General features: G+C 74.0%; 95 protein-coding genes and 1 pseudogene (1 of these 96 running past the window's edge). 33 read left to right on the top strand and 63 right to left on the bottom strand.

The window, feature by feature from the left end; genetic code table 11:
* Positions 1-837, top strand: partial view of an MFS transporter gene (locus SYYSPA8_RS21690; RefSeq protein WP_323449113.1) — the 3' portion only. It extends 348 nt beyond the left edge of the window; the window shows 837 of its 1,185 coding nt (coding positions 349-1,185); its start codon lies off the left edge, out of view; its stop codon occupies positions 835-837.
* Positions 838-942: 105 nt separating this feature from the next.
* Here the strand turns inward: SYYSPA8_RS21690 and SYYSPA8_RS21685 are convergent, their stop codons facing one another.
* Complete coding sequence (locus tag SYYSPA8_RS21685) at positions 943-1,899, bottom strand: MBL fold metallo-hydrolase (RefSeq protein ID WP_323448922.1); 957 nt, start codon at positions 1,897-1,899, stop codon at positions 943-945.
* Between the two features lie 367 nt (positions 1,900-2,266).
* Between SYYSPA8_RS21685 and SYYSPA8_RS21680 the strand changes: the two genes are divergently transcribed.
* Positions 2,267-3,013, top strand: a complete 747-nt coding sequence (locus tag SYYSPA8_RS21680) for an N-acetyltransferase (RefSeq protein ID WP_323448921.1) — start codon at positions 2,267-2,269, stop codon at positions 3,011-3,013.
* A 56-nt stretch (positions 3,014-3,069) separates the two neighbouring features.
* Here the strand turns inward: SYYSPA8_RS21680 and SYYSPA8_RS21675 are convergent, their stop codons facing one another.
* The gene (locus SYYSPA8_RS21675; RefSeq protein ID WP_323448920.1) at positions 3,070-3,981 is read right to left on the bottom strand and encodes an AEC family transporter; all 912 of its coding nucleotides are present in this window, start codon (positions 3,979-3,981) and stop codon (positions 3,070-3,072) included.
* 25 nt (positions 3,982-4,006) lie between these two features.
* On the opposite strand from SYYSPA8_RS21675, the gene SYYSPA8_RS21670 reads away from it, so the two are divergent.
* From SYYSPA8_RS21670 to SYYSPA8_RS21650, 5 genes are all read left to right on the top strand, one after another.
* Positions 4,007-4,522 (top strand): CGNR zinc finger domain-containing protein, encoded by a 516-nt coding sequence (locus SYYSPA8_RS21670; protein WP_323448919.1) that lies wholly within the window; start codon positions 4,007-4,009, stop codon positions 4,520-4,522.
* A gap of 257 nt (positions 4,523-4,779) precedes the next feature.
* Positions 4,780-5,937 carry an XRE family transcriptional regulator gene (locus SYYSPA8_RS21665; RefSeq protein ID WP_323448918.1) on the top strand — a complete coding sequence of 386 codons (1,158 nt, stop codon included), beginning with the start codon at positions 4,780-4,782 and terminating at the stop codon, positions 5,935-5,937.
* Between the two features lie 352 nt (positions 5,938-6,289).
* A complete protein-coding gene (locus SYYSPA8_RS21660) occupies positions 6,290-9,835 on the top strand; it encodes a S8 family serine peptidase (RefSeq protein ID WP_323448917.1) in 3,546 nt (1,181 codons plus the stop codon).
* Between the two features lie 181 nt (positions 9,836-10,016).
* Positions 10,017-10,646 carry a GNAT family N-acetyltransferase gene (locus SYYSPA8_RS21655; protein ID WP_323448916.1) on the top strand — a complete coding sequence of 210 codons (630 nt, stop codon included), beginning with the start codon at positions 10,017-10,019 and terminating at the stop codon, positions 10,644-10,646.
* 422 nt (positions 10,647-11,068) lie between these two features.
* Entirely contained in the window at positions 11,069-12,628 is a 1,560-nt protein-coding gene (locus SYYSPA8_RS21650; protein ID WP_323448915.1) for a hypothetical protein, read from the top strand.
* Between the two features lie 154 nt (positions 12,629-12,782).
* Here the strand turns inward: SYYSPA8_RS21650 and SYYSPA8_RS21645 are convergent, their stop codons facing one another.
* Entirely contained in the window at positions 12,783-14,123 is a 1,341-nt protein-coding gene (locus tag SYYSPA8_RS21645) for a helix-turn-helix domain-containing protein (RefSeq protein WP_323448914.1), read from the bottom strand.
* A 138-nt stretch (positions 14,124-14,261) separates the two neighbouring features.
* Between SYYSPA8_RS21645 and SYYSPA8_RS21640 the strand changes: the two genes are divergently transcribed.
* The 3 genes from SYYSPA8_RS21640 to SYYSPA8_RS21630 all read left to right on the top strand — a co-directional run bounded on the left by SYYSPA8_RS21640 (position 14,262) and on the right by SYYSPA8_RS21630 (position 16,411).
* Complete coding sequence (locus SYYSPA8_RS21640; RefSeq protein ID WP_323448913.1) at positions 14,262-15,620, top strand: M64 family metallopeptidase; 1,359 nt, start codon at positions 14,262-14,264, stop codon at positions 15,618-15,620.
* Between the two features lie 195 nt (positions 15,621-15,815).
* A complete protein-coding gene (locus tag SYYSPA8_RS21635) occupies positions 15,816-16,169 on the top strand; it encodes a hypothetical protein (RefSeq protein ID WP_323448912.1) in 354 nt (117 codons plus the stop codon).
* Entirely contained in the window at positions 16,166-16,411 is a 246-nt protein-coding gene (locus SYYSPA8_RS21630) for a type II toxin-antitoxin system RelE family toxin (protein WP_323448911.1), read from the top strand. The genes SYYSPA8_RS21635 and SYYSPA8_RS21630 overlap by 4 nt, the downstream gene beginning before the upstream one ends.
* Before the next feature lie 43 nt (positions 16,412-16,454).
* Here the strand turns inward: SYYSPA8_RS21630 and SYYSPA8_RS21625 are convergent, their stop codons facing one another.
* Together SYYSPA8_RS21625 and SYYSPA8_RS21620 are read right to left on the bottom strand one after the other, a co-directional pair.
* Positions 16,455-17,480, bottom strand: coding sequence for a methyltransferase (locus SYYSPA8_RS21625; protein ID WP_323448910.1), 1,026 nt, complete (start codon positions 17,478-17,480; stop codon positions 16,455-16,457).
* A 288-nt stretch (positions 17,481-17,768) separates the two neighbouring features.
* Positions 17,769-18,392: a GNAT family N-acetyltransferase gene (locus SYYSPA8_RS21620; protein WP_323448909.1), complete on the bottom strand. Its 624-nt coding sequence runs from the start codon at positions 18,390-18,392 to the stop codon at positions 17,769-17,771.
* 117 nt (positions 18,393-18,509) lie between these two features.
* Between SYYSPA8_RS21620 and SYYSPA8_RS21615 the strand changes: the two genes are divergently transcribed.
* Positions 18,510-18,785: a hypothetical protein gene (locus SYYSPA8_RS21615; protein WP_323448908.1), complete on the top strand. Its 276-nt coding sequence runs from the start codon at positions 18,510-18,512 to the stop codon at positions 18,783-18,785.
* Between the two features lie 29 nt (positions 18,786-18,814).
* Here the strand turns inward: SYYSPA8_RS21615 and SYYSPA8_RS21610 are convergent, their stop codons facing one another.
* Positions 18,815-19,546: a 4'-phosphopantetheinyl transferase family protein gene (locus tag SYYSPA8_RS21610; protein ID WP_323448907.1), complete on the bottom strand. Its 732-nt coding sequence runs from the start codon at positions 19,544-19,546 to the stop codon at positions 18,815-18,817.
* Positions 19,543-20,487, bottom strand: a complete 945-nt coding sequence (locus SYYSPA8_RS21605; RefSeq protein WP_323448906.1) for a metallophosphoesterase family protein — start codon at positions 20,485-20,487, stop codon at positions 19,543-19,545. Before SYYSPA8_RS21605 ends, SYYSPA8_RS21610 begins: the two co-directional genes overlap by 4 nt.
* 309 nt (positions 20,488-20,796) lie before the next feature.
* Here SYYSPA8_RS21605 and SYYSPA8_RS21600 point away from each other — a divergent pair, with 309 nt between their 5' ends.
* On the top strand, positions 20,797-21,837 hold the full coding sequence (locus tag SYYSPA8_RS21600; RefSeq protein ID WP_323448905.1) for a nuclear transport factor 2 family protein: 1,041 nt from the start codon (positions 20,797-20,799) through the stop codon (positions 21,835-21,837).
* A gap of 103 nt (positions 21,838-21,940) precedes the next feature.
* Here the strand turns inward: SYYSPA8_RS21600 and SYYSPA8_RS21595 are convergent, their stop codons facing one another.
* The 3 genes from SYYSPA8_RS21595 to SYYSPA8_RS21585 all read right to left on the bottom strand — a co-directional run bounded on the left by SYYSPA8_RS21595 (position 21,941) and on the right by SYYSPA8_RS21585 (position 24,826).
* A complete protein-coding gene (locus tag SYYSPA8_RS21595) occupies positions 21,941-22,600 on the bottom strand; it encodes an NADPH-dependent FMN reductase (protein ID WP_323448904.1) in 660 nt (219 codons plus the stop codon).
* Between the two features lie 179 nt (positions 22,601-22,779).
* A complete protein-coding gene (locus SYYSPA8_RS21590; protein WP_323448903.1) occupies positions 22,780-23,019 on the bottom strand; it encodes a hypothetical protein in 240 nt (79 codons plus the stop codon).
* A 184-nt stretch (positions 23,020-23,203) separates the two neighbouring features.
* Complete coding sequence (locus SYYSPA8_RS21585; RefSeq protein ID WP_323448902.1) at positions 23,204-24,826, bottom strand: carboxylesterase/lipase family protein; 1,623 nt, start codon at positions 24,824-24,826, stop codon at positions 23,204-23,206.
* Positions 24,827-25,164: 338 nt separating this feature from the next.
* Here SYYSPA8_RS21585 and SYYSPA8_RS21580 point away from each other — a divergent pair, with 338 nt between their 5' ends.
* The gene (locus SYYSPA8_RS21580; RefSeq protein WP_323448901.1) at positions 25,165-25,830 is read left to right on the top strand and encodes a hypothetical protein; all 666 of its coding nucleotides are present in this window, start codon (positions 25,165-25,167) and stop codon (positions 25,828-25,830) included.
* Positions 25,831-25,884: 54 nt separating this feature from the next.
* Here SYYSPA8_RS21580 and SYYSPA8_RS21575 read toward each other — a convergent pair whose 3' ends face one another.
* Positions 25,885-26,325 (bottom strand): VOC family protein, encoded by a 441-nt coding sequence (locus SYYSPA8_RS21575; RefSeq protein WP_323448900.1) that lies wholly within the window; start codon positions 26,323-26,325, stop codon positions 25,885-25,887.
* Between the two features lie 562 nt (positions 26,326-26,887).
* Here SYYSPA8_RS21575 and SYYSPA8_RS21570 point away from each other — a divergent pair.
* Positions 26,888-31,198 carry a glycosyl hydrolase family 18 protein gene (locus SYYSPA8_RS21570; RefSeq protein ID WP_323448899.1) on the top strand — a complete coding sequence of 1,437 codons (4,311 nt, stop codon included), beginning with the start codon at positions 26,888-26,890 and terminating at the stop codon, positions 31,196-31,198.
* Between the two features lie 63 nt (positions 31,199-31,261).
* On the opposite strand, the gene SYYSPA8_RS21565 is transcribed toward SYYSPA8_RS21570, so the two are convergent.
* A complete protein-coding gene (locus tag SYYSPA8_RS21565; RefSeq protein ID WP_323448898.1) occupies positions 31,262-31,867 on the bottom strand; it encodes a dihydrofolate reductase family protein in 606 nt (201 codons plus the stop codon).
* 626 nt (positions 31,868-32,493) lie between these two features.
* Here SYYSPA8_RS21565 and SYYSPA8_RS21560 point away from each other — a divergent pair.
* Complete coding sequence (locus SYYSPA8_RS21560; protein WP_407706048.1) at positions 32,494-33,738, top strand: S8 family peptidase; 1,245 nt, start codon at positions 32,494-32,496, stop codon at positions 33,736-33,738.
* Positions 33,739-33,864: 126 nt separating this feature from the next.
* Here the strand turns inward: SYYSPA8_RS21560 and SYYSPA8_RS21555 are convergent, their stop codons facing one another.
* The 8 genes from SYYSPA8_RS21555 to SYYSPA8_RS21520 form a co-directional block, all read right to left on the bottom strand.
* Entirely contained in the window at positions 33,865-35,097 is a 1,233-nt protein-coding gene (locus tag SYYSPA8_RS21555) for a cytochrome P450 family protein (protein WP_323448897.1), read from the bottom strand.
* 238 nt (positions 35,098-35,335) lie between these two features.
* On the bottom strand, positions 35,336-36,142 hold the full coding sequence (locus tag SYYSPA8_RS21550; protein ID WP_323448896.1) for a carbonic anhydrase: 807 nt from the start codon (positions 36,140-36,142) through the stop codon (positions 35,336-35,338).
* 526 nt (positions 36,143-36,668) lie between these two features.
* Positions 36,669-37,976, bottom strand: coding sequence for a cytochrome P450 (locus SYYSPA8_RS21545; RefSeq protein ID WP_323448895.1), 1,308 nt, complete (start codon positions 37,974-37,976; stop codon positions 36,669-36,671).
* Positions 37,966-39,240 (bottom strand): aminotransferase class V-fold PLP-dependent enzyme, encoded by a 1,275-nt coding sequence (locus SYYSPA8_RS21540; RefSeq protein WP_323448894.1) that lies wholly within the window; start codon positions 39,238-39,240, stop codon positions 37,966-37,968. Before SYYSPA8_RS21540 ends, SYYSPA8_RS21545 begins: the two co-directional genes overlap by 11 nt.
* An 86-nt stretch (positions 39,241-39,326) precedes the next feature.
* Positions 39,327-40,169, bottom strand: coding sequence for a class I SAM-dependent methyltransferase (locus tag SYYSPA8_RS21535; RefSeq protein ID WP_323448893.1), 843 nt, complete (start codon positions 40,167-40,169; stop codon positions 39,327-39,329).
* A 103-nt stretch (positions 40,170-40,272) separates the two neighbouring features.
* Positions 40,273-41,544, bottom strand: coding sequence for a glycosyltransferase family 4 protein (locus tag SYYSPA8_RS21530; RefSeq protein ID WP_323448892.1), 1,272 nt, complete (start codon positions 41,542-41,544; stop codon positions 40,273-40,275).
* A gap of 7 nt (positions 41,545-41,551) precedes the next feature.
* A complete protein-coding gene (locus SYYSPA8_RS21525) occupies positions 41,552-42,556 on the bottom strand; it encodes an NAD-dependent epimerase/dehydratase family protein (protein WP_323448891.1) in 1,005 nt (334 codons plus the stop codon).
* 139 nt (positions 42,557-42,695) lie between these two features.
* The gene (locus SYYSPA8_RS21520; protein WP_323448890.1) at positions 42,696-42,935 is read right to left on the bottom strand and encodes a hypothetical protein; all 240 of its coding nucleotides are present in this window, start codon (positions 42,933-42,935) and stop codon (positions 42,696-42,698) included.
* 490 nt (positions 42,936-43,425) lie between these two features.
* On the opposite strand from SYYSPA8_RS21520, the gene SYYSPA8_RS21515 reads away from it, so the two are divergent.
* The gene (locus SYYSPA8_RS21515; protein WP_323448889.1) at positions 43,426-44,667 is read left to right on the top strand and encodes an MFS transporter; all 1,242 of its coding nucleotides are present in this window, start codon (positions 43,426-43,428) and stop codon (positions 44,665-44,667) included.
* A 165-nt stretch (positions 44,668-44,832) separates the two neighbouring features.
* Positions 44,833-45,921, top strand: coding sequence for a methyltransferase (locus SYYSPA8_RS21510; protein ID WP_323448888.1), 1,089 nt, complete (start codon positions 44,833-44,835; stop codon positions 45,919-45,921).
* A 140-nt stretch (positions 45,922-46,061) separates the two neighbouring features.
* Here the strand turns inward: SYYSPA8_RS21510 and SYYSPA8_RS21505 are convergent, their stop codons facing one another.
* Positions 46,062-47,270, bottom strand: a complete 1,209-nt coding sequence (locus tag SYYSPA8_RS21505; protein WP_323448887.1) for an MFS transporter — start codon at positions 47,268-47,270, stop codon at positions 46,062-46,064.
* 99 nt (positions 47,271-47,369) lie between these two features.
* Here SYYSPA8_RS21505 and SYYSPA8_RS21500 point away from each other — a divergent pair, with 99 nt between their 5' ends.
* Entirely contained in the window at positions 47,370-47,963 is a 594-nt protein-coding gene (locus SYYSPA8_RS21500) for a TetR/AcrR family transcriptional regulator (RefSeq protein WP_323448886.1), read from the top strand.
* 581 nt (positions 47,964-48,544) lie between these two features.
* Positions 48,545-49,318: a phosphotransferase gene (locus SYYSPA8_RS21495; RefSeq protein ID WP_323448885.1), complete on the top strand. Its 774-nt coding sequence runs from the start codon at positions 48,545-48,547 to the stop codon at positions 49,316-49,318.
* A 7-nt stretch (positions 49,319-49,325) separates the two neighbouring features.
* Here the strand turns inward: SYYSPA8_RS21495 and SYYSPA8_RS21490 are convergent, their stop codons facing one another.
* Positions 49,326-50,057, bottom strand: coding sequence for an alpha/beta fold hydrolase (locus SYYSPA8_RS21490; RefSeq protein WP_323448884.1), 732 nt, complete (start codon positions 50,055-50,057; stop codon positions 49,326-49,328).
* A 196-nt stretch (positions 50,058-50,253) separates the two neighbouring features.
* Entirely contained in the window at positions 50,254-51,363 is a 1,110-nt protein-coding gene (locus SYYSPA8_RS21485) for a helix-turn-helix transcriptional regulator (protein WP_323448883.1), read from the bottom strand.
* A gap of 155 nt (positions 51,364-51,518) precedes the next feature.
* Between SYYSPA8_RS21485 and SYYSPA8_RS21480 the strand changes: the two genes are divergently transcribed.
* Positions 51,519-51,746 (top strand): hypothetical protein, encoded by a 228-nt coding sequence (locus tag SYYSPA8_RS21480; RefSeq protein ID WP_323448882.1) that lies wholly within the window; start codon positions 51,519-51,521, stop codon positions 51,744-51,746.
* Between the two features lie 200 nt (positions 51,747-51,946).
* On the opposite strand, the gene SYYSPA8_RS21475 is transcribed toward SYYSPA8_RS21480, so the two are convergent.
* From SYYSPA8_RS21475 to SYYSPA8_RS21465, 3 genes are all read right to left on the bottom strand, one after another.
* Entirely contained in the window at positions 51,947-53,203 is a 1,257-nt protein-coding gene (locus SYYSPA8_RS21475) for a serine hydrolase domain-containing protein (RefSeq protein WP_323448881.1), read from the bottom strand.
* Positions 53,204-53,472: 269 nt separating this feature from the next.
* Positions 53,473-55,191, bottom strand: a complete 1,719-nt coding sequence (locus SYYSPA8_RS21470; RefSeq protein WP_323448880.1) for an NlpC/P60 family protein — start codon at positions 55,189-55,191, stop codon at positions 53,473-53,475.
* Positions 55,192-55,312: 121 nt separating this feature from the next.
* The gene (locus SYYSPA8_RS21465) at positions 55,313-55,972 is read right to left on the bottom strand and encodes an HAD-IA family hydrolase (protein WP_323448879.1); all 660 of its coding nucleotides are present in this window, start codon (positions 55,970-55,972) and stop codon (positions 55,313-55,315) included.
* 268 nt (positions 55,973-56,240) lie between these two features.
* Here SYYSPA8_RS21465 and SYYSPA8_RS21460 point away from each other — a divergent pair, with 268 nt between their 5' ends.
* Positions 56,241-57,020 carry an SDR family NAD(P)-dependent oxidoreductase gene (locus tag SYYSPA8_RS21460; protein ID WP_323448878.1) on the top strand — a complete coding sequence of 260 codons (780 nt, stop codon included), beginning with the start codon at positions 56,241-56,243 and terminating at the stop codon, positions 57,018-57,020.
* An 85-nt stretch (positions 57,021-57,105) separates the two neighbouring features.
* Here SYYSPA8_RS21460 and SYYSPA8_RS21455 read toward each other — a convergent pair whose 3' ends face one another.
* From SYYSPA8_RS21455 to SYYSPA8_RS21415, 9 genes are all read right to left on the bottom strand, one after another.
* Complete coding sequence (locus SYYSPA8_RS21455; RefSeq protein WP_323449112.1) at positions 57,106-58,164, bottom strand: DUF4184 family protein; 1,059 nt, start codon at positions 58,162-58,164, stop codon at positions 57,106-57,108.
* Between the two features lie 168 nt (positions 58,165-58,332).
* Positions 58,333-59,205 (bottom strand): hypothetical protein, encoded by an 873-nt coding sequence (locus SYYSPA8_RS21450; RefSeq protein ID WP_323448877.1) that lies wholly within the window; start codon positions 59,203-59,205, stop codon positions 58,333-58,335.
* Complete coding sequence (locus SYYSPA8_RS21445; protein ID WP_323448876.1) at positions 59,202-59,540, bottom strand: PadR family transcriptional regulator; 339 nt, start codon at positions 59,538-59,540, stop codon at positions 59,202-59,204. Before SYYSPA8_RS21445 ends, SYYSPA8_RS21450 begins: the two co-directional genes overlap by 4 nt.
* Complete coding sequence (locus SYYSPA8_RS21440; RefSeq protein ID WP_323448875.1) at positions 59,533-59,811, bottom strand: hypothetical protein; 279 nt, start codon at positions 59,809-59,811, stop codon at positions 59,533-59,535. Before SYYSPA8_RS21440 ends, SYYSPA8_RS21445 begins: the two co-directional genes overlap by 8 nt.
* Complete coding sequence (locus SYYSPA8_RS21435; RefSeq protein WP_323448874.1) at positions 59,808-60,005, bottom strand: hypothetical protein; 198 nt, start codon at positions 60,003-60,005, stop codon at positions 59,808-59,810. The genes SYYSPA8_RS21440 and SYYSPA8_RS21435 overlap by 4 nt, the downstream gene beginning before the upstream one ends.
* Positions 60,006-60,331: 326 nt before the next feature.
* Positions 60,332-60,553: a hypothetical protein gene (locus tag SYYSPA8_RS21430; protein WP_323448873.1), complete on the bottom strand. Its 222-nt coding sequence runs from the start codon at positions 60,551-60,553 to the stop codon at positions 60,332-60,334.
* An 80-nt stretch (positions 60,554-60,633) separates the two neighbouring features.
* A complete protein-coding gene (locus SYYSPA8_RS21425; protein WP_323448872.1) occupies positions 60,634-61,866 on the bottom strand; it encodes an oxygenase MpaB family protein in 1,233 nt (410 codons plus the stop codon).
* A 68-nt stretch (positions 61,867-61,934) separates the two neighbouring features.
* Entirely contained in the window at positions 61,935-63,035 is a 1,101-nt protein-coding gene (locus tag SYYSPA8_RS21420) for a polyprenyl synthetase family protein (protein ID WP_407706056.1), read from the bottom strand.
* Positions 63,036-63,070: 35 nt separating this feature from the next.
* On the bottom strand, positions 63,071-63,433 hold the full coding sequence (locus SYYSPA8_RS21415) for a hypothetical protein (RefSeq protein ID WP_323448871.1): 363 nt from the start codon (positions 63,431-63,433) through the stop codon (positions 63,071-63,073).
* A gap of 170 nt (positions 63,434-63,603) precedes the next feature.
* On the opposite strand from SYYSPA8_RS21415, the gene SYYSPA8_RS21410 reads away from it, so the two are divergent.
* Positions 63,604-63,810, top strand: a complete 207-nt coding sequence (locus tag SYYSPA8_RS21410) for a hypothetical protein (protein WP_323448870.1) — start codon at positions 63,604-63,606, stop codon at positions 63,808-63,810.
* Here the strand turns inward: SYYSPA8_RS21410 and SYYSPA8_RS21405 are convergent.
* Positions 63,804-64,235 (bottom strand): nuclear transport factor 2 family protein, encoded by a 432-nt coding sequence (locus SYYSPA8_RS21405; RefSeq protein WP_323448869.1) that lies wholly within the window; start codon positions 64,233-64,235, stop codon positions 63,804-63,806. The two genes, SYYSPA8_RS21410 and SYYSPA8_RS21405, sit on opposite strands and share 7 nt — an antisense overlap.
* Positions 64,236-64,340: 105 nt before the next feature.
* On the opposite strand from SYYSPA8_RS21405, the gene SYYSPA8_RS21400 reads away from it, so the two are divergent.
* Complete coding sequence (locus SYYSPA8_RS21400; protein WP_323448868.1) at positions 64,341-64,895, top strand: PadR family transcriptional regulator; 555 nt, start codon at positions 64,341-64,343, stop codon at positions 64,893-64,895.
* A gap of 35 nt (positions 64,896-64,930) precedes the next feature.
* Here the strand turns inward: SYYSPA8_RS21400 and mnhG are convergent, their stop codons facing one another.
* From mnhG to SYYSPA8_RS21305, 19 genes are all read right to left on the bottom strand, one after another.
* Positions 64,931-65,323 carry a monovalent cation/H(+) antiporter subunit G gene (gene mnhG, locus SYYSPA8_RS21395; RefSeq protein WP_323448867.1) on the bottom strand — a complete coding sequence of 131 codons (393 nt, stop codon included), beginning with the start codon at positions 65,321-65,323 and terminating at the stop codon, positions 64,931-64,933.
* Positions 65,320-65,667 carry a monovalent cation/H+ antiporter complex subunit F gene (locus tag SYYSPA8_RS21390; protein ID WP_323448866.1) on the bottom strand — a complete coding sequence of 116 codons (348 nt, stop codon included), beginning with the start codon at positions 65,665-65,667 and terminating at the stop codon, positions 65,320-65,322. Before SYYSPA8_RS21390 ends, mnhG begins: the two co-directional genes overlap by 4 nt.
* Entirely contained in the window at positions 65,664-66,278 is a 615-nt protein-coding gene (locus tag SYYSPA8_RS21385; RefSeq protein WP_323448865.1) for a Na+/H+ antiporter subunit E, read from the bottom strand. Before SYYSPA8_RS21385 ends, SYYSPA8_RS21390 begins: the two co-directional genes overlap by 4 nt.
* A gap of 7 nt (positions 66,279-66,285) precedes the next feature.
* Positions 66,286-67,938, bottom strand: a complete 1,653-nt coding sequence (locus SYYSPA8_RS21380; protein WP_323448864.1) for a Na+/H+ antiporter subunit D — start codon at positions 67,936-67,938, stop codon at positions 66,286-66,288.
* Positions 67,935-68,654: a Na(+)/H(+) antiporter subunit C gene (locus SYYSPA8_RS21375; RefSeq protein WP_323448863.1), complete on the bottom strand. Its 720-nt coding sequence runs from the start codon at positions 68,652-68,654 to the stop codon at positions 67,935-67,937. Before SYYSPA8_RS21375 ends, SYYSPA8_RS21380 begins: the two co-directional genes overlap by 4 nt.
* Complete coding sequence (locus tag SYYSPA8_RS21370; RefSeq protein WP_323448862.1) at positions 68,651-71,581, bottom strand: Na+/H+ antiporter subunit A; 2,931 nt, start codon at positions 71,579-71,581, stop codon at positions 68,651-68,653. The genes SYYSPA8_RS21375 and SYYSPA8_RS21370 overlap by 4 nt, the downstream gene beginning before the upstream one ends.
* 848 nt (positions 71,582-72,429) lie before the next feature.
* Positions 72,430-75,153 carry an AfsR/SARP family transcriptional regulator gene (locus tag SYYSPA8_RS21365; RefSeq protein ID WP_323448861.1) on the bottom strand — a complete coding sequence of 908 codons (2,724 nt, stop codon included), beginning with the start codon at positions 75,151-75,153 and terminating at the stop codon, positions 72,430-72,432.
* Between the two features lie 214 nt (positions 75,154-75,367).
* Entirely contained in the window at positions 75,368-76,759 is a 1,392-nt protein-coding gene (locus SYYSPA8_RS21360; protein WP_323448860.1) for a discoidin domain-containing protein, read from the bottom strand.
* Between the two features lie 4 nt (positions 76,760-76,763).
* Positions 76,764-77,381: a phage tail protein gene (locus SYYSPA8_RS21355; RefSeq protein ID WP_323449110.1), complete on the bottom strand. Its 618-nt coding sequence runs from the start codon at positions 77,379-77,381 to the stop codon at positions 76,764-76,766.
* A 74-nt stretch (positions 77,382-77,455) separates the two neighbouring features.
* Positions 77,456-79,402, bottom strand: coding sequence for a putative baseplate assembly protein (locus SYYSPA8_RS21350; RefSeq protein ID WP_323448859.1), 1,947 nt, complete (start codon positions 79,400-79,402; stop codon positions 77,456-77,458).
* Positions 79,402-79,866 carry a GPW/gp25 family protein gene (locus tag SYYSPA8_RS21345; protein ID WP_323448858.1) on the bottom strand — a complete coding sequence of 155 codons (465 nt, stop codon included), beginning with the start codon at positions 79,864-79,866 and terminating at the stop codon, positions 79,402-79,404. The genes SYYSPA8_RS21350 and SYYSPA8_RS21345 overlap by 1 nt, the downstream gene beginning before the upstream one ends.
* Before the next feature lie 109 nt (positions 79,867-79,975).
* On the bottom strand, positions 79,976-81,817 hold the full coding sequence (locus tag SYYSPA8_RS21340; RefSeq protein ID WP_323448857.1) for a VgrG-related protein: 1,842 nt from the start codon (positions 81,815-81,817) through the stop codon (positions 79,976-79,978).
* A 73-nt stretch (positions 81,818-81,890) separates the two neighbouring features.
* A complete protein-coding gene (locus tag SYYSPA8_RS21335; RefSeq protein WP_323448856.1) occupies positions 81,891-82,604 on the bottom strand; it encodes a CIS tube protein in 714 nt (237 codons plus the stop codon).
* A 3-nt stretch (positions 82,605-82,607) separates the two neighbouring features.
* The gene (locus SYYSPA8_RS21330) at positions 82,608-83,045 is read right to left on the bottom strand and encodes a phage tail protein (RefSeq protein ID WP_323448855.1); all 438 of its coding nucleotides are present in this window, start codon (positions 83,043-83,045) and stop codon (positions 82,608-82,610) included.
* A gap of 114 nt (positions 83,046-83,159) precedes the next feature.
* Positions 83,160-84,044 (bottom strand): hypothetical protein, encoded by an 885-nt coding sequence (locus SYYSPA8_RS21325; RefSeq protein WP_323448854.1) that lies wholly within the window; start codon positions 84,042-84,044, stop codon positions 83,160-83,162.
* 2,448 nt (positions 84,045-86,492) lie between these two features.
* Entirely contained in the window at positions 86,493-86,651 is a 159-nt protein-coding gene (locus tag SYYSPA8_RS21320) for a hypothetical protein (RefSeq protein ID WP_323448853.1), read from the bottom strand.
* Positions 86,648-87,124 carry a hypothetical protein gene (locus tag SYYSPA8_RS21315; RefSeq protein ID WP_323448852.1) on the bottom strand — a complete coding sequence of 159 codons (477 nt, stop codon included), beginning with the start codon at positions 87,122-87,124 and terminating at the stop codon, positions 86,648-86,650. The genes SYYSPA8_RS21320 and SYYSPA8_RS21315 overlap by 4 nt, the downstream gene beginning before the upstream one ends.
* Positions 87,124-87,567 (bottom strand): phage tail protein, encoded by a 444-nt coding sequence (locus tag SYYSPA8_RS21310; protein WP_323448851.1) that lies wholly within the window; start codon positions 87,565-87,567, stop codon positions 87,124-87,126. The genes SYYSPA8_RS21315 and SYYSPA8_RS21310 overlap by 1 nt, the downstream gene beginning before the upstream one ends.
* A gap of 68 nt (positions 87,568-87,635) precedes the next feature.
* Positions 87,636-89,210: a phage tail sheath family protein gene (locus tag SYYSPA8_RS21305; RefSeq protein WP_323448850.1), complete on the bottom strand. Its 1,575-nt coding sequence runs from the start codon at positions 89,208-89,210 to the stop codon at positions 87,636-87,638.
* A gap of 300 nt (positions 89,211-89,510) precedes the next feature.
* On the opposite strand from SYYSPA8_RS21305, the gene SYYSPA8_RS21300 reads away from it, so the two are divergent.
* Both SYYSPA8_RS21300 and SYYSPA8_RS21295 read left to right on the top strand, forming a co-directional pair.
* The gene (locus tag SYYSPA8_RS21300) at positions 89,511-91,493 is read left to right on the top strand and encodes an AfsR/SARP family transcriptional regulator (RefSeq protein ID WP_323448849.1); all 1,983 of its coding nucleotides are present in this window, start codon (positions 89,511-89,513) and stop codon (positions 91,491-91,493) included.
* Between the two features lie 121 nt (positions 91,494-91,614).
* The gene (locus tag SYYSPA8_RS21295; protein ID WP_323448848.1) at positions 91,615-93,336 is read left to right on the top strand and encodes a COG1470 family protein; all 1,722 of its coding nucleotides are present in this window, start codon (positions 91,615-91,617) and stop codon (positions 93,334-93,336) included.
* Positions 93,337-93,427: 91 nt separating this feature from the next.
* Here the strand turns inward: SYYSPA8_RS21295 and SYYSPA8_RS21290 are convergent, their stop codons facing one another.
* The 5 genes from SYYSPA8_RS21290 to SYYSPA8_RS21270 all read right to left on the bottom strand — a co-directional run bounded on the left by SYYSPA8_RS21290 (position 93,428) and on the right by SYYSPA8_RS21270 (position 99,046).
* The gene (locus SYYSPA8_RS21290) at positions 93,428-95,443 is read right to left on the bottom strand and encodes an ATP-binding protein (RefSeq protein ID WP_407706047.1); all 2,016 of its coding nucleotides are present in this window, start codon (positions 95,441-95,443) and stop codon (positions 93,428-93,430) included.
* A complete protein-coding gene (locus SYYSPA8_RS21285; protein WP_323448847.1) occupies positions 95,440-96,111 on the bottom strand; it encodes a DUF4255 domain-containing protein in 672 nt (223 codons plus the stop codon). The genes SYYSPA8_RS21290 and SYYSPA8_RS21285 overlap by 4 nt, the downstream gene beginning before the upstream one ends.
* A gap of 94 nt (positions 96,112-96,205) precedes the next feature.
* Entirely contained in the window at positions 96,206-96,856 is a 651-nt protein-coding gene (locus tag SYYSPA8_RS21280; protein WP_323448846.1) for a response regulator transcription factor, read from the bottom strand.
* 445 nt (positions 96,857-97,301) lie between these two features.
* On the bottom strand, positions 97,302-98,033 hold the full coding sequence (locus SYYSPA8_RS21275) for an ABC transporter permease (RefSeq protein WP_323448845.1): 732 nt from the start codon (positions 98,031-98,033) through the stop codon (positions 97,302-97,304).
* Between the two features lie 2 nt (positions 98,034-98,035).
* The gene (locus tag SYYSPA8_RS21270; protein WP_323448844.1) at positions 98,036-99,046 is read right to left on the bottom strand and encodes an ABC transporter ATP-binding protein; all 1,011 of its coding nucleotides are present in this window, start codon (positions 99,044-99,046) and stop codon (positions 98,036-98,038) included.
* 189 nt (positions 99,047-99,235) lie between these two features.
* Here SYYSPA8_RS21270 and SYYSPA8_RS21265 point away from each other — a divergent pair, with 189 nt between their 5' ends.
* The 3 genes from SYYSPA8_RS21265 to SYYSPA8_RS21255 all read left to right on the top strand — a co-directional run bounded on the left by SYYSPA8_RS21265 (position 99,236) and on the right by SYYSPA8_RS21255 (position 101,969).
* The gene (locus SYYSPA8_RS21265) at positions 99,236-100,462 is read left to right on the top strand and encodes a sensor histidine kinase (protein ID WP_323449108.1); all 1,227 of its coding nucleotides are present in this window, start codon (positions 99,236-99,238) and stop codon (positions 100,460-100,462) included.
* Between the two features lie 44 nt (positions 100,463-100,506).
* A complete protein-coding gene (locus tag SYYSPA8_RS21260; RefSeq protein WP_323448843.1) occupies positions 100,507-101,169 on the top strand; it encodes a response regulator transcription factor in 663 nt (220 codons plus the stop codon).
* Positions 101,170-101,432: 263 nt separating this feature from the next.
* Positions 101,433-101,969, top strand: coding sequence for a hypothetical protein (locus SYYSPA8_RS21255; protein ID WP_323448842.1), 537 nt, complete (start codon positions 101,433-101,435; stop codon positions 101,967-101,969).
* A 205-nt stretch (positions 101,970-102,174) separates the two neighbouring features.
* Here SYYSPA8_RS21255 and SYYSPA8_RS21250 read toward each other — a convergent pair whose 3' ends face one another.
* On the bottom strand, positions 102,175-102,531 hold the full coding sequence (locus SYYSPA8_RS21250) for a hypothetical protein (protein ID WP_323448841.1): 357 nt from the start codon (positions 102,529-102,531) through the stop codon (positions 102,175-102,177).
* 789 nt (positions 102,532-103,320) lie between these two features.
* Between SYYSPA8_RS21250 and SYYSPA8_RS21245 the strand changes: the two genes are divergently transcribed.
* From SYYSPA8_RS21245 to SYYSPA8_RS21225, 5 genes and pseudogenes are all read left to right on the top strand, one after another.
* On the top strand, positions 103,321-103,611 hold the full coding sequence (locus tag SYYSPA8_RS21245) for a hypothetical protein (protein WP_323448840.1): 291 nt from the start codon (positions 103,321-103,323) through the stop codon (positions 103,609-103,611).
* Positions 103,608-104,873: a peptidoglycan-binding protein gene (locus tag SYYSPA8_RS21240; protein ID WP_323448839.1), complete on the top strand. Its 1,266-nt coding sequence runs from the start codon at positions 103,608-103,610 to the stop codon at positions 104,871-104,873. The genes SYYSPA8_RS21245 and SYYSPA8_RS21240 overlap by 4 nt, the downstream gene beginning before the upstream one ends.
* 1,047 nt (positions 104,874-105,920) lie before the next feature.
* The gene (locus SYYSPA8_RS21235) at positions 105,921-106,970 is read left to right on the top strand and encodes a methyltransferase (protein WP_323448838.1); all 1,050 of its coding nucleotides are present in this window, start codon (positions 105,921-105,923) and stop codon (positions 106,968-106,970) included.
* Positions 106,971-107,581: 611 nt separating this feature from the next.
* A pseudogene (locus SYYSPA8_RS21230) lies at positions 107,582-107,941 on the top strand (DEAD/DEAH box helicase); the annotation flags it as partial.
* An 81-nt stretch (positions 107,942-108,022) separates the two neighbouring features.
* Complete coding sequence (locus SYYSPA8_RS21225; protein ID WP_323448837.1) at positions 108,023-108,361, top strand: thioredoxin family protein; 339 nt, start codon at positions 108,023-108,025, stop codon at positions 108,359-108,361.
* 1,098 nt (positions 108,362-109,459) lie between these two features.
* Here the strand turns inward: SYYSPA8_RS21225 and SYYSPA8_RS21220 are convergent.
* Positions 109,460-110,833 carry a cytochrome P450 gene (locus SYYSPA8_RS21220; RefSeq protein ID WP_323448836.1) on the bottom strand — a complete coding sequence of 458 codons (1,374 nt, stop codon included), beginning with the start codon at positions 110,831-110,833 and terminating at the stop codon, positions 109,460-109,462.
* A 1,422-nt stretch (positions 110,834-112,255) separates the two neighbouring features.
* Entirely contained in the window at positions 112,256-114,757 is a 2,502-nt protein-coding gene (locus SYYSPA8_RS21215) for a DEAD/DEAH box helicase (protein ID WP_323449107.1), read from the bottom strand.
* Positions 114,758-115,343: the final 586 nt, after the last annotated feature.

Raw genomic sequence — 115,343 nt, 5'->3', positions numbered from 1 at the left:
GTGGCCATGAACGCGCAGGGAGCCGCCCTGGAGGCCGCCCACCAGCGCACCACCATGGGCAAGCTGCACGCGACCTTCAGCGCCGGATCCTTCCTCGCGGCACTCCTCGCCTCCGCCGTCACCGCGCTCACCCCGGCCCTGGCCGCGCACTTCGGGATCGCCACCGGGCTGCTGCTCCTGGTCCTCGCGTACTCCGGCCCGGGGCTGCTGCCCGAGGACCCCGGGACGGAAGCGGAGCCGCAACCTGCGGAGGAGGCGGCGGCCGGCAAGCGCCGGGGGCTCCCCCTGCCGTCCAAGGTGACGATCTGGATGGGGGCCGCCATGGTCTTCGGCACCGTCACCGAGGGCTCCATGAACGACTGGTCCGCGCTGTACATGGAGGACGTGGCCGGCGCGTCGGAGAAGGTGGCGCCCCTGGGCATCGCCGTCGTCTCCGTGATGATGGTGCTCGCCCGGATCTTCTCCGACAGCTGGCGCTCCCGCTGGGGCGACGGCCGGATCGTCCGCGTCGGCAGCGCCCTCGCCGGTACGGGGCTCGCGCTCGCCCTCCTCACCGGCGGCGTGGTCCCGGCGCTCATCGGGTTCGCCTGCATGGGCCTCGGTATCGCGGCCGTCACCCCCTGCGTCTACGTCGCCGCCGCGAAGCAGGGGCCGGACGCGCTCTCGCTGGTCGCCGCGACCGGGACCACCGGGCTGCTCGCCGGGCCCGCGCTCATCGGCTTCATCGCCAGTGCGAGCAGCCTGGCGTGGGGCATGGGCGCGGTCGCCGCGTCCGCCGTCCTGGTCTCCCTGTGCGCCACCCGGATCCGCTGGGAGCGGCCGGCGGGCGACGCCTGAACCAGGACCGGGCCGTGTGGGGCGTGGGGCCGCGCTCCCGCACCATACGGCCCGTACTCCCCGTCCGTGACAGACCCGTACCCGCCCCCGTGACGGTCCCGCACCTCACCAGCGGATCGCGGCGAAGTCCACCGGCCGGGGCCGCAACCCCTGGACCCGCTCCGCCAGCCGCCCCAGGCGCTGCGCCATCTGCGGCGGCGGCAGCCGCTTGCCGCCCCCGTGACCCGGCAGGACCCACTCGCAGCGCAGCCGGTCCACGGTCCGCGCCAGCGAGGCCGCCAACTCCCGTACCGAGTACCACACGACGCTCTCCGCGATCTCCAGATCGTCCGTCGTGCGCGCCCAGTAGAAGCTGTCCCCGCTGAAGCAGTACCGCTCGTCGGCGATGTAGAGGACGGACCCCCGGGTGTGCCCGGGGAGCGGATGGGCGACCATCCCCGGGCCGACCGGCACCGGCTCCGTGCCGCGCAGGACCCGGTCGGCGTCGGGAGCTGCCTCGATGTCCCCCTCGTGGATCCACAGGCGCGCGCCGAAGCGGTCGGCGTACACCCGGCCGTGCGCGGCGTGGTCCTGGTGGGTGAGGAGGACATCGGTGACCGGCCCCAGCCGCTCGAACCGGGCGGCCAGGGACTCGCTCCAGCGCGGGGTGTCGACCATCATCAGCCCGCCGCCGGGCCGCCGCACGAGATAGGAGTTGGCCCCGGCGGTCCGGGGCGAGTTGTGCCCGCAGAGCAGGACCGTGTCGTCCAGGGCCAGCGGATACGGGTCGGCCGCCGGGTCGAGTCGGCCGGAGGCGGGGCGGATGGAACGGGTGTGGCAGGCGAACGCGGCCAGCCGCATCCGGTGCTCCTCCGCGGCGTCCCGGGGCTGGCGCACCACCCGCGAGGTGCGCCCGGCGCGGACGACGAGCCCCGGCGCGAGCTGCCGGGCGACGTCGCAGTCGGTGCAGCGGTCGTCGACGGACCACCCCCCGGTGCCGGTTCCGGGCCGGCCCCCGGGCGGGGGAGCGGACTCGGGCAGGGGCGGGGTGGGAAGGGATTCGCTCGTGCGGGACTCGCTCATGCGGGACTCACTCCTCGGAGGGCTGCGCGGTCGCGCCGGCTCCCGGGCGGCCGGGGCGCGGGCTGCGGGGCTCCCGGGTTCTCGCGTTCCCGGGGCTCCGTGCACGCCAGGGTCCCGGTGGCCGGGGCGGGGCGAAAGAGGGGAGTGCCCCTGATCGCGGTGATGGGCCCCGCCTCCCAGGTGAGCCCCGCCCACCCACTCGGCCATCACGTGATATGTCGGTCATATGGGATTGCAGAGCCGGTGTCGACGGTATCCGGACTTCACCACTCCGGGCGTCCCGCACGCCCTTTAACCCCTGACATACCGGCCCCTGTGAAGAAAATAGCGATGACTTTCGGCCACCTCCGCGGCTACCGTCCTCCCCATGTCTCTCACCGTCACCACCCTCGCCGAGCGGCCCGGACTGCTGGAGCCGCTGTGGGCCATGCCCGACACCTGGCCCGCCTTCATGGAGGAGGACCCGGTCGGCTGGGCCTGCTTCGGACGTATTCCCGCGGAGTTCCCGGAGTATGTGCTGATCGCCACGGACGACGGCAGTGGTGAGGTGGTGGCCCGCTCCTTCAGCGTGCCCTTCCGGCTGGCCGGGGAGGACCGGGGCGAACTGCCCGACCGGGGCTGGGACCAGGTCCTGCTGTGGGCGTTCTCCGATCTCCGCCACGGGGTGCGCCCGGACACGGTCAGCGCCATCGACATCACCGTCCGGTCCGGCCGCCAGGGCGAGGGCCTGTCCGGTCTGATGCTCGCCGCGCTGCGGGAGAACGTGCGGCGGCTCGGGATCGGCGGCCTCGTCGCCCCGGTCCGGCCCAACGCCAAGCACCGAGAACCCCGCGCGGACATCCACGAGTACGCCTTCCGGACCCGCCCCGACGGTCTGCCGCACGACCCGTGGCTGCGGGTCCACGCCCGGGCCGGCGGGGTCGTCGAGCGCGTCGCCCCCGTCTCCATGACGATCGCGGGCTCACTGGCCCAGTGGCGGTCCTGGACCGGCCTGCCCTTCGCCGAGGCGGGCACGGTCGAGGTCCCCGGCGCGCTGGTGCCCGTGCGCTGCGAACCGGAGGCGGACCACGCGGTGTACGTCGAGCCCAACGTCTGGGTCCGGCACACCGTCTGACACCCGCACCGCCCGCCACCCCCCGGCCGTGGTCCGGGGTGGTGGCGTCCGCGCGCTCACACCACCCGCAGCGCGAGCGGCAGCGTCAGGAGCGCCAGCAGCGTCTGCCCCGCCGTGATCGCCGACATCAGGGGCGCGTCCCCGCCCATCCGGCGGGCCAGGACATAGGCCGAGGCGGCCGTCGGCAGCCCCTGGATGAGGACGACGGCCGCCGCCGCCGGCCCGTCGAGCCCCAGCAGCCGGCAGAGCCCCGCCGCGAGCAGCGGCAGCGCCACCAGCTTCACCACCGAGGACAGCGCCAGCGCCCGCCCGGCCCCCGGCGCCCGCCGCCACGACAGCGCCGCCCCCACGCAGAGCATGCCGCAGGCCAGCGCCGCGTCACCGAGGATCCGCGCCGTCCCCGTCAAGGGCTCCGGCAGCGGCAGCCCGGAGACGTTCAGCGCCAGCCCCGCGACGCACCCCAGGATCAGCGGATTGGTGGCCAGCTGCCGCGGCAGCGAACCCGGCGCCGCGCCCCCCTCGCCATGCCGCACCAGCACCGTCACGCACACCACGTTCACCAGCGGCACCAGCACCGCCGAGGCCAGCGCGAAGAGCGCCACCCCGTCCGTCCCGTACAGGCCCGCCGCGACGATCACGCCGACATAGGTGTTCAGCCGGATGCTCCCCTGCACCACCGACGTGAACGCCGGTCCCGCCAGCCGCAGCACCCGGCGCAGCGCGAGCAGCACCCCGGTCACGGCCAGCGTCGAACCCGCCAGCGCGCCCAGCATGGGCAGCGGATCCACCAGACCCAGATCCGCGCCGGCGATCGAGGAGACGAAGAGGGCCGGCGACAGCACCACATAGGTCAGCCGCTCCAGCGGATCCCAGAAGGCGCGACCGCCCAGCCGGTCGCCGCGGCGCAGCCACCAGCCGAGGACGATCAGCAGGGCGACGGGGACGACGGCATGCAGGGTGACGATCATCGGCCGAGCATGCTGTCATGGGTCAGTGCACTTCAACCATGACAACCGGACCGGCCCGGAACTGGCGGCGGCCCTGGTCAACGCCGAGGACGACACCGATCTGGAAGCACTGCTCCGGGATCACGACATCCGCCGGCCCGCGCTCGACGAGCGGTCCGCCGCCGCACTGCGCCAGTGGGCCGGCCGGCTGCGCCCGGTCTTCACCGCGCCCGGCGCCACCGAGCGGTGCGCCGTGCTCAACGCCCTGCTGGACGAGGCCGCCGGCCGCATCCATCTGACCACCCACGACGGGCTCAGCCCGCATCTGCACCTCGTCTGCGACGACGAGGACGTGGTGGCCAGGGTCAGGGCCGTGACGGCGGGCGGCCTCGCGATCCTCAGCGCCTGGACGGGCGGCACCCGCCTCGGCGCCTGCGAACGGGCCCGGTGCGCCCGGGTCTTCGTCGACAGCTCGCGCGGCGGACGCCGCCGCTACTGCACCGCCCGCTGCGGCAACGCGGACGCGGTCGCCCGCCACCGGGCCGCCGCCCGCCTGCGCTGATCTTCCCGTACCCACCGGGAACCTTCCCCCCCGCCGCGGCCGTTTCCGGCAGTGGGACGGTCGGGCCGGGCATCGGGTTCCCCTGCCGGGCGGGACGCCCCCCATCCCCCGGTGATGACCGACGGCTCGCCGATGACAGCCGACCCATTGCCGCAAGGCCCGTGACGGAGTATGGCCGGGAAGGTGACATCGAGACTGGTACGGCCCCAATGCCTCGGCTAGCTTGCTGAACGTCTCATAGAACGGGGGAGAGGGACATGGAGGATATCCGGTCGAGACCGCCCGACTCAGGTGGTGCCGCAGGCTTCGTCGCGGCGTTACGGACGCTGAAGACCACCACGGGGCTGACGTATCGACAACTGGAACAGAAGGCGTCCGCCGAGGGGCGGTTCGTCGGCCGCAGCACCCTGGCCAACGCGCTCACGCGGGACAAGATCCCGAGCGAGGCGGTCGTCGTCGCCGTGGTGAAGGGGTGCGGCGGCGGGGACGAGGCCCTGGCCGAGTGGCTGCGGGTCCGGCACCGGCTCGCCGCCGGCCCGGCCGAGGGGAGCGGCTGCCCGCTCCGCGGCCTCGGGGGCCCGCGCGCCGACGCCGCCGGTGCCGGTCCGGTCCGCGGCTGCGGCCCGGTCCAGGCGGAGGGGCAGGCTCCGCCGAGTGGGGACACGACGGCCCGGGAGATGGGGGAAGCGGATGCCCAGGCGCCGGTCGCGTGGCGGGGGTTCGGCCCGGAGCCGCCGGGCGGCGCCCGCGGAAGGCTCCGCGCCCGGCTGCTGGCCTGGTGGCGGCGGAACTCCCGGTTCGCCCTGAGCGTGCCGCTGAGCGCGCTCGCCGTGGTCGTCGCCGTTCTGTGGGCCGACCGCTCGACCGCTGCCAGGACCATCGCGCCGCCGCCACCGGCACCCACGCTCGGACAGGAGTCGCTGTTCGAGGGCGAATACCAGCTGAGCTGGGAGAACGACGAGTGCCGGGCCGAGCGTCCGGCACCGAAGTCCTCGGCGGGCGCGTCCTTCTACGCGAACGTGTGCAGCAATGTGAGCGCCTCGGTGTCGCTGCGGTACATGGACGACGGCACCTACCGGATCGTCTTCCCGGCCGAGGACGGAAAGCCCGAACGCTGTCTCGGCATACGGAACGACGACATCCGTGCCGGCGCGGAGGTCTCCATCGAGCGCTGTGACGACCGTCTGCTGCGGCTGGCGGAGCGGTTCCACATCGAATCCGTCCACGACCGCAGCCACACCTACCGGCTCCGGGCCGCCCATGTCCGCCGGGACGTCCGCTACGGCGACCCGGACCTGTGCCTCGGGACCACGGGTACGGGGGAGTTCTGGCCCCGGATGCACCAGACGGAGTGCTCGGACCAGCGCCGGACCGTCTACCGGCTCCAGCGCATTCCCCTGGCGGGCGACAGCTGAGAGGTGCCGGGCCGGGCCCCCGGTCGCCTCCCGGGGCCCGGCCCGGTCCGCCCACCCCCGCCCGCCCCCGCGCGGGCCGCCTGTCGCGCGGTCGGCGGTGATGAGGCGCCGGCCCGCCCGTGTCCGGCGCCGGGTGGGCCCGGCGGCGCGGACCGCCGGGGAGCCGATGCCCTCTTGTCCCCGGGTGTCCGGTGTTCCACGATGGCAAGCGGTTCTTGACCCGTTCATGGCAACAAATCGGGTGAGTCGCCCTGAACCACGCACGTTTCCTGCACTTTCTCCGGCGGGTACCCCGCCGCAAGCAAGAGGAGACCACGTGGCACCACGGACCAGAGGGATCACAGGGGCCGGAGTGAGCAGACCGTTGCGCACGACCTGCGCGGCACTGCTCTCGCTCGTCCTCTTACCGCTCGGCGCGGGCACGGCGCTGGCGGCGCCCGCCCCCGACACCGCCCCGACGCCCACGGTGGCCGAGCGGAAGATCGAACCCCGGCTCCAGGCACAGCTCGACGACGGGAAGGCCGCCTTCTGGGTCTACCTCGACAGCGCGGCCGACCTCACCCGGGCCGCCCGTGCCTCCTCCAAGGCGGCGAAGGGGAAGGCGGTCTACGAGGCCCAGCGCGCCCACGCCCGCAGCTCCCAGGCCGGGCTGCTGAAGGCGCTGGACGACGCCCGCGCCGAGTACACCTCGTACTGGATCGTCAACGCCGTCCGCGTCGTCGGCACGGCCAAGCTGGCCGCCGCCGTCGCCGAGCGCTCCGAGGTCTCCCGGATCGACGCCGGGGACACGGTCGCCATCCCCAAGCCCTTCAAGGGCGAGCGCGAGAACACCGTCCAGGCCGTCGAGTGGAACGTCGACCGCGTCAAGGCCCCGCAGGTGTGGGACCAGTTCGGCGTCCGGGGCGAGGGCATCGTCGTCGCCAACATCGACACCGGCGTCGACTACCTGCACCCGGCCGTGGACGAGCAGTACCGGGGCCGCTCGGCCGACGGCAGCTACAGCCACGCCTACAACTGGTTCGACCCGGCCGGCGTCTGCTCCGGCACCGCCCCCTGCGACAACAACGACCACGGCACCCACACCATGGGCACGATGGTCGGCGACGACGGCGGAGCCAACAAGATCGGTGTCGCCCCCGGCGCCCGGTGGATCGCCGCCAAGGGCTGCGAGTCCAACTCCTGCTCGCAGGAGTCCCTGCTCGCCTCCGGCCAGTGGATCCTCGCCCCCACCGACGCCGCCGGCCAGAACCCGCGCCCGGACCTCGCCCCCGACATCGTCAACAACTCCTGGGGCAGCACCGTCCACAACCCCTGGTACAAGGGCATCGTCAACAGCTGGCGCGCCGCCGGGATCTTCCCGGCCTTCTCCAACGGCAACGCCGGCCCCGCCTGCAACACCAGCGGCTCCCCGGGCGACTACGTCGCCTCGTACAGCTCCGGGGCGTTCGACATCAACAACGCCATCGCCTCCTTCTCCTCCCGGGGCGCCGGTGACGAGGGCGGCATCAAGCCCAACATCGCCGCCCCCGGCGCCAACGTCCGCTCCGCCATCCGCAACGGCGGCTACGGCTCCTTCTCCGGCACCTCGATGGCCTCCCCGCACACCGCCGCCGCGGTCGCGCTGATCTGGGCCGCCTCGCCGGCCCTCCAGGGGGACGTCGTCCAGACCGAGGCCCTGCTCGACCAGAGCGCCACCGACGTGAACGCCACCACCTGCGGCGGCACCCCCGCCGACAACAACGTCTTCGGCGAGGGCCGGCTCGACGCGCTCGCCGCCGTCCAGGCCGCCCCGCGCGGACCCGTGGGCGCGCTCGCCGGCACGGTCACCACCGCCGGCACCCCCGTCGCCGGTGCGAAGGTCGTCGCCGACGGACCCACCGCCCGCACCACGACCACCAACGCCGAGGGCCGCTACAGCTTCCCGGCCCTGACCGCCGGCAGCTATGCCGTCGCCGCCTCCAAGTTCGGCTACACCACCGCCTCCGCCACCGGGGTACCGGTCGCCGAGGGCGCCACCCGGACCGAGGACTTCAGCCTCACCGCGAGCGCGTCGGCCACCGTCAGCGGCACCGTGCTGGCCGGGTCCCGGCCCGTCGCCCAGGCCGCCGTCACCGTCGCCGACACCCCCGTCACCGCGACCACCGACGCCGAGGGCCGCTTCGAGGTGACCCTCCCGCTGGGCGACTACACCCTCCGCGCCTCCTCCACCCACCGCTGCCTCACCACCGGCAGTGCCCAGGTCTCCGTCACCGGCCCCGTCACCGCCACGGTGACCCTGCCCGAGCGGACCGACACCTTCGGCTACGCCTGCTCCGCGAGCACCACACCGGGCTACACCGCGGGCACCCGGCAGCTGGCGCTCACCGGCGACTCCGTCACCGAGTCCGTCCGGCTGCCGTTCTCCGTACCGCTGTACGGGAGGAGCTACGCCACCGCCCACGTGGGCACCAACGGCACCGTGAGCTTCGGCGGCGCGCACACCAGCGACACCAATGTGCAGATCCCCAGCACCGGCACCCCGAACGCCGCCCTCTACCCCTTCTGGGACGACCTGATCGTCGGCGGTGAGGGCTCCGGCGTCCACACCGGCGTCACCGGCACCGCCCCGCACCGCTCCTTCGTCATCGAGTGGCGCCACGTCGCCCACTGGGCGGCCCAGAACGAGCGCTTCTCGTTCTCGATCCTGATCGGCGAGGACGGCCGGATCTCCTACCACTACAAGGACACCACCGGCACCGGGCTGCGGGCCGGCTCCGGCGCGACCGTCGGCGTGGAGAACGCGACCGGCACCGACGCCTTCTCCTACTCCTTCAACAGCGCCGCCCTCAGCGACGGGCTCTCCCTCGCCTTCCGCACCACCCGCCACGGCGTGGTCCAGGGCCAGGTGCTCGACGCCAACGACCGCAAGGGCGTCGAGGGCGCCGAGATCACCGTGGGCACCGGCACGGCGGCGGCCAGTGCCGTCACCGCCGCCGACGGGTCCTACACCCTCCAGGCGCCGTCGGGCCGGCAGACCGTCTCCGTGGCCGCCCCCGCCTACCAGAGGGCGGAGTCCGCCGTCGACATCGGCGCGGACACCGTGGTGGCCCTCACCGAGGCGCTGAAGACCGGCAAGGTCGCCGCCTCCCGCACCGCCGTCGACATCGTCGCCCCCGGCGACCAGCGGCGCACCCGCGTCCTGGAACTGTCCAACGCCGGCGCGGCCACGGCCTACACCGTCACCGAGGACGCCCCCTGGCTGACCGTCGGGCCCCTCACGGGCGAGCTGACGACCGGCCAGAAGCAGCCCCTGACCCTCTCCGCCGACACCGCCGGGCTCACCCCCGGCACCGTGCTCACCACCGATCTGCGCATCGCGTCCCAGAGCGGCCGCGCCCCGGTGGTGACCGTCCCCGTGAAGGTCGTCGTGCCGCGCTACCAGGCCGCCCTGGACACCGGCGCGAGCGCGACCACGGTCGACACCCTCGGTGACACCTGGTCCCCGGACCGCCGCTACACGGCGGGCTCCCACGGCTACCAGGGCACCACCACCACCAAGTCCACCGGCCGGGCCATCACCGGCACCGACGACGCGGGGCTCTACCGCACCGCCCGCCAGGGGATGTACGAGTACCGCTTCGACAACGTCCCGAACGGCGTCTACACCGTGGAGCTGGGCTTCGCCGAGGTCGGCCAGGCCCGGCCCAACAGCCGGGTCTTCGACGTCCTCGCCGAGGGCACCGAGGTCCTGCCGTCGCTCGACATCGCCCTGGAGGCCGGCTCGTACGCGGCCGTCCAGCGCACCTACACCGTCGCGGTGACGGACGGGACGCTCAACGTCCGCTTCGTCGCCCATACCGGCTACGGCAAGCCCCTGGTGAACGCGCTCCGGGTGACCGAGCGCCCCGACAAGGGCTGATCGCGCCCGGCCCGTACCGGCCCCGGCCGGTACGGGCCCGGCACCGCACACCACGGCCCGTACCGCTTCCACGGCGGTACGGGCCGCTGCCGTCCCCCGCCCGGGAGCTGCCCGTACGCCCCGGCCGGCCGGCCCGCCGGGGTACCGTCGAAGGCCGTACGGAGAGGGAGAGGTGAGGGCCGTGGACCACGGCGCGCGGGTGCGGCGGGCGGACGAGGGCGACCGGGAGACGGTGGTCCGGCTGCTGGACGCGGCCTTCGCGCACGACCCGGTCAGCCACTGGGTCTTCCCGGATCCACAGCGCCGCCGCACCCGGCACCCGCTGCTGGTCGGGGCCTTCACGGACATCGTCCTCGCCGACGGCCACGTCGACCTCAGGGCCGACGGCACCGCCGCGGCGCTCTGGCTGCCGATGCCCGACCGCCCGGAGACCACCACCGCCGACGGCGGCGACCGTGAGGACGAGGTGGACGGGCCGGCCCTGCTGCGCGCGGCGGTCGACCCGGACAACGAACGCGTCGAACTGATCGGCCGGCTGACGGAGGGGATCCATCCGCCCCGGGCCCACACCTATCTCTGGATGATCGGGGTGGACCCGGCGCACCAGGGCCGGGGGCGGGGCGCCGCGCTGATGCGGCCCGTACTGGACCGCTGCGACCGCGACGGCCTCCCGGCCTATCTGGAGGCGAGCAGTCCGCGTTCCCGCGAGCTGTACCGGAGGCTCGGCTTCACCGTCCGGGAACCGGTGCTGCGACTGCCGTACGGCGGGCCGGTGATGTGGCCGATGTGGCGCGACCCCGTATCCCCCTGAACGGAACCGCCCGGACCGCCCGCCGTACGCACGGTACGCGCCCGAGCGGGCGGAACTCCTGGTGGCCGAGTGGCGCCCGGCACGGCCGTACCCTGCTCAGGCGTCAGAACCCGCCAGCATCCGCCCAGGCCGGGCCCCTGCGCCCCCATGACCCGCCCCACCAGTGGGGATGCCCGACCCAGGAGAACGCCGACGGCCGCCCGAGCCGCTCCAGGCCGCTCCCGGCCCGGCGGAGCGGAGAATTCCGCCCCTGATTCGCCCGTTCCGATGGCCGGAACGCTTCTGTACGGGCTTTGCCGCAGGGCCGGAACATCAGTGCGAGGCCCGAGCGTACGCCGCCGACACTCCTGACGGGCGGAGGCACAGACCGCCACCGCCCCGAACCGGAGACACACCGGCCCACCCCACCCTGGAGGGCAACCGTGGTTTCCCCGTCCACCCGTACCCCGCTGTCCCTCTCCCCGGTCCGGCCGGGCGCGGCGGGCGCCACGCCCACCGGCCGGACCCTGATGATCCACCCGCCCTACGTCCACGACAACTACCTCGCCGGGACGGGCCCCTTCAGCCCCGACCGGCTCCCCTTCCTGCCGGTCGCCCCCCTCTACGCCGCCGAACTCCTCGAACGCCACGGCATCGCCGCCCCCGTCCTCTTCGACTGCCAGCTCCACGACCTGCGGCAGGCGGACGACCTGGAGACCTACGACTCCTTCGGCATCGCCGTCATGGGCGCCCAGAACATCACCCCCGCCGCCCACGTCCACCGCTACCTCACCGTCGACCGGCAACTGCCCGCCGACCGGGTGCACGTCGGCGGCCAAGGCGTCGAAAAACTCTCCCGCGAGGAGTTCGCCCGCATCTTCCCCGGCGCGCACAAGAGCGAACGGCACCCCCTCGCCACCCTCCCCGACGCCATGGACATCGACCTCCGCGGCCAGATCGACAAGATCGCCGAGGAGGACCTGAGGATCTACCTCGCCCACGAGATGACCCTGCCGTTCAGCCAGGGATGCATCTTCGGATGCAGCTTCTGCGGCGCCCAGACCCGTAAACGCGAATCCTTCTTCAACGTCCGCGCCCACCTCGCCACCACCTGCGAACTCGCCGAGCGGTTCGGCGTCAGCGACCTCAACCTCTACTGCACCTCACTGGACTTCTTCCAGCAGGCCCTGCCCGGCGGCGACCTCGACCTCCTCACCGGCCAGCTGGAGACCGTCATCGAACTGAAGGAGAGCCACCCCGGCCTCACCATCGGGCTGCACGCGCTCACCCGCGCCGACTCCTACAACGCGGCCATGCGCTCCGACACCGTCCGCGACCTGGTCCTGCGGGCCGGCTTCGACCGCTTCGGCTTCGGCGCCGACGGAGCCGCGTCCGTCGCCGTCCTGCGCGCCATGCGCAAACACGCCGACACCCTGCGCTCCGACCTCATCACCGCGTTCCAGCACATGGAGGAGAACGGACTCGTCCCCGAGATCCTCTACGTCTTCGGCGTCCCCGAGGACACCCGCGAGACCCTGGCCGAGACCCGCGACCTGTGCGGGCTGCTCCTGGAGACCTTCCCCTCCTCGGAGTACCGGGGCTTCCCCGCCAAGAACGAGATCCCCGGCAACGCCAACTGGAACCGGGCCGGCTGGAAGGGCTCCGAGGCCCACCACCGGCTGCTCGACCAGCCCGACCACTTCCTCAACCTCGGCTTCGAGGCGCTCGCCAACGACATCTCCCACCCCGACCCCGAGACCCGGCTGCTCGTCAACCACTACGCCGTCGACATGAGCAGGCACGCCCACGAACTCGGCCGGGTCCGCAGCTACCTCACCGTCCCCGTCGCCGAACCCGACGTACCGATCATGGACGACGCCACCCTGGGCACCTTTCGCGACATCATCACCCACTACGCGCCGGACCTCGCCCCCGACCTGACCACCGACAACCTCTCGGAACGCCGCGCCGCCCTCAACGCCTCCATACCGAAAGACTATTAGATGAGGCTCGGTTCGCCTCCGGGGCGCTGGTGCGCGTGTCGACGGTCGATCGTGCTCGACCGCTCGTTCCTCACGGCCTCCGCGCGTTCTCCCTTTCGACACCCGCGGCGCCCCTTCGGCTCACTCGCACGGAGCGCGAGGAGAGAGGTCCTGTTCAGCCGAGGCGGAACGGGGGAGCGGCCGGGGACGGGCCCAGCGTGGTCGTCCCCGGGGCCGCGCGGTGGCCCAGCCCCGTGCGGTAGACGTCCAGCGCGGCCTCCACCCGGCCGCCCCGGCGCAGCAGATCCCCCAGCAGCCGGCACAGATCCGCGAGATCCCCGCTCGCCCCGCTGCGCTCCAGCAGCCCGAGCGCCCGTACGTAGTGCTCCTCCGCCGTCTCCGGCTCGCCCCGCTCCTCCGCGATCAGCCCCAGCAGCCGGTGCGCGCCGCCCGCGTGCACCGCGCCGTGCCGGTCGTCCAGCTCCAGCAGCGCCGACAGCAGCCCCGCCGCCTCCTCGTGCTCGCCCAGCCGGCGCAGCACGTCCGCCAGCTCCACCTCCACCTGCGCCGTGTAGAGGGTGGCCCGCTTCGCGGCCAGCATCTCCCGCGCGGTGCGCAGCTCGCGCTCGGCGGAGGCGAGTTCGCCGTTCTGCGCGTGGACGTAGCCGCGCATCCAGTGGCAGTGCGCGAGATCCGTGTGCAGCCGCAGCTGGCGGTAGATCGTCTGGGCGTGGGCGAGGGAGGTGTCGGCGTCCTCGGTGCGTCCCTCGGCGAGGAAGGTCCGGGCCACCTGCCGGTGCATTCCGGCCACCAGGGCCGGATCCCTGACCTGCGGTGCCAGCGCCAGCGCCAGTTCGGCGGCGTGCGCGGCGCGGGCGTGCGCCCCCATGTCGATGTACGGGCCGATGACCGCCGTGTAGAGCAGGACCAGGGCCTCCGGGTCGCCCAGCCCGTTCGTTGCCAGCTCGTCGATGGCGGTCTCCAGCAGATAGCAGGCGTACCGCAGCTCCCCGGCGAGCAGATGGGCGATCGCCCGGCCCCGGAGCGCGCGGGCCCGCCGGGGCAGCGGCTCGCCGGCGAGCAGCCGCTCGGCGCTCTCGAAGTGCCGGCCCGCGTCGTCCAGCTCGCCCGTCTCCAGCGCGCAGTCGCCGAGCCCGAGCAGCGCCTCGGCCTGTTCGGGGACGAGCCCCAGATGCTCCGCGTCGGTGAGCAGCCGGCGGAAGAGGACGGCCGCGTCGTCGGCGGCCCCGGTGGCCAGTTCCCGCTGGGCGTCGGTGAGTCCGAGCCGCAGTTCGGTGGCGAGATGGGCGGGACGCCCGGTGGCCAGTTCCTCGTACGAGGTGCCCAGCCGGCCCGCGAGGAAGCGCAGGGCCGTCTCGGAGGGCCTGACCTTGCCCGACTCCAGTGTGGAGATGTACGCGGGGGTGTACGACGGCTCCGCCAGCTGGCGCTGGGTCATGCCGCGCTGGGCGCGCAGCCGCTGTACACGTCGCCCGATCTCGGCCGGTTCGTCCATGAAAACCCCCCTGGTGACTGACAGTCCACCCTATTCGGAGAGAAGGGGCCATTGCGCATCCCCCGGAGATCCCCCTAGCTTAAACAAGCCATTCATCATATTTATTAAGTCACTTAACTCGTTTTCTGGGGAGGACCCATGCGCCCAGCGCTGCGCAGAGCCATGACGGCTGCCGGTGTGGCCACCGCCGTCACCGCCGTACTCGCCACCGCCCCCGGCAGCGCGGCCGCCGGACCCGCTCCCGTGCCCGCCGTCCCGGCCCTGGTCGAGGTCGAGATACCCGGGCCGGAGCACGGCACCGTCGCCGGCTCCGGGCACATCGAGGTGCCGCAGCGCGGGAAGAGCCGCACCGCCCCCCGGCTCTCCGCCGCCGAGAAGTCCAAGGACGGCGCCGTCACCAGGATCGTCGGCGACGGCTCCACCGCCGACCGGGTCGACATCGTCGTCGTGGGCGACGGCTACACCGCCGACCAGCTCGCCGACTTCCACGCCGACGCCCGGGAGAAGTGGGCGGAGCTGACCGCCGTCGAGCCGTACACCACCTACCGGGAGCTGTTCAACGTCTGGACGGTCGACGCCGTCTCGAACCAGACCGGCGTCTCCGGCGACCCCGACAAGGGCACCGTCCGCGACACCGCCCTCGGCTCGTACTTCTGGTGCGGCGACATCGAGCGGCTGCTCTGCGTCGACGAGAAGAAGGTCGACGGCTACGTCGCCAAGGCCCCCGAGGCCGATCTCGTCCTCGTGCTCGCCAACAGCGCCAAGTACGGCGGCGCCGGCTACAACCAGCCCAGCGCCACCCTCGGCTACGAGGGCATCGCCACCGCGTCCGCGAACAACGAGAAGTCCGGACAGGTCGCCATCCACGAGACCGGCCACTCCCTGGGCAAGCTCGCCGACGAGTACTTCTACCCCGGCTACCCCGGCTACGAGCGGTACACCGGCGCCGAGCCCGCCGACTCCAACATCTCCACGCTGAGCGCCGCCGACATCGGCCGGCAGCGCGTCAAGTGGCACCGGTGGCTGGGCGAGACCTCCCCCGACGGCGGCACCATCGGCGCCTTCGAGGGCGGCGGCTACTTCGTCGCCGGGCTGAACCGCCCCACCGACAACTCGCTGATGCGCTCCAACGGCAAGCCCTTCAACCTGCCCGGCGTCGAAGCGATGATCGCCGGCTTCTACCGGCACGCCAAGCCCGTCACCGCGCTCACCCCCACCGACCGCACCCTGCGGCTGCGCTCCACCGCGAAGGTGGCCGTGCCCAGGCTCACCGGCGCCGACGGACGCCAGCTGCGGGTCCGCTGGCACCTCGACGGCAAGGAGCTGAAGCACCTCGCGGGCCGTACCGAGGTCCCCGTCACGAAGCTCACCAAGCGGCTGCTCGACCTCCGCTCCCACACCCTCACCGTGACCGTCGACGACCGCACCCGCGCGGTGCGCGACCCGAAGATCGCGGCCACCCTGAAGTCCACGGTGAGCTGGAAGGTCCGCCTCTGACCCGTCCCGCCCGGCCATAGACAAGGCCGTGCGCCCGACCGCCCGGACACCGCCGTGGGGTCCGGGCGGACGCACATCCGGGGAATGGACCCCCGCCGTGGTGCCCCCCGCCGCCACGGGGCAGACTCCGGGGGGCCGCGCACGGCGCGGAGGGGACACGAGGACGGTCCGGGGGGACCGGGGGAGGAGCACGCCGTGGACGACGAACCCGTACTGCGGACCCGTATCGGCGGCCGGACCGTGGATCTGCCGGGCACGCTGGACGGCATCCGGGCCGCGCTGCCGGAGGGGCAGCGCGAGGCGTTCGACCGGGCGGTCGGCTCGGCGCCGCTGCTCGACGTGCCGCTGATCGCCGCGCGCTGGGGCCTGCCCCAGGAGGCGCGGGACGAGGACGACGCCCTCGCCGACCAGTTGCGCACCGGCGACTTCACCGGCTTCGGCGATCTGGACGACGAGCCCGGCGACGGGCCCGGCGACGACCAGGACGGCGGCGCGGACGGTGGCGCGGACAGCGGCGCGGGCCACGGCCAGGCCGGGAGCGGGAGGTGACCGGCTACCGGGTGCAGTACTCCACGGAGGCGCGCGCCTGTCTGGACGCCCTCTCAGGCCCCGCGCGGGCCCGCTTCGACACGGGGGTCGGCGCCCTCGCCGCCGACCCCTACGGCGCGGGTTCGGTGGCGATCCGGGAGCGGGACTACCGACAGGCCCTCGTCGGCGGCTGTGTGACGGTGTACTACGTCTCCGCCGGCGTCCGCGTCGTCTCGGTGACCCGCGCCCAGGGACCCCCCTGACCCCGGCCCGGACCCGCGGACCGGCGGAAGGGGCGCCCGGGACTCAGACCGGCCGGGCCTCGATCAGATGCATCCCCGGCGCTTCGAGCGCGACCGTCCCGGTGTGCCGGTAGCCCGCCGCCTCGAACAGCCGGGCGTACTGGGCCTCCGTGCGCTCCCGCCCGCCGGCGACGAACAGCATCAGCAGATCGAGACGGTCCGCCGGCACCGGCTCCGGCGCGGGTCGTTCGGGCAGCACCGCCTCGACCACCAGGAGTCGTCCGCGCTCGCCGCCGCGCTGGGCCGTGCGGCACTGCCGCAGGATCGCCAGGGCCCGTTCGTCGTCCCAGTCGTGCAGGATCCAGGAGAGCAGATAGGTGTCCGCGGCGGGGACGGCACGGAAGAAGTCCCCCGCGACGACGTCCACCCGCTCGCCGACGCCCGCCGCGTCCAGGGCCTCCCGCGCGGCTCCGGTCACCTGCGGCCGGTCGAGGACGATGCCCCGGGCCCCCGGCCGGCGGGTGAGGATCTCGGCGACCAGGGTCCCGAGCCCACCGCCGATGTCCGCGATCAGACCGGCGTCCGTGAAGTCGTGGACGGCGGCGACCGCACGGGCGGTGCGGTGGGTGAGGCCGGCCATCGCCGCGTTGAAGACGGCACTGTCCTCGGGGTGGTGGGCGAGATGGTCGAAGAAGGAGGTCCCGAACCGGCTTTCGAAGGACGGCCGTCCGGTTCGCAGCGTGACGAGCGGATCGTCCAGCGACCGGTAGACCAGCCGGTACATCAGCCGGAACCACGGCCGCAGGCTGTCCGGACGGTCCGACTCCAGCAGGGCGCTCCACTCGGTACGGGCGTACGCGCCCGACTCGTCCCGCTCCAGGAAGCCCGTGGCGACCAGGGGCCGCAGCATCCGTTCCAGCGCGTCGGGCACGCTGCCGGTGGCGGCGGCGAGATCACCGAGCGGCACCGGCCCCGCGGCGAGGTGGTCGGCGATCCCGATCTCGGCGGCCGCCTGGAGGGCCCGGTCGGCGAGGAACCCCCAGGACCGGGCGACGAGTGCATCGGCCGGGGCGACGGCGGGAGTGGTCATGCGCGGGGGCTCCTCTGGGGGGAAGGCTGCCACGACGGTTCCGACGGCGGCCGATACCCCGGATCCGGTCTTTCCGGTCGTTCCGGTCGCTTGCCGGGACGCAGGACGGCGTGCACGCGCGGAGGCGCTTTTTCGCCTCTCGCGATCATGGCCGAACAATGGCGGCGTGGCCAGTAACCGGACCGCGTGGCCCGGAGTTCCCTTCACGGCGCCGCCGAAGGAGGGCGCGGGGCCGGGGCCGGGGCCGGCGCCGCGCGCCGGAAGCCGCCCGACGGGCTGCGCCCGGGGTCAGCCGGCGGCTGTGGCCCCGGCCGCCGTGATCCGCCGCCGGTGGCGCAGCTCCACGAGCGTGGCGCCGTCGTACACGTCGTCCCTGCTCGCTCCGTCGGCCGCGTACCCCGCCCGCGTGTAGAACCGGCGGCCCGGGTGGTTGTCCCGCAGGACCCAGAGCACCACGGCACGGTTCCCCCGCGCGGCGAGACCCTCATGGGCGGCGGTCAGCAGCGCCCGGCCGAAGCCCCGGCCGATCCGGTCCGGGCGGACATAGAGCGCGTAGATCTCACCCGTGGGGCCCTCCCCGCCGTCCGTGCCCTCCCCGCCGTCCGTGCCCTCCGCGCCGCCGGGGCCGCCGGGCTCCGGGTCCCGGCCCGGCCCCGCCGCGATCCACCCCACGGGGACACCGCCGTCGACGGCCACCAGCTCCACGGCATCCGGCCGCGGCCGGGCGAACCGACCACGCCACCGGACGGCGTCCGCCCCGGGCTCCATCGCGTCCAGGTACGACGCGGGCACGATCCCCGCGTACGCCGATCGCCACCCCTGGGCCCGCAGCGCCGTGACGGCGTCCACGTCGGCCACGGTCATCTCCCGTATCCCCATCCCCATCCCTGTCCCCACCGCTGTTCCTGTCATCGCGCCATGGTGGATCAGGGCCGGTCACCCGGTCCACGGACTTTCCCCGGTCCCGGGCGCCCGCGGGGTCCGTCGCCGCCCGTGCCGTTGTCAGTGGCGGCTGCGATCCTGGCGTACATGAACGGCGACGAACAGATCATGCGGGGCCGGGTCTACGGCGCCGACCACGACGACCCCGACCCCGGGCCGCGCCCCGGCCGGGAGTACGCCGAGCTGGTGGGCGGCCCGCTGGATGGACTGCTGCTCGACGTGACCGGGTGGAGCGCGGCCCGCCGGGGCGAAGGGGCCGCCCTCGCCACCGAGATCGGACGGTACGGACCCGGTGGCCGCGCGGTCTACGGGCCGACGGCGGCGGACCCCCGCAAGTGGGCCTGGCGGGGCGACATCCGGTGACCGGGGGCCGCGGTACCGGGGACGGCGCGTCAGGGAGCGACGGAGCGGAGCGCCGGTACGCCGATCACGGTCACGATGATGCCCCGCTCCGAGAGCCAGCGGCCGGTGAAGCCGTCCACCAGCCGGCCGCCGGGCCCGTGCTCGGGACGCAGGAGGCGCGCGGTGAACGTGCCCGTCACCCGCGCCGCCCCGGCCGCCCCCGAGGAGGCGGTGGATTCGGTGGCGGGGGAGGAGCCGGCGCGGGCGAAGGAGATGTCGGCGTCGTGGAAGTCCAGTTCGGTCCCGAGCAGGGGATACCAGGTCTTGTAGACCGCCTCCTTCGCACTGAAGAGCAGCCGGTCCCCGCAGACCCCGCCGCCGGGCCCGCCCGCGCGCACCCGGTCCAGCTCGCCCGGCAGCGCGATCGCCTCCAGCACCCCGCCGGGCAGCGGCAGATCGGGCTCCGCGTCGATCCCGACGGTCACGAGGTCGACGTCCCGCGCCAGGACGGCGGCCCGGTAGCCGGTGCAGTGGGTCATGCTGCCCACCACCCCGGCGGGCCACCGGGGCGCGTTGCGCACCCCCGGCAGCACCGGGGCCGGTGGCAGCCCCAGGGCCGCCAGGGCCCGCCGCGCACAGGCCCGTACGGTGGTGAACTCCTCCCGCCGCCGGGCCACGGCCTTGGCCACCAGCGTGGCCTCCTCCGGGTGCAGCCGGGCGGACGGGTCCGGACCGAACCGCTCGTCCGCGACCGCCCCGGGCGGCAGCAGTGCCTCGATCACGCCCCCGCCTCCGGGGCCCCGCCGCCCGCCCGCGCCGCCCCCTCCGGACCGGCCACGGGGTGCGGGAGGATCTGCCGCAGCAGGCCCAGCGGATGACCCCGGCGGCGCCATTCGCGCGGATAGCCGATCGACACCTCCTCGAAGCGCACCCCGTCGTACCGGGTGGCCCGGGGTATGTGCAGATGCCCGTAGACCATGGCGGCCACCGGGAACCTGCGGTGCCAGTCGGCCGTCAGGTCGGTCCCGCACCACTGGGCGAACTCGGGGTGCCACAGCACCCGGGTCGGCTCGCGCACCAGCGGATAGTGGTTCACCAGCACCAGCGGCACCGAAGGATCGTGCGCCTGAAGCCGCCGCAGGGTCGTGGCGACCCGGTCCCGGCACCACGCGTCCCGGGTCGGATAGGGGTCCGGATGGAGCAGGAACTCGTCCGTGCACACCACACCCGCCTCGTGCGCCCGCGCCAGCGACTCCTCCTTGGTGAGCGCCTCGGAGGTCCGCCAGCTGTAGTCGTACAGCAGGAAGAGCGGGGCGACGGCCGCCGGGCCGCCCGGCCCCCGCCACACCGGCCACGGATCCTCCGGGGTCAGCACCCCCAGCCCCCGGCACAGCTCCACCAGATGCCGGTAGCGCTCCACCCCGCGCGCCTGGACCGGTTCGTCGCGCATGGTCCACAGCTCGTGGTTGCCGGGCGCCCAGACGACCTTGGCGAACCGCCCGGCGAGCAGACGGAGCGCCCAGGCGATGTCCTCGGTGCGCTCGGCGACGTCGCCGGCGACGAGGAGCCAGTCCCCCTCGTGGGTGGGGTGCAGCGACTCGGTGACGGCCCGGTTGTCGGCCGCCCCGACATGCAGATCGCTCACCGCGAGCAGCCGGGGCCCGGGGGCCGGTGCGGAAGGGGTCGATCCGGAAGGGGCGGAGCCGGACGGTGTGTGCGCCATGGCGGTCCAGACTGACGGGGAGACCCCGGCGTGGTGCGCTGCGGATCCTCCGGTGGACGGGGTTCCGATGCTGCCCCACCCACCCCGGGTGATCAAGGGCGCCCCCGCTTCTCCCCGCCCGGACAACCCTCCTGAGTGAGGGTCAGGCGCGGCAGACCCCGCAGCGGGCTCCCGGCGCTTCGCCCCTGGTGGGGGCGGGCATTACCTCGCACGTAATCGCGCGCCCCCGGGCGGCTGGAACAGACTGACGGCAGGTCGAGGGGACACCCCGAACGACCGCCCCGCAGCCCGACGAGACCGGAGAACTCCATGCCGCGCAACCGCACGATGCTCGCACTCGCCGTCGCCGCCGTCCTGCTGCCCCTCGGGGCGGTACCGGCAGCCGCGGCCGCGGAGTCCGGTCCCCGCACCGGCGCCGCGGCCCAGGAGGGCGCCGCCCCTGCGGCGCTGCCGCAGAACGTGGAGACGTTCATGACCGCCTACCGCGACTGGGGCACGTACCCGAGCACCGCCAAGTACATGAACCTCTTCACCCCTACCGGCACCCTGATGGACTCCGGCCTCGACGCGCCGAAGGAGCGCCCGGGGATCGAGGCGCAGTACAACGCGCTCATGTGCGTGACGGAGAACAGCTACCGCTTCGCCCCCGGCCCGCCCACGTCCTCCCCGAGCGGTGACGTGATCTTCCTCAAGGCGCGCAACACCGGACACGTCAAGCCGGCCGGCACGACGACCCCGATCCCCTTCGACTTCCGGACCATGCACCGCCTGGAGCTGAACGGCTCGCAGGTCCAGCAGGGGCGCCGCTTCTGGGACCAGACCGAGCTGTTCCGGAGCCTGGACCCGACGCTGCCCAGGCTCTTCGAGGGAATGGGCCCCGTCGCCCCGGCCCCGGCGCCCGCCACGGGCCCCGGCGTGACCCCTCCGACCGGCGGCGACCCGGCGCAGCGGCTCCAGGCGTGGAACACCCGTGACGCCGACGCCCTGGTGGACGGCCTGACCGGACCGGTCAGGCTGAGCGGCCCCGGCCTGAACGGTGTCCTTGCGGGCCGGGCGAAGGCCGAGGAGTACCTCACCCGGCTCTTCAGCGGGATGACCGCCCTCCAACTGGCCCCGGGCAACCGGGTCCAGCAGGGCGGCACGACCTTCCAGGAGTGGGTGGGTCACGCCACGGTCGGCGCGGACCGGCCGCCGGTGACCTTCGGGATCGTGGAGAGCTTCACCCGGAACCAGAACGGCGGCACCACCTGGGACCTGTCCTTCGACACCCTGGACCTGGTCGCCTCGCCGGACCGGATCAACAGCCTGCGGGTGCAGCTCTTCGGCTCCCCGACACAGCCCGCCTGCTGACCCTTCCCTCCCCCCACGGCCCCTGGTCTGCGGACATCCGCAGACCAGGGGCCGCCGCCGGCTGCCCGTATGCCCGTACGTCCGTATGCCCCACGGCAGTGGCTCAGCCGGTCTGCGTCCGGTCGGTCGCGGCGTCCGGGTGCTCGCCCAGGTACTCCACCCACGCCTTCTTCGCGCACGGATAGTGCTTCGCGGCCTCCGCGAGACTCCCGAAGTCGTCGAGCGTCGTCCCGAACCGCCGCTGGAGCACGGGATCCCCGAGCCCGCCGCCGGGCGCGAACGCGGTGTGCGCCTGCGCCAGCGAGAACATGTCCGGATAGACCCGCGCCCCCAGATGCTCCAGCGGGACGCGCAGCGCCCACAGGCCCCGGTTGCCCCCGCTCATGGACGGCGACGCGGACATCAGCAGGGTGTGCAGCGCGTTGAAGGGCTGCGGATGGAAACGCGACGTCCAGTCGATCAGGTTCTTCACCGTGCCCGGCATCGACGCGTTGTACTCCGGTGCGGCGACGACCAGGCCGTCGACCCGCTCCAGCTCCTCCCGGAACCGCTCGGCCCCCTTCGGTACCCCCTGCGACGCCTCCACGTCCCCGTCATAGCCGGGAACCGCGAAATCGGAGACGGTCGCCGTCGTGGCCGGACGGCCCTGCCCGGAGAGGGTCTCCGCGGCCAGGGCCGCCAGCCGGGTGTTCAGGGAACCGGCCCGCCCGGAACCGGACAGGACCAGGAAGCGCAGGGCTGCTCCCCGCTGCTGGGTGCTCACACGCGTACGCTACTGCTCCGCGCGCGGAGATCAGTCGCACACCACGCGGACGGTGACCGTCCGTGGATCGTGGTTCGCGTCGACCGGGGACGTCGTCACCGTCCACCCCTGGGCGTCGTCGGTGGGGTACGACGACGTGTCCACCGCGCCCCCCGGGCGGGGCGGACGGTGGCCGGGCCTCAGAAGACCGGGCGCAACCAGGTATTGGCCCACCCCGCGGGGGTGTCGGCCAAGCCCTCCCAGCCGGGCATCGGACGACAGGTCTCGACCGACAGCGTGTCGTACTCGGTGGTGTGCGGATGCTCGCTGGCCCGGTGCGCGCGGGCGGCGGCCATCAGGGGTTCGAGGGGTTCGCCGGTGTCGGCGGCGGTGCTGATGCCCCGGCAGTCCAGACAGCGGATCACATGGAAGACCATCATGGAACGGACAACGAGCAGGGCGCCCCGACGGGTGGCGGTGTCACCCTGATGGAGCCGGGATCCGCCGCCACGCCGCGCCCCGCCACGCCGCGCCCCGCGGCCACGTCACCCCGCCGCCACGTCACCACGGGACCGCGCCGGGGCCGGACGGGCACTGCCCCCGCCCGGCCCCGGCTCCGGGTCCTCACCGCCCGAGCGCCTCCCAGAATCCGCACTGGTGGCGGTCGCCGTACGCGGTCGGCGCGATCCCGCCCGGCCCCGGGGCGAGCGCGAGGACCGTCTCCTCCCGCGCGGTGAACCGGGGCCACGCGGGCGCGTCCGCGGCCCGGGGCACCCCGGTACGGGCGAACGCACCCCAATACCCGCTCATCCGGTCCGCCAACCGCCACTGCTCCGCGGCCAGCCCCGGCCACGGCACCCCGCCCAGATCGAACAGATACGGCAGTTCACTGCCGTGTGCCGCGCCCGAGGGGAAGCCGGCGGGCACCGGCACCACCGCCGGGGCGTCCGGGTCGGCGAACTCGTAGAGGTGCACCGGGGTGTGCCGGGCGAGCAGCCGCCCGGCCGCCAGCGTCGGACAGGCCCAGCTGCGGTCCGTCGACACCGCCGACCACGCCAGCGCCGGCTGCGCGTACGCGGACAGCGGATACCGCCGGGCCACCGTCTCCGCACGGTCGCCGAAGGCCGACCGCAGCAGCTCCCCGTACCCCTGTGCGGTGACCGGCGGTGCGAACGAGACGAACCCCCGCCCCTCGTCACGGGTGGTGCCCAGCAGCACCGGCACCTTCAGGAAGCGGCCCGCGCGCAGCGCGTCGGACGGATGCTCCGGCAGCAGCTCCCCGCCGTACGCCGGGGACCCCGTCTGGCCCATCGCCGACAGCACCTCGGCGGCCGGCCGGGACCGCATGCAGCCCAGCTCGTCGCCTTCGGCGCAGCCCAGCCGCGCCGCCGTCGCCCGGCCGTTCTCCCGGACCCGCTCCAACGGTGTGTACGGGGCGGCCGCCGGCGTCAGCACGGACGGCAGCAGCATCCCGGCGGGCCAGTCGAGGGTGCACGCCCCGGACTGCACTGCGGCCCGGGAGAACAGCCCCCGGGCCGCCGGCGCGGTCAGCAGCGCGCAGACGCTCATGCCGCCCGCCGACTCGCCGGCGACGGTCACCCGCGTCCGGTCGCCCCCGAAGGCGGCGGCGTTGCGCTGGGTCCACCGCAACGCCGCGAGCTGGTCGGCGAGGCCGAACGTGCCCGATCCGCGCAGCCCCGGCAGACCCAGGAAACCGAGCGCCCCCAGCCGGTAGTTGACCGTGACGACCACGACACCCTCCCGGGCCGCCAGCCGCCGCGCGTCGTACAGATCGCCGGACCCGGTGGTGAACCCGCCGCCGTGCAGCCACACCAGCACCGGCAGCGGCTTCGCCCCTCCGCGCTCCGGCGCGGTGACATTGACGAAGAGACAGTCCTCACCGCCCACCGTCCGCGCCCCCTCCACCTGGGTGCAGACCTGACCGGGCGCCGTCGCGTCCGCGACACCGGTCCATGGCCGCGCCGGCCGGGGATCGCGCCAGCGCAACGCGCCCACGGGCGGCTGCGCGTAGGGGATGCCGGAGAACACCCGGGTCTCCCCGGCGTCGGTGCCCCGCACCTTCCCGGTGTCCAGCGTCACCACGGGGCCCTCCGCCGGAGCCCGCCCGCCCGGCACCGGCGCGGTCCCCGCGGCCTGCCCCGTACCCGTCGTCAGCAGCGCGCAGACGCCCAGCGCCAGGGCGAGTGCCCGCAGTCCCCGGGGTCGCCTTCTCTCTCTGTCTGTCATGGGCCCACCGTAAGGACGAACGGGCCCCGGACAGTGCCGAATTTCCCGGATCGGACCCGCTCCGGTGAAGACCGGTGACGAACGGACACCGGGTGCACGCCGGTCGGACGATCGGCGTCCCCCGCCCCGGGGACGGGGCCGGAGCACGCTCCCCGCGCGGATCCCCGTACCACGCGCTGGCGCATTCTGGCCCCCCTGCGGGCCCGTCCCCTGGAGCGATGCATCCGGTACGTCGATTTTCGGCCAACTGCGCCCGGCGCCCCAACCTCAACCGGGTGCCAGGGGGTTCACCCCCCAGGGGACGGTCCCGTCCGCCGCTGCCGACGCGAGGAGGAAGGGTGCTCACCAGAGGCCACGACATCGGTATCGCCGTGCTCGCCGCGTCCGTCGCGGCGGCGCTGCTCACGGAGATGGCCGCCACGGTGCCCAGCGCCCCGGCGGTCCGCGCGGAGAGCACCTCGGCGGCCTGGGAGCCGGGCGCGCCGACGCCGTCCCGGGAGCTGACACTGATCACCGGGGACCGGGTGCGCGTCGGGACCCGGGGCCCGTTCGCGGGGGAGGTCCTGGGGGTACGCCCGGCCCCGGGCCGGGAGCGGATCACCTTTCGGACCAGGACCCACAAGGGCCGCGTGCTGGTCCTGCCCGACGACGCCCGCGGGCTCGTCGACGACGGCCGTCTCGACCCGCGCCTGTTCGACCCGGAGGAGCTGGGACGACCGGCCGGGCGGGTGGCGGCCCCGTCCGGGCCGGGCCCGGACGGCCTGCGGATCGTCGTCCGCTACGGCGGGGGGAGCGCCGCCGGGGCCGCCCGGGCCGCGGTGCGCGCCGCCGACGGGGTCCGGGCCCGCCGGTCGTCCGCCGCCCCCGGCGCCGACGCGGTCACGGTGGGGCACCCCGGTCCTGGCGCGCTGTGGGAGGCGCTCACGGACCCCCGGGGCGACGGGACGCGGACCGTCGCCCCGGGGATCGTCCGGATCCGGTCCGGCGCGGCGGCCCCCTCCTGACCGGGCCGGCGACGCCTCCCGGCCGCCCCGCCGGGCCGGGCTCCCGGCCGGCACTCAGCGCAGCTGTTCGGCCAGTCCGACGATGATGCCGTCCGGGCCGCGCAGGTAGCAGAGGAGATGGCTGTCCTCGAACCGGGCGATCCGGCCGAGGAGTTCGGCGCCGTGGGGGCGCAGACGGGCAACGGTGTCCTCGATGTCGTCGACGGCGAACATGACGCGGTGCGTGCCCAGGACGTTGTGCGGCCGGTCGCGCGGCCCGTCGTCGATCACCGCCGGGCTGCGGTACCGCGCCAGCTCCAGCCGGCTGTGGCCGTCCGGGGTCCGGAGCATCGCGATGTCGCAGCGGACGCCGTCGAGGCCGGTGCACTCATCGGCGAAGAGGCCCTCGACCTGCGTCCTGCCCTCAAGTTCCATACCGAGTTCCACGAAGAACGCGACGGCGGCGGCCACGTCCCCGACGACGATGCCGACGTTGTCCATCCGCTGGATCGCCATGCTGGTCCCTCCTTCGTCCTGGCACGGCCGGTGGTGGCCGCTGACAACCCTTGCCCCGTCACGGTGACTCTCTCCCGGAAGGACCGCCACCGCCCCGCCGCACGCACCCCCGCTCACCCGGCCTGCCGCAACACTCGAACACGCATTCAGGGCCGGCCGATCAGCTCCAGCACCCGGGGCCGGCCCTCGGCGCGTCCCCCGGCGCGGGCCGTGATCCGTACGGTGAAGGAAGGGCTCTGATTCGGGGGCCGACCCGCCCGGACCAGGCGCCGGCACGGGGGTTTCCCTCCCCGTGGTCCCGCGCGCCCGGCGATCACCCGGCGATCACCCGGTGATCCCCCTGACCGCTGACCTTTCACCCCTGAGCAGGGCCCTCCGTCCGGCCCACTCCCGGAGGATAGTCACTCCTCCTGACTATGGCATAGTCATCTCCCCTGACCATGGCGTTGATCGTTCGTTGATCATCCGTCGATGCCGGCCTCGCACGCTCTGCCGTTGTCGGGGTCATGCGGAATCCGCCGGGCCGACGACAGCGAGCGACGAGACAAGGAGCGTTCCCAGAGTGGGAGACAGCACACACGTACGAACACCGGTAGGGGGAGGGCGGTCCGGGACCGGGTCCCGGACCGGGATCATCGCCCTGCTGGCCGGCGCCCTGCTGGCCGGTACGGTGCCGGTGGCCCTGGCCGCCGCTCCGGAGCGCCCCGAGGGGGTGGAAGCACCGGCGGCCGCGGCGACGGCGAAGCCGGCGAAGACCGCCCCGACCGCCCGGACCGCGGCGGGCGTCGCCGGCCTGCCCACCGGCCAGAAGGTCCACATCCAGAACATCCGCAACGGCGCCCAGCTCGGCATGTTCCGCAGGCTCTCCGGCCCGGTCGGTGACCGCGGGGAGTGGCTGGAGGCCCAGACCGCGGCGGGCGAGGAGCAGGGCAAGTACCAGACGTGGCAGGTCGAGGCCGCGACCGGCGGCCATCTGCTGCGCAATGCGGAACTGCCGGAGAAGTGCGTGGTCCGGGACGACGCGGTCGGCGCCGTCCCCGGCCCGTGCACGGACCCGAAGGCGGTCTGGAGCGTCTCCTCGCCCGCCGAGGACGAGTACCGCATCGGCGTACCGGGCAGTGACTCCATGCTCGTCTCCATCGGGGAGGTCCACGCCGACAAGCGCACGGCCCACATGGCTCTGAAGACGCTGGCCGACACCACCGTCACACCCGATCCCAGGATCGGCACCGAGTGGTTCATCACCCCGCTGGCGTGGCCCCGGCAGCCGATGCCGCCGGAGGACCGGCGGACGCTGGAACACATGACGTACCTCACCACGCACAATGCGATGATCAACAGTGAGGACGGCTACGGCATCGACCCTCCCGCCCAGCCGCACTCGATGGCGCGGCAGCTCGCGGACGGCGTACGGGGGCTGATGCCGGATGTGAACAAGTCGGTCGTCGACGGGCGGATCCCGCTCTGCCACGGCGGCCGCTGCGCCGGGACGATCTCCGAGCGCAACAACCTGGACACCCTGCTGAGCACCGTGAAGGGCTTCCTGGACGCCAACCCGAGGGAGATCGTCTCGATCTTCATCGAGGACCAGAGCAGCCTCAGCAACCAGGACTACGAGACCTACGGCCTGAACAAGGTGCCCGGTATCCGGGACCTGCTCTTCGTCCCCGACGACGAGCAGGTCACCGACCCGGCGCTGAAGCAGGGCTGGAACGTCCACACCAACGGCTGGCCGCTGCTCCAGGACATGATCGCCAAGAACAAGCGGCTGCTGATCTTCTCCGGGCACCAGGACCGGGAGAAGCTCGGCTTCCTGCTCGACACCCGCTGGCGGGTGGAGAACTACTGGTCCATGGGCAGCCCGGCCGGCGAGCCCGACTGGGGCTGCTACTCCCGCTGGGGCGGTCGGCCGCTGAGCACCCGCGCCTCGGGCAAGTTCCGGCCGCTGTTCATGATGAACCACTTCCGCCAGTGGCCCACCGCCCCCGTCTCCGCGGTGGACAACGCCCGGCTGAAGGAGCGGGCGGAGAACGTCTGCACCACGGCCGCCCGCCGCAAGCCCAACTTCGTCGCCGTCGACCAGTACAAGGACGGCGACCCGTTCCCGCAGCTCCGGGAGATGAACACCTACTGGTGGCAGGGGCAGCGGGACGCCGGGACGACGCCGGGCACGGGCGACGCCGGTGACCCCTTCGACAGCGCCCCCGACGACCGCGCGCCCAAGCCGGCCGGCTCCGGGCCGCACTCCGCCTGCCGCCCCGACGGCATGGCCGCCACCCCGGGCGTCGACGCCCGCTACTGCGACGTGTACGACACCTCCGGGCGCGAATGGCTCGGCGGCGGCGGCCACGACAAGCGGATCGTCGGCTACTTCAACGCCACCCGCAACGGCACCAACAGCCGGCCGCGCTATCTGGTGAAGAACATCCCCTGGTCGAAGGTCACCCACATCAACTACGCCTTCGCGGGCGTCGCCGGGAACCGGATCTCGATCGGCGACGAGGGCGCCGCGAACAACCCGGCCACCCGGATGACCTGGCCCGGCGTCGAAGGCGCCGAGATGGACCCCGCCTTCGCCTACCAGGGGCACTTCAACCAGCTCGCGAAGTACAAGAAGCGCCATCCGCAGGTGAAATCGCTGATCGCGGTGGGCGGCTGGACCGAGAGCCGCGGCTTCTACGAGATGGCCACCCAGGCCGACGGCTCGGTCAACCGGGCCGGCATCGACGCCTTCGCCGACTCCGTGGTCGCCTTCCTCGACCGCTACGGAGCCGCCTTCGACGGGGTCGACATCGACTACGAGTACCCCACCGCCGTCCCCGACAGCGGCAACCCCGACGACTGGGCGCTCGCCAACCCGCGCCGCAAGGGCCTCCAGGCCGGCTACAACGCGCTGATGAAGACCCTGCGCGAGAAGCTCGACCGGGCGGGCACCGAACGCGGCCGCTACTACCTGCTGACCTCCGCCGCCTCCGCCTCCGGCCATCTGGTGCGCGGCTACGACGGCGGACAGGCCCTCGCCTACCAGGACTTCGTCAATGTCATGACGTACGACCTGCACGGCTCCTGGAACCAGTACGCCGGCCCGCAGGCACCGCTGTACGACGACGGGCGGGACGGCGAGCTGGCCGCGGCCGGGGTCTACGACAGCGCGAAGAACCCCGAGTACGACCGCACCGGCTACTTCAACATCGACTGGGCCTACCACTACTACCGGGGCGCCCTCCAGCCCGGCCGGATCAACCTCGGCATCCCGTACTACACCCGTGGCTGGCGCGATGTGCAGGGCGGCACCGACGGGCTGTGGGGCACGGCCCCCCTGCCCGACCAGGGCCAGTGCCAGCCCGGCACCGGCAGCCGCACCCCCTGCGGCAACGGCGCGGTCGGCATCGACAACCTCTGGCACGACACCAGCAGGGGCCGGGAGGTGGCCGCCGGCGTGAACCCGCTGTGGCACGCCAAGAACCTCCAGGCCGGCACCGTCCCCGGCTATCTCGACGCCTTCGGCCTCGACGCCTCCCGTCCCGAGAACCGGCTCACCGGCACCTACCAGAGCCACTACAGCCCCGCCCTGGAGGCGGGCTGGCTGTGGAACCCGCAGAAGAAGGTCTTCCTCACCACCGAGGACGAGCGGTCCGTCGACGCCAAGACCGGATACATCAGGGCCAACGGCATCGGCGGGGTCATGATGTGGGAGCTGTCCGGCGACTACACCCGTGGCGCGGACGGCACCTACCGCATGGGGTACGACATGACCAGCCGGATCGACCGGGCCCTGCACGGCTCGGGGCCCGCGAAGGCGCAGCGCGCCGGGTCCACCCCGCTGCCGGACCAGGTGCTCGACGTGTCCGTCGAGTTCGCCGACCATCCGACCGCGGAGGGGGATCTGTGGCCGCAGCAGCCCAAGCTGCGGATCACCAACAACAGCGGCCGGCCGCTGCCCTCGGGGACCGAGCTGTCCTTCGACATCCCCACCAGCGCGCCGCCGCTGCTCAAGGACGAGGCATGGCGGGAGATGAGGGACGAGGTGAAGCCGGGCCGCAGCGGGCCCAACACCGGCGGCCTGAAGGCCGACTTCCACCGCGTGACGATCAAGCTCGGCTACTGCGAGGCCGTGCCGGCGCGCGGCACCCGCGACATCGGGATCAAGTACTTCCTGCCGCTGACCGGCCCCGCCAACCTCACCGCGAAGATCGGGGACACCACCTACGGACTCACCCAGGACCGGCGCCGGGGCACCAGCACCGTCGAACCCCCGGCCACCGGCGGCGGGCCCGCCTGCCAGGCCGCGCCCTGGGACACGGGCCGCACCTACAACCCGGCCTGGGCGCCGTTCGCGCTCTGGAAGACCGGGGACCGCTGGAAGATCCAGGACGTCAACAGCGGCAATGTCCTGGACCACCCCGGCAGTTGGACCACCGCGCATCTGGTCGACTCGCAGAACGGCAACGCCAACCAGCTGTGGAACATCACCCCGGCCGGCGGGGGACAGATGCTGATCAAGAGCGCCACCAGCGGCCGGGAGCAGTGCCTGACGGCCACCGGCCTGCTGGCCGAGCTGGCCGTCCGCACCTGTGACCAAAGCCCCGGACAGCGGTGGCAGTTCAGCGACGAGAAGGGGAACCCGGCCCTGGCCCTTCCCGGCGACGGCCGGCCGCACGGCCTGAAGTCGGCAGGCGGCTTCGTCATGGAACCGCGCAACAGCGGTATCAGCCCCGGGACCAAGGTGGTCGCGGGCGACCCGGGAGGGATGACCCGCACGGTCGTCTCGTACGGCGGGTACTACTGGAAGGCCAAGTTCTGGACCAAGGGCAACGTGCCCGACGCGGCCGACCCGCAGAACGCCTGGGCCCGCCTGGGCAAGGTCGCCTGACCCCTGCAGGGGAAGGGCTGACGGCCCGCCCGGACATCGTGTCCGGGCGGGCCTCGCGCCTGCCTACTCCTGCCCGGCCGCCGGGCGGTAGACGCACACCTGCGTGCCCGTGCCCGCGGTCTCGGCGGAGACCAGCTCCAGCGGGCGCAGCGCGCCGCCGCTCGGGAAGATGGACTTTCCGCCGCCGAGCAGCACCGGAATGACCATCAGCCGCAACTCGTCCACCAGCCCCGCGTCCAGCATGCCGCGCACCAGGGTGGGGCTCCCCATGACCAGCAGGTCCCCGCCCTCGCCGGCGCGCAGCTCGCGGATCCGGTCCAGGGCCCCGCCGTCGGCGGCGGGGATCAGCCGGGAGTTGTGCCAGGTGAGCGCGGACTCCTCCAGGGTGCCGGAGACCACGTACTTCGGCAGCGCGTTCATCCGGTCGGCGAAGGGGTCACCGGCCCGCTCGGGCCAGGCGTCGGCCATCGTCCGCCAGGTGCGGCGGCCGAAGAGCAGCGCGTCGGCAGCCCTCAAGGTCCCGTCGATGGCGCCGCCCATCACCTCCGGGTCGAAGAACGGGTGCGACCAGCCGCCGTGGGCGAAGCCGCCATCGGTGTCCTCCTGCGGGCCGCCCGGTGCCTGCACCACTCCGTCCAGGCTGATGAACTCACTGACCACGATGCGCATGACGACGCTCCTCCTGCTGTGCCTTGTGCTGAATCCGAGATGTGTTGCGATACCGCGAAGCTGCGGTGTGTACGGCAGGGGAGACCGGCGTGCCGCCGGAAGATCATCGCATCCCCGCTGTGATCCGGGACACAGGTGGGGCCGGGCCCGGACCTCCCCGTGTCGGACCCGCCCTCTCCCGCCCCTCTCCCGCGCCCCTGTCAGTGGGCCTCGTCCAGCCGGGCGAGAGCGCGCCCGGCTGGTCCGTGCGCCGGCGCGGACAGCTGTGGCTGTACCGGAGGACTTCGCAGCCGGGCAGCCCGGCCGCCTCCCGCTTCCCCCGGGGCCGCCCGCAAGTGCCCGGATCCGGCGTGTTCGTGGGGCACCTCACGTTTGGGGCGGGCGCCACCCGCGTTTCATGGCGTGTACGTGTCATCCATGTGACGCATGGGTGCGGCCCCTTGTGCAATTCCTATGCGACCGACAATCTTTGAGTCAGCGGCAGATTGACATGGTCATGGTTGACATGCTCGCGTCATGCGCCCTGAGCTGCCCTGATGTCCACACGACCGTAGGCCTCGTCGTCACCGCAGGCGAAGGAGGCCCCCGGTTCCCCCCACCGCACCAGCAACGAGGAGGACCCTCAGATGGAACTCACGCGTCACACCGGTCAGTCGAGCCCCGTCCGCCGCCGGCGTCTGCTCACCCCGCTGGGTGCCGCCGTCGCGGGCGCCCTCACGCTCGGGCTCATGACCGCACTCCCCGCGACCGCCGCCACCGCGCCCGAGGCGCGCGAGGGCCGCATCGTCGACGCGGGGGCGCCCGGCGCCATCAAGAACAGCTATATCGTCACCCTCCGCGACAGCCAGGTGCGGGCCGGTTCCGCCGAGGGCAGGGCGCTGGCCAGGGAGTACGGCGCGAAGATCAAGCGCACCTACACCACCGCGCTCAACGGTTACGCCGTCCAGCTCTCCGAGGCCCAGGCGAGGAAGCTGGCGGCCGACCCGGCGGTCGCCGCCGTCGCGCAGGACCAGACCGTCCGTATCCAGGCGACCCAGACCAACCCGCCCTCCTGGGGCCTGGACCGCATCGACCAGAAGCTGCTGCCGCTGAACCGCAGCTACACCTACCCGGACCACGCCGGCGCGGCCACCACCGCGTACGTCATCGACACCGGTGTCCGCATCTCCCACAGCGAGTTCGGCGGGCGGGCCTTCAACGGATACGACGCCGTCGACAACGACAACGTCGCCCAGGACGGCAACGGCCACGGCACCCATGTCGCGGGCACGGTCGCCGGAGCCTCCTACGGTGTCGCCAAGCGGGCCCGGATCGTCGGCGTCCGCGTGCTCAACAACAGTGGCTCCGGCACCACCGCGCAGGTCGTCGCCGGTATCGACTGGGTGGCCCGGAACGCGGTCCGGCCCGCTGTCGCCAATCTGAGCCTCGGCGGCGGCGCCAACACCACCATCGACACGGCCGTACGGCGGCTGGTCGCCGCCGGTGTCACCACGGCCGTGGCGGCGGGCAACAGCAACGCCAACGCCTCCGGCTTCTCCCCGGCGCGGGTGGGCGAGGCGATCACGGTCGGCTCGACCACCAGCACGGACGCCCGGTCCAGCTTCTCCAACTACGGCGCGGTCCTGGACCTCTTCGCCCCGGGCAGCTCCATCGCCTCGGCCTGGCACACCAATGACACGGCGACCAACACGATCTCCGGTACGTCGATGGCGGCCCCGCACGCCGCCGGCGCCGCCGCGATCTACCTGACGTCGAACCCGGCGGCCACCCCGGCGCAGGTCTCCGCCGCGCTGGTGGCGGCGTCCAGCACCGGCGTCGTCACCAACCCCGGCCCGGGCTCGCCCAACCGCCTGCTGAACATCACCGGCTGACCCACCCGCCGGCCCACCGGCTGACACACCGAACGCCGCCGGACCGTCGCTCCCCGACGGTCCGGCGGCTCGCTGTCGCCTCCCGCACCGGCCGCGCGGCTACGGGGGCATGAGGTCAGGCGGTCGTCACGCCGCCGGCGGGCCGTCGAGCAGCACCCGCAGCCGGTCGAAGTCGTTGGCGATGAAGGAGGTGTGCGGCACCGGGACGCGGTCCGGCTCCGCGAGCGCCAGCCGGGGGAAGCGGTCGAAGAGCGCCGGCAGCGCGACCAGCGCCTCCATCCGGGCGAGCGGCGCTCCGAGGCAGAAGTGGATGCCGTGCCCGAAGGCGAGGTGCGCCTTGTCGGCACGGTCCATGTGGAAGTCCTCGGCGTGCTCGTGGACGGCGGGATCCAGGCCCGCCGCGCCGAAACCGAGGATGACGGCGTCCCCGGCCGCGATCACACAGCCGTCGCCCAGGTCGACGTCCTCCCGGGCGAACCGGAGCGGCAGATGGACCACCGGCGGATGGAGCCGCAGGGTCTCCTCCACGACCTCGGGCCAGCCGGCCGGATCCGCCCGGACGGCCGCGAGCTGCGCGGGGTGCCGCAGCAGTTCGTGGATGGCGTGCGTGAGCAGGGCGACGGTGGTCTGGGTGCCCGCGCCGATCATCAGATTGAGGGTGGAGATGACCTGCTTCTCGGTGAGCCGGTCGCCCTCGTGCTCGCTCAGCAGCAGACTCGTCAGATCGTCGCCGGGCGTCGCCCGCCGGGCCTCGACCAGATCCTCCAGAGCGGTGTGGGTCTCGCTCCCGTGCCGCCGGGACGTCTCGGCGTCGATGCCGGTGACCAGGGCGACGCCCATCGCCTCCAGCAGCGCGGGCCGCAGGTCGTCCGGGACCCCGAACAGGTCGCACATCAGCCGCGCCGGGATCGCGTCGGTGAAATGGGCCCGGATGTCGACCGGCTCCCCCGGTGCCCCGGCCGCCAGCCGGTCGAGGAGCGCGGCGACGATGGCCTCCACCCGGATGCGCAGCCCGTCCAGCCGGCGCGGGGAGAAGAGGGGGCCGAGCATCTTCCGGAGCCGGGTGTGCTCCGCTCCCTCGCTCGTCGCCATGGACCGCATGTCGACCCAGACGGAGAGCCAGGCGACCTTCCCCGGCCGGTATCCGGGCCAGACACCCCGGGCGTCCCGGGAGAGCCGGGGGTCCGCCGCGAGCCGGCGCACGACGTCCCCCCGGGTGACGGACCAGGCGACGACTCCCTCCGGCAGGCGGACCTGTACGGCAGGGCCCGCGGAACGGAGTTCGTGGAGCTGTGCGTAGAGCCGGTCCCCGCCGCCGCTGTCGAGCACCGGGGTGTGGCTGGTCTTCGCGCCGGTCATGGCGGAGCCTCCTGACGGAGTGGTCGCTGACGCTCGTGCCGGGCCCTCACCCGCCGGGCGCCCGGGACCTGTCGTCCCGCGGAGGGCCCATCTGTCATTGTGCGGGACCCCGTCCGGCGAACCAAGGGTGCCGGACGGGGGGATATCCCCCCGAAGGGGCGATGTGCCCACGGGGCGAGGCGGTACGGGCCGGCCGCACCGCCTCGCCACCGCGTCACCGGTCATCGGCGGTCACCGGTCAGGGGAGCAGCCGCACTCCCTGGTCGGTGAGGTCGTAGCGGGCCGCGACCACGGACAGCCGTCCGTCGGCGACCCGGGGCGCGAGGTCGGGCTTTGCCGCCAGCTGGTCCCGTACGAGCCGGGCCTGCGCGTCGGTCGTGGCCCGCACCCGGGCGTCGCCCACCTGGCCGTGGTCGATCGCGGGCCATATTCGCTCGGCCAGGTACTGGATGCTGCCGGGCAGGGGCTGCCCCGTCTGCTCCGCCTCGATGGCGGCCTTGACCGCACCGCAGGACTCGTGGCCGAGGACCACGATCAGGGGGATGTTGAGGGCCAGCACCCCGTACTCGACGCTGCCGACGACGGCCTCGTCGAGCACGCCGGCCGCCGAACGCGCGGTCAGCAGGTCCCCGAGCCCCTGGTCGAAGACCAGCTCCGGCGGGACCCGGGAGTCCACACAGCCGAGCACGATCGCGAACGGGGCCTGCCCGGCGATCGCCCGCTGCCGGGCGGCGGTGCCGTGGTTGGGGTAACGCTGACGCAGGGTGCGCCAGCGGCGGTTGCCCTCCAGGAGGGTCTGGAGTGCGACGCGGGGGGTATGGGCCGACGGTGGGGGTGACGCGGACGGGTGGGCCGCGGCCGTGGCCGCACCGGCGCCCAGGACGCCCACGGCGCCCATGGCACCGAGGACCGAGGCCCCGCCGACCGCCGCGCGCAGCACACTGCGGCGTCCCGAGCCGTCGCCCGGCCCCCGGTCCGTCATGCGGTCCGTCATCCGGCCCGTCGTCGGTTCGTCACGGTGAAGTCGCTCATGGTTCGCTGTCATGGCCTGGAAGGTAGAGCCGCGATCATGTTCGAAGCTCGTCTTCACATTCTTATGACAATCTGTTCATCTTCATGAAAGGTCTCTCATCACCCGCAGGTCACCGGGGAGTTGGAATCCCGCCTCCCCCCACCGGCGGCCACCCGCGGGGCCATCCCGGTGCTTGTCCGCCCGGCGGGCACCGGCTACCCTCCGCCCTGTGATCTGCTCCTGCCCCGCCGCGAACCGGACCCGCCGCGCCTGATGGCGGCGACCGTCCCCGTACGCCGCCGCGCCACCGGTCCCCCTGACGACCCCGGGCACGGAGACGATTCCGCGTTCACCACCTGGGCGGAGTCGTTCATCCCTGACGCCTGACGCCTGACGCCTGACGCCTGACGCCTGACGCCTGACGCCTGACGCCTGACGCCTGACGCCTGACGCCTGACGCCTGACGCCTGACGCCTGCTGGGCCCGCCCCGGACCGGAAGAAGTACCGGTCCGGGGCAGGCCGGGCGCCGGCCGGTGGTACGGCAGCCGGAGGTACCGCCTACGCCGACGGCCGCTTCGACGCACCGGACACCCCGGACGCCCCGCCGCCGCCGCTCGCCTCCCCCTCCCGTACCGCCCACTCCACCCGCAGCGGCAGCCGCTTGGCCCCGATGGTGTGCCGGGGGTCCTCGAAGACCACCGGCCCGTCCACCGCGAACTCCCGCCACCTGCGCAGCAGGACCCGCAGCGCGACGGTCAGCTCCAGCCGGGCCAGCGCGGCGCCCAGGCAGTAGTGGATGCCCCGGCCCAGCGCCAGATGCCGGCCCGGCGTACGGGCGATGTCGAAGGAGTCCGCCCGGGCGAAGGCCCGCTCGTCCAGATTGGCCGAGGCCAGCCAGACCATGACGATCTCGTCCGGCGGGATGGTGACCCCGCCCACCACGGCCGGCGCGGTCGTCCGGCGCGGCGCCGCCGGCAACTGCCCCCGGTAGCGCATCACTTCCTCCACGGCCGTCCCCAGCAGGGCCGGATCCGCGCGCAGCCGGGCCGTCTCCCCGGGCCGGTCCGCCAGCAGCAGCAGGGCGCTGCTCAGCAGCATCGTGGTGGTGATGTGCCCGGCGACCAGCAGAAAGCCGCACACCCCGAGGATCTCCTCGTCGGCGAGGCGCGCGCCGCCCTCGCTCACCCCGGTCAGCACACTGATCAGATCGTCCCCGGGGCGGGCCCGCCGCTCGCGGATGATGTCCAGGAAGTAGGCGTTCATCTCCGCGATGGCGGGCTCCACCGTCGCCAGCATCGCGGGCGTCGCCACGAGCACCGGCTCATCGCCCCGCCCCTGGAAGAAGAGAGCTTCCGACCAGACACGGAAGCGGGCCCGGTCGACGACCGGGATCCGCAGGACGTCGGCGATGACCGCCAGCGGCAGCGGATAGGCGAAGTCCTCGATGAACTCGGTCCGCCCCGACCCGCCCAGCGCGTCCAGCAGCTCCCCTGCGATCCGCTCGATCCGGGGCGCGAGACCCGCCACGAGCCGGGGGGTGAACGCCTTGCTCACCAGCGTGCGCAACTGCTGGTGGCGCGGCGGGTCGAAGCCGAGGAAGGCGCCCCGCGCCACCGTCGCGAACGCCTCCGGCTGCGGTATCAGCGACCGCAGATCGGAGGAGAAGAGCCGGTGGTCGCCGAGGACCGCCACCGCGTCCTCGTGCCGGAAGACATGCCAGTAGCCGAGCGCCGAGTCATGGTGGACCGGCGCGTGCTCCCGCATGAACGCCCACCACCCCATCAGCGCCGCGTGCGTGGGGTCCTGGTCGGCGAGGGCGAGGGACACCGGCGGCCCCGGGGCACCGCCCCGCCCGTCAGTGCGCACCGGACCTCCCCGGAGCGGTACGCAGGATCCCCGCCAGGGCGCCGACCGCGCGGTCGATGTCCCCGGCCGAGTTCAGCACCCCCGGGGAGAACCGGACGGCGCTGTCGCGGTACGGGGTCTGCCCGGCCATGATCCGCTCCTGCTCCAGCGCGGCGACCACCTCGGCGGGATCGCGCCCCACGGCGTCGAAGCAGACGATGCCCGCCCGCAGCGCGGGGTCCGCCGGGGTGCGCACGACGACGCCGTCGAGCCCGGCCAGCCGCTCCCGGCAGTACCCGGTGAGTTCCGCGATCCGTTCCGCGACCCGCGCCTTGCCCAGCGTCAGCTGGAAGTCGAACGCCTCCGCCAGCGCCCAGCGGTGCTCGAACGCGGGAAAGCCCCCGGGGCTGCACCGCCGGGCGGCCGGCGCCTCGGCGTCCGGGTCACGGCCGAGATACCACGGCCAGAACACCTCCACGTCGAAGGAGGTGACGATGGGCCGCACCGCCGACCAGCCCCGGGCACTGCCCCACACCACCCCGGTCCCGCGCGGCCCGAAGAGCCACTTGTGGCAGCCCGCCACCAGGAAGTCGCAGCCGAGGCCGGTGACCCCGAAGTCCTCCACCCCCAGGGCGTGCACCGCGTCGACGCAGATCAGGACCTCACGGCCGGGCGGCCGGCCGGCGTTGACCCGGGCCACGGCGGCGCCGATCCGGGCCAGCGGCAGCTTCACCCCCGTACCCGAGTGCACCCAGGTCAGGACGAGCAGCCGGGTGGCAGCGCCGATGCCCCGCACGACCGCGTCCACGATCGCGTCGGCATCGGCACGGGCCGGGTCGTCGTAGAGCCGCAGCGTACGGTGGGACGCGCCGTCCGCCGCCGCCTTGAAACGGATCAGCTCACGGGCCGCGTAGTGCTCGTGCACGGTGCTCAGGATCTCGTCGCCGGGAGCGAGCCGCAGCCCGGTGATGACGACCGCGAGACCGGCGGTGGTGCTCTCGGTGAGGGCGATCGTGTCGGGCTCCGCCCCCAGATGGGCCCCGGCCCGCTCCAGCACCCGGCGCACCTGTTCGTCGCGCCGGTGGAAGTGGAGCGCCGGATTGCGGTCCAGCAGCCCGCGGTGCCGGGCTATCGCCTCGCGCACCGGACGCGGATGGGGCGCCAGCAGGGACAGCGCCAGATGCACATAGTCGGGATCCAGGTCGAACTGCCGCCGTGCCCAGTCCCAGTCCGCGCCGGGAGTGCCGTGCGCGGGCGCCCCGGCGGCGGTGGTGTCGATGCTCATCGTGCCTCCTTCCTTGAGGAGTTGTCGGTGGTGGTACGGGGACGGGGGCGGCCGGCGCGGGCCCGGCGCGCCCCCGTCCCGGTTCGTCAGAGCGGGTCCCGGCGCGCGATCACGTACAGCAGGGGGACCCGCAGTACCGTCCGCTCCGGCGATGTGCTCCGCCGCCGCGCCTCCGAGGTGATCAGCCGCTCGTACCCGGGGCGCAGCCGGGGCGGGACCCGCTCCCACAGCAGCCGCATCCCGTGGCCCCAGGTCCACCGCAGCAGGGCCGCGGGGTCGGCGGCCGTCAGCAGCCCCGTCTCCCGGTGGACCCGGACGTCGTGGAAGCCCGCGGCGGTCAGTTCGGCGCGGACCCGCTCCGGTCCGCCGAAGGCCGGGGTGTACGGGTAGACCCCGCTGCCCGTGTCGTGGTCGGCCGCCATCCGGGCCACGGAGGCCAGTCCGAAGACCTCCGGCTCCGGTTCGGTGACCGTGGCGGGAGCGGACAGTCCGAGCCTGCCGCCGGGTGCCAGCAGCCGGTGGTAGGCGCGGTAGGCGGCGGGCAGGTCGCCGAGCATATGGATGCTCATGCCCCCGGTGACGGCGTCGAAGGAACCGGCGGGGAACGGCGGGTCCTGACCGTCCCTCACCTGGGTCGTCACCTGGACCAGCCCGCGCAGCGCGGCCTCGTGCCGGGTGGCCTCGACCATGCCGGGCGCCAGGTCGACGCCCACGGCCCGGCCGGTGGGCCCGGCGGCCCGCGCGGCGGGGAAGAGCACGGCACCCCGGCCGCAGCCGATGTCCAGCACCCATTCGCCGGGCCCGATCCCGGTGAGCGCGACGAGCCGTTCGCCCGCCGGGCCGAAGAACTCCACGCCGTCGCGGTCGTAGCGCTGTGACACACCGTCGAACACGGCGGGCATGCCGCCGCGCGGCCGTCGCCGCCCCATGGGGATCCTCCCGTCGCCCCGGACCGGACACCCGCCCGGTCCGGAGCCGTCAGATGGTCTGCCTGTCGTCGGACCGACTGCCTGCCGGACGGCCCTCCTGCCGTCACACGGTCTGCCGCTCCGCGTCCATCACCCCGAAGAGATCGTGGTGGAGTGCGCGCAGCAGGCCCCGTTCGCCCGGTTCGCGCTGGCCGAGCAGGCCCAGCCGGTCCGCCTTCCGCAGGGGGTCGCCGGGGCGGTCGAGGCCGTAGTGGCGCAGCACGTTCCGTACGGACGCGGGGTGGCGCTCCGGGTCGATGGGCCGGGCGGGCGACGGCGGCCCGGTGCTCCGTCCGGCCCGCGCCATCCGCTCCACCACCCCGGGCAGGACCGTCATGGTGTGCTCGTACCGGGCCCAGTCCGCCACCCCGGTGGGCACCGGCCGCCGCTCCAGCACCCGGCGGCAGACCTCGGCGAAGTGCCGTGTGTCCATCCGGGCGAACTCGTACGGACTGGAGTGGGGTTCGTCGCGGTACACCACGTCCACGAGCCCGCCGTTGTGGTCGCCCACGTAGTGCGGGAAGCCGTCCCAGCGCGGGACGACGGCCGGGACCTGGCAGGCCAGTGCCTCCAGCGCGGACTTCGCGTAGGTCTCGAAGACGCTGGTGGCCCCGGAGACGAACACGTCGGCCGCCGCGTACAGCCGGGCCGTCCGCTCCTTCTCCAGCCGGTGGAAGACGACGGCGTCGCGCAGCCGGGGCGCCAGCCGGTTGTAGTAGGACGGGTCGATATGGGTCGTCGACAGGGCGAGCAGGACCCGGGGGTCCTGCCGGCGCAGCAGCTCGTACCCTTCGAGCAGCGGGTCGAGCCCCTTGTCGTTCATGAACCTGCCGGTGTAGAGCAGGACGGTGGCGTCCTGCGGCAGCCCCAGCTCGGCGCGGCACGCGGCCCGGTCGGCGGGCCGGTACACCTCGCTGATGCCGAAGGTGCAGATCGGCTCGGCCCGGATCCCGGTCAGGTGCTCGTACGCGCGGCACGCGTGCGGCGATCCGCAGATGACCAGGTCGGCGGGGTGCGACTCCTCGGCGATCAGCAGGAAGTAGCAGAGGATGTGCAGGGGATAGGGGTTGGTGTGCGGGATCATCAGCGCCGGACAGGAGTAGCCGTCCCGCCGCATGAACCACAGCAGCGGCAGCGATTCGACGTACTCGGCGATCACCAGGTCGACCGTGGACAGGTCGCAGGAGGCCTTGAGGGCCCGGTAGCCGGCCTCGAAGTGCTCGTAGCCGTGGTCGCCGGGGGGCAGCACCCGGGTGGTGAAGAGCAGGGTGTCCCCGGGCGGGCAGAACCGGCGGATGTCGTCGGGGGAGTCGGTCAGGGCCAGGATCGTGGTCATGGGCGGCTCAGCCGCGCGGCAGTGTCTCGAAGTACATCTGTGCCGCGCCCAGGGTGTTCCAGCGGGGTGAGGTCCGGGCCGCGCGGGCGGCCTCGATCACCCGGCGCACCCCCTCCCGTACGTCGATCCGGTGCCGGAAGCCGAGGACGTCCCGGGCCCGGGTGATGTCCGCCCACAGCCGCTCCGCGTAGATGGCGATGGGCACGTCCACGTACCGGGGGGCGACGGGCCGCCCCAGCTCCTCGCCGATCATCGCGAGCACCTCGGAGAACGTGGTCTCCACTCCGGTGCCGACGTTGAACTCCTGCGTCGGCAGCTCGCACTCCAGCGCCCGCTGGAAGGCGCGGCCCGCGTCCTCGACATAGATGAAGTCCCGGGTCTGGCGGCCGTCGCCCCAGACGACCGGGGTCACGTCGTGCAGGACCGCCCAGACGAAGAGGGAGATCACATTGGCGTAGCCGCCCTTGCTGAACTCGTCGTGCCCGTAGACGCTGAACGGCCGCATCCCGATGGCCGTCATGCCGTAGCGCTCGCTGTACTGCCGTGCGACCTCCTCGTTCCACTTCTTCGAGAGGGCCTTCAGGTCGGGCGGCGCCAGCTCCATGCCCTCGGTGTACGGGACCGGGTTGCCCTCGTAGACCGCGCTGGTGCTGGCGTAGACCAGCTTGCCGACATCGCCCCGGCGCATCGCCTCCAGGACGTTGAGGAAGCCGTGCGTGGTGACGGACGCGCCGTCCACCGGGTCCTCCTCGTACATCAGGAAGGAGGAGGGGGCGGCGAGATGGAGCACGGCGTCCTTGCCCCGGACGGTCTTGGTGAGCAGCTCCAGATCGCGGGTGTCGCCCTCCACCCACTCCACGTGATCGCGGAGGGAGGCGGGCACGTGCTCCCAGCCGCCGATCTTGTAGTTGTCCAGCGAGGTGATCGTGTATCCGTCGTCGAGCAGGCCCCGGATCATGTTCCGTCCGATGAAGCCGGCGCCGCCGGTGACCAGGATGTCGCGATGGGTCATTCTCACTCCTCCACGGTGTGACGATCGGTGGGGTGCGCGGTGGGTCGATCGGTGGTATGGGGTGGCGCGGCGCGGGTGCCGCGGGGTGGCGCGGCCGCCGCGCCGGGGGGTGCGGCGGCCGCGCCACGGGGGAGGGGCGTCAGCCGAGCCGGACCAGCCGGTACTCGTCCGCCGCCGCCGTGCCGTTGGCGGGTGCCCACTGGGCCGGTGCCCACTGCGCGGGCGCCCAGCCCGCGGGTGCCCACTGGCTGTGCGCGGGTGCCCACTGCGCAGGCGCCCACCCGGCCGGAGCCCACTGACTGTGGGCGGGGGCCCACTGGGCCGGGGCCCAGCCGGCCGGCGCCCACTGGGCGTGCTCCGGCGTCCAGGAATTCTCCATCGTGCTCTCCAATCCCAGGAAGGGAGTCCCCCCGGGACCGGTCACAGGCATTGCCGAACATCCCGTACGGGTAATTGGGCAATCCGATGACCGGGGCCCGGGAATTTGTCATCGAGGTCGGTTCCGATACTTCCCGGTACTCCCATTCCTCATATGTGAAATGAACCTCGATCCACATTCAGACTGCACAACGTCAACGAGTGAGTCAATGATCAGAGTGACAGGAGTGACGGATGTGGCGACATGAATCATCTTGGCGAGAATGCTTCCCCGACTGGCCTGAAAAACTCTTAGCGCAGGTTTCAGGACGGCTGGCGCGGGAAGAAGTCCGGGTGTTGCTTGCCTGTGGCATGCATGTTTCAATGGCTTCTGTTTTTCCCCTGACCGAAAACCTGAGAAGGAAGCAGGGGGGTGAGTTTTGGGATGGCGAGACGGAGCGCGTCAGCTCCCCCCGGAGGAGGCCGGCCCGGGGCGGATAGCCCTGGTCGGGATGGTCGGCACCACCATCCAGTACTTCGACTTCTTTATCTATGCCCTGGCCTCGGTGCTGATCTTTCCGGATGTCTTCTTCCCGGGCATGTCAGATGCGGCGGCCACCCTGACCGCCTTCGCATCCATCGGTGTCGCCTTTGTTATGAGACCGCTCGGCGCACTGATCTTCGGGCATTTCGCAGACCGTCGCGGACGCACGTCCGTGCTCGTGGTCTCCATTGCGCTGATGGGTGTATCCACTTTTCTTGTCGGCATTCTGCCCGGATATGCGACGCTGGGTTTTCTCGCGCCGCTCGCGCTGATTCTCCTGCGGATGGCACAGGGCATCGCACTCGGTGGCGAAGGGATGGGCGCGACGATTCTCGCAGTGGAGTACGCGCCCCCGCGCAAAAGAGGTCTCTACTCCGCCTTCCCCGGCGTCGGCGCCTCACTCGGGGCGCTTCTCGCCCATCTCTCCTTTCTCTCGCTCACGGCGCTCCTCGGCGAGGACCGGTTCGCCTCCTGGGGGTGGCGGATCCCCTTCCTGGCCGGGGCGGTCCTGGTGGTGATCTCCCTCTGGATACGGCTGTCCGTGGCCGAGAGTCCCGTCTTCGCCGCCGTCCACGCCCGCGAACGGGCCCTGAGGGTCCCGCTCGCCGAGGTGCTCCGGCGGCAGCCCGCCACCCTTGCCCTCGCGATCGCCGCCCTGCTCGTCGGGAACGTCCTCTACTTCGTCACCCAGACCTTCGCGCTCTCCTACGGCACCACGGTCCTGGACGTCCCCGACGCGGTGATGCTCCGGGCCGCCCTGATCTCCCTCGCCGTCCAGGCCGTGACCGGATTCCTCGCGGCCGCCTTCTCCGACCGGCTCGGCCGGCGCCGGGTCTGCGTGACCGGCGCGGTGCTGTGCGGGCTGTGGGCGGTCCCGCTGATCTGGCTGCTGCGCACCGGCGAACCGGCCCTGATCACCGTCGCCTTCGCCCTGTCGATGCTCGTCTACGCCGTCTACTCCGGGCCGCTGGGGGCCTATCTCGCGGGCCTGTTCACCACCCGCTACCGCTTCACCGCCGTGGCCCTGGCGTTCAACACCGGGGTGATGGCGGGCGGAGCGCTCGCCCCCGCCGCGGCCGACCGGCTGATCGCGGCGACCGGCTCGGTCTGGGCGGTCTCCGGCCTCGTCGCCGGCGCCGCGCTGATCAGCCTCGCCGCTCTGGCCCGGCTGACCGAACGGCACCCGGACGACCTCGGGGCGGACGGATGAACCACCGCCCGCCGTACGACCCGTCGGCCGTACTCCGGGAGGCCGGCCCGCCGGCCGCCACCGGTCCCGGACCGCGCCGCGGGCCCGCCCGCGCCCCGCCGCAGCGGCCCGAGTCTCCCCGTACCCCGTACTCCGCACCCCACCGGGCACTCCGGGAAGGACGACATGATGAACGACACCGAGCATCCGGCCCCGGAAGCCGAGGCCCCGGCCGCACCGGCGCCGGAGGCATCCGCCGTGGAGCGGGTCGCCCGCCTGGCGACCCTGTTCACCCCCTGGGCCCTGCGGACCGCGGTCACCCTCCGCCTGTTCGACCTGATCGAGGAGGGGAACCACCGCCCGGACGAGCTGGCCGCGCGCTCCGGAGCCGACCCCGGGGCCCTGCAACGGCTGCTGCGCTATCTGGCCGACCTCGACGTCCTGGCCCGCACCGGCGACACCTACCGGCTGACGCCGCTGGGTCAGGTGCTGACCTCCCGTCACCCCTCGCGCACCGCACGCTTCCTGGACCAGGACGACGCCTGGGCCCGCACCGGCGACCGGGCCGTCCCCGGGCTGCTGCACGCCGTACGCACCGGCGGACCCGCCTGGGAACGCCACCACGGTCTGCCGTTCTGGGCCAGCCTGGACGGCGACACCGCCCTGGGCGAGGCGTTCGACCGGGCCATGGCGGTGCACGCCGACGGCTTCGGCCCCTGGCTCGCCGGGGCCTGGGACTGGTCCTCCGTGACCCGGGTGGCCGACATCGGCGGCGGCACCGGCACCACCCTCGTCACCCTCCTGGAGCACCATCCGCACCTGCGCGGGGTGCTCGTGGACCTGCCCCGCACCGTGGAACGCGCCACCCGGGAGATCGCCGCCGCCGGGCCCGGGGTCGTCTCCCGCGCCGAAATGGTGGGCCGCAGCTTCTTCGAGCCGCTGCCGCCCGGCGCCGGGGCCTATCTGCTGGCGCACGTCCTGCACGACTGGCCCGACCGGGAGTGCGTCCGGGTGCTGCGCGGCTGCGCCGGGGCGGCGGGCGGACGGGGCCGGGTGCTGGTGGTGGACCGGATCCGCGCCGACACCGGTGACGCGGCGGCCGGGCCACTGGCCGTCGGCCGCCGCGATCTCGCGATGCTGGTGCTGCTCGGCGGCCGGGAGCGGACGGAGGAGGAGTTCCGCGCCCTGGGCGAGGCGGCCGGACTGAGGCTCACCGCCACCACCCCGGCCCCGGAACCGGGCCTGCACCTCATCGAGTTCGCCCCGGCGGACTGACCGCCCGGGACCCCGGACTGACCGCCCGGGACCCCGGACCGGCCGCCCGGGGCTCCGGGCGGACCGCGGCGGCCCGCCGCGCGGGGGAGTGAACCCCGCACGGCGGGCCGCCGGCCCGGCCACGCGCCGGCGGTGCGCCGTCACACGCACCGGCTCTCCTCCTGCGCGGCCGGGCCCGGTGCCGCCCGGGCGGGCGAGCGGGCCGCCTGGATCGACGCCCCCAGCCCCAGCGCCACCAGAACGGCGGCGGCCACGGGAATGATCCCCGGCTCGACCGCGACCGCCGCCCCGCCCAGCGCCCCGCCCAGCGCGGCACCGACATAGGCGGAACTGCTGTGCACCGCCATCGCCTGGGAAGCGGCCCGGTCGCCCACCCGGACCAGCATCAGGGCCTGAATGCTCGGCGGCACCGCCCACGCGGAGGCCGACCACACCGTCAGCACCACCGCCACCAGCCAGACCGGGACCGGCCGGCTCGCCCACAGCGGTACGAGCGCGAGCATCGCGGCGCAGAACACCGACCCGGCGATGATCAGCGCCCGCAGCGGCGTGTACCGGTCGACCAGCCGGCCCGCCAGCTGCGTACCGAGGATGCCACCGGCACCGGAGCAGACCAGCAGCACCGCGAGGACCCGTGGTGTCACCCCCGCGAGATCGGTGAGATAGGGCGCCAGATAGGTCTGGAACGCCAGGTTCCCCGCGACCGTCAGCACGGTGGCGACCAGGATCAGCGAGACGGTCCCGTTGAGCAGCGGCCGGACCAGATCGCGGGCCCGGCCCGGCTCCCCCGCGCCCGCGGCGGGTCCGGTGGCGGTGTCCGGCACGGTCGTCATGACCAGGACCAGCGCGACCAGGCCCAGCGCGCCCGCGAAGACGAAGGTCGCCCGCCAGCCGGCGGCGGCCCCGATCCAGGTGCCGGCCGGGACACCGAGCAGGATCGCCCCGGTGAGACCGGTCATCACCGTGGCCAGATAGCGGCCCCGCCGGCCCTCGGGGGCCGCCGCGTTGGCCGCCGCCAGAGCCGCGGGCAGCACCACCGCCGCCGCGAGGGCCGCGACCACGCGCAGCGCCATGAGCGCGGCGAAGCCGTCGACCAGCAGCACCGCGAAGTTGGCGGCCCCGAAGACCCCCAGCGCGACGGGAAGGGCGGCCCGGCGGGAGATCCGGGAGAGCAGAAGGGCCCACAGCGGGGCCGTGAGGGCGTAGATCAGCGAGTAGACCGTGACGAGCTGGCCCGCCGCCGTCTCGGGGACGCCGAGATCCGCCGAGATCTCCGGGAGCACCCCGACGATGATGAAGTCGTCGGTCTGCACCGCGAAGGCGGCCAGGGTCAGGGCGTACAGCCACACAGGTCGGAGAAGAGTGGAAGAGCGCACCCGAATAAAGGTAACAGATGTTTCCCTAACGCGGCTGGGAGAATGTGGGGACTTCGAGGAGGCCGCGACACCATGCCCAGAACCGCCAACCCTGAACGCCGCCGTGAGGTGCTCGACGCGGTCATCGCCCAGCTGGCGGAGACCGGAATCGGCTCCTTCACCTTCCGCGGCCTCGCGGACGCCCTCGGCCAGAGCACCCGGGTGCTCACCCACCACTTCGCCGACAAGGGCGCGCTGCTCACCGCCGTACTGCGGCGCCTGGACGAGCGGCAGCACGAGGCGCTGCGCTCCACCGAGGGGTGGGAGGACCCGTCCGTGAGCGTCAGCTCCCTCGTCCGCTCGGCCTGGCGGCGCAACCTGGGGCCCGGTGAACGGGCGATGACCCGGCTGATCCGGGAGATCGAGGGTCTCGCCGCGGCGGGCCGGCTGCCCGTGCCCGAACCGGCGTTCGTCCGGGGCCGGGCCGAGTTCGTCGCGTCCTGCCTGGTGCGCCGGGGCCTGTCGGAGAGGGATGCCCTGCTCAAGGCCACCCTGCTGAACGCGGCCTTCTCCGGGCTCCAGGGCGACTACCTCGCCACCGGGGACGCGGAGCGCGCCGAAGGGGCACTGGACGATCTGTGCGCGTGGATCGACGGCGCGGTCGCGGAGGCGTCCGGCGTCCGGTGACCGCCCGGGCCGCCGGTGACGCCCTGCGAGGTCGGCCACGGGCCACGGGCCACGGGCCGGTGGCTGATGGCCGGATCTCGTCGGCGGCACCGGCTGGGTGGCCCCGACTCAGCGGCACCGGCTGGGTGGCTCCGGCTCAGCGGCCCCGGCCGGGTCGTTCCGTCTCGGTGGCCCCGCCGCGCCTCACCGGACGATCCGGCTCCGCCGACGGGCCGTCCGCCCAGCCGGGGGGTTCGGTTCCGCCCCGCCGACGCCTTCCGGCCCCGCCGCGTCCGCCGCGCCGGGCGGCCCCACCACCTGCGACCCGGCGTGATACCGACGCTCCTGCCGCCGCCGGGGGCCAGGACGCACCCGTTCGGGTGCCCCCGTTCCGGTGTCGCCGCCCGGGTGACCTGCCGTCACATCCCGCCCGGTCCGGGCACCGGCGGATGGCGGTCGGCGGCCCCACCCGCCCTACGGGGCCGACCGCGCACGACCCCGCGCCCCGACACGGCTCCTCACCCTGCCACGAACCCGGCGCCGCCCGCCCCGGGCCGGAAAACCGGTGGACGCGGCCGCCCCCGACGGCCACGATCACCCCGGTGACCGTCTTCCCCGAGGGCTGGGACAGCGAGGCACGGCTGACGGGCCGCTGGGTGGAACGCCGCCCGCGCCGCCCCGAGGTCGCGGCCCGCCTCCGTACCGAGACCCGTCTGCTGCCCTGGCTCGCCCCCCGCCTCCCGCTCACCGTCCCCGTGCCCGAACCCGTCCCCGGCGAACCGCACGCCGTCCGGCACCTCCTGGTCCCCGGCACACCGCTCGACGGGCCGACCGCGGCCGACGGACGGCGCCTCGGGGACTTCCTGCGCGCCCTGCACACGGCGGACACCGCCACCGCCGTCCGCCACGGGGTCCCCGATGCCGACGCCGTCCGCGCCGAACGCACGGCGGAGACCGGCGACTTCCGCACCCGGGTGCTGCCCCTGCTCCCCGCCGCGCTGCGCGGACCCGCCGCCGAACTGCTCGACGCCGTACCCCCGCTGCCCGCCGACACCCTCGTCCACGGCGATCTCGGCCCCGAACACCTGCTGGCCGACGGCGGACACCTCACCGGAGTCATCGACTTCGGCGACGCCCACATCGGGGACCCCGCCGTCGACCTCGCCTGGGCCCTGCACACCGCACCCGGCGCGTTCGCCGACGGACTCGCCGCCCGCTACCCGCTCACCCCGCGACTGCGCGCCCGCGCCCTGCTCTGGCACCGCCTGGGCCCCTGGTACGAAGTCACCCACGGCCTCGACACCGGTGACGAGGACACCGTCGCCTCCGGGCTGGCCGGCGTCCGCGACCGGCTCGGCCCGCCCGTACCCCGCTGAGAGCGGGTCAGGAGAGGGCCCGGTCCAGGACCGAGGCCAGCTCCGCGGGCGCCGACAGCATCGGCCAGTGCCCGGTCGCCAGGTCGAAGCGCCGCCACGGCGGCTGGTTCAGGAACGCCAGCATCGGCGGGGCCGCCGCCAGCAGCGCCTGGAAGTCGTGGCAGGCGACCACGACCCGGTCCACGCCGGGCCCCGGCTCGGCCGGCCCGCTCAGCCGCCGCTCGAACGTGCCGAACGGCTGCGCGGTGGCCCGCGCGCGCAGCTGCTCCAGCCGGTCCGGGCCCAGCCCGTCGAGGCTGCCCGCCTCACCCAGCTTCTCGGGGGACGGCGCCGGCAGCATCCCGTCGCCCCGTTCGGCGACCTGCCGCCGCATCGCCTCCACGTCCTCGGGCGGCATCAGGTCGAGCACCCGCAGGCCCTCCGCGAAGGGCGCGCTGTCCACGTAGACGACCCGCGCGACGCGCCCGCCGAGCCGCGCGGCCGCCCCGGTCACCGGAGCCGCCCCGTAGCTGTGGGCGACGAGGGTGACCTCCGGTACGCCCAGCCCCTCCACGAAGCCGGTGATGTCCGCGACATGCGTGTCCAGATCCGTCGCCGGCGTGGCGTCACCCGCCCGCTCGGCCAGCCCCGTCAGGGTCAGCGGCAGCGCGGTGTGCCCGCGCCCCTCCAGCGCGCGGGCCGTCTCCTCCCAGGCCCACGCGCCGAGGTAGGCACCGGGGACGAGTACGAGAACAGCCATGGGAACTCCCTGATCCGTGGAACGCGGATGGCCTCGCCACCCGCCGATGTGCCGAGACTAGAACGCCAATAGGACGGAAACTGTCCTGATGCGCGACCAGTTCACCGGGCGTGTCCCGAGTGCGCCCCGGGTGCGTCCCGGACATGTTCCCGACGGCGTTTCGGTCAGGAGGACCGCACCCGGCATGCCCCGCCGCTCACCGGACCCCCGCCGCCACGGCCGCCGGAGGCAGCCCCACCGTCGCCGCGTGCGGAGCCGTCAGCAGCGCCACCAGCTCCCGCCGGCTGCGCACCCCGGTCTTGGCGAAGACCGACTTCAGATGGTCCTGCACGGTGGCCGGGGTGAGGAACAGCGCCAGGGCGATCTCGCGGGTGCTGCTGCCCCGTACGGTGTGCAGCGCCACCTCCCGCTCCCGGTCGGTCAGCCGGTGCGCCAGCAGCGTGAGCGGCATGACCTCGGTGGGGGACGCGGGCTGCGCGACCACGGCCACGGAGCCGTCGGGGCGGCCGTCGAGCAGGGAGGCGTGCAGCGAGAGCCAGACACCGTCCGGCCCGCGCAGCCGGGCCGACGCGGGCGTCCCGGCCCGCCCGGCGACCGCGTTGGCCCGGGCCCGCTCCGCGACGACGACCACGGCCGTCGGCACCCCGGCCGGCCGCCGGATCTCCTCGGAGAGCGCCGCGAGCAGCGCCTGCGCCGAGGGATCAGCCGTCACCAGCCGCCCGGTGGGCCCGATCACCAGGACGGCGGGCGGGACGGTCCCGGCCTCCGGGCCCGCCCCGGGCATCGCGTACCGGCGCATCGCCGCGGCGATGGCGCGGGCCGCGCGCTCCGCGAGCCGTACCTCGCGCTCGCCGTACGGGCCGGAGTCCGCCGCCCGCATCAGGGCGGCGGCCCCCCACCGCCCGCCATGGAGGTCCAGATTGATCCGCAACTCGTCCTCGAACGCGAGGTCGTGGAGGAGTTCGCGGTAGCGGACGCTGCGCTCCGGGCGCCCTCCGGTGACCAGGTGCAGGCCGTGCGCGAGCCGTCCCGACGCCCTCAGGGACGTGAACCGGGTGGAGTCGTCGGACCACAGCTCCAGCCGCGCGGCCCGCTCGAAGCCGACGGCGGGGAGCCCGTCGGCGACGGTCGAGGTGAGGAAGCCCGTGACCGGATCGGCGCCGTGCCAGCAGCCGGCGTCGAATCCGATGACGGGCCGCAGTAACCCGTTCACCTGCCGGAAGAACTCCGCCAACGGAAGGGGGGCGCCCGCGAGTTCGGCGAGGTCGGCGAGCAGTCTGCGTTCGGTCTCACGGAACGAAGCCATCCGAATATCATACGACCGGCTCCCGCCGCGCTCCCACAAAGATGGGATGTCCTCGGCCACCCCCGCCGGACAGGATCGGTCCTGGCCCCCCGGCCTCCGGGAGGTGCCGGCACCCCCTTCACCCGTCGCACGCCACGGAGGAGTTGACTCGATCCATGGACCGGAGCATCCAGCGCACCGCCGCCACCCTGGCGGCCCTCACCCACGCCCGCTCCGGCCAGGGCGAGAAGACCCGGGGCCGGAAGCTCCGGTGGGTGCCGCCGGCGACGGTGAACAACGACTTCTTCTTCAGAGGCGCCTCCTACACCTTCGTCGGGCCCCGGTCCTGCCGCGACGGCAACGCCGCCGACTACGCCTCCTCGCTGACCCTCGGCCGACCATGACGTTCCGGGTCCCCGCCCTCCGCCCGGGGCGGGACCCCGGCCAGAGGTACCCGGCCCGCCGTGGGGGAGGAGCGGCCGGGAGCCGCTGCCGCTGGCCGTGCGCAAGGGGAGCCCCCGTGGCCCGGGTCGGGGCCCGGCCACGGGGGCACCCCGCCGTCGTCCCGCCGATGCCCGGACCGGCGGCCCCGGCCCCCGGCCCGTCAGCGGTTGAACGCCGGGAACCCGAAACGCTGGGCGATCCTGCCCGCCTCATCCCCCTTCGCGTCGGTGCTGTTGGCGGAGAACACCACCGTCCGCGACAGATCGCGGGTCGCCGCCATGCCCGTCTGATAGCCAGGACGCGCACCGGACTTGCCCCAGACCACTCTGCCGTTGATGACGAACCGCTCCAGACCGGCGCTCCGTGTCGCCCCCGGCACCCCCGGGAGGGTGAACATCTCGCGCAGCTGCGGCTCGGGCACCACCCGCCCCCGGAAGAGGGCGACCAGGAACCGTTCCAGATCGGCCGTGGTCGAGATCATGTCCCCGGCCGCCCACCGGTCCGACATGTTCCACTCGGTGACGTCGACCAACTGCCCCCGCATCAGCTGGTAGCCGCGGTTGTGCGGACCCCTCAGCCGGGGATCGGGCCCCTGGGGGAAGGACGTGTCCCGCATCCCGAGCGGCCGGAAGATCCGCGCGGCGGCCCGGTCCGCGTACCGCTCTCCGGTCACCTTCTCGATCAGCATCCCGAGCACCGTGTAGTTGATGTTGTTGTACTGCTGCCGCGTCCCCGCCGTGAACGCCGGCCCCCGGGCGATGCCCGTGGCGACGACCTCCTCGGGAGTGATCGTCCCGAACCGGTGCGGATACTCATCCTCGACCGTGTTCCCCCAGCTCCGCCCGGCTTGGATGCCACTCGTGTACGTGAGCAGATGCCGTACGGTCACGGGCTCGGTGAACGTGTCGGAGGGGAGCAGCCCCGGGAGATAGGTCTCGACCGGGGCCGACAGGTCGATACGCCCCTCGGCGGCGAGCTGGAGCACCAGCGCCGCCGTCACCACCTTCGTCGTCGAACCCGCCCGGAACCGGGCGTTCTCCAGGGCGGGGGCCCCGGAGGACAGGGAACGCACCCCGGCGGTGCCGTGCCATCGGCCCTTGCCCCCGACACGGATCGACGCGGCGGTCGCCTCCGCGTCGGGCAGCCCCGCCAGGGCGGCCCGCAGCGCCTCGGCGTCGGGTCCACGGAAGGCCGCCGGCGCCGACGCGGCGGGGGCGGGTGCCCCGGCGGCGAACGCGGGGACGGCCAGCGGACCCGCTGCCAGACCGAGGACGAGCGCGGCGGCCAGTGCGATACGGGTGGAAGGCCCCCTGACGGCCCGCCCCTTGACCGTCCGCCCCTTGACGGACCGTCCCCAGGCAGCGTCTTCCTTGGTGGACCGCTCTCCGACGGACGTTCCACTGGCGGACGTTTTCATGACGGCTGCTCCGATCAGAAGGAGGGAGTGGGTGAACACCTCCCATCCTGTGGATCCGCCCCGGCCGGGGAATCGTCCGCCCCGACGAGACACCCCCGGTCCGCTCCCCGAAGGACCTGTCCGGTACGTCCGGGACGGGATGGGGGACAACCCCTACGGCACAAGGGCACCTCCGCTGCCCCCTCCCGACGGGAGTAGGGGGAACACGGTGCGCCCGCCGGCCGGCCGACCCCGCCGGGCCTCCCGCGCCCGCGCCCCGCCCGTCCGGCTCAGATCCGGTGCACCGTCCGCAGCGTGGTGGCGTACGTGCCGGTCCCCTCCAGCGTCGAATCCCCGCCGAGATCGGCCGCCGTCGGCCCGTTCGGCGTCTTGCGGCTGGAGAGGAAGCGCGGCACGTTGTTCCGGGAGTCCCTGCCGAGATAGATCCCCACGTGGTCGATCCCGTTCCCGGTGTCCTCCGCGTCGAAGAAGACCAGGTCGCCCACGCGGAGCCCGGTCAACGAGGGCTTCGCGCCGGCGTTGTGCGCGATCCGCACCCCCGGCGCCCGCTGGGCCATGCCGGCCGAGGTGCGCGGCAGCAGATCGGGCGAAGTGGTGTCGTCGAAGTGCGCGACCCCGACACCCAGGTGGTACCCGTACACCATGCGGACATAGCCGGAGCAGTCCAGACACCCCTTGTTCTTCGCCAGGGCCGTCTGCTTCAGATTGCCGGGGAAGGTCCAGTCGACCTCCATGAACTCGTGGAAGTCCGCTCCCAGCTCGCGCGCGCCGTTCGCCAGCGGCGGCCCGTAGTCCGCTTCGCCGAGGACCACGGTGGTGCTGTCCCGGTGCGACATCACCGTCGGGGCGCCCGGCAGGAACATGAAGGCGTACGCGAGGGCGTCGGGCGCCGTCGACCCCGCCCACTGCCGGACCCGCTGTTCGGTCGCCGCGTCCCAGGTGCCGCTGAAGGGCTGCGGCAGCACCCGTACCCAGTCGCGGTGCGTCACGGTCACCGGCTCGTTCCAGGTGGCGGAGGCGATCCGTACCCGGGAGACGAGCAGGTGCACCGGAAGACCGGTGCTGTCGGAGTCGGCGCGGATCCCGATCCGGCCCTGGGGGAATGCGGTCTCCTGGACACTCAGCTGCCAGCCGGTGGGCTCGGTCTCCCCCGACCGCCAGGCCCGGGCCCGGATCCGGTCACCCGTCCGGTCGACGCGTATGCACCAGGAGGCGCCGTCCGGGGTGGTGGCGGATATCCGGGCCGGCTGCGTCAGCGCGGTCACCCCGGCCGGCTGGGACTTCTCCAGATGCAGATCGACCGTGCCCGAGGGGGAGAAGACGAGCCGGGCCCGGTGGTGCTTGAGGGGCTCCTCGTAGCCGAAGGTGAGGGCGAAGGAGTGCGGGCCGTCGGCGGCGGGCTTGTCGAAGCGCGCCGTGATCGTGGTGTCGAGGTCGGTGACGTCGTTGTCCTTCATCGTCACATGGCGGCTGAACGTGCTGCCGGAGGGGATCCGGATGACCCCGGTGCCGGGGGTGACCCGGTAGTCGGCCGCGACCCCGTTGGCCGTCTCCCAGGCGCCGCCGCCCGGCGACAGACCCCAGCCGCCCTCGGCGATCGTCCGGTCGAAGATGTCGTCGACGGCCCTCTTGTCCTCACGGAACGTCCGCTCGGGGCCGGTCAGCACCACCGTGCGCGAGCCCTGGGTGAGGACCGCGAGGGGGCCGCCGTCGTACGAGACGTGCGTCAGGGCGGGGGCGCCCGCGACCTGGGTGACGGTGAGCGGGCCGAGAGCGGCCGCCGTGTAGGTGGCCGGGTGGTGCGCGGCGACGGTCACGTACGTACGCGACGGGCCGACTCTCTCCTGGACGGGCGGCCCGGCCGTGGGGGCGGGCGTGGGAGCGGGCGCGGCGACGGCGCTGAGCGGAGCACCGGCGAGCGGCAGCGCCGTCCCGGCGGCCAGAGCGGTGATGAACGAACGGCGTGAGGCGCCGGAGGAATGGACCATACTCCATGATCACGCGGAGCCGATGGGCATGTACACGTACCCCCGGTGATCGCAGCGCCGCCCGTCGCGTCACACACCGCGGGGGCCCTTCCCCGCCGGCCGGCCGGTGGCCGGCGCCTCGTCAGGCCGCCCCGCTCCCGGAGAGCCCGAGCAGCGACTCCAGGTCCGCGACGGCCTCCCGTTCGCCGGTGACGTGCACCGTCGTGATCCCGAGCGCGGCGGCGGGGGCCAGATTGGGGGCATGGTCGTCCGCGAAGACACAGGCGCCCCCGGGCAGCCCCAGGAGATCCAGCGTGTGCCGGTAGATCGCCGGGTCGGGTTTGGCCATCCCCACCGTCTCGGAGAGCACATGGACATCGAACAGATCCCAGATCCCCGCGTGCGCGTAGGGGTCGTGGGGGTCGAGGCCGAACGAGTTCGACAGCAGCGCCAGTCGCAGCCCGGCGGCCCGGGCCGCGCGCGCGAGGCCCACCATCCGGCGGGCCGTCGGCACCCCCGCCCAGGCACGGCCCATCAGATTCAGCGGATCCACGCCGGGGCCGAGGAGCGGCGCCGTCCGCCTGTTCCACTCCGCCTGACCGATCTGCCCGAGTTCCAGCGCCGCGTAGAGCCTGCGCCCCTCGGGATGGCCCGTGAGGACCGCGCCCCAGGCGCCCGGGGCGAGCCCTTCCGCTGTGCACCACGACCGGATGGTCCGCCCGGGGGCGTCGGTCAGGACCCCGGCGAAGTCGAGGATGAGCGCCCGTGGTCCGGGCCGCTCCGGGCTGGCGTGACGCGGCATCGACGGCACCGTCCTTTCCTCCCGCGGGCTCCGTCGGCGCCGTTCGCCCCGGCCCGCCGGGAAGGGGGTTCGTGAAGGCTCGACGCCCATGCTATGCGGACCGGTTCCGGCGCACCGGCCCCCGGGTGCCGGGCCGGTACGACCGCGTACGGCCGGGTACGGCTGCGGACGGCTGCCGGGCCGTCCGCCGCCGCGCGTCCCCACCGGCCGGCGGACGGCGCCCGGGGCTCCTGCCACCGGCCTCGCGGCCACGGCCTAAGGTGCGGCTATGACCTCGCAGAACTACCTCTCCGCACTGTTCTCCCTGGAGGGCAGGGTCGCCGTCGTCACCGGGGGAAGCTCCGGCATCGGCCGGGCCGTCGCCGGTGCCCTCGCGCGGGCGGGTGCGGGCGTGGTGGTCGTGGCCCGCGGGGAGGCGGAGCTGGCCGCCACCGTCGCCGAACTGACGGCGGACGGCTGCCGCGCGGCCCGGGTCGTCGCCGACCTGGGCACCCGCGCCGGGGTGCGCGAGGCGGCGGAGCGGGCGGCGGCCGTCTTCGGGGAACCGGACATCCTGGTCAACAGCGCCGGGATCAATCTGCGGCCGCCGATGGACGAAGTGACCGACGACGTGTGGGACGCCACGATGGCGGTCAACCTGGAGGCGCCCCATCTGCTGGGCCTGCGGTTCGGCCCCGGCATGGCCGAGCGCGGCTTCGGGCGGATCATCCATGTCTCCTCCCAGCAGGCGCACCGGGCGTTCGTCCGCAGCGGCGCCTACGGGGTCTCCAAGGGGGCGCTGGAGTCCCTGGCCCGCTCGCAGGCCGAGGCCTGGTCGCCGCACGGGGTCACCTGCAACACGCTGGTGCCCGGCTTTGTGATGACCCCGCTCAACGCCCGGCTGTCGACCGACCCGGACCAGGTGGCGGCCCTGGCGGCCCGTACGCTCATCGGCCGCAACGGCCTGGCCGACGACTTCGCGGGCGCGGCCGTGTTCCTGGCGAGCCGGGCGTCCGCGTACGTCACGGGGCAGACGCTCTTCGTGGACGGCGAATTCTCCGTCCACTGAGCCGGGCCTCCCGCGGGCGCCGCCCCCAACGGCCGGAGCCGACCGCCACGGTGCCAGGGGCCCTGCTCGCTCCGGTCTGCCGTACTCACCTGACCTGGCCCGTTCGAGGCGGCAGGGCATGCTCCGGAGCGCTCGGCGCCCGCCCGGCCCCCGCGCCTGCGCGCCGGAGCCACCAGAGGGCGGCGTACAGCGCCAGGCCGGCCGTGAAGGCGCCACCGGCTCCCCGGGCCGCGTCGCTCAGCACCCCCTCGGCGACGGTGCCCCAGGGGGCCTCGACCGTCCTGGTGGGATAGGACGTGTCGACGAAGCCGTCGTCCTCGCGGACGATCGGACGGCTGTAGTCCACCTCGGTCGTGTGCCGGTGGGCGTCGAGGCCGCCCCGGGTGTGGGCGGCGGCGCCGACGGCGGTCGCCAGGACGATCGCGGCCACCACCGTCCACCGCACGGCGGGGGTCAGGCGTCCGCCGGCGGCGCCGGGGGAGCGCAGGCGGCCCCGGTGGTTCCACAGGTGCCGGCCGATGAGCGCCAGGCCGGCGGCCGTACTCGCGTACTGCACCAGCCGGGCGACGCTCAGGCCGCCGACGGCGGGCGCGCGCAGCAGCGGTACGCGTTCGACGAGGAACCCGTGATGGTGGGTGAACGCGTCCCACAACTGGTGGGTGGCGATGCCGATCAGCGCGGACAGGAGCAGCCAGACGGCGCGGATCGCCCGCTCCTTCGCGCCGGACGGTGCCGCCGGTCCCGGGAGGCCGTAGCCGGCGGGAAGCAGGGCGTTGAGGGGCCGCCGCAGCAGCCGGTATCCGGCGACCAGGGCGATGGCGAAGGGCAGGGTGACGGTGAGCGCCCCGCCGGGGGAGTGGGTCTGCGTGGCGTTGAGGAAGGGCTCATGCCACTGCCGGGAGTTGGTCGCGGCCAGACCCAGCGCGCGCAGGAAGTACGGGACGTCGGGGGCCATGGCGCCCGCGACCAGGGCGGCGGGGACGAACGGGCCGCGCAGCAGCGGGAGGACCGCGGCGGGGTGGGACAGGGTGAACGGCATCTGGCGTGCTCTCTCGCTGGGGCCGGCCCGGGGGTGCGGGATTCCCCGGGCCGGCGCGGTCGTCCGTACCCGGACGATGGCCGGCGGCGGGCGGGCGGTGTCCATCGAGGTCACCGATCGAGGTCACCGACGGAACTCTCAAGAGAGTATTCAGTTCAACGGACTATCACAAGCGCGGAGGGCCGGGCCCCGGAGGAGGGGCGATGACGGACCAGCCGGACGCGCCCGTGCGGAGGGGCCGGGGAGAGGCCGGGGCCGAGGGGGCGAGGGCGGTCAGCCCCGGTGGCGTACCGCGTGCACCCCCGCCGTGAGCACGGCGGCGACGGGCAGGATGAGAACGAGCGCCATGATCAGCCCGGAGTCGTCCCCGGCGCCGATGAAGGCATGGGCGAACAGGAGCGGTGACGCGACGGCCACCGCACCGAACTCCCGCAGGCCGCGCGAGCGCTCCCGGACGGCGACGACGGCCCCGGCGGCGGCGAGGACCAGCACGGGCCAGGCACCGTAGTCGGTGGACACGGGGAGGGCGTCCGCGTCCACGGCGACGACGGGGAACCAGCCGATGCCCGCCACGGCCCCGGCCGTCGCCGACAATCCCCTGCCGGGGCGCAGTTCGGGCGGGCAGGCGAGGACCACCAGCGCCGTCAGCAGCGCGGCGACGGGCGCGAGCGGACTGCCGACCACCGGCATCGTGGCGGCCTCCTGCCAGGCCGTCCCCAGCAGCCCGGCCGCCGCCAGGGCCGCGCCCACCGCCCACCGGCCGGTCAGGGCGGTGACCGCGCCGACGCACACGCACAGCGCCAGCAGCAGGCCCAGCACGTCACGCGGTTCCATGGTGGTGAGCGCGATCGGCGCCGGAGTCGGCGAGATGATCAGCGTGATGTACCAGCGGGCCAGCCGCAGCCCGCACACCACCGCGCCGACGGCCAGCGCGAGAGGGGCGGCCAGGGCGAACAGCCGGCCGGCGGGCGCCGCCGCGTCCAGTCCGAAGCGGACCCGCAGCGCGTGCGCGGCCAGGTCGGCGTCCGCCCGCAGCCTCACCGCGCGCGGCGCCCCCGCCGTCAGCTCCCGGTGGGTGTCGGCGATCTCCTGCCCGTACGAGGCCCGGTAGGCGGACGGGTACAGGCGCAGCAGCCGGTCGTTCACGCCGTCGCCGCCGCACCGCTGCCGCCCAGCCGCCGCCGCACCTCCCGGGCGGTCGCGGCCAGCCGCTCCGCTTCGGCGGTGAGCCGCTCCCGGCCGGCGGGCGCCAGGGTGAAGACCCGGCGGGCGCGGCCGTCCACGACCTCCTCCCGCTCGACCGCGATCAGCCCGTCGGCGAGCAGCCGGTCGAGCGCCCCGTAGAGCGCACCGGTCCGCGGCACCACCCGCCCACCGGTGATCGTCTTGACCTCCTGCGCGACCGCGTACCCGTGCCGGGGGGTGTCCGCCAGTGCCGTCAGGACCAGCAGCGCCAGCTCCTGCATCACTCGATCAGTCATGCCGACAGAGTATTCCGCCCGGCGGATCGGAGACGGGCCCGGTGCCCCCGCGGCCGCGGCGCCGCGTGAGAACGGCGAATGCCTCGTCCAGGACGGCCCCGTCGGCGGTCCCGTGGTCGGGAGCGGCCACCGCGAGGACGGACCGGACCAGGGCGACGGGCCGCCCGGCTCCTTCGCGTTCCGCGAGCGCACGGGCCGGCGGGGTCCGCCGCCAGTCCTGCTTCTCGGGCCGCCGTACGGACGTGGCCGAGGTCTCCCGGACGAGGTTCATCGGCGCGAGGGCGTGCTCCGGGCCCCGTCGGCGGTCCCGTGGCCGGGGGCGCGGTCCATCGCCCGCCGCAGGGCCGTCCGGTCGCCCTCGGACGCGGGCCGTGCGCGCAGGGCCGCCACGAGCCGGTCGCCCGCCTCGCCACCGCCGCCGGCGAGGCCCCGGCCCTCCCGGCGTGCCGCGACCGGATCCGGCACCTTCTCGTCACCACGGTCCGCACCCGCACCGGTTGACGGCGGCGGGAAGCCGGGCCACCGGCCGCGCGCGCGTCCGGCAGGGCGTCTCACGGCCCGGTGGCAGTGCGCGGACCTGTCCCGGCTCCACCCTGTGGACCCCTGGCGGGTGTGCCGGATACCCGGCGGGCCCGGCGCACGGCACCGGACGGACAGCCGGTACGGGGGAGGGGGCCCGCGCCGGGCCCGGCGGGGTGACCCGGGTCGGCCGCCGTGCCCCGGCGAGCCGCGTGGGCGGAGCCCCGCCCCCTGCACCGCACGGCGGCGGCGCCGCGGGACGGGCCCGGCTCTCAGCCCGCCGAGGGCGGCCGCCCCGTGCCGAGCACCCCACGGGCCCGCAGCTCGCTCAGGGCGATGTCGGCCCGGTACAGCACCCCGGCACCGGGCCGGGCGCCGGAAGGAGACGCGGGGAGCGGTACGGAGCCCGCCTCCTCGCTCTGCTGTTCATCCTGCTCATGGGCGCGGGGCGCGGCGGGGCCGGGCCCGAGGGGCCGACGGCGACGGGTCGTCATGACGGATGATCGTACGGCTCGGCGGGCCGCTCCGCGCGCACCCCGCCGACCGAGGCCTCCGGCCGGGGGAACGGCCCCTGTCACCGGCCCGCGCCACCCGCCCCCTCAGGGGTCAGCGGCGGCGGAACCCAGCGGTCCAGACGCGGCTTCGCCGACGTCACGCCGTACTCGCCCTTCAACCGCTCCGGAATGGCGTACTGCATGACGCGCCCCCGGGTCAGCGAACTCAGCTCGAACACACTGGTGTAGTGACCGACCCGGTCCAGGGCCCAGGCGGCGAACGGAGAGCGGTCCTCCAGCGTCTCCAGGACCCCCAGCAGCGCCGGAGCCGTCCGGATCGCCGAGTCCCACAGGGCCGACCGGGGCACGTCCAGCCAGTCCGCGACGGTGTCCCCCACGAGGTAGCGGATCATGGCCGGGACGACCGGGTCGAAGACGGTCCCGGGCACGACCTCCTCGTACAGGTCGATCAGCTGACGGGTCAGCCGGACGCCCTCCTCCGACGGACCCATGTGCCGGCTCATGTAGAGATCGGAGAAGACCCGGGCGTCGTCCAGGTCCCGGGGCATGTGGTCGAGATCGATGCCGAGCATGGCGCCGACGACCCGCCAGGCGTAGAAGTAGGCGTCGGCACCCTCGTTGGAGAGATGGATCCCGAGCCGGTGCAGGGCGTCCAGCACCTGGATCGAGAACATCATCTGCCCGCCGATCATGTCCTCCTGACAGATCGGGACCCCCAGCGACGCCACGTCCCAGCGGTTCTCCTGCCGCAGGTGGTAACGGATCGACGCGTGCAGCAGCCGCACCTTCTGCGCGGCCGGGATGAAACGGCTCCCGTCCTCGAAGGCACCCGGCTGCATCAGATACACGGTGAACTGCCCGGTCTCCGCCATCCGCCGGGAGGGATACTCCAGCCCGTGGGTCGCGCTCAGCAGCTTCGCCACATGCGGCACCACATAGCAGGCGGGCATCGACGCGAACGACAGCGCCGTCGACACATGGACGTTGTTGTCGATGAAGAAGAGCCGCGCCTTCTCCATCTCGCCCCAGTCCACCCACGCGGGCGGCATCGCCGTCGCCTGGAGGTAGTCGCGGGCCACGGCGGGCAGCCCCTCCGGAAGCGGCTGCCCCGCCGTCGAGAACCAGCGCATCAGCGTGTTGAACTTTCCCGCCTCACCCCGGGCGAACAGCTCCGCCACCGTGGCGTCCGCGAGTTCGTCGCCGACCTGTCGCAGGGCGTCCAGGGAGGCCTCGCTGCGGATCGGGACCGCGGGCGCGGAACCCTGTGCCGGGCCGGCTCCGGTGGTGGTCATGGCGGTGCTTCCTCTCATATCGGACGGATTCCCGGGGGAGTCCCCCACGGGGGCGGGAGCCGGGTGCGTCACCCGGCGCGGGCCAGACAGTGGCCCGCGAGCCCGTGCAACGCCTCGGCGGCACACGGCGGCAGCCGCCCCGCCCGCAGCGCCGCGTCCACCACCGAGGCGGCCGCCTCCGCCCGCGCGGCGATCAACGACTCGACCCCCGCCCGCGCCCCGGTCCGCTCCGCGATCTCCCGGAACCGCTCCAGCCGCCCAGGACCCGCCCCGGCCTCCCTCCCCAGCAGGGCCCGCAGCTCACCCCGCTCGGCCTCCGTCGCCGCCTGCCGCATCAGGGCCAGCAGCACCGTCGGCCGGGCCCCGGCGATGTCGTCGAGATTGGCCTTGCCGGTGCGGTCCGGCGCCCCGAACACCCCCAGCAGGTCGTCCCGCAGCTGGAACGCCTCACCGAGCGGCACCCCGTACGCGCTGAACACCTCCAGCAGCGCCGGGGAACCACCCCCGAGCAGCGCCCCGATCTGCAACGGGTGCTCCACCGTGTACTTCGCCGTCTTGTACCGGACGATCTGGAGGGAACTGTCCGCCCCCACCTCCCCGTCCGCCCCGGGAACCGTCCGCAGGACCTCCAGACACTCCCCGGCGACCAGCTCACGGGCGAGCGTCGCCCACAGCCCGCGGGCCCGGCCGAGATAGGCACTCGGCAGCCCGCACTCCAGGAACAGCCGGCCCGACCACGAGATCAGCAGATCACCCGCGAGCAGCGCCAGGGACCGCCCGGCGGCCGCCCGCCCTGCCCCGCCGCCCGCCCCGCCGGTCCGGGGCGGCACCAGCGCCAGATGCGCCGTGGGCCGCCCGTGCCGCACCGCGCTGCGGTCGATGAGGTCGTCATGGACGACGGCGGCCGCGTGCACCAGCTCCATGGCGGCGGCGGCCCGCACGATGCCGTCGCCGTCGTCCCGCCCCGCCGCCCGCCAGCCCCAGTAGCAGAACGCCGCCCGCAGCCGCTTGCCCCGGCTCACCGCCGCCCGCAGCTGCTCCCCGACCGGCTTCAGCTCCGGGTCCACCGCCTCCAGCAGGGCCGTCTCCTCCCGGGCGAACTCCTCCAGCGCACGGTCGACCCTGGCCTTGATGACGCTCAGGGCATCCCCCGGGGCATCCCCGCCCACCGGCCCGGCGACGGCCCGCCCCGCCACGGCGGCCGTCACCGGCCCGGCCCCCCGCGCCCATCGCCCGGAGCGCCGCTCTCCGCGTCCCGCGCGCCACCCGGCCCGACGGGCCCGCCCCGCCGCTCCCGCTCCCGGGCCCGCCGCGCCAGCAGCTCCAGATGCGACTCCGCGGACACCACCCGCGCCGGATCCAGGCCGCTGTGCCGGCCGCGCAGCACCAGATCCCGCCGCACCTCCTGCGCCAGATCCCCCAGATCGGACCTGCCGAGCAGGGAACGGACCCGCCGCAGCGCGCCCTCGGCCTGCTCCAGCACCAGATCCACGGCCCCCGCCACCAGCAGGACCGCCTCGTCGGAACGCCGGCCCGCACCCGGCCCGTTCCCCTGCTCCTGTGTCATCGTCCCGCCCCCACGTCGGCCGTCTTCCTGCCAAGGGCTGCCCACGGGTCGTACACCTAGGCCGAATGTCATTCGATCGGGTGATGGGCCGACGGTTTCCCGCCGCGCCCGGCCAGAATCCACGGGTCTGTCTCCACCAGCACGCCCCGAGTACGGAACGACACCCTCCGATGTCCGGGCACCGGCCCGTCCCCCTCTACCGCGACACCGCCGGCGAGTTCGCCCGGATCCACCACCCCGACGGCCCCACCGGCTTCGTCGTCCGCCCCGACGGCCGGCTCGGCGCCCGTTTCCCCCTCGCCGGCACCGAGGCGGCCCTGCGCGACTGCCTCACCGCCCTGTCCGCCCCACGACAGGGGAGGAGCCGGGGCTACTGATCGGCCGGTGCCGGGACGAGCCCGTCCGCGACCAGGCCGGCGAAGACGGCCTCACCGAGGGCCCGCACGGCGGACTGCGGCCGGACCATCACCGTGAACTCCTTGATCCGCCCGTCGTCGGCGAAGTGCAGCAGGTCGATCCCGTGGATCTCCCGGCCGTTCGCCCGGGCGCGGAACAGCAGCACCGCCGACGGAGCGGACACGCCGTCGCCACTGGTGTGCGCGGTGCCGGCGAAGTCGCCGACGTAACGGAAGTCCTCGAACGTGCGCAGGAGGACCCCGAAGAGGCCCAGCACCAGCGGCTTGCCCTCGAACGGCGCGAACTTCACCGGGCTGTAGAAGCCGATGTCGTCGGTGAACAGGTCGTCGAGCGCCGCGAGATCGCGGCTTTCGACGGCGGCGCGGAAACGGTCTGCCGTATTCATGCCCCACCCTTCTTATAGTCATGATGATGACTAGTCAGTTTCCTGACTATCATGGCGGACGGCCCCGGCGACAGGGGGCGTGGAGCGGGACGGGGAGGGGATCCGATGGCGCTGCGCCACGCCGTACTGGCGGCGCTGCTCGACCGGGAGCTGAGCGGCTACCAGCTGACCAAGACGTTCGACCTGGGCGTGGCGAACTTCTGGCACGCCCGGCCGCAGCAGCTCTACGCCGAACTGAACCGGCTGGAACGGGACGGATACGTCACGGGCCGGGAGGTCGTCCAGGAAACCCGCCCCACCAAACGGCTGTTCCGGGTGACCGACGCCGGCCTCGCGGAGCTGGCACACTTCACCACCGCCGCCGCGAAACCCTCCTTCATCCGTGACGACCTGCTCGTCAAGGTCCAGGCCGCCGACCACCTCGACACCCCGACCCTGATCGCCCAGCTCACCGAACGGGCCGCCTTCGCCCGGGCCAGGGCCGACCTGTTCACCGAGATGCTGCGCACCATGCGGGGCGGCCGCACGGAGGAGGAGTTCCTGCGCCACGGCGGCCCCATCGGCCCCTATCTGACCTGCGCCCGCGGTCTGGCCTTCGAAGAGGGCAACCGCGACTGGTGCGAACGCACGGCCCGGATCCTGCGCGACAGAGCGCGGTAGCCCGGTCCGCGCACCGGGCTGCCCCGCTCGTGCCGTCAGGGCCCGGCATCCCCCCGGGCGGCGGTGTCCGTGCCGTCCGGCCCGCGGCTGAGCTGTTCGTCCAGTTCGTCGAAGAGCAGACCCTCACGGCCGACATGACCCGTGCGGTACGCCACCCGCGCGACCAGATGCGCGGCGACCGGACCGGTCAGCAGCTGGAAGAACCCGATGAGCCCCAGGGTGCCCAGATCGATCCCGCTGCGCAGCCGCAGCGCGACCCCGGCGAGCACCAGCAGCATGCCGAGCGACTGGGGGTTGGTGGCGGCATGGCCGCGGGAGAGCACATCGGGCAGCCGCAGCATGCCGATCGCACCGAGGAGGCTGACCGCCGCCCCCAGGAGGAGCAGCACCGCTCCGGCGGTGTCCGCCGCCTGCGCCCATCCGCTCATCGCCCGGCCTCCCCCGGACCGGCCCCGGCCCGGGGCGGGCCGTCCGGGTCCGGCAGGTCCGGGGCACGGTCGCGGACCGCGATGAAACGGGCGATGCCCACCGACCCGGTGAAGCCCAGGAACGCCACCACCAGCATGACCGGGAAGTAGTAGGCGTCCCGGGTGAAGGCGGACCGCACCCCGATCCCCGCGATCATGAGCGCGGCGCAGACATCGAGGGCCATCGCCCGGTCCAGCATCGAGGGGCCGCGCGCGACACGGATCAGCACGAGCGCCCCCGCGACCAGGATCATCACGCCCGCCGTGGTCAGCAGGACCCGGTCCACGACCTCGGCCCCGCTCATCGCCCGCCCCCCGGAGACGGCGGGAGCGGCGGGGCCGTGCGCACCCGGGCGATTTCGTCCCGGTCGCCGAACGCCCCGACGACCAGCTCCTCCATCCGCCACACCGACCGCCGGGCGCGGTCCGCCGCGTCCGGCTCGTCGGCCTCCAGGATGTGCACGAACAGCGTGGCGTTGGAGCGGCGTACCTCGACGACCGAGCCGTCGGGCACGTTGGAGACGGCCACCGCCGTCGCCGTGAGCATCAGATCGCTGCGGCAGCGCAGCGGCACCGCGAGCACCGCCGCCCGGTTCGGCCTGCTGTCGAGCATCTGACGGGCCACCTTCACCCCGGCGCTGTACATGTCGCCGAGCAGATGGACCGCCAGCCGGGCGATGCCCAGCGGATGCAGCCGCAGCCCCAGATCGACCGCGGGCAGCGGGAAGACCAGACACAGGACCACGGCCACCAGGACACCGTTCAGGACGTTGGCCCAGCTGACATTGCCCCACAGCAGCACCCAGATGACGGTGAGCCAGGCGATCAGCGGCAGCTCCAGGACCCGCCGGCGGCGGCCCACCACCACGACGCTGAGGGGCGCAAGGCCCGGTTCACGGAACCTCAGGGAGATCATGCGGGCGTCATCGGCCGAGCACCGCCTCGATGTAGGGGGAACGTTGGAGGAGTTCTGCCGCCGCCCGGTCGGTGAGCGAGGTGAGCGGGCCGCCCAGCACGGTGTACGCGAGCGAGAGCAGCACCAGGGCCGCCGCCGCCCAGGTCATGGTGGGCGGCAGCCGGTCGGTGGTGACGGTGATGGCCCGGCCGAAGAGGGTGGCGGTCACCGCCTGCCCGGCGGGCCCGCCCCGGGCGCCGCCGGGCCGCTCGTCCTGGGGGCTCACGTCCCCGCTGTCGTCGCCGCAGTCGTCGTGGGTGTCCCGCTCCTCCAGGACCGTGCCCCGCGCAGGCCCCTCCGGCGGCGCGGCCCGCCAGAAGGCGAGATTCCAGACCTTCGCCATCACGTACAGCGTGATCAGGCTGGTGAGGACGGCGGCGGCGACCAGGGTGTACGCCCAGCCGCCGCTCGTCGCGACACCGGCCCGCAGCAGTTGCAGCTTCCCGATGAACCCCGACATCGGGGGGATGCCGGCGAGGTTCAGCGCGGGCAGCAGGAACAGCGCGGCGAGCGCGGGGGCCGCCCGCGCAAGGCCGCCGACCCGGGTCAGCTCCGTCGTCCCGGCCCGCCGCTCGATCAGCCCCGCGACCAGGAACAGCGCCGTCTGCACGGTGATGTGGTGGACGACGTACACGATCGCGCCCCCGAGCCCGGCGCGCGAACCCAGCCCGATCCCGAAGACCATGTAGCCGATATGGCTGATCAGGACGAAGGACAGCAGCCGCTTCAGATCGGTCTGGGCGACCGCGCCCAGCACCCCGATCACCAGCGACGCCAGCGCCGCCGCCAGCAGCAGATGGCCCAGCCGGTTGCCGGGGAACAGCAGCGTCTCCGTACGCAGCATGCAGTACACGCCGACCTTGGTGAGCAGCCCCGCGAAGACGGCTGTGACGGGCGCGGGCGCGGTCGGGTACGAGTCGGGCAGCCAGGCCGCCAGCGGGAACACGGCCGCCTTCACGGCGAACACCGTCAGCAGCGCCCCCTCCAGCAGGGTCCGCACCCCCAGCGGCAGCTCCGCGAGCCGGACCGCGAGCTGTGCCAGGTTGACGGTGCCCGCCGCCGCGTACGTCAGGGCGGCGGCGGTGAAGAACACCATCGAGGAGATCAACGAGACCATGACATACGTCGAACCGGCCCTCAGCCGGGACCCGGTGCCGCCCAGGGTCAGCAGTACGAAGCTCGCCACCAGCATGATCTCGAAACCGACGTAGAGATTGACCAGATCGCCCGCGAGGAAGATGCACGAGACCCCGGACACCAGCACCAGATAGGCCGGGTGGAACACGGCCAGCGGGGCGCGCTCGTCCCGGTCCGCCATCCCCTGGCCGAGGGAGTACACCAGGACGCACAGGGTCACCGCCGACGACACCGTGAGCATCAGCCCGGAGAGCCGGTCCGCGACCAGGGTGATGCCGAGCGGCGGGGCGAAGTCCCCCAGGTGCACCGCGAGCGGCCCATGGGTGTCGGCGGCGATCAGCAGCACCACGGACAGCGCCAGGACGGCGGAGAGGACGACGACGCTGACGACCCGCCGCCCGCGCGGAAAGCGCGGGCCGAGGGCCAGTTCCAGGCCGGTGGCCAGGAGCGGCAGCAGCACGGGCAGGGGTACGAGCGCGTTCATCCGTCGCCCTTCCCGGGACGGCGGCCGCCCCGCTCGTCACCCGGCGCCCGAGGGCCCGGCCCGTTCGGATCAGCGGAATCAGCGGAACCGCCGGAATCAGCGGAATCGCCGGAACCGCCGGAACCATCCGGACGACGACTGCCGTCGGCGGGGCCGGCGGCGTCCCCCGGGTCCGCGCCGAGGATGTCGTCCCACAGATCGCCCGACGCGTCCCGCGCCCTGGCCTGGAAGGCCCGGTCCTCCCGCAGGACGCCCCGCAGCCGCCGGCGCTCGGAGCGGTAGGCCGCCCGGCCCCCCGCGGGCCGGTGCCCCCGGGGCGCCCGCCGCTCCCGCAGGGCGGCCCGCTCCTCCTGCACCTGCGCCCGGAGGGCGACCCGCCGGTCCTCGATGTCGTCCTGGACCTCGTCCGTACCGGTGACCCGCAGCGTGCGGTACGCCATCGCCAGCAGGAACGCCGTGGTGGCCAGAGTGATCACGATCGCGGTCAGCGCGATGGCCTGCGGCAGCGGATCGGTCACCCGGGACAGGTCCACCCCCGGGTACAGCAGCGGAGCGGCCCCGGCGGCCCCGCCCGCGTTCAGCATCAGCACATTGATGCCGTTGCCGAGGATCACCGCACCGATCAGGATCCGGCTGAGGGCCCGCATCAGCAGCAGCACACCGCCCACGGCGCACAGCACCCCGGCGGTCACCAGCAGGGTGAGACTCACCGTCACCGGCCCGCCCCCGCCCCGGCGGCCTGCCGCTGCGCCGCCTCCCGCTCCATCTGGCGGTCCACCCGGGCCCCCAGCGCCCGCACGATGTCCAGGACCACCCCGAGCACCAGCAGATACACCCCGGCGTCGAACACGACCGGCGTCCCGACGTGGAAGTCCCCGACGAGCGGCAGCCGCCCCTCGTACGTGAGGGCCCGCAGAGCGGTGCCGCCGGCGAACCCGAGCAGCGCCACCGACGTGGACAGGAAGAGACCGAGCCCGGTCAGCAGGCCCGGATGCCAGGGGGCCGCCGTACCCAGCTCGAACCGGCCGCCCGCCAGATAGCGCACCGTCACCGCCACGCCCGCCACCAGCCCGCCGACGAACCCGCCACCGGGCAGATTCTCCGCGCAGAACAGCAGATACACCGACAGGACGAGGATCGGATGGAAGACCAGCCGGGCCACCACCTCGAAGACCACCGACCGGTACTCGGGAGCGAGGGTCCGGCCGGCGGCGAGCCAGGTGCGCTCGGGCGCGTTGTCCTCGGGCGCGGGGACGGGCGTACGCGCCTGGGTGCCGAACGACCAGGCGGTACGCCCGCCCAGCGCGTCCGCCCCCGGCACGGCCGTCGCCACGGACGCGGACACATACCCGGCGTCGTCCGCCCCGGTCGTCCGGTGGAAGTAGATCAGACTGGTCACGCCGACGGCGGCGACGGCGAGCACGGCCGACTCGCCCAGCGTGTCCCAGGCGCGGTACTCGACCAGGATCGTCGCCACCACGTCCTTCACCCCGTGCCGCGCGGTCTCGTACACCAGCGCCTCACCCGCCGGCTCCGCCCGCCGGGCCGCGGCCACCACCCACAGCGCGACGGCGACCGCCGCCGAAGCGGCCAGCGCCAGCGGCACCCGCACCCGCAGCCGCCACGGACTGATGGTCTCCTGGAAATACACCGGCATCCGCCGCATGACCAGCACGAACACCAGCAACGAGACCGTCTCCACACAGAACTGGGTGAGCGCCAGATCCGGCGCCCCCTGCACCACGAAGAGCAGGGCCGTGCCGTACCCGGTCAGCCCCGCCATCACCACCGCCTTCATCCGCCGCCGCACCTGGAGGCACAACAGGGCCGCGGCGCACGTCAGCACGGCGATCGCGCCCTGGACGGGCGAGTCCCACAGCCGCGGCGGGGCGGCGCCGCGCCACGGCCGGTCCACGGCCAGCACCGCGAGCTGCCCGCCGAGCATCACCAGCAGCACGGTCGACAGATAGACCGACAGCGAACCGCGCTGGAAGAACCCGGTGACCTGGAGCGCCAGCCGTTCCAGCCCCAAAAGCCCCAGACCGAAGACCCGGTCGGCGGTCGGCCACGCCACCCTCCGCGACAGCCGGATCACCGGGCCCCGCGCCAGGAACAGCACCAGACCGCCCGCCCACGCCGCCCCGGACAGCAGCAGCGCCGTGCCCAGACCGTGCCAGAGCGAGAGACGGTACGGGTACGCGGGCGCCGGGAAGGCATCGGCGTACGCGCCCAGCAGCCCGTTCAGCCACACCACACCGGGACCGAGGACGACGCAGCCCGCCGCGAGCAGCGCGGGCGGGCCGAGGAAGACCCAGTCGACCCGGTGCACGGGCGTGTCCGCCAGACCCGGCTTGCGGGCGAATGCCCCCCACAGAAAACGCAGCGTGTACGCGGTGGTCAGCGCCGACCCGGCGACGACGACCCCCAGCGTCCACCGGTCGGCCGCATCCCCGTGGGCCAGCGCCGTGAACGCCGCCTCCTTGGCCGCGAATCCGAGCAGCGGCGGCAGCCCCGCCATCGACGCCCCGGCGACGGCGGCGACCACGGCGACACGGGGCAGCGCCCGGCCGACCCCGGACAGCTCCCGCAGGTCCCGGGTGCCCGCCGCATGGTCGACGATCCCGGTGACCAGGAACAGCGGGGCCTTGAAGAGCGCGTGCGCGAGGATCATCGCCACGGCGGCCAGCGCGATGTCCCGGTCCCCGGCACCCGCCAGCACGGTCAGGAAGCCGAGCTGGCTGACCGTGCCGTACGCGAGGACCAGCTTGAGGTCGCCCAGCCGCAGCGCCCGCCAGCCGCCCAGCAGCATCGTCAGCGCCCCGAGCCCCAGCAGCAGCGGCCGCCACGGCGGCGTGTCCGCGAACGCGGGCGCCAGCCGGGCGATCAGATAGACGCCCGCCTTGACCATCGCGGCGGCGTGCAGATAGGCGCTGACGGGCGTCGGCGCCGCCATGGCGTTCGGCAGCCAGACGCTGAACGGCCAGATCGCCGACTTCGACAGCGCGCCGACCAGGACGAGCACCACGGCCACCGACACAGCTCCGGAGGGCGCGGGAGGATCGGCGACCAGGGCGGAGATCCGGTAGGTGCCCGCCGCGTGACCGAGCATCAGAAAGCCGACGAGCATGACCAGCCCGCCGAACGCGGTGACGGTCAGCGCCTGGAGCGCGGAGCGCCGGTTCTGCTTGACCTCGCTGCCGTGCCCGATCAGGAGGTAGGAGAAGACGGTGGTGAGTTCCCAGAACACGTACAGCAGGATCAGGTCGTCGGCGAGGACCAGCCCGACCATGGCCCCGGCGAACGCCAGCAGATACCCGGCGAACCGTCCCAGCAGCGGGGTGTCGCGGGAGAAGTACCGTACGCAGTACACGAGCACCAGCGCGCCCACCCCGCCGGCCAGCAGCACCATGAGGAGCGACAGCGCGTCCAGGCGCAGCGCGAGCCACACGTCGTAGGCGGGCAGCCAGGCGACGGCCCAGCTCACGTCCCGGCCGGCGGCGGCCCCGCCCCAGTGCGCCGCGGCCCAGCCGGTGGCCGCGAGGGGCGGCAGCGCGAGGACGAGGAAGGCCCGGGTGCCGAGCCGGCCGACGAGGGGGCCCGCGCAGGCCGCGAGCAGGAAGTGACCGAGGATCAGCGCTGCCATGCGACCGCCGGCGCCGGGCCGCCGGTGCCGGCGGACACCACACTTCGAACAGAGGGCACCCGGCATTGCTATAGGCATTCCGCTCCGCCGCCCGCTCCGGCACGCCGACGGCCCGGCGACCGGAGCCCGGGTGGCCCATCGGCGGCGGTCACCCGGCTGTGTGCCGTGACCGGGCGGTCCGGTGGCCGCGGGGAAGGGCGGAACGGACCTGGGCGGCTCCGGGTACGGGCCCGGGCGCGCCCGGCGGTGGGTACCCGCCGAAGTGCTCCGGCGCTGCGGGCAGGGGACACCGGCCGGCGCGTGCCGTGCCGCCGTTCCGCCGCGATGAGCGCTCGCGTACTCCTGCGGGGACGGTTGAGCCCGACCGGTGGCGGAGCGGCGTTCCCGGACATGGCCGGGGCGCGGATTCCGGCCGGGGCGCGCCGGACCGCGTGGACGGTGGACGAGGATCCGGCCCGGTGGGGCACCCCACGGCTCGCCGCCTCCTCGTGCGTCGTCCGCTCCGGGTGGGACGGCGACGGCGTGTTCCTGCTGCGGAGGGTCGAGCCCGACCGGCGGCGGGCCGGCGATCCTGAACCCGGCCGGGGCGCGGATTGCCTTCGGCCGTGCCGAGAGGACGGTGCCGGACAGGGCCGACGGCACCCGGGCCGAGGTCCGCGTCCGACGCGACACCGTCGCTCTCCGGCACTACCGGGTCCGATGGACGAGCGTCGGGGCGGCACGGCGGCCGCGTGCACGAGAAGCGGCCCGGGTCCGTGGCGCACCGGACGTATCAGGACACCGGGCGCGGCCCCGCGCAAAGACCGGCGGGCAGTGGCTCCGCGTACCGGCGCACCTGTCTTCGCCTGTCACGCCCCGGACGGGGCGGGTGCGGGCCCGGCCGGCGCGTCCAGGGCGGTCAGCGCCGCGCCCGCCATCGCCGAGCACTGCTCAAAACCGATCGCCCGTGCCGCCGCCTCGACGGCCGCCAGTTCGGTACGGGCCTCGGCCACCCGCCCCAGCCCCGCCAGCGACTCCCCCCGCGTCAGCCGCAGCAGCAGATGCTTGACCGGAGCCTCCGGCGACGAGCCCAGGGCCAGCCCTTCGCCGACCTGCTCCAGGGCCGACGCGTACGCGCCCCGGCCCAGCAGGTGCCGGGCCAGGTGCAGCCGGGCCAGACCGGTGGTGGCCCGGTCCGGGACGCCCTGGGCCAGGGCGAGGGCGGCGACGTACATCTCCCGCGCCTCGTCGGCCTCGCCCGCCTCGTCCAGGGCCAGGGCCAGATTGACCCGGGCGATGGCCTCGCTCGTCCCGTCCCCGGACCTGCGGGCCAGTTCGGGCGCCTCCCGCAGCTGGGTCAGGGCGTCCGAGAGCCGTCCCTCGACCTGGAGGACCCAGCCCAGCAGGGACCGGGTCCGGGACTGCGCGTCGACGTTCCCGTCGGCCTCGGCCGCCGCCAGGCCCTGCTCCAGGACGGCCGTCCAGCCGTCCCCGGCCCGCCAGACGATCAACGGCCACTGGACGAGGACCAGCCGCCACACCCGGTCGTGCATCCCGGCCGCCGCCCCCGCCGTGATCGCCCCGTACAGACCGGCGCGTTCCGCCTCGAACCAGGCCAGCGCCGCCTGGCGGTCCTCGAAGGTCCGGACCGCCGCCGGCCGCCGGTGCGCGGCCGGCACGGTGAAGCAGGGCCCGCTGGAGGGCTCCGCGGTCGCGCAGGCGACCAGCCCCGTGTGCACATAGTGGTCGAGCAGCCGGCCCAGGGCCCCGGGATCGGTGCGCGGGGACAGGCTGCGCGCGTACAGCAGGACCAGGTCGTGCGCGGTGTACGTGTCCCCGGACGGGCCGCTCTCGCCGAGCAGATGGGCATCGGCGAGCCGCTCCAGGGCGGCGCCCGCCTCGCCGACGCCGCAGTCGGCCAGCGCGGCGGCCGCGTACACGTCGAGCCGGGGCCCGGGGTGCAGCCCCAGGGCCCGGAACATCCGGCGGGCGTGCTCGGGGAGCTGGGCCAGCGTGAGCCCCAGGGCGGCCGCGATCCCGGTGTCCTCGATGTTCAGGAACGACAGCCGCCGCTGCTCGTCGCCGAGTTGCTCGGCCAGCGCGGCCAGGTCCCGGTGCCGCCCGGTGAGGAACCGGGCCGCCGTGATCCGCAGCGCGAGCGGCAGCCCGTCGCAGAGCACCGCCAGCCGCTCGGTGGCCGCCGGGTCCGCCCGGACGGCCTCCCGGCCCACGAGCGCCTCCAGCAGGTCCGCGCAGTCGGACCGGGGCAGCTCCGCCACCCGGATCGGGCTCGCGGCGTCGCTGGCGACCAGCCCGCCCAGCCGGTCCCGGCTGGTGACCAGGGTCGTGCAGAGGTCGCCGCCCGGCAGCAGGGGGCGGACCCGGTCCGATCCGGCCACGTTGTCCAGAATCACGAGGAACCGGCCGCCGGCGGTGAGGGCGCGGTAGAGCGTCCCCATCCCCGCCTCGGTGTCCGGCAGGCGCGGCGTCGGCACCCCGAGGGCCGACAGGAACTCCCGCAGCACCATGGTCGTCTGCCGGGCCGGCGTGCCGCTGTAGCCGCACAGGTCGGCGAAGAGGATCCCGTCGGGGAAGTCCGCCGCGCGCAGGTGCGCCCAGTGCACGGCCAGCGCCGTCTTGCCGACCCCGGCGCCGCCCGTGACCAGGGCGACCGGACCGGGATCGCCCTCGACGGCCCGGGTGGCCCCGGTCAGGGCGGCCAGTTCCGCCTGCCGGCCGGTGAAGCCCCTCGGGCGGCGCGGCAGCATGTCCGGCACGGCGAGCGGGGCCGTGATCGGCGGCGCCGGGACGGGCCCCCGACTGCTCGGCTCGACGGCCCCGGCATCCGGTCCGCACGCGCGGAGCACCCGGGCGTGCGCGTCGAGGAGTTCGGGCCCCGGTACGGCGCCCCCCTCGTCGGCGAGCAGCCGGCGGGTCCGGCTGAACCAGTCGATCGCATCACGGGGTCGTCCGGAATCGGCCAGTGCCAGCATCAGGGCGGCCGAAAGGGACTGGCGCAGCGGATGGGCGACCGCCTCGGCGCGGAGGGTCGCGACGGCGCCGGCAGGGTCCCCCGTCTCGCCGAGCGCTGCGGCCAGGGCTTCCACGGCGGCCAGCCGGCGCTGCCCCAACTCCTCCCGGGCCGCCTCCATCAGCGGGCCGGTGGTCGTCCCGGCCAGGGCGGGCCCCTGCCACAGCGCCAGGGCCGCGCGGAGCAGCCGCACCCGGTCGTCCGGTGTCCGGTGGTCGTCGGCGAGATCGAGAAGTTCGGTGAACCGGTGCACGTCCACCAGCGGTTCGGGCACCCGCAGCGCGTAACCGGAGGGCACGGTGTCCAGATCCACCCCGAACCGCCGGGCGTCGTGCGCGGCCAGCAGCGCCCGCAGCTGCGAGACATGTCCCTGGAGCACGGTCCGCGCGTGCGTCGGCGGCTCGGCCTCCCACAGGGTCCCGGTCAGCAGGTCCCAGGTGACGGGCCGGTTGGGCCGCAGCAGGAGCATCGCGAGGAGGGCCCGTCGTTTGGCGGGCCCCAACGGCGGGGTCCCGCCGTCCGCCGTGACCATGGCCACGGTTCCGAGTACGCGGAATTCCACGCGCGCCCCTCCCGCTCTCGCTCGCTTGTGCGAGTGTGAGCCTAGAGGGTGGTGTGGGGACGCCCATGGTCGGCCTACGCCCCCGGGGGCCCCGAACCGGGGCCCACCGCCCACCGGCTGACGCCCGGTGAGACCCGCCGATCCTCGGCCGACGCCCCGGCAGGATCCGCCCTCCCTCGCCCGACGCGCGGTGAGGGAGGGCGGATCCTGCCGCTCAGGACCGGGCGGCGGAACGCCCGAAGAACTCCAGCTCCGCGATGGCCACCTGCTTGTCACGGGCCGCGCCGTAGGCCGACCGGATGACCAGACGGACCGTCACGGCGTCCCGGACCCGGACCTTCACCTTCTGCGCGCCCCCGTCGTTGATGGTGTGCCGCGAGGTGTGCGTCTTGCCGCTCGAATCGATCACCAGCAGGTCGAACTCCTGCGGACGGGCCTGCGCGGCACGCTGGCCGGAACGGTTCGACGTACCCGGAGTGATGATCAGCCCCAGCAGGTCCGTCGGCTGCCCGAACGACGCCTCCAGGTACTGGCCGGCCGAGTCGCCCGAGTACCCCGTGCCCCACCAGGTGTTGGAGTAGCCGTCGAAGGCCAGGTCGGCACCGTGCGCCGGGTCCGCGTTGGACGCCTGCCAGGTTTCGGCCCGCACCGCGACCCGCTTGGCGAAGTGGTCCTGGACCGCGCGCGCCGTCGGCGGCCCGCCGATCACCGCGCCCACGAGGAGGGCCACCACCCCGGCGGCGACGAGCGCCCGCGTCAGCCACCGCCGGCCGGCCCGGGGCAGCGGCGGCCGCTGCCCCGCGTACGGCCCGGTCGGCGGCTCGACCGCGCGCGGCGCGAGGGCGACGGCACAGGTGCGGCAGAAGTGCCGGTGCGGCGCGTTGGGCACCCCGCAGTCGGGGCAGGGCCGGCCCTCCTCCGGCGCCGCCGGTGCCGCGACGGTCCGGGGGCGGGGCCGCGGGGCGTCGGGCCGCGCGGGCAGCACTCCGCCCGGCGCTCCGGCCGGTGCGGACGGAGCCGCCGGGTCCGGGACGGGCACCAGCAGGGCGCGCGCGGCATCCGCGCCCCCGCCCTCCGAAACGGGCGCCGCCGGAACGGGCGCCGCCGGAACGGGTGCCATCGGCGTGGTGCTCTCGGCATCGGAACCGGCGGCATCGGGGCCGGTGACGTCGGAACCGGTGACGTCGGGGCCGGCATCCTGACCGGTCGCGCCGGTCGCGCCGGTCCCGCCCACCGCAGTGGCCCCGCCCTGCTCCTGGCGGGACTTGCGCAGGTCCGGGCCGTGAGGCGGCTCGGCGGCAGACCGGGACACGGCAGCGGCCACCGGGCCGTCGCCACCCCCGGGCCGGGAGGCCTCCGCCGGCGGAACATCCTCCGGGACCGTCACCCCGCCGTCCGTACCGGATGCGACGGCCGGGGCCTCCGCGACGGGCGACGCGGCCCGGGGGCGGGCGTCCGGTGCCCCGGCGGCGCCGTCGCCCGGCGTCCCGGCGCCGGCCCCGCCGCTCGGACCCCATTTGAGGAACGTCCCGCACACATCGCAGAACGATTGGCCGGTCGGCCGGACCTGGGTGCCGCAGTCAGGGCAGGAGAGGGTGGCGGACATGTGCTCAGCGGCCTTCCGGTAGCGGGAACGGTGGGAGTGGTGGATGGGACGGATGGGATGAATGGGACGGATGGGGCGGGTCGAAGGGCCCGGACCCGCCGGGCCCCGAGCGGACGATCTCGGTCGTGAACGGCAGATGCGCGGGTCGGGCGGCGGCCACCACGGCGTGCAGCCGGTGCGGATCGACCCGCTCCGGCTCCGGCACCGGCAGCCGCACCAGCAGCGAGGCCACCGGATCCCCGGGAAACGGGCCCAGCGGCCGCCCCGACCAGGCGGCACCCCCGCTCTCCACGATCTCCGGCCGCGCCCCGAACGCCTGGTGCACGGTGCGCGCCAGCCCTTCGACGGTGCCCCGCAGCCGGTGCAGCGCGACCGCCGAAGCGACCGCCCGCCGCCGTGCCTCCAGCGGCTCGGACCCGTCCAGCTCCGGCCCCACCCAGTCGGCGAGCCAGTCCACGAAGTCCTCCGGCGCCAACGACGGCGTGAAATACGCCTCCAGACAGTCCAGGACGTTGAACAGCGGCGCCAGCACGACATCCAGGCCGCTCACGAACCGCAGAGTCAGCGCGTCGTCCGCGTACACCGCCGGCAACTGCTCCCCGAGCGGGTGCGCGGAGGCCAGCCCCGGCACGGTCCCACGGTGCGTCTCCGTCCCCGTCCCCGTTCCTGCCTCCGTCCCCGCCCCGGCCACCGCCCTCACACCGCCTCGATGACGCGGACACGGTGGTCGAACGGGAAGAGCAGCGCCGACGGGGCCAGGTCGACACGGTCGGTGGCGTCGCCCCGCCGCCCGGTCAGCGGGTCGGCCGGATGCAGCAGCACCTCGTCCACCAGCTCCACCCCCGGAACGCGCTGGAGCGCGGCGAAGACCTCGCCCGCCCGCAGCGAGCGCCCGAACGGCCAGCCCTCGCCGTGCGCGCCGCCGGTCAGCGGGTCCAGATAGGAGTGGAGCGCGTCCAGGGCCGCGTCCCGCACCCGGTCGATCCGCGCCGCCCGGAACGCGTGCAGGGTCGCCACCACCGTGACCCCCTGGTAGAACGGCGGGCCCACGGCCAGCCGGGCCCCGATCGGCCGGCGCTCGTCGAGGAAGGACGTCACCCGCTCCAGCAGGTCGTCCCCGGGCACCAGTTGCTCGAACCGCAGCCGCCGCCCCGGATCCGGCACGGCCTGCGGCACCACCAGCACCCGCACCGCGTTGTCGCCGGCCTCGGCCCGGTCGGCCGCCAGACAGGCGATCCGCGCGGCCTCGGGGGCGGCCCGCCGCGCCAGCTCCTCGTAGTCCCGGGCGGTCACGGCCCGCTCCTGCGCGCGCAGCGCGATCGGCGCCCGCGTCTTCGCCTCCTCGACGCTCTCGCCGTCCACTCCGCCGCGCGCGCCCTCCCGGTTCTCCACCCGGGCGATGTACGGGATGGAACTGCGCAGGACCCGCAGCGTGCCGCGCGCCACATTGCCCCTGCGGCCGCCGCCGGTGCGGTAGCGGGCCGCCCGGATCGTGGCCCCCTTGGCGGGCACCGCCCCGTACTGCCGCATCGAACCGTCCGCCTCCCGCACCCCCGGGCCGAAACGGATCCCACCGGCGGCCGCGTCCAGGACGGCGTGCCGGTCGGCGGGCCCGGACGCCGCGAACTCCTCGACGATCTCCCAGCGGCGCCAGCCCTCGCCCTCCGACACCTCCAGCACCGGCCGGTCCACGACCGGCGCGTGCGCCAGCGCCACCCGCTGGCCGGGCACCCCCTCCGACTCCCCGAGGATCTCGTCCCGGACGCACTCCGCGTGCGCGGCCCGCGTGGTGCCCCCGATGGTGAAGGCCCGCGCGGCCCGCACCGTGGGCGACTGGCTGTAGAACGGCTGCCCGGCCACGGCCCCGACCACCCGGCAGCGCACCCAGCCCGCCTCCACCCGGGCCTGCCGGGACACCGCGTGCCCGGCGGGCAGATGGAGGATCACCTCGCCCGGCCGGTTGAGACCGCCGGTGGAGTCCTCGTCCACCTCGCACTCGCGCCAGCCGTCCGCCGTCCACGCCTCCCAGACCAGCGGCGGCTGCCGGGGGTCGACGCCGACACCGTCGACCCGGCTGTCCAGCCGCAGCACCAGGACACACCGGGGCACCGCCGCCGACAGCCCGAACAGGACCAGGTCGCCGGGTTCCGGCGGGGCCCCGAAGACGGCCACGTCACTGCCGCCGAGCACATCCTGCGAACGGTCCTCCACGGGGCCGCCGGCCGGCTGCCGCAGCACGTGCGTCACCTCGCACGGCACCACCGTCAGATCCTCCTCGGTGGTGAAGACCACCGCCTCCTCGGTCTCGGTCCGCACCGTCGCGACCTCCGTACCGGCCGGCAGCACCACCGGCTCCGGCTGCGGCGCGGACAGCCAGAACGTGACCGGCGCCCGAGCCGCCGACGGCGGCAGGAGGGTCACGCCCAGCAGGTCCAGGAAGGCGAGCCGGTTCTTCTCCGGCACCCGGTTGAGCCGGTAGACGATCTGGTCGGCCATATGGGCGACCGCCTCGATCAGGGTGACCCCCGGATCGGAGACGTTGTGGTCGCTCCACTCCGGGCACCGCTGCTGGACATAGCGCTTGGCGTCGTCGACGAACTGCTGGAAACGCCGGTCGTCGAGGTGGGGGGCGGGCAGGGCCATCAGACTCGTTCGCTTTCGCCGGCGGCCGGAAGTCCGCCGGCCGGAAGTCCGCCCGGACCCTCGATGGGGGCCTCGGACGGAATGACATAGAAGGGGAAGACAAGACTGCGGGGGTTGTTGGTGCCCCGCACCGAATACCGGACGTCGATGTGCAGCACCGTCGCGTCGTCGGGGGCCACGGTCACCGTCACGTCCCGGACCTCGATCCGCGGCTCCCACCGGTCCAGCGAGGTCCGCACCTCGTGCTGGATCCGCCCGGCGGTGGCGTCGTTGACCGGCGCGAACACCAGATCGTGCACGGCACACCCGAACTCGGGCCGCATCGGCCGTTCCCCCGGCGCCGTCGCCAGGATCAGCCGCATCGACTCCTCGATCTCACGGTCCCGGCGCACCAGGGCGACCCCGCCGCCCGGATCGATCCGCAGCGGGAACGACCACCCCGCGCCGACGAACTGCTCGCTCATTCCCGCTTCCCTCGCTCTCTCTCCTCCAGAGGCACCGCGCCCCCACCGCCGTACGTGCCGTACGTGCCGTACGCGTTCCCGGCGGGGCCTGCCCACCACGGCCCGGGCCTCAGAACGGGATCCCGTTGCGGAGCACCGCGGGACCCGTCAGGGTCACGCTCGCGGCCGTCACCGACGCGTTCGCGATGGCCTTCAACGACACCGAGGCGGCCGCGTCGACCTGCACACTCCCACCGGCCTTCACGCCGACCTGCCCGACCGCCTCCAGATTGAGCGAGCGCCCGGCCCGCAGCGTCAGGTCACCGGCCGACTCCACCCGCACCCCCCGCATGCCGTTGATGGTCACCGTGTCGTCGCTGTCGATCGTCAGGGTCGTGCTGGTCTCGTCCATCTCGATCCGCAGCCGCCCCTGACCCGTCCGCAGCAGAATCCCCCCACCGCCCCCGGCCGGCCCGCCCGACTCGATCAGCTCGACCGTGTGCCCGCTGCGGGCCGTCATCGACCGCCAGTTGACCCGGCCGCTGGTCGGATCGACCGCGGGCCGCCCCTGCGGTTCCTTCGGCGGACGGTCGATCCCGTTGTAGAGCCCGGCGAGGACATACGGATGGGCCAGCGACCCCCGGTCGAAAGCGCACAGCACCTCGTCGTCGACCTCGGGCAGCGTCAGCCCCCCACCCCGCACCCCGCCGACCTGCGCCACCCGGCACCAGTCGCTCTCGTACGTGTCCGACAGCCACGGGAACCGCAGCCGGACCCGGCCCAGCTTCAGCGGATCCTTCGTGTTGGTGACCACACCGAGAGCCACCCCCGGCATCGGCGGCGCACTCGCCGCCCCGCCCGGCGCCCCACCCGACGCCAGCCCGTACAGGGACCGGAACTGACGGCCCGACACCGTCAGCCAGGTGGTGAACGGCTGCCCCGAGGCGAACACATGCCGCACCCCGGTCGCCGTGTACTTGCCCTCGAACGGGGCACCGGCGCCGTTGACCGACACCGGGGTCCCCGGCTTCAGCTCCGGATTGCCGGTGACGGCCACCTCCAGCTCGGCGAACGAACCCGTGATGTCCTCGGCGAGCGCCCGCGCGGCCTGCGTGACCTGCGCCATCGTCGTGTACGGCGCGCTGGTCGCGGTGGCCTCCGCGGGCCCGAACAGCGGCGTGACCCTCCCCGGCGTCAGATCGGCCGTGATCCCCGTGTTCGTCCTCGCGGGCGCCGGCGCGACCAGGGTCCGCCGCGTCAGCATGTCCCAGCCCCGCACCGACACCCGGTCCACCTGATCGGCGGCCGTCAGCGCGACCCGGCTGTGCAGGGTGTTGGAGCCGAAGTCCAGGACGAAGGGACTCTGCGCGGCCTCGGTCGTCTCCGACGGCGCGCCCGCCGCCCTCGGCAGCGCCGTGAACTCCAGCCGCCCCTCCCCGTTGCAGGCGAGCCGGACATCGTTCTCCGCCGCCAGACCCGACAGGAAGTCCCAGTCCGTCGTCCCCGGCTGGGTGGCCAGCTCGTACACCGTCGTCGTCGCGTCCACCCGCCCCAGCGGCACCCGGCAGCGCGCCGCGACCCGCCGCACGATGTCCGACGCGGTCATCTGCGCGTACCCCACCACGGGACGGTTGCGCAGCAGCCGGTGCGCCGGATCGTAACCGCGCACCACCAGATGCCGGCCGGTCGCCGGATCGGCGTCCATCTCCAGGGCGGTCACCTCCCCGGTCAGCATCGGCGGCCCGGCCCGCCCGTCCGCGAACGGCAGGAGCACCACCGGGGCCCCGATCGTCAGCTGGGGGAACTGCCCGGTCAGGGTTCCGTCCTTGTCGCTGAAGGTCAGCTGGAACGCGGACGGCACATTCAGGCTCGCGTCCACCCATCCCTCGACCAGCCGCAGGGCCAGCGGGTCCGGCAGTACCGCCCCGCCCACCGACACCTGCAGAACGGTGGTGTAGGTCCTCTCGCTCACGCCTGCTCCTCGCTCCCGCGCGCCTGCCCGGCCACGCGCCCCTCTCGAACCCGAATCACCCGATCCCCGCGCGTCACCGGCCCGCCCCCTCGCTCGCGGCGGGCAGCAGCAGCTCCGTGCCCGGCCGCAGCCGCATCGGGTCGTCGACGGAGTTCGCCTCGGCGATCACCCGCCACCGGCCGACGTCCCCGTACTCCCGCCACGCCAGCGACGCCAGGGTGTCCCCGGCCACGGTCCGGTGGATCCGATGGGCCGAGAGCGCCCCCGAGGTCGGGTTCTGTCTCTTGGTGGCGGTGGAGATCTCGGTCAGGGACAGCGAACAGGTCGCCCGCAACGGCATCCCGTTCGGGCTGAACAGGGTGTACGTGGCGTCCACGCTCGTCACGTACGCGGTGAACTGCACCGTCTTGAACGCGCCCCAGGAGAACCGCACCCACGGCGGCGACGGCGCCTTGGCCGCGATGGACTGCTCGGTCACCTCGCAGCAGGACAGCAACAGGGCCACCTGGTCCTGCACGGTCGCCGCCGCCGAGGTTGTCGGCGCGTTCAGGAACACCTCAAGACCCAGGCCGGCCGGCTGGGCCCCCGTGAACTTCGGCGGGGCACCCCGCGTGTACGCGACGGCCGGCGCCGTCGTCCAGCTCGCCGACCGTCCCAGCCGCAGCTGCGAGGGATTGAACTGGAACCGCACCTCGCCGATCAGCCCCCCGGCGGAGCCCCCCAGATCGGTCGGGGGCTGATGGACGGACAGGACGGCTCGCGAGAGCCCGGCGGCGGAAGCGGGCACGGGTCACGCACCCCCGGTGACGGTGAAGCCGTGATGGGCGATCTCCAGGGTCTCCGTCGCCACCGCCGGACTGGACGGGTCCAGCGTCGGCCCCGTCCAGCTCACCGGAAGCACACCCAGCAGACCCCACTGGGCCACGGGCTCGCCGTTGGCGTGCAGGGCCGAGATCTGCGCGGTGGTCTGGGTGATCCCCGTGGTGACCGAGGAGATCCAGGCCGCGACCTTCGCCGTGTCGGCGGTCAGCGGACGGGTCAGCCGGATGGTGGAGAAGTTCACCCGGGTCGGCAGCTGCCACACGAACCCGTTGTTCCCGCCCTCCTGGTACTGCTCGACCTCCACGGTGGACGCCAGCCCCTCGCAGCCGTTGAACAGCCCGAGGCTGTGACCGTCGATGGTGAGGGTGAAGAAGATGGTGGAACCGGGGTCGGGGGTTGCGGGCATGGTGTCCGGGATCTCCGCTGGTGGGTCGGGGTCGGTGGGTCGGTCCGTGCGACAGGGCGGGCGGTTCGGGCAGTTCGGGTGGTTCGGGTGGTTCAGGCGGGGTGTACGGGGCCATCAGTCCCGCAGCCGGCCCACACGCTCCCGGTCCCCGCGCAACTCGGCCCTGAGCAGCCGGGACAACGGGGCGATCAGACGGCGTGCGAGGTGGTCCAGGTCCTGGGCGGTGGGTTCGCCGGCGGCGGCCTGCTTCTGACCGGTCGACCCGGCCGGGGCGGGCGCCGGAGCCGGAGCCGGCCGCTGGGCCGGTGGAGGTGGCGGCGCCGGCGGGGAGGGGGGCGCGGAGTTCCGCTGGACCACGGGTACGGGCGTGGATCGCGGGGCCTGACCGAGGGCCCGTGCGACCGGGACCGGGACCGGCGCCTGTCGAACGGCCGCCGGGCGGGCGGGACCGGCCGGGACGCCGGGACGGCGGGACGGCGCCGGAGCGAGCGGCACCGGCGCCATCGAGGTGGCGGGCCGGTCGGAGTGCCCGGCCTGCCGCAGCCGTACCGGACCGGCCCCGGCCGAGGAAGCCGGGGCGATGGCCGGGGCGGCGACGCGGGAGACGGTCAACGGCCGTGCCGACGCGAGTGGACCCCTGGGGGCGGCACGCTGGACGGCGGGCGCGGCGACCCGTACGCGTGCCAGCGGCACCGGGTCCGGGTCGGGTGTCGGAACAGGCGCGGGCGCGGGTGCCGGTGCCGGTGCCGGGGGAGCGGTCGGCACGGGGGGCGGGGTCGCCACCGGCGGCACGGTGGCCTGCTGCACGGGTGCGACCGGCGCGGGCGCGGGGCCGGCGGAGAGGGGAGCGCCGATGGAGGGCCGTCGCCGGAGGCCGCCCGGCACGGTGGCCTCGGGCTCCCGGGCGCGGGTGGTCCGCGTCACCAGGGGCCGCCGCTGGACGGGAGCCACCGGCCCCGTCGCGGACGGAACCCCGGGCGCGGGGAGGCCTGCGGGCACGCGCACAGCGTCGGCCGGAGCCGACGGCGAAGGCGCGGGGGTGCGGGGTGCCGACGTGGACGGCGTGGACGGCGTGGACGGCGTGGACGGCGCCAGGGGCATGCCCGCCGGGGCGATCCGCCGGGACGGCAGAACGGGACGCGGGGACACCGTCAGCGGCGCACCACCGGTCCGTCGCCCGGGAACGACCGGGGGCGCCGCAGGGGTCGCACCTGACCCGGTGTCGGCGACGGTTCGCCGCACCGCACGCACCACCGGCAGGGGGACGGCGCCCTCGGTGCCCGCCTCGCGCCCGATACGGGCGACGGCCGTCGCGGCCCGCTGTACGGCGGGGTGACGGTCGCCGGCCGGTGCCGTCCGGTCGCCGGTCGAGGGGCGCACGGCTGCCGTGTTGTTCCCGGTACCGGCCTTCTGCGCACGAGCGGGCTGCCGGAGCGGCCCGGGGCCCTGCACGGGACCGCCGGTGGGTGTGACGGTGGGTGTGACGGGGCTCGCGTGCGGGACGGCGCCGGCGGCGGACGACCCGGCCCGCGTGCCTGAGGAAGCGGAGTCGGCGACAGGGTTCCGGGGCAGGGGTTCCCTGCGCTGGACGGCCCGGCCCTGACGCACCGGCGTGCCGGGTCTCGCGGCCGTCCGGTCACCGGGTCCGCCGACCGGGCCGCTGCCGTCTGCCACGGCGCGCTGCACAGGCGGCGCCCCGCCGTTGCGGAGACCCGGCGCGGCGCCACCGCCCGCAGATGCGGTGCCCGACGGGGTCCCACTGTGCGCCCGGCCCTCGGAACCGGCGGCGGGGGAGGGGCGCGTGGCCGTCCGGCCGCCATCGCTTCGGGCCGGTGCCGACTGCACGGTGGGCGAGGTGTTCGCCGCTGTCCGGCTGCTGTTGCTTCCGGGGGGTGCGGGTTCCACCGCGCGCGCAGGGCCTGATGAGGCGGCGGCCGGAGCGGTGCCGCCGGTGCCGCTGTCGGTGGGGGAGGGGTGCGTGGCCGTTCGGCCGCCATCGTTCCGGGCCGGTGCCGGCTGCACGGTGGTCCGTGCAGGTACTGGTGGTCCGGCGACCGGGCCGGTGTCGGCGCGCCTGGTGGGCGAGGCGTTCGCCGCTGCCCGGTTGCTGTTGCTTCCGGGGGGCGCGGGTTCCACGGTGCGCGCAGGGCCTGATGAGGCGGCGGCCGAAGTGGTGCCGCCGGTGCCGCTGTCCCTCCGGGCCGGTGCCGACTGCACCGTGGCAGGTACGGACTTCGGTGGACCGGCGGCCGGAACGGTGCCACCGGCGCGGCTCTCGGGGGCTGCCGGGGCGGCCGGGGCAGACGGGAGCGGTCCGGCCACGGGCGTGCGGGCGGCACCGGAACCGGCATCCCCGACCGGGGCGATGCCTCCCCCCGTCGAGTCGGCGGTACGAGCAGCTGCCGGCCGCGTGCCCGCGCCCCCGCTGCCGGGACCGGGGTACGTGCCGCCATCGGCGGGAGCGGCCCGCTGCACCACACGGCTGCCGGACACGCCGGACACGCCGGAAGCGCCGGACGCGGTGAGATCGCTCCGGGCGGAGGTCGCGGACGGACGCAGGACAGGGGCCCCCGCCGTGCCGGGCCCACCGGACCGTGCCGCGCTCCCAGGACGCGTCGGGTTCCCCGGGCCGGTGTTCGGGGAACCCCCGCCGGGGGAGTTCGCGACGCGAGGGAGCGAGGACGCCCCGGGGACTGCGGCCCGCTGCACGGTTCCACCCCCAGCCCCTTCCGTCCCACGCGACCCGTCCGTACGGGAAGCCCCGGAGGCGGCGGGCGCGGCGGACGCGGCAGGCGTGGCAGGTACAGCACGCATGGCGGCCGTCGGCACGGCGGCACGCTGTACGGAACGGGCGGACCCGCCCCCGGACCCGGCCGCCGCGATCACGGCCCCGGGAGCCGCAGCCTGTGGAGTCACGGCCTGTGGAGTCACGGCCTGTGGAGTCACGGCCCGGGGAGTCACAGCCCCGAGAACCACGGCACCAGCGGTGCTGGTCTCCGGCGCCTCCGCCTCCGCAAGGTGGGCGCCCCGCCCCGCGACGGGCAGCCGCAGGACGGGCAGCGGGCCCTCGTGCGGGCTCCCGACGACCGGTGTCAGGACATCCCGGAGAACGCCGTGCGGCGCCGAGTCGCCGACGGCATGGCCCACGCCCCCGGCGGCGAAGGAGTGGTGACGATGCGTGGCCAGCCGCCCGGCGAAATCGGCGTTCGCGGTCAACCGGGGGGTCTCCAGCGCACGCTGGATGGGTCCGACACCGGTCCAGCCGGGGTCGGACCCGCGCGCGGGCCCCGCCTCACGACCGGCCGCGCCGAGTGCGTCGCCCGCACCGGCCGCGTCAGCCGCACCGGCCGTGCCCACCGCACCGGCCGCGACCGGCGCGGTACCCTCGCGGGTGCCGTCACCGGCCCCGCGCCCGCCCCTCAGCCGAGCCAACCAGCCCATCCCTCGTCATCTCCGTTCTTGGCCCCGGTCCACCAGGTCCGCCACCCGCTCCACGTACGCCCGCCGGTCGGCGTGCTCCAGATCGAGGATCGCGTCCATCCCCCAGTGCAGATGGAAGGCGAGGTACGCGGTCTCCTCCTCGATCCGGTCGGCCGCGTACGTCACGATTCCCCCAGGCGGCTCCCGGCCAGCTCCACCTCGAAGGACTGCTCGCAGTGCGGGCACGCCACCGCCGCCCGGGTGTGGCCCTCGGCGTTGATCTGCCGGTAGAAGTCCTGGAGGAAGGCCAGGTCGGAGGCGAACATCTGCTCCACCGTGCCGTCGTGGACATCGGGCAGCGTGCCGAGCCGGGTGATGACCCGGCCGAGCAGGACCACCGACAGGTAGGCGGGGTTCTCCCGCACCCGCACATCCCGCAGGGGCACCAGCTCGTCACGGGCCGTGGACAGGCGCATCGCCCCGATCCGGTGGACCGTGCCGCTCCCGTCGACGTACCCGCGCGGCAGCTCGAACTCGAACTCGGTCCGCAGCGCCGTGGCCGAGGACCGCCCGTCCGCCCCGGCGCCACCGGCCCCGGCCGCTCCGGGAAGTCCCGGAGCACCGGCCGGCCCCGGCGCCCCGGGTGCTTCACGTCGCATCAGCCGAGGGTCAGCTCTTCGAAGGTGATGGTGACCGTCTCGGTCACCACCGAGGAGTCGCCCGCCTTCACCGAGCTGATCTCCACATTGCTGCACCACGCGTTGCCGAGGTTGTACCGCTTCAGCGGCTGCCGCTCCAGATCCATGAAGATGATGGTGGCGTTCTTGCGGGCCGAGCCCATGTTCCCGTTCATGGACTCCGTGATCCACTGGGTGAACGCCTCGGACGGCGTGACACCCCGGACCACGGTGCACTCCCCGGCCTTGCGGGCGCCGGGCAGCTTCTTGATCACCGGCTGTCCGTTCGCGGACACCTGTGCGTACTCGATGACGTCCTGGGTCATCGACAGGCTGCTGACCTCCTGGAGGAATTCGATCGTGACGCCGTCGATCTGAATGCCGAAGTTGTGCGCGACGATGGCGTCGCCGGGCTGAAGGGACATCGGGGATCACTCCTGAGCTGAACGGGGAACGAAGGGGGGCTGGGGGCGGGTGCGGGGCGCGGCGGAGGTCACTCCTCCAGTTCGGCGCCGCCGCCGGAGATCTGCGCCATCCGGAAGACCACGAACTCGGCGGGCTTGACCGGCGCGATACCGATCTCGCACACCACCCGGCCCAGGTCCACGGACTCCGCGGGATTGGTCTCCTCGTCGCACTTCACATAGAACGCGTCCTCGGCCCGGTGGCCGAACAGCGCGCCCGAGCGCCACTCCGTGACCAGGAAGGCCGAGATGTTGCGCCGGATCCGCGCCCACAGCGCCTGGTCGTTGGGCTCGAACACCACCCACTGGGTGCCGATCAGGATCGACTCCTCCAGGTAGTTGAAGTACCGGCGCACATTGAGGTAGCGCCAGGCCGCGTCGGAGCTGAGGGTCCGCGCGCCCCACACCCGAATGCCCCGGCCCGGGAAGGCCCGGATGCAGTTGACGCCCGTCGGGTTGAGGAGGTCCTGCTCACCCCGGGTGATCTGGAGTTCCAGGTCGACGGCGCCGCGCACCACCTCGTTGGCGGGAGCCTTGTGCACACCGCGTTCGACGTCGTTGCGCGCCCACACGCCGGCCATGTGACCCGACGGCGGCACGCTGCGGCTCTGCCCGCTCGACGGGTCGAAGATGGTGATCCACGGGTAGTAGAGGGCCGCGTACCGGGTGTCGTACCCCGCGGTCTCCATCCGCCAGGTGCGGACCTGCTGCGCGTTCAGACCGGGCGGGGTGTCCAGGACGGCCATCCGGTCGCCCATCAGCTCGCAGTGCGCGATCAGGGCGAGCTGGACCGCCTTGACCTGCTCCAGGTCGATCAGGCCCCGCTGGTAGGCGCCCATCAGGTCCGGCACGGCGACCATGCTCACCGCGTCGACGGCCTCCAGGCCGCCGAAACCGGTGCGGTCGGCGGAGTCGCCGATGAAGCGGGCCACATCCAGCGGGCCCGCCGCCGCGTCCCGGACCGCCGGCGCCGCCGTGGCGGGCGGCGCCAGGGTGACGACCTGCGGCTCCGGCCTGGCGACCTGGCCGCCCGACCGCGCCTCCTCCAGCACGATCGTCCGGGAACGCTGCTTGACCTGGTTGACCACGTAGTTCTTCGCGGACTTGCGGTGGCTGGCGTCGAAGGTCTCCACGACGGTGTCGCCGTCCTTGACGGTGAGGGTGAACCGGTCGGCGTTCCCCTCGCCCTCGACGTTCCCCACCTCGACGGTGAGCCCGCCCCCGCCCGCGCCGGCCGCGATGGCCGACACGGTGAACGAGCCCAGCGCGGCCGACGGGCCCGGCAGCTGCCGCGCCGGCTCGGCCGGGGCCGCACCGGCACCCGCGCCGGCACCCTCAAAGGTGCCGCCGATCCGCACCACATAGGCGGCGCTGCCGCCGTTGTTGAAGAAGCCGTACACGGCCTGCGCCAGGTAGTACCCGTCCACGAACTCACCGAACTGGGCGACGTACTGCGACCAGTTGGTCACCAGCGTCGGCTCGTCGAGCGCACCGGTGGGCGCCAGGCCGACGAAGGCGGCCACCGACGTCCCGATGCCCTCGATGGGCCGGGAACCACTGGCGACCTCTTCGACGTAGACGCCGGGGGACAGGTAGTTGGGCATGGAGAGCTCTCCCGGGAGGAATGACGAGGGGTGCCGGACCGGACGGGCCAAGGCGCGTAGAAAGGCCGGCGACGCGGGGTCCGCCCCGACACTCAAACCCACCGCGCACGCCGGGGACCAGGGATCCCCGTACCTTCCGCAGGGCAGCCGGGGCTGCCCGAACGGCCCCCGGCCCCGGGCCCGACCCGCCCGGCAGGGCCCGCCGTGCACGGCCCCGGGCCGGTGGAACCCGTTCCCCCGCGCACCGGTTACCGTTTCCCCTGCACGGCGACGACCGACCGAAAGGGCAGGATGACGGTCATGCGGGGCAGCGGTGACGCTCACGACGGACTGCGGTTCCGCCTGCTCGGATCCGTCCACGGCGAACGGGACGGCCGGCCCCTGGCCCTCGGAGCCCCCCAGCAGCGCGCCCTCCTCGCCGTCCTCCTCCTGCGCGGCAACCGGCCCGTCTCCACCGCCGAACTCCTCGACGCCCTGTGGGGCGAACGCCTCCCCGACCGTGCCGTCGGCACCCTGCGCACCTACGTCTCCCGGCTCCGGCGCCTCCTCGAACCCGACCGGCCCGCCCGCTCCGCCGCCACCGTCCTCGTCTCCACCGACGACGGCTACCTCCTGCGCGTGAGCCCCGGGGCCCTCGACAGCGCCGAGTTCGAACGCCGCACCACCCAGGCCGGCCGGCTCCGCACCGCCGGCGACACCACCGGCGCCCACCGCGAACTCGACGCCGCCCTCGCCCTGTGGTCCGGCACCCCCCTCACCGGGCTCCCCGGCCCGCACGCCGAACGCCAGCGCGACCGGCTCACCGAACTCTGGCTCACCGCCCGCGAGGAGTACTTCCACTGCTCCCTCGCCCTCGAACGGCACACCACCACCATTCCCCACCTGCGCGCCTTCGCCGCCGAACACCCCCTGCGCGAACGCACCCAGGCCCTTCTGATGCAGGCCCTGCACCGGGACGGCCGGCAGGCCGAGGCATTCCGGGTCTACGAGGAGACCAGCCGCGCCCTCGCCGAGGAGATCGGCGTCGGCCCGGGCCGCGAGCTGTCCGCCCTCCACACCCGCCTGCGCGGCACACCCCCCGGCGCCCCCACCCGGGGCCGCACCCCCCGGACCCGCGCCGCCGGGGCCCCGGCCGCCCCGGCCGACACGCTCGACCGGCTCCTCGCCGAGACCCGGACGGCGCTCACCCGGCTCCGCCCCGACCTCGTCCCCGCCCCGCCCCGGCCCGTCCCGGCACCCCCGCCCCCTCCCACCGCACTCCCCGACGACTTCCAGAGGCGGATCGCCGCCGCCGTCGCCGCGGCCCTCGACGGCCTCCCCGGCTCCCGGACCGGCCGGCCCACCAGCGGGCGCGCCCCGGCCGCCCTCGGCACCGCCGCGGACCTGCTGACGGCCTGGGCCCGGCTCGTCCGGGGCACCACCGACTGCCACCGCCCCACCGACTCTGCCCACCGGCTCCTCGCCGCCGCCCGCCGGCACGGCGACACCCGCACCGCCGGCCGGGCCCTGCGGGTCCTCGCCGCCGCACCCCCCGCCGGCCCCGACGACCGGGCCCGCGCCGCCGACCGGCTGCGCCGGGCCCTGCGGCACCCCGGGACCGCCGACGACCCCCAGGACCTGGCCGAGGGCGCGCTCGACCTGGCGCTCCTCCTCGTCCTCACCGACCGCCCCCAGGAGGCCCTGTCCTGGAGCGAGCGGGCCCGGGACCGGAGCACTGCCCTCGACGCCCCCCACCACCGGGCGCGGGCCCTCGCCCTGACCGTGCGGGCCCACGCCCTGCTCGCCGACGCGGACGCCACCCAAAGGGCGGCCGCCCGGGCGCTCGACGAGGCCCGCGACCTCGCCGACCCCCACACCCTCGGCACCGTCCTCCACCACGTCGGATGCGCCCACCTCGCCCTCGGCGACGCCGGCCGGGCCGTCGCCCATCTGCGGGAGGCCCGCCACCACCACCGGCGCACCGGCCAGCCGCGCTGGGAGGCCCATGCCTGGGCCCGGCTGGCCGAGGGCGCCCTCGCCCAGCGCCACCCGGAGGAGGCGGCGGCCTGCGCCACCCAGGCCCTCGCCCTGGAACGGACCGTCAGGGACCCGATCTGCCGGGGTTTGGCCCTCGCCGCCCGTGGACAGGCACTCCATGTCCTCGGCGGCCCCGGCGGCCCCGGTACTCCCGCTGGCCTCGATGTCCTCGATGCCCTCGACGGGCCCGTGGCGGCGGCCGCCGCACCGGAATCCCCCGCCACGGCCCCCCGCGCACTCACCGCAGGCCCGGCCCCCCTCTCCTGACCGCGGCCCGTACGGCCCGGCCGGACGGGCAGCTCGGCGGGCCCCCGGGGCAATCGGCACTGCCCCCGGGGCGGTCCCTTCGGGCTCGGTACGGGCCCGCCCGCTCCTTAACCTTCCTCCCATGACCCTCTGGACGTCTCTGGAGCCCTCCGCTCTCACCCTCGACCCGGGCGGACACGCCACCGCGCGGCTGCGGCTCCGCAACACAGGAGACACGGTGGAGGAGTACCGGCTCTCCCTCGTCGGCGCCCCCGCCGGCTGGTCCCGCGTGGAACCCGACGTGCTCCGGCTCTACCCGGGTACGGAGGGCACGGCCGAGATCTCGTTCGCACCGCCCCGTACCTCCGACGCGGCAGCGGGCCCCGCTCCGTACGGCATCCGGGTCGAACCCCGGGAGAGACCGGACCTGCGCACCGTGGTCGAGGGACAGGCCACCGTCACCTCGTTCACCGAGATCCGGGCCGAACTGCTGCCCTCCAACATGATCGGCCGGTTCCGGGGCCGGGCCCGCGTCGCCGTCGACAACCTCGGCAACACGCCCCTGACGGCCTCGCTCACCGCCCGGGACGAGAGCAACAGCCTCACCTTCGACCTGGACCAGAACAGCGTCCAGGTCGCCCCCGGCCGCGCGGCCTTCGCCGGACTCACCGTCCGGCCCCAGCAGGTCCGCTGGACCGGCACCGAGCAGCAGCACCAGCTGACGCTCTCCGTCCGCCGCTCCGGTGACGAGCGCGCCCACGACCTCAGCGGAAGCTTCGACCAGCGTCCCGTGCTGCCGCCGTGGCTCGTCGTCGCCGGAGGGCTGCTGGTCACCGCGTGCGTGGCCTTCGTCGCCATCTGGCTGGCCTTCGCGCCGAAGTTCGGCAGCTCCGCGGGCGAGACCAGGGCCGCCCCGGCCCCCCGGCCGGTCCCCCAGGGGAAGGACTCGCCTCTCGCGCTTCCTCCCGCGCCGGACTCCGGCGAGGAGAAGGACGCCGGAGGCCCGCCGCCGCCCGACGCGGAGGACGACTTCGACCTCGGCCCCGACCCGGGGGACGGCGGCGGGGGCGACGGCCCGCCGGCCGGGGTCGGCGACGGTGGTGGTGACGGGGGCGGTGACGGCCCCTCCACCCCGGAGCGCCGGCCTGCTTCCGGAGGCGGCGACAAGCCTCCCGCCCAGGACAACCCCTCCACCCCGGACCGGGGCTCCGTCCCGGACCGCAGGCCCGTCCCGCCGCCGCCGGCTCCCAAGCCCCCGCCGCCCGCCAAGCCCGCCGCACCGGTCGGCCCGCCGTTCAAGAAGGGCTACCAGTCCGACGACATGGTGCTCTTCGCCCAGTACCGGATGGCCACCTTCGGCTCCAAGAACGCCTGCACCCTCGGCCAGGGCTGGACGGCCGGCGTCATCGACGACCTCACCGACCGGTCCCTGCGCTGCTACCAGCAGGCGGTGATGAACAACACGAAGACCACCCGGGCCCTGACCAGGACCGACCCGTACGGCACGCTCAGCCGGGCCACCATGACCTCCCTGTGGGCCCAGGCCATCTCGCCCTCCGAGGTCTCCCCGGGGTCAAAGAACTTCGCGGTGACCAAGCTGCGGTCCTCGCTGTGGTGGGCGACGCAGGCCAGCCTCTCCGACGGAGACGTCAACCGGCTCCGCGGCTACTCCCGGCTGGGCGTCGAGTACTACAAGTCCGGCGGCCGCAACGGGGAGCCCACCACCTACAACGCCACGATGGAGCAGCTCGTCTCCCACTACCAGAATCAGGTGGGCCTGCCGGTGACCGGTGTCGCGAACTGGGCCACCATCTACTCCCTCGTCGGAGGAACGGTCAACGGCACCGGACGCCACGGCCGCTGAACCGAAACCCGGCGGGCCGCGCGGAGCGGCCCGCCGGGCGACGGCGTACACGGGGCCCCGCTCGACCGAGCGGGGCCCCGCCTCTGCCGCCCTACGGCCCCCACCCCGTCCCCGGGACCAGCCGGCCCGACTTCAGGTACTCCCGCCGGGCCCCGGTCCGCACGTCGTCGGCGGTGACCACCCCGCCGCGGGCGGCGGCGAGATAGGCGGCGGTGGCCGCTCCCGCCCGGATCGCACCGCCCGCGAGTTCGAACTCCTTCGCGAACACGGTCAGTGCGTCCTCAAGCCCTGCCTCCCGGGGCGCCCCGGCCAGCGAGGACCGCCACAGCCGCAGCCGTGCCTCCGCGTCGGGGAAGGGGAAGTCGACGACCACGTCCAGCCGCCGCGTGAACGCCTCGTCGATGTTCGCCCGCAGATTGGTGGTCAGGATCGCGATCCCGTCGAACGCCTCCAGCCGCTGGAGCAGATAGGCGCTCTCCAGGTTGGCGTACCGGTCGTGCGAGCTGCGCACCTCGGACCGTTTGCCGAACACCGCGTCGGCCTCGTCGAAGAGGAGTACCGCGTCCGTCCGGTCGACCTCCGCGAAGATCCGCTCCAGGTTCTTCTCCGTCTCGCCGACGTACTTGTCGACCACCGACGACAGGTCGACCACATACAGGTCCATGCCCAGTTCTCCGGCCACGACCTCGGCGGCGAGGGTCTTGCCGGTCCCCGAGTCCCCGGCGAACAGGGCCACCACGCCCCGCCCGCGGCCGCCGCCGGTCCGCAGCCGCCAATCGCCGAGGACCCGGTCGCGGTGGCGGGCCCGTGCGGCGAGTTCCCCCAGCATCCCCAGCGGCTCCTCGGGCAGGACGAGATCCCCGAAACCGACGGCCGGCCGTACGCACCGCGCGTGCCGCCCCAGCAGCGGGGCGGACAGCAGACGGGCGCTGGAGCGGATGTGCCCGGGGCCCACCGGCACCCCCTCGAACCCGGCCAGGGCCACAGCGGCCCGCGCCGCGCGCCGGACCCGTTCCCCGCCCGTCCGGTAGGCGCCGACCGCCGCCGCGATGTCCCCCTCGAAGCCCGGCAGCTCCTCCCGCCACACACTCAGCGGGTCCGCGCCCGCCGGCCCGCTCTCGACCGGGATCACGACGGACCGGGGTGCCCACCCCGGGTCGTAGGCCGCCGGGCCGGTCAGCACGACCGTCACGTCCTCCTGCTCCGTCAACGCCCGTACCAGCGGGCCCGGCGCCGTCGGCAGCTCCCCGACGACCAGGGCCGTCCCCGCGCCCCGCAGCCGGGCCTCGCGCAACAGCGTCCGCGCCACCCCGGGGTCGGTCTCGTCGCCCCGGGGCCGGTAACGCAGCACGGCCCGGCCCCTCCCGCGCAGCGCCTCCGTCACCGCCTCGGCGCCGGCGCCGTCCCCCCGGTCCCGCAGATGCACCCGGACCGGCTGTCCGTACGCGGCGATCCGGGCCGCGGTCCCGTCCTCCGTGTCCCGCCCGGCGGCCGGCGTGGCCGGCAGCCACTGCGCGCCGGCGCCTGTCAGCAGGGCGTCCGGCCGTTCGTCCCCGAGGAGATGGGCGACCACCCGCTCCGGCACCCGCACGGCCCGCCCCGGCAGGGGGCGGTCCTCGTCCTCCAGCACCAGCAGCCCCCCGGCGGCCAGGGGCGCGTCCGGATGGAACCGGGCCCGGGCCGACGGGTCCCAGGGGCCGGTGCCCATCAGCTCCAGGACCAGCGCGACGGTGGCGCGGCGGCGGGAGACGTCGTCGTTGAGATACCCGTACAGGCCCTCGAACCGGCCGTCCACATCGGGGGCGAGCCCGGCGAGGAGGATCCAGCCGTCGAGCGGGGACAGGCCGAACCCGTCCAGGAGCGACCCGAGCCGTGCGCCGAACGGCGGCAGTCCCGCCACGGCGCCGTCCCCCGACCCGACGGGGACGGCGGCCAGCCCGGCCGCGGCCTCGTGCGTCATGTACATCCCCCGCAGGGGGTCGTCCGCGGCCGGGTCCGCCGCCGCCCGGGCGGCCACCCGCGCGGCCACCGCCCGGCGCAGTCCTTCCAGCACGGTGAGCAGCTCACCGGCGTCCGGCCCCGCTCCGGCACCTGCGGCCCCGGTCACGTGTCCGCTCCCCGGACCGTCCCCGTCCCCTGCCCTGGCCCTTGCCCTGGCCGGGTTTCGGCCCGGATGACCCGCGGGCGGGCCCGGGGGCCCTCGCCCCGCCGGTCCTCCACCCTGACCTCGACCTCCGTGACCGGCGGTCCGACCGGGTAGACGGGAGTGACCGGGAACGGAGTGGTGATCACCACATCCAGCGAGGGCTTCAACTCCCCGCCCAGCGCCGACCAGATGTCGGCCAGGGACCGCGACTCGGCCGGCGGCACGCCCACCGTCAACGCGATCTGGGGCCGGTGCTCCGCCAGCGCCCGGGGGACCGACCCGGCGGGCAGAAGCTCGTGCGGCAGCAGCGTCGCGAGGACACCCGACAGCAGCCGGTGCTCGTCCTCCGGCCGGGTGGTCCACGCCGTCAGCAGATACGACAACCGGTACCACCGCATCGGCTGCCGCCGGCGCACGACCACGCCCCGCTCGTCCCGCTCGGCGTAGGCACCCCGCTCACGCCGCGCCACGTCCTCGCGGATGTCGTACAGATAGGCGTTGACCGTCGGGGCGTTCCGGCGCGCCGCCCACTCCCGGGTCGGCGCGTCGAAGGCGACCTCCCCGGTCCCCTCGGGCAGGGCCCCGTCCCGCAACAGGCGCCGCAGCGCCTCGTCGATCTCGTGGATCATGAGAATGAAGACAACTTTCGTCAGGGTGTTCGCTCGTGCCGCGGGGCCGGGCCGCGCGGAGGCCGCCACGGGCTCCGGCGGGATCCCGCTCCGGTCAGATGTAGCCCTCGCGCAGGGCGAAGGCCACGGCATGGGCCCGGTTGGAGAGCTGAAGCCTGGTCATCAGGCCGTGCAGGATGTTCTTGATGGTCCGCTCGGAGTAGGCGAGCTTCTGCGAGATCTGCCGGGTGTCCAGGCCCTCGGCGATCAGCCGCAGCACGTCCACCTCCCGCGGAGCCATGCCGAGGAGGGGCACGGAGCCCGTGCCGCTGTCCTCACCCCCCGACCGCCGCAGCCGTCCCACCTGCGTCAGCAGCTGGTTCAGCAGATCGACCGGGAGATCCCCCTCGCCCCGGGCCGCCCGGTGCACGGCCTTCAGCAGCCGGCTCTCGGTGGCCTCGTGCCGCCACAGGATCGCCCGCACCCCGCACTCGACGACCGTGAGCAGGTCGTCCTCGCGCAACTCGCGCGCGACCAGGACGACCGGCCGCTCCAGCCCGCGCGCGAACCGCCGCAGGTCGGCGGTGACCGGCTCGTCGACCTGGTCGACCACCATCACGACCACGCCCGCGCCGCTGTCGGCCCCGCCCTCGTCGACCACGTCGACGGATCCCTGGTGCCGCAGCAGGCTCATCACCCCGGCCCGCCCGATCGGATCACCCGCCCGGATGCCCACCCGCAAACGTTCCGCAGGCAACTGGCCCACCTGTCCGTCCCCTCTCGCTCGGTACCCCGGTCCGCTTCGTCGGCCCACGACCGGAGTCCAGAGCTTCGCCGGAGGGAATCAACAGCGACTCAACACCCCTTAACACCGGCTGAATCCCGGACCGGTGGTGCGGTGTGGGGCGGTACGAGCACGGCAGGCGGGGCGCCCGCGCGATGCATCCGGGCGGGTCAGGGCGGTCCCTCACGGCGGGGCACCGCACGGAAGTGACGGAGGGTGAGGCGGTGGCGTGGGGTGGGGAGCGGCTGTCGTCACGGGTTCTGTGGGACGGTGTCGGTACAGGTTCTGTATGTCCGGTGCTACGGGCAGGGAATCCGCACGATGGCGGTGGCGATGGTCATGGGCCCTGTGCGCGGCGGGTATCCGGTATCGCGTCCTCCGCCGACGGTGGCGCGGTGCATGGTGCCGGTGCCGCTGGAGGGCGGTCTCAGGTGTCGCGTCGGCGGACTGCCGCCCACCCGGCCAGCAGCGCCGCTGCCGCCCACAGCGCCGTCACCGTCAGCCCTGTCCAGGCGCCCGGGCCGCCGGCCGGGTCCTGGTGGAGGATCTGCTGCCCGGCGCGGTCCGGGAGATAGCGGACGGCGCTCCCGGCGACATCGCTGATCACGAACGGCAGGATCAGGAACGCCGGGATGAGCAGACCCAGTACCAGGGCGGCCCTGCGCAGCACACAGGTGAGCCCTGCGGCGAGCGCGGACATCAGCGCGAGGTGGATGCCCGCGCCGACGCAGGCCCGCAGCGCCCCGGGCGTGCCCAGGCCGATGGCGTCCTCGCCCAGGAACGCCTGGCCCGCGAAGAACGAGGCGAACGAGGTGAGGAGCCCCACGCCGAGCGCGGCGCCGGCGACGACCGCGGTCTTGGCCGCGTAGAACACCCCCCGGCGCGGGACGGCCGCCAGTGAGATCCGCAGCGCCCCGGCGGCGTACTCGGCCGCGACGGCGCTGGTCCCGAAGGCGACGGCGGCGATCTGGGCGAAGCCGATCGCGTAGAAGGCGCGGTGGACGGGGTCGTCGCCGTACGCGTCCGACGCGCCGGTGGTGGCGAGGACGAGCACGGTGACGGCGAGGGAGACGGCCGGGACGGCGAGGAGTGTCCCGAGGACGGCCCGGACCGAGGTGACCTTGATCCATTCGGAGTGGAGTACGGCGGTGAAGGACATGGTCAGCCCTTCCGCCCGGTTCCGTCGCTGTCCGCCGGCGGGGTGTCCGGTGGCGGTGTTCCCCGGCCCGCCCGCCCCCGCTCCGGTTCCGGGCCTGTCGTGCCGGTCGCGGTGAAGTCCGTCTCCCCGGCGGTCAGGGCGAGATAGGCCTCCTCCAGCGAGGCGCGTTCCTCGGAGAGTTCCCTCACGGCTGTTCCCGCGTGCGCCGCGATCTCCCCCACCCGCCCGGCTCCGGCGCCTTCGACCACCCATCGGCCGTCGCCGTCGGCGACCACCCCGTACCCCCTGGCCAGCAGCGCGGTCCGCAGCGCCGCCGGGTCGGCGGCCCGTACCCGGACCCGGGCCCGCCCGTTCCGTTCGAGGAAGTCCCCGACGGGTGTGTCGGCGAGGAGCCGCCCCCCGGCCAGGATCACCAGATGGTCGGCGAACGCGGCCGTCTCGCCCATCAGATGACTGGAGACCAGGACGGTACGCTCCTGGGCGGCGAGCCGGCGCAGCAGATGGCGGATCCAGACGATCCCCTCCGGGTCGAGCCCGTTCGAGGGCTCGTCGAGGATCAGGACGGCCGGGTCGCCGAGGAGTGCCGCGGCGATACCGAGCCGCTGGCGCATCCCGAGCGAGAACGTCCCCACCCGGCGCCGGGCCACGGCGGTGAGTCCGGTAGCGGCCAGTACCTCCTCCACCCGCCGCTGGGGGAGGCGGTTGCTGACGGCGAGCCAGCGCAGATGACCGTAGGCGGTGCGGGCACGGTGGACCGCCTCCGTATCCAGCAGGGCGCCCACGGTCCGCAGGGGCTCGCCGAGGGCCGCGTAGGGCCGGCCGCCGAGGGTGGCCGAGCCGGAGTCGGGGCGGTCGAGACCGAGCAGGAGCCGCAGGGTGGTGGACTTCCCGGCGCCGTTGGGTCCCAGGAATCCGGTGACGCGGCCGGGCCGGACGGTGAACGTCGGCCCCAGGAGCGCTGTCCGATTGCGGTCGTACGTCTTCGTCAGGTCCGTGACCTCGATACTGATCATGCCACCAGCCTGGCCGGACCAGTGCGGTACCGGCTTCCCCCGCCGGTGGGGGCGCTCTCCCCCGTACGGGGGAGGCCGGGGCAGGCGGGGCTCTGGGACGATGACGTCATGTCAGGTCCCCTCCAACAGGCCCGGGCGGCAGGGCCGCCGCGCCCGGCCGCCGTGTTTCTGCGCCGGCCTGCCGTGCTCCTGCTCGGGGTGGTCGCGCCGCTGACGCGGGCCGTTACCTGGACCCGCTGGCTCCATCTGTTCCTGGGCGCGATCGTGCCCCTCACCTGCGGCATGGTGTACCCGAGCCTGAGCCGCCCGACCGCGTTCGACTGGATGGTCGTCGCCCTCCTGCCCGTCCCGCTGGTCCTGGTGGTGGCCCTGATCCCCGTGGTACGCCGGGCGGAAGGGCTCCAGGCACAGCTGATGCTCTTCCCCGGGCCGCACGCACGGGTGCCCGGCGCGGGGGAGCCGGGTGTCTCCGCCGTCCCCTCCGCTTCCTGGAGCGACCGGGCGAGGACCGGGGCCTGGCTGGTGCTGCGGATGGAGGCGGGGCTCGCTGCGGTTCTGGTGACGGGTCAGCTCATGGCGATGACGCTGACGCTCGCCGGTGCGGGCGGTGCCCGGGACGGGATGATCGGTCCCCTGGCGGGGGTGACCGGCAGCGGCGGCGTCTGCGTCCTGCTGGCACCGGTGCCCGCGGCGGTGGCCCTCGCGCTGGCCACCGCGGCGGGGGCGATGATGGGGGCGGCCGCCCGCCGGCTGCTGGGCCCCTCCGCGCGGGAACGGCTGGCCGAGCTGGAGGACCGTACGGAGCGGCTGCTGGAACGCAACCGCATCGCCCGCGAACTGCACGACTCCCTCGGCCACGCGCTCACCCTCGCCGTGGTCCAGGCGGGCGCCGCCCGGACGGCGGGGGACCCCGGCTTCACCGACCGGGCGCTGGAGACCATCGAGGAGGCGGGGCGGGCGGCGCTGGAGGACCTGGAACGCGTCCTGGCGGTGCTGCGCGAGACGGGCCGCCCGCCCGCGGGTGCCCGTCCCACCCTCGGCGAGGCGGGTTTCCTGCTGGACTCGGCACGCTCCGCGGGCGCCCGGGTCGACGCCCGGGTGACCGGCCCCCTCAAGGAGGTTCCGGGACCGGCCTCCCGCGAGGGCTACCGCATGCTCCAGGAGGCCCTCACCAACGTCCTGCGGCACGCGGGCCCCGCGCCCGTCGCGGTCCGGGTCCGTATCACCGTCACCGGCACCCGCCTCCTCCTCCAGGTCCGCAACCCCCTGCCCACCACCCCCGCCCCGGCACCCGTCCCCGGCCCGGGCAGCGGGCTGCGCGGCATCCGGGAGAGGGCCGCACTCCTGGGCGGCGCCGCCCGGGCGGGCCGGACCGGCGACGACTGGCTGCTCGATGTCGACCTCCCCCTGCGGTGAACGCCCGCCCACCGGCCCCTCCCACGGCGACCTGGGCTGACCGGGTGCCGCTCACCGTGCTGCTGGTCGACGACGAACCGCTGGTCCGGGCCGGCCTCGCCGCCGTCCTCGACGCCCAGCCCGACATCACCGTGGTGGGGGAGGCGGCCGACGGCGCCGCCGTGATCCCGCTGGTGCGGCGACTGCGGCCGGACATCGTCGCCATGGACGTCCGTATGCCCCTGATGGACGGCATCGAGGCCACCCGGGCCGTCCTGCGCACCGTGCCCACCCCACCGAAGATCATCGTGGTGACGACCTTCGAGAACGACGAGTACGTGTACGGAGCACTGCGCGCGGGCGCCGACGGATTCCTGCTCAAACGGGCCCGCCCGGCGGAGATCGTCCACGCGTTCCGGCTGGTGGCCGCGGGCGATTCGCTGCTCTTCCCTACGGCGGTGCGGCGGCTCGCCGCCGCCTACGGCGACGAGCACGGGCCCACGGCGGACCGTGCGGGGCGGCTGCGGGCGGTACTCACCGAACGGGAGGGCGAGGTACTGCGCCTCATGGCACGCGGCCTGTCGAACGCGGAGATCGCGGGTCGGCTGGTGGTGGGGACGGAGACGGTGAAGTCCCATGTCAGCTCCGTCCTGGCGAAACTGGGGGCCCGCGACCGCACCCAGGCGGTGATCGCGGCGTACGAGTCCGGCTTCGTCTCCCCGCGCTGAGCCGGGGAAGACCCTCCGTCCCATCGACAACCGCCGCGGCGACGGCGGTCCGTGGGCACTGCGTGGCCGGGCCGGTTCCACGCCGGGACGCCGGTTCGGCGGCCCAGCAGGACGGTGGCGGGAGCCGAGGGCGAGTCTGTGCGGACGCGGCATCTGGAGGAGTTCAAGGCCACGATGCGCCGGCTCGCCTGCTCCTGGGACAAGATCCGTGAGTCCGGCTTCCCGTCACCCCGGCCAGGCTCTGGTCAGGCTGCAAGGAGACGTTGGCCGGACGAACAGATGGGCACCGGCTGCTCGACTCCGGCCGGGACTGCCCGCGCCGCGCCCGGCCGCCGCCGCTCACCAGGGCGAGAGCGATGGCCGTCCGCGCCTCCGGCGGCTACGCGCTGGCGACGGCGACTGACCACCGGGTCGGGGCCGTCGCCACCGTCAGCGGGTTCGACATCGCCCGTCGGTTCAGGTTCGGCGCCGATGGCACCCAGGACCCGGCGGTGGTCCAGAGCCTGCTGGATGCCGCCGCCGAGGCCCGGACCGCCGAGGCCCGCGGCGAGGGCACCGGGACGTTCCCGCTCTTCCCCGCGAGCGAGGAGGAGGCACGCAGGGGCGGTTCCTATGTGTACGACGGCTGGGAGTACTGCCGTACGCCCAGGGTCCGGCACCCCCGTTCGGCGGCGGAGTTCACCTGGAGCAGCGTCGACCACATGATCGCCTTCGACGCCTTCGACGCCTTCGACGCCTTCGACCTGTTCACCTCCCCTTCCTCATGGTCGCCGGACGCGAGGCCGTCACCGCGTGGATGAGCGTGGAGGCGTTCGCGAAGGCCCCCGGCCGAAGGAGTTCCTCTGGATCGGGGGCGCCGGCCATGTCGACCTCTAGACAGGGATTCCTGTGTCACCCCGGCCGTCGCCAGGCTCGCGGAGTTCTACCGCACCCGGCTGAACGACGCGTACCGCACACTCTGGCCGGGCCGCACGCCCTGACCCGGCCACCGTTCATGCGGCGGGCTCAGCGATAGGCGGTGGTGTATGTCTGGACATTCGTGCCACCGGGACAACTGACCTGGTTGTTCTCGTACTTCCACACCGGGTTGCTCTGATAGGTGACCCCATTGCTGCAGAGCACCCGGATGTTCACGTTCGTCCGCAGACAGGTGGCGTAGACGAGGTTGCCCTGGATCCACTCCCACCCCGTCGTACGACAGGTTCCGGCCGCCCCGGGAGGCGTTGTCGCTGTGGTGGGGACCACCGGGGCGGTGGATGCCATCGGGGCGGCGGAGGCGGCGGGCCCCAGGAGGGCCATTCCGCCGGACAGAAGCAGGAGACCGGTGGCGAGGAACGCGCCACCCTTGATGGGCTTACTCATGGGCTGTGGCCTTCTCTCGATCCGGGCCGCTCGGTCTCGTACCAGGTCCGACCAGGTCGCACGGGGTCGCACCGGGTCGTACCGTGCACGGCCACGACGGCACGGGCCCTGACGGTCGAGGCGTCGGGGGAGCCGTGCGGGGCGGGCCGATGCTGAACACAGGTGCCGGACCGGGGCAAGGCGGCAGGCGCCCACCCGGACAGGTTCTCTCGGTTCAGGCCACCCCCAACTCTGTCCGGAAGATGTCTGGTGCCTCTGCTCCGTCCCATGGAAGAGGTATGCCGGTGTCCGGCCGTACGCTTCCGCCACGGCTGGGGTTCGCCGAGGAGGATTGGCCGGAAGGGCGGGCCGTACCAGCCGGAAGCAGCACCGGACCGGTACCGGACCGGTACCGGTGCGGCACGGAGCGGAACCGAGGCGGAACCGGAGAGCGCCGCGGACGGTCCTGTTCCGTCGTCCCGTCCGGTCGTCCCGCTCCGTTCTCCCGCTCCCTTGTCTTCGCGCCATATCCCTCGCCGCGACCGGCGGCGGGGGGACGGCCCACGATCCGTCGCCCGCCACGCCGGCCCCCCGCTCCGGGAACCCTGCCGTGGCCTGGCCGCCCACCCGGCGGCCCCGGTCCGGCCCCCCACCTCGCACACCCCGGAGAGGGAACCGGTGAGGCCACTGGGACAGGGCCAGCTGATCCAACCGGCGTCCGGAACGGGCCGGCCACGGCCGGTGCGATGAACCCGCCGCCCCCGGTGCCCGTTCTCATGGGTCGCTCCACCCTCACCCCAGGAGACGACGGTGACACTCCTTTTCCGTACCGCCCCGTTGACACGCGTACCGCTCCTCATGGCCACCGCGGTCCTCGTTCTGGCCGCCTCCGCCCTGCCCGCGCGGGGCACCCCGGCCGCCCCGCCCACACCGGAGAGCGCCGTCCGGGCCGTTCCCGGGGCGGAGGCGGTGCGCTGGCTGGCCCTGAGCGGCGGGAAGCTGGTCTACGGCCGCGATGCCCAGGGCAACCGGGTGCCCGACTACTCCCACGCCGGGTACGGCGGCGGCGGTGTGCCCTGCCCGCCGTCCCCGCCCGGGTGACCGCGCCCGGCCCCTCCGGCGGCGACGACACCGCGTCCCTCCAGCGGGCCATCGACACCGCCGCGGCACTGCCGCTGGACGCCCAGGGCTTCCGGGGCGCGGTACGGCTGGCGCCCGGCCGCTACCGGATCGGCGGAACCCTCCGTATCACCGCCTCCGGGGTGGTGCTCCGGGGCTCCGGCGGCGCCACCGTCCTCGCCGCCGACGGTGCCCGCGCCCGCACCCTGATCACCTTCGGGAACACCGCGTCCTACGGGGTGGTGGGCACCCCCGCCCGGGTCGCCGACGCCTATGTGCCCGTGGGCGGCACCGCGCTCACCCTCTCCTCCACCGCCGGGCTCACGGTGGGGAGCGCGATCGTGGTGGAACGGCCCACCACACAGGAGTGGATCGACGCGATCGGTATGCGCGGCATCTTCACCCCCAACTGGAGCCTGCGGTTCGAGCGGCGGATCACCGCGATCAGCGGCAACCGGGTCACCCTGGACGTCCCTCTCACCACAGCGCTGGAACAGCAGTACACCCAGGCCACCGTCTACCGTTACACCTTCCCCCGGATCAGCCGGGTCGGCCTGGAGAACCTCAGCGCCGACGGTGGGGCCATGTCCGCCGACCCCGCCTATGCCACCGGCTTCCACAACGCGGCCCTCTGGGAGTTCAACGCCGTCGAGGACTCCTGGGTGTCGAATGTGGTGGCCCGCCGCTTCGGCGGAGCCGGACAGACCGGACTCGGCCCGCAGAGCCGCCGGGTCTCCGTCCTGCGCACCCAGATGCTCGACATGATCACCACCGACAGCTCCGCCCGCTCCAACGCCTACCTTCTCCAGGGTCAGCAGAACCTCGTCCGGGACTGCCAGGTCACCGCCACCAAGGTGCACGCCTTCACCACCTACGGCCGCCAGGCCGGACCCAATGTGTTCTCCCGGTGCACCGCCACCCTCGTCCAGACCACCTATGACTCCGGCGGCCATCAGCGCTGGGGCAGCGGCACCCTCTACGACCAGCTGAGCGTCGACGGGTCCCTCCTCCTCGTCAACAATGGCGACCGCGGCAGCGGACACGGCTGGTCCGATGCCAACAGCACCGCGTACAACTGCGTGACCGAGGGCTATCGCGTCCAGGGCCCGCCCACCGCGCACAACTGGGCCTTCGGCTGCACCGGCACCCTGCTCGACGGCAGCGACGGCGAGATCGTCTCCCCCGGGACGCCCGTCCTCCCCGCGAGCCTCTACGACCAGCAGCTCGCAGACCGTACCCCCTGACCGGCCCCGGGCCGCACCAACCCCGCCCGGCGGGGCCGTCTTCCCGCCCTGCCGGCCGCCGGGGCAGTGGGCTGCTCAGCAGGTCGTACGGCGGATCGCGCTGGAGGCGGTCCGGCAGAGGAGTGCCGGGCGGAAGGCGATGAGGATGACGTGGACGCCCGGCACTTCTGGGTGCCGGGCGTCCACGTTCGATGTGCGGCGTCCGGGGGAGGGGGTCCTGGGTCCGTCCTACCACTTGAGCGGATACACCACAGCAGGGTCGCTATTTATTTCATGTCGTGGCGTAGGCGTATGTGGTGACACCGCCGTAGTTCGTATTCATGGTGACGTGACTGAAGGCGTTCAGAGACCTTCCCGTGCCCACGGGAATCGTCGGAGCGTAGCAGCCTCGAACAGCACCCCTGGGAATGTTGTAAGGGTTGCATGCGGCGTTGCTTCCGAGGTTGGTTACTGTGTTCCCCGAGATATTGATGGCGACATCCGCGTTATTCCGGACCACGATGACGCCTTGCACCTCCGCCCGGAGGAGTGACCTGGACCGCTCGGTCCGATCCGAGCGGCGCCCCGGTCCTGGTCGCCGCCGCCCACCGCTCCGATCAGAGAGCGCCGAGGAACGCGCGGACCTTGGCGAGGAATCCGACGGGGTCGGACTCGTGGACGGTGTGCCCGGCCCGGTAAGAGCCCTGCCCCAGAAGAGCGCTCTGGCACACCACCCGTCGGGGCGCTCCCGGGCCCGGGTCCTGTGACGAGTCGGGTACATGTGGTGAATGCGCGTGGTGGACTGGGTGTGGCATGGGGCTTTCCGGGCGGCGACTGTCGCATCTGTCCCGTGATCCGGCCTGGGGCCGTATGGTTCCCGGGACGTAGGGGTGTGAGCAGTGCATTCCCGGGGCTGGCGGAGAGGCCGTACAGTCCGTTCAGCTGGGAGGAATCCCGGGAAGCGGGGTGTGGCGGCCGTCGGGTGTGATCAGAGACGGAAGACTCTGGAGACGAACGGCGGCCCACCGGACCCGGCAACAGGACCACTCGAGGGAACGGAGTCCCGCCATGACGGCCGAAACCGCTGCCGCGCCCTTTGATGCCGACCCGGATGGCAGGCGGTCCGCGGCGTTTCTGATCGACCTTGCCGAGGGCTATCTCTTCCCGGCCGCCCTGCGGGCCGCGGCGGCGATCGGGGTAGCCGACCACCTCGCGAACGGCCCCCGGGACGTCGCCGCGCTGGCGGGGGCGACCGGCGTCGACACGGGCAGTCTCTACCGGGTGTTGCGGCTGCTGGCGACGCGCGGTCTCTTCGACGAGGTCGAGCACGGCACTTTCCGCCTGACCGTGGCCGGGGACGCGCTGCGCGGTGAGGCCCCGGCGTCCGTGCGCGCCGCGATCCTGATGATCACCGGGCCGGAGATGTGGTTGCCGGCCGGGGAGCTGACGCGGTGTGTCACCGAGGGCGGGTCGGTGTTCGAGTCCCTCTTCGGAAGGCCGTTCTTCGAGCACTTCGCGCAAAGCCCCGAGGTCACCGCGCTTTTCGATGACGGGATGGCCGAGGTCTCCCGTGCCGAGGACGGCCCCTCGGTGGCCGTGTGCTCGTTCGCGCCCGGCAGCACCGTGGTCGACGTCGGCGGTGGCCAGGGCGGTCTGCTGCGTGAGGTGCTCACGGCCCACCCGGGCGTGCGCGGGGTGCTTTTCGACCGGCCGCATGTCCTGCCCGGCCACCGGCTCGATGTCCCCGCGACGAGCGGCAGGTGGGAGCTGGCGGCCGGCGACTTCTTCGAGGGGGTTCCCCCGGGCGCCGACACCTATGTGATCAAGCGTATTCTGCACGACTGGGAGGACGAGCAGTGCGTGACGATCCTGCGCAACTGCCGGGAGGCGATGGCGCCGGGCGGCCGGGTCCTCGTCGTGGACTCGGTGCTGCCGACCGGGAACACCCCTCACCAGGGCAAGGGCCTCGACCTGATGATGATGGCCTCGCTCGCCGGACGGGAACGGACCGAGGCGGAGTTCGGGGAACTCTTCCGCGCGGCAGGGCTGCACCTCACACGCGTGATCCTCACAAAGACGGTGCCCTCGGTCGTCGAGGGGGTCGCCGCCGGCGACTGACCCGGCCCCGGCCCGGCGGGCCCCCGGGCCCCGCAGCCGGCCCCGGACGCCGGGGACGGCAAGCGCCCGGGGCGGCAAGCCGCCGACATCGACCAGCGCCAGGAGGAAGCAGCCCCTCCTGCGTCTGGCAGAGGGCCTGCACCCGGTCGCCCTCGAACGGCTCCTCGAACAGGTACGGCTCGGCCTCGCCAGCACCGGCCTGAACATGACCTCGCCCGAGCCGTTCATGGACGCGAGCCAGGGCGGCGTCACGGTCTGCGGCGACGACGGAGCACAGGCCGTTGCCGACCGGCAGCCCCCACGCCCGGACCGACACGGGCGGAGCTGGCCGGGCGGACGATGAAGCCGTTGTCCGTGACGAGGCCGTCCGCTCCGCGATGGACACCGCCCTCGGTACCATCCCGACCGGCTGCGGGAATTCAGCACGTCCGCCTGCCGGCCGGACGGGGTTCGCCGGACCCCTCTCCCTGCCGCCCCCGGCACGCGTACCGTGACCGTACGACCCGCCCGGAGGATGCCGTGAGCGCGCAGACGCCGTGCCCGGATCAGGTGACAGGCCAGGGTCCGGTCCCGGCAGCGGGGGCAGGGCGGCGTGTACCCCGGAGCGGGTGGTCGATCCGCCTTCTGAATCCAAGGATTATCTTCATCGTGGTGGGCGTACCGCGCGTGCCGGCGCGTCGGGCCGTGTGGTCACGCTGGTCACGCCCGGGCAGCGCCGGGACGTGAACCGGATGATGGCGGATGCCGGGATCCGGCCCACGGTCACCCAGGTCCGTTCCGGTGAGGAGAGGCTGACCACCCTCACCGGCGCGAAGCGCCCGCCGGTGCAGGACAGGGGACAGACCGGCAACGCGGCGTTCCGGGGTCTGGGCGCCCCGACGGGCCGCCCGCCGAAGGAATCCCGCAAGGCCACGGAGGCGCGCATGATGGCGGAGGCCCGCAGGGCCGGGCGTGTGCGCAAGGCCCGCTGACGGGCGGTGCGGGCCGCCGCGGTCAGGACACACAAGGAGGCACCCGCTGCCTCGCGTCGAGTGGAGCGTCAGGGAGTGCCCATGACCGTCAGGGTCCATCAGCCCCGGGAGGACGCCGAGTTCGCGTTCATCCTGGCGAGGGCGGACGTCCCGGTGCTCGCGTACTTCCACGGTGTGTGGCCCAAGGCCGTGGCGGCATGCAAGGAAATGGAGCCCCTGGTGCGGGAGGTGGCCGACGCCTACCAGGGGCGGCTGATCGTCGTACGGGCCGACATCGCCAGGTGCCCCGGCCCGGTACGCCGGTACGGTGTCACCGGCGCGCCCTCCTTCGTGCTGATCGATCGGGGCGAGGCGACCGCGGCCGGGAGCGGTCCGATGGCCAGGACCGCGCTCGGGGCGTTCCTGGACGCCCACCTGTGAGCAGACCGCACACCGGCCGGCGAGATGGCGCCCCGCCGCACTGAGGCGTGCGAAGAACCCGGCCTGGTCTCCGGAGGTGCCCCACCCGGAACGGACACGGCGACCGAGTGCGGTCGCCGGACCGTGGTCGAGGGGTGTCTCTTCAGGGTGGCCCCGGCCCGTGTGCACGTCCGCGTCCTGCTGACGGCCTGGACCGGGGCGCTGCGGGCGGGTGGTCTCCACCGGCCGTCCTTTCCGTCGCCCTGTCCGTGACCGTCCCGCCCGCCGGGCGCGTGTCCGCAGGTCAGTCCCGGGCGTTACGGTCCCGCGCCGTGTTCGGCGGCCCTTGTGCCGCTCTGGGGGCCCCGGTGTCTTCCAGCGGGCGACCGGTGCACGGGGGAGGGGCACCCTCAACGCCCTCAAGCGGGTTGGGGAGGGCCCGGGTGTTGGGGAGGCTCGGGTGTGTGGAGGGTTTGGGTGTTGGGAGGGCTTGGGTGTGTGGGAGGGCCGGCTGGGGCCGGGATACCGGTTGTGGGTGCTCACGGGGAAGGGTCACCGGGCTGCGGGCTGGGCTGCTGTTGCCGGAGGCGGTGCGGATTTTTGTGGTCCGCGAGTTCCGTCCCGATGCCGGGGCCCGGCTGGTGGAACCGGGACGGTGATGGCGGGCGTGCTGCCGCTGTCATGACGTCTGCGGCCGTGTTCACCGGGGCCGGGTACGGCACCCGCTGTGGTGGCGGACCGGAGACCGCAGACCGGGGACCGCAGACCGCAGACCGGAGACCGCAGACCGGAGACCGGAGACCGGGGACCGCAGACCGGGGACCGGGGACCGGGGGCGGCCGGCTGCCTCCTGTACGGCTGTACTCGGTGGGCCGGCCTGATGTTGCGCGCCCCGGACTCCGGTGTCCCGGTGACGCTGCCGGAGGCCGGCAGGGTTGTTCTGGTGATGGGGCCGGGGTGTTGTGGTGTCGGTGTCACCCTGCGGGTACTCCGCCCGTTGTGGTCTGTGTGTGGTGTCCGGTGGGTGTGGTGTTCGGCGGGTGTGGTGTCCGGTGGGTGTGGTGGGTGTGGTGGTCCGGCCTGTCCGGGTGTGGCAGGACTTTCCTGTGTGTGGGGCAGTCAGTTCCCGGTCGGCGGGGTACGGGCCGGGGTGCGGGCGGTGAGTTGCAGGGACACGCGGCGGGGGCGGACGGCTGCGGGTGACAGGGCCGGGCGCAGGTCGGTCGGTTTCGTTGTCCGCCAGGTCCAGCGGGCGGCGATGCTGGCGAGGGCGAGGGTCATCTCGGCCATGGCGAACGTGTCACCGATGCATTTGCGGGGCCCGCCGCCGAAGGGGGCGAAGGCGGCCCGGGGCATGGCGAGGGCATGCTCGGGCAGCCACCGGTCGGGGTCGAAACGTTCGGGCGCGGGGAAGTAGTCGGGCCTGCTCTGGAGGATGAGCGGGCTGAATCCGATGACGGAGCCCGCTGGCAGCGGGTCTCCGGCGAGTTGTGCGGGGCGGCTGGCCGCCCGGGTGATCATCAGGGCCCCGGGGTAGCGGCGCAGTGTCTCGTGGATGATCCGGGTGGTGTGGGGCAGCCGGGGGAGATCGTGCCAGGTGGCCACGCGTCCGGCCAGGACCCGGTCGGTCTCCTCGTACAGCAGGCGCTCCGCGCCCCTGTGGGCGGCGAGTTCGGCAACGGCCCAGCTGAGTACAGCCGCGGGGGTCTCCCCGCCGGCCACGAACAGGTTCACCACCTGGTCGCGCAGCTCGGTGTCGCTCAGGCCGCCGCCGTCCTCGTCGCGTGCCGCGAGGAGCATCGACATCAGGTCGCCGTGGTCGGTGCCGTCCTGCCGGTACTGTGCGATCACGCTGTTGACGGTGTCGGTGAGGATCCGGTTCGCCTCGCGGTAGCGGTGGTTTCCGGGCAGGGGCAGGCGCTGCCACGCGTCGGGGACGAGCATCCTGGGCAGCGCGCCGGCCAGCACATCGGTGAAGGTCCGCCGGATGGTTCCGACCCGGTCGTCACCGAGGTCCGCGGTGAACAGGGAGCGTGCGACCGTCCGCAGGGTGTAGGCGGAAAAGACGGGGAAAGCATCGATCACCTGCCCGTCCTCCCACTGGTCCAGCATGAGCTCCACCTGATGGGTCATCACCGCACCATGGCGTTCCATGTGCTGGTGGTGGAACGCGTGCTGAGCGAGCCGGCGCTGGCGCCGGTGGTCGGCGTGGGGGCAGGTGGCCAGGCCGTTGCCCATGAAGTCCCGCAGCCGGTCGAACAGCGGCCCGCCCTTGTCGAAGGTCCGGTCGTCGGTGAGCACCCGCTGCAGCAGTTCCGGATGGCAGACCATGTACACGCGCTGCGGCCCCAGCCGGATCTCCACCAGGTCACCATGGGACGCCAGGCAGGACACGAACGGCAGCGGATCGCGCAACAGACGCAGCGCGTGTCCCAGCAAGGGAAGAGCACCGGGCGCGACAGCCCGGGTGAACGCGGTCTCGGCCATGGTCATCCCTGTCCGTCCTGTCCGTTTCCTGCGCGCCAGTGGGACCGTCCGCCGGATCACCGCCGTTGCGGCGGCCCCCGGGTCCGCTCCGTACGCCACTGCGCCCGCGGGTCTGCCGGCCCCTGCCACCTCCCGGCGCCGGATGGCTCCGGCAGTTCTTCCCCCATCCGGCAGCGGATAAGCGATCACACACGTTTACGGCGGCCGCGCCTCTGCGACGGGCCGGGAAGAGTCTCCGCTGCGCCGCACACGGACATCTTCGGGTCATGCCGTCATACCCGGCCGGCCTGCCGCGGCCGGCGGATCCCCACCGAGCGGGTCCTCCCGCCCCGCCCCGCCGCCCGGGATCCCCGTGGCCCGCCCGCCGTCCCCCTCCCGGGCACGGACAGGACCCGCACCCTTCTGCCGGCCATCGGTGACCGGCTCACCGCCGAGCCGCCCTCGCGGACCACCGGCACGGGGAGCGACTGCCGCAACGGGCCGGGGAGAACCTCCCTGCGCATACGGACGCAACGGCAGTTCTTCCGGGGAGCCCGCTGGCTGCCGGGCGCCTGCTGGGGTCGCGGTCCGGGGGTACCCGGCTCTGCACACACCAGTTCGAACCAGGCCCCGGGGCCGGAGCCCGGGCCCGAGGGAGTTCAGCGCGGGGTGAACGGCCCCGTCTTCACCGTGTCGTTGCCGGCTGCCGGCAGCCGGGTGGGTGAAGCACTGCGCAGAGGGGCTGCTGCTGGGGGAGGGCCCGTACGCGGGGGTCCGGTGGCGGCGGGCCGACCCCCGGCCCGGGATTCCCCCGCTTCGGTGTTATGGCGCTGCTGCCCGGCCTGGCAGCGGGGCGAGGGTGGTATCACTGCCGGGTCTCGTGGACAGGCGTCACAGTGTCGCTGCTCGGCCCCCTTGGAGGCGGGCGAACTGCTGGAGACCCGGTGGGGGTGTTGTTGGTGTCGGGTCTTGTCATTCTGCGGCTTTTTCCGTGCCTACGGGATCGTTTCTCGGGGGTGTGGATGGTCCGTCTTCCGGTCGGGATGAGGTGGGGGTGTGGGCGTTGTTCGGTGAACGGGGTGGTGGGCCGGTCGGGTTCGGTCTTTGGGTCCGGTGTGTGCGGAGGCTGGGCCTGTTCGTCCCCGGGGGTGGTGGGCTCCCCTCCCGGGGTGGTGGGCCCCCCGGGGTGGTGGGCTCCCCCCCCGGGGGGGCTTCGTCGGGGTCTGGCAGGTGGGGCGATTGTGTCGGCTCCGCTCGGGTGCGGTGGGGTGTCCTTGGCGGCCGGGCCGCGAGACTGTTGCACTGTGGTGAGCAGGTCCGCACCCCTTGGCCTGAGTGGTGGTTTTCCTGGCGGGTTGGTGCCGGTTCCCGGCCCCCGCTCGGATGGTCTCCGCTCGGATGGTTTCCGTGTTCCCCGTTCTTCCACCGCATCACGCCGCCGCTGCTGCTTCACGCCGCTGCTGCTGGCCTCGCCCAGTTGAGTCCGAGTGCGGCGAGCACCTGGAGTCTGTCTTCCGCGAGTCCCGCCCGCCGGGTCTTCGTGTTGGACAGGAACACCCCGAGCCGAACTGAGGTCCGTTCACCGGCCCCGTCCGGCCCCCACCCCACCTCCAACACCTCTGTGTGTCCGCGGGGGACCACGACAGTGCCGGTACGGGCCCGGTACTGAGCGAGGGCCGCCACGCCTTTCTCAAACGAACCCACAGCCCTCCCCGGTGCCTTCCCCGACACTCTTCCCGGTGCTTTCCCCGGCTGTTCCCGCGTTGTCGCGGGGGCGGGCAGCGGCTGGATGCCGAGCCGGGTCAGGCGCTCGCGCTGCCCTTCGGTCAGTGCCTGCCAGATGGTGTGCTGGCGCTGCCGCTTCAGCCACCGGCCGACATCGACACCGTGAACGGTGACGCCTGGTTCCAGCACCACCCCCCCGGCGGGTTTTTCAGCCGGGAGCCCAGGGACATCCTCGTCGGTGAGGAGTTCACGGACGTAGGCGTAGGTCCGCTGCCACTCCGTCGGCCAGGTGGGGTTCCAGTCCGGGTCGATCCCGGCGAGCGCGGCGGCCCGTTCCGGGTACCCGTCGAGGACGCCGGGACGGCGTTGGTTGGAGAGCCACTGCCCGACCGGCTTCCCGAGAGCGACGGCCGCCCGCGGGGCGCACAGGCCCCAGTGCTGCTCGGCCCAGGCATGGGCGGCGGCGAGGTTTTCGGCGAACGTGGCGTCTTCCGCTTCCCATACCATTCCCAGCCCTTCGAGCCGCTCGGCCCGCTTCCCCGACAGGGCTCCGGCCCGGAACGCTTTGCGCTGCCGGCTGACCCAGTACCCCAGCGGGTACGGGCCGGGCTGCTCACGGTGGCCGAAGGGGACACGGGCATGGCCTTCCCGGGCGGCGTAGCGCTTGAGCGCGGCGTACCCGCGGGCCCAGTCCTGCCGCTCGGTGTCGATCACATGAAAGCTGACCCACTCGGCGATCATCACCGGGTCCCGCGGTGCCGCGAACCGGAGCAGCAGCCGCGACTCGGCCTCGCCCTCCCCGGGCGCCGGCCCGATACGGACCGAGGGCTCCACCGACCGCTGCTGCGGCTCCTGCGGAACCGCCAACAGCTCCACCGCCTGCTCATCATGCGCCCGCAAACCCTGCAAAACGTCCACCAGCGGCTTGTACGACCCGCTCGTGAACATATCCTCCGGCTCCTCCTCGGCCCCCAGGAAGACCGGCACGATCAACGACGCCAGCTTCCCCTCACCCGGCTTCTGCCGCAAAGCCCTTCCGATCGCCTGGACAATATCGTGCGGTGCGCCTTTCGGGTCGAGCAGAGCGACGGAATCCACCGCCCTGATATCGACCCCTTCACCCAAAACCTTGCAGTTGGAGAGGACGGCGAGCCCGGCCCGGACGGCGAACTCGCCCAGGACCTGCCGGCGCCGCTCGGCGGCGTGCTCGCCCTGGAGCCAGTCCGCCCAGATCGTCTCCGGATACCGGTCCGGGTCGGCCTGGCGGAGCCGCTGCGCCACCGCCGGCAGCCCGGTGGCGTACGCCTCCGCCTCAATCGTCCGGTGGTGAAAAGTGATCATGGTCTTCAGACCGTGCTCGACGGCAGTGCGCAGCATCGCCGCCTGGAGGGCCACGAGACGCTGCCCCCGGAGCTCCTCCTCATGCCGCTCCTCGCTCCACAGCCGCTCCGGGGTCACGACCGGATCCTGGAGCTCGACCACGATGATCTGATACCGCGCCAGCAACCCCAGCGTCACCGCCTGGGCGAGGGTCAGCTCGTACAGCACGGGCCCGAAAATGCCGGTGTCGTCCATCGAGGCTGCTGTCTCTTCCGGGAGCGGATCCCGCCTCCCCTCCTGTACCTCCCAGTGCGGCGGGCGTTCCTGCCAGATCCGTGGCGTCGCCGTCATGTACAGCCGGCGGGTTGTGGGGATGAGGCTGTTGTCGTGGACGTCCGCCCATGTCTTCCCCAGTGACCCCGAGGTGCGGTGCGCTTCGTCGATGACCGTCAGGTCCATCGGTGCCAGCCGCTGCCCGTACGCTCCCTGGAACGCTTCCGCGAGCACCCTGAGGGAGGCGTAGGTGGCGTAGACCGTCACCGGCCCGGTGCCGTGCCACAGCGCCAGGCGCACCGGACTGGTGGTGCACCGGACATCCAGCGACCACAGCTCCGCGTCGTCCTCCAGCGAGCACACCGCAACCGCCGGCCCCACGTGACCGACCCTCCGCCACTCCCTCACCGTCTGCGTGAGCAGCTCCAGCGTCGGCACCACCACCAGAACCCGCCCGTGCGGCAGCATCCGCCTGGACGCGGCCGCCGCGATGACCGTCTTCCCGGTACCACAAGCCGCCCGCACCTGCCCACGAATACCGGCACGGGGAACCCTCTTCCCAGGCGGAATATCGAGACCACGAATAATCGCGTCAACGGCCTCCACCTGATGGGTACGCAGGTCAAAAGCCATTCTCTCCGTACTCCTTGAGCCGAGAAATGAGGAACATTCAGAAAAGACTCCGACAGCACCCAACCGGATGAAGAAGGATGCGATGCAAGATGCTGACTCTACACGCTGCATCACACCGATACAGCGTGCAGAGCCGGCATCCCGCAAGCAAGTGAAGTTGCCTCAAACCTGCCCCACCCAAGACAGTCAACGGGCAGAGTGGAACCCCTGGCGACAGCAAGAAGAACAGCCCCGAACCGCGGCCCGATATCGCCTCAAAGAACCCACCCTCTCGCCGAAACCCAAGCCGGCCGACACTCCCATCACCCTGCCCTGACCCTCCACCACCCGGGAGCTACAGCCCAGAATCACTGGACTTACACACAGCCCACCCGATGCACTCCTTCCCGCTACTGCCCGCGCGGAGCGCGCCGGATTCCCGCCTGCGGGAATCCCCTCAATCCCGCTTGCGGGATTGACACGCCTTCAGGCCTTCAGGCTTCCGCCTGCGGAAGCCCATTCCCCCGCCTGCGGGGGAATGCGACGGAGCGCCAGCGGAGTCGCTCGCTTCCCAGGCGGCTTGCCGCCTGGGGTCCCGCTCCGCGGG

Origin of the sequence: Streptomyces yaizuensis (genome assembly GCF_034961445.1) — a bacterium.
Classification (GTDB): domain Bacteria; phylum Actinomycetota; class Actinomycetes; order Streptomycetales; family Streptomycetaceae; genus Streptomyces; species Streptomyces yaizuensis.
The sequence above is the reverse complement of the archived record's forward strand: the minus strand, read 5'-3'. Positions and strand labels throughout refer to the sequence as shown.

Excerpts from the sequence above, each read along its gene's own strand:
- SYYSPA8_RS21685 (WP_323448922.1), bottom strand. The coding sequence starts at position 1,899 with ATGAGCGAGTCCCGCACGAGCGAATCCCTTCCCACCCCGCCCCTGCCC.
- SYYSPA8_RS21680 (WP_323448921.1), top strand. The coding sequence starts at position 2,267 with ATGTCTCTCACCGTCACCACCCTCGCCGAGCGGCCCGGACTGCTGGAG.
- SYYSPA8_RS21675 (WP_323448920.1), bottom strand. The coding sequence starts at position 3,981 with ATGATCGTCACCCTGCATGCCGTCGTCCCCGTCGCCCTGCTGATCGTC.
- SYYSPA8_RS21665 (WP_323448918.1), top strand. The coding sequence starts at position 4,780 with ATGGAGGATATCCGGTCGAGACCGCCCGACTCAGGTGGTGCCGCAGGC.
- SYYSPA8_RS21645 (WP_323448914.1), bottom strand. The coding sequence starts at position 14,123 with ATGGACGAACCGGCCGAGATCGGGCGACGTGTACAGCGGCTGCGCGCC.
- SYYSPA8_RS21640 (WP_323448913.1), top strand. The coding sequence starts at position 14,262 with ATGCGCCCAGCGCTGCGCAGAGCCATGACGGCTGCCGGTGTGGCCACC.
- SYYSPA8_RS21625 (WP_323448910.1), bottom strand. The coding sequence starts at position 17,480 with ATGACCACTCCCGCCGTCGCCCCGGCCGATGCACTCGTCGCCCGGTCC.
- SYYSPA8_RS21620 (WP_323448909.1), bottom strand. The coding sequence starts at position 18,392 with ATGACAGGAACAGCGGTGGGGACAGGGATGGGGATGGGGATACGGGAG.
- SYYSPA8_RS21615 (WP_323448908.1), top strand. The coding sequence starts at position 18,510 with ATGAACGGCGACGAACAGATCATGCGGGGCCGGGTCTACGGCGCCGAC.
- SYYSPA8_RS21605 (WP_323448906.1), bottom strand. The coding sequence starts at position 20,487 with ATGGCGCACACACCGTCCGGCTCCGCCCCTTCCGGATCGACCCCTTCC.
- SYYSPA8_RS21600 (WP_323448905.1), top strand. The coding sequence starts at position 20,797 with ATGCCGCGCAACCGCACGATGCTCGCACTCGCCGTCGCCGCCGTCCTG.
- SYYSPA8_RS21590 (WP_323448903.1), bottom strand. The coding sequence starts at position 23,019 with ATGATGGTCTTCCATGTGATCCGCTGTCTGGACTGCCGGGGCATCAGC.
- SYYSPA8_RS21585 (WP_323448902.1), bottom strand. The coding sequence starts at position 24,826 with ATGACAGACAGAGAGAGAAGGCGACCCCGGGGACTGCGGGCACTCGCC.
- SYYSPA8_RS21575 (WP_323448900.1), bottom strand. The coding sequence starts at position 26,325 with ATGGCGATCCAGCGGATGGACAACGTCGGCATCGTCGTCGGGGACGTG.
- SYYSPA8_RS21565 (WP_323448898.1), bottom strand. The coding sequence starts at position 31,867 with ATGCGCATCGTGGTCAGTGAGTTCATCAGCCTGGACGGAGTGGTGCAG.
- SYYSPA8_RS21560 (WP_407706048.1), top strand. The coding sequence starts at position 32,494 with ATGGAACTCACGCGTCACACCGGTCAGTCGAGCCCCGTCCGCCGCCGG.
- SYYSPA8_RS21555 (WP_323448897.1), bottom strand. The coding sequence starts at position 35,097 with ATGACCGGCGCGAAGACCAGCCACACCCCGGTGCTCGACAGCGGCGGC.
- SYYSPA8_RS21550 (WP_323448896.1), bottom strand. The coding sequence starts at position 36,142 with ATGACAGCGAACCATGAGCGACTTCACCGTGACGAACCGACGACGGGC.
- SYYSPA8_RS21540 (WP_323448894.1), bottom strand. The coding sequence starts at position 39,240 with ATGAGCATCGACACCACCGCCGCCGGGGCGCCCGCGCACGGCACTCCC.
- SYYSPA8_RS21535 (WP_323448893.1), bottom strand. The coding sequence starts at position 40,169 with ATGGGGCGGCGACGGCCGCGCGGCGGCATGCCCGCCGTGTTCGACGGT.
- SYYSPA8_RS21530 (WP_323448892.1), bottom strand. The coding sequence starts at position 41,544 with ATGACCACGATCCTGGCCCTGACCGACTCCCCCGACGACATCCGCCGG.
- SYYSPA8_RS21525 (WP_323448891.1), bottom strand. The coding sequence starts at position 42,556 with ATGACCCATCGCGACATCCTGGTCACCGGCGGCGCCGGCTTCATCGGA.
- SYYSPA8_RS21520 (WP_323448890.1), bottom strand. The coding sequence starts at position 42,935 with ATGGAGAATTCCTGGACGCCGGAGCACGCCCAGTGGGCGCCGGCCGGC.
- SYYSPA8_RS21515 (WP_323448889.1), top strand. The coding sequence starts at position 43,426 with ATGGTCGGCACCACCATCCAGTACTTCGACTTCTTTATCTATGCCCTG.
- SYYSPA8_RS21510 (WP_323448888.1), top strand. The coding sequence starts at position 44,833 with ATGATGAACGACACCGAGCATCCGGCCCCGGAAGCCGAGGCCCCGGCC.
- SYYSPA8_RS21500 (WP_323448886.1), top strand. The coding sequence starts at position 47,370 with ATGCCCAGAACCGCCAACCCTGAACGCCGCCGTGAGGTGCTCGACGCG.
- SYYSPA8_RS21490 (WP_323448884.1), bottom strand. The coding sequence starts at position 50,057 with ATGGCTGTTCTCGTACTCGTCCCCGGTGCCTACCTCGGCGCGTGGGCC.
- SYYSPA8_RS21485 (WP_323448883.1), bottom strand. The coding sequence starts at position 51,363 with ATGGCTTCGTTCCGTGAGACCGAACGCAGACTGCTCGCCGACCTCGCC.
- SYYSPA8_RS21480 (WP_323448882.1), top strand. The coding sequence starts at position 51,519 with ATGGACCGGAGCATCCAGCGCACCGCCGCCACCCTGGCGGCCCTCACC.
- SYYSPA8_RS21475 (WP_323448881.1), bottom strand. The coding sequence starts at position 53,203 with ATGAAAACGTCCGCCAGTGGAACGTCCGTCGGAGAGCGGTCCACCAAG.
- SYYSPA8_RS21470 (WP_323448880.1), bottom strand. The coding sequence starts at position 55,191 with ATGGTCCATTCCTCCGGCGCCTCACGCCGTTCGTTCATCACCGCTCTG.
- SYYSPA8_RS21465 (WP_323448879.1), bottom strand. The coding sequence starts at position 55,972 with ATGCCGCGTCACGCCAGCCCGGAGCGGCCCGGACCACGGGCGCTCATC.
- SYYSPA8_RS21460 (WP_323448878.1), top strand. The coding sequence starts at position 56,241 with ATGACCTCGCAGAACTACCTCTCCGCACTGTTCTCCCTGGAGGGCAGG.
- SYYSPA8_RS21455 (WP_323449112.1), bottom strand. The coding sequence starts at position 58,164 with ATGGACACCGCCCGCCCGCCGCCGGCCATCGTCCGGGTACGGACGACC.
- SYYSPA8_RS21445 (WP_323448876.1), bottom strand. The coding sequence starts at position 59,540 with ATGACTGATCGAGTGATGCAGGAGCTGGCGCTGCTGGTCCTGACGGCA.
- SYYSPA8_RS21440 (WP_323448875.1), bottom strand. The coding sequence starts at position 59,811 with ATGAACCTCGTCCGGGAGACCTCGGCCACGTCCGTACGGCGGCCCGAG.
- SYYSPA8_RS21430 (WP_323448873.1), bottom strand. The coding sequence starts at position 60,553 with ATGACGACCCGTCGCCGTCGGCCCCTCGGGCCCGGCCCCGCCGCGCCC.
- SYYSPA8_RS21425 (WP_323448872.1), bottom strand. The coding sequence starts at position 61,866 with ATGACCACCACCGGAGCCGGCCCGGCACAGGGTTCCGCGCCCGCGGTC.
- SYYSPA8_RS21415 (WP_323448871.1), bottom strand. The coding sequence starts at position 63,433 with ATGACACAGGAGCAGGGGAACGGGCCGGGTGCGGGCCGGCGTTCCGAC.
- SYYSPA8_RS21410 (WP_323448870.1), top strand. The coding sequence starts at position 63,604 with ATGTCCGGGCACCGGCCCGTCCCCCTCTACCGCGACACCGCCGGCGAG.
- SYYSPA8_RS21405 (WP_323448869.1), bottom strand. The coding sequence starts at position 64,235 with ATGAATACGGCAGACCGTTTCCGCGCCGCCGTCGAAAGCCGCGATCTC.
- SYYSPA8_RS21400 (WP_323448868.1), top strand. The coding sequence starts at position 64,341 with ATGGCGCTGCGCCACGCCGTACTGGCGGCGCTGCTCGACCGGGAGCTG.
- mnhG (WP_323448867.1), bottom strand. The coding sequence starts at position 65,323 with ATGAGCGGATGGGCGCAGGCGGCGGACACCGCCGGAGCGGTGCTGCTC.
- SYYSPA8_RS21390 (WP_323448866.1), bottom strand. The coding sequence starts at position 65,667 with ATGAGCGGGGCCGAGGTCGTGGACCGGGTCCTGCTGACCACGGCGGGC.
- SYYSPA8_RS21385 (WP_323448865.1), bottom strand. The coding sequence starts at position 66,278 with ATGATCTCCCTGAGGTTCCGTGAACCGGGCCTTGCGCCCCTCAGCGTC.
- SYYSPA8_RS21380 (WP_323448864.1), bottom strand. The coding sequence starts at position 67,938 with ATGAACGCGCTCGTACCCCTGCCCGTGCTGCTGCCGCTCCTGGCCACC.
- SYYSPA8_RS21370 (WP_323448862.1), bottom strand. The coding sequence starts at position 71,581 with ATGGCAGCGCTGATCCTCGGTCACTTCCTGCTCGCGGCCTGCGCGGGC.
- SYYSPA8_RS21360 (WP_323448860.1), bottom strand. The coding sequence starts at position 76,759 with ATGTCCGCCACCCTCTCCTGCCCTGACTGCGGCACCCAGGTCCGGCCG.
- SYYSPA8_RS21350 (WP_323448859.1), bottom strand. The coding sequence starts at position 79,402 with ATGGCCCTGCCCGCCCCCCACCTCGACGACCGGCGTTTCCAGCAGTTC.
- SYYSPA8_RS21345 (WP_323448858.1), bottom strand. The coding sequence starts at position 79,866 with ATGAGCGAGCAGTTCGTCGGCGCGGGGTGGTCGTTCCCGCTGCGGATC.
- SYYSPA8_RS21330 (WP_323448855.1), bottom strand. The coding sequence starts at position 83,045 with ATGCCCGCAACCCCCGACCCCGGTTCCACCATCTTCTTCACCCTCACC.
- SYYSPA8_RS21315 (WP_323448852.1), bottom strand. The coding sequence starts at position 87,124 with ATGCGACGTGAAGCACCCGGGGCGCCGGGGCCGGCCGGTGCTCCGGGA.
- SYYSPA8_RS21310 (WP_323448851.1), bottom strand. The coding sequence starts at position 87,567 with ATGTCCCTTCAGCCCGGCGACGCCATCGTCGCGCACAACTTCGGCATT.
- SYYSPA8_RS21305 (WP_323448850.1), bottom strand. The coding sequence starts at position 89,210 with ATGCCCAACTACCTGTCCCCCGGCGTCTACGTCGAAGAGGTCGCCAGT.
- SYYSPA8_RS21300 (WP_323448849.1), top strand. The coding sequence starts at position 89,511 with ATGCGGGGCAGCGGTGACGCTCACGACGGACTGCGGTTCCGCCTGCTC.
- SYYSPA8_RS21295 (WP_323448848.1), top strand. The coding sequence starts at position 91,615 with ATGACCCTCTGGACGTCTCTGGAGCCCTCCGCTCTCACCCTCGACCCG.
- SYYSPA8_RS21285 (WP_323448847.1), bottom strand. The coding sequence starts at position 96,111 with ATGATCCACGAGATCGACGAGGCGCTGCGGCGCCTGTTGCGGGACGGG.
- SYYSPA8_RS21275 (WP_323448845.1), bottom strand. The coding sequence starts at position 98,033 with ATGTCCTTCACCGCCGTACTCCACTCCGAATGGATCAAGGTCACCTCG.
- SYYSPA8_RS21270 (WP_323448844.1), bottom strand. The coding sequence starts at position 99,046 with ATGATCAGTATCGAGGTCACGGACCTGACGAAGACGTACGACCGCAAT.
- SYYSPA8_RS21250 (WP_323448841.1), bottom strand. The coding sequence starts at position 102,531 with ATGAGTAAGCCCATCAAGGGTGGCGCGTTCCTCGCCACCGGTCTCCTG.
- SYYSPA8_RS21235 (WP_323448838.1), top strand. The coding sequence starts at position 105,921 with ATGACGGCCGAAACCGCTGCCGCGCCCTTTGATGCCGACCCGGATGGC.
- SYYSPA8_RS21225 (WP_323448837.1), top strand. The coding sequence starts at position 108,023 with ATGACCGTCAGGGTCCATCAGCCCCGGGAGGACGCCGAGTTCGCGTTC.
- SYYSPA8_RS21220 (WP_323448836.1), bottom strand. The coding sequence starts at position 110,833 with ATGACCATGGCCGAGACCGCGTTCACCCGGGCTGTCGCGCCCGGTGCT.
- SYYSPA8_RS21215 (WP_323449107.1), bottom strand. The coding sequence starts at position 114,757 with ATGGCTTTTGACCTGCGTACCCATCAGGTGGAGGCCGTTGACGCGATT.